The 115343-nt window shown below is 58.3% G+C and carries 101 protein-coding genes (1 of these 101 running past the window's edge); 34 read left to right on the forward strand and 67 right to left on the reverse strand.

From position 1 onward, the window contains the following. The first annotated feature begins 3 nt into the window (after nucleotides 1–3). From ACQR35_RS03685 to ACQR35_RS03695, 3 genes are all read left to right on the forward strand, one after another. Nucleotides 4–2904, forward strand: coding sequence for a Tn3 family transposase (locus ACQR35_RS03685; protein WP_430269234.1), 2901 nt, complete (start codon nucleotides 4–6; stop codon nucleotides 2902–2904). A 15-nt stretch (nucleotides 2905–2919) separates the two neighbouring features. Continuing rightward, nucleotides 2920–3600, forward strand: coding sequence for a plasmid pRiA4b ORF-3 family protein (locus ACQR35_RS03690; RefSeq protein ID WP_236803071.1), 681 nt, complete (start codon nucleotides 2920–2922; stop codon nucleotides 3598–3600). Between the two features lie 221 nt (nucleotides 3601–3821). Further along, the gene (locus tag ACQR35_RS03695; RefSeq protein WP_430269252.1) at nucleotides 3822–4361 is read left to right on the forward strand and encodes a hypothetical protein; all 540 of its coding nucleotides are present in this window, start codon (nucleotides 3822–3824) and stop codon (nucleotides 4359–4361) included. A gap of 221 nt (nucleotides 4362–4582) precedes the next feature. Here the strand turns inward: ACQR35_RS03695 and ACQR35_RS03700 are convergent, their stop codons facing one another. Next, nucleotides 4583–6394 carry a glycoside hydrolase family 15 protein gene (locus ACQR35_RS03700; protein WP_430269253.1) on the reverse strand — a complete coding sequence of 604 codons (1812 nt, stop codon included), beginning with the start codon at nucleotides 6392–6394 and terminating at the stop codon, nucleotides 4583–4585. A gap of 1 nt (nucleotide 6395) precedes the next feature. Beyond that, complete coding sequence (locus tag ACQR35_RS03705) at nucleotides 6396–7445, reverse strand: glucose 1-dehydrogenase (RefSeq protein ID WP_430269254.1); 1050 nt, start codon at nucleotides 7443–7445, stop codon at nucleotides 6396–6398. A 136-nt stretch (nucleotides 7446–7581) separates the two neighbouring features. Here ACQR35_RS03705 and ACQR35_RS03710 point away from each other — a divergent pair, with 136 nt between their 5' ends. Genes ACQR35_RS03710 through ACQR35_RS03725 form a run of 4 tightly spaced genes read left to right on the forward strand, consistent with a single transcriptional unit; the run spans nucleotide 7582 to nucleotide 10764 of the window. Then, nucleotides 7582–8880 (forward strand): FAD:protein FMN transferase, encoded by a 1299-nt coding sequence (locus tag ACQR35_RS03710; protein WP_430269255.1) that lies wholly within the window; start codon nucleotides 7582–7584, stop codon nucleotides 8878–8880. After that, on the forward strand, nucleotides 8877–9452 hold the full coding sequence (locus ACQR35_RS03715; RefSeq protein WP_430269256.1) for a ferric reductase-like transmembrane domain-containing protein: 576 nt from the start codon (nucleotides 8877–8879) through the stop codon (nucleotides 9450–9452). Before ACQR35_RS03710 ends, ACQR35_RS03715 begins: the two co-directional genes overlap by 4 nt. Beyond that, nucleotides 9443–10534 (forward strand): NADH-ubiquinone oxidoreductase-F iron-sulfur binding region domain-containing protein, encoded by a 1092-nt coding sequence (locus ACQR35_RS03720; protein ID WP_430269257.1) that lies wholly within the window; start codon nucleotides 9443–9445, stop codon nucleotides 10532–10534. Before ACQR35_RS03715 ends, ACQR35_RS03720 begins: the two co-directional genes overlap by 10 nt. Further along, a complete protein-coding gene (locus tag ACQR35_RS03725; protein ID WP_430269258.1) occupies nucleotides 10531–10764 on the forward strand; it encodes a ferredoxin in 234 nt (77 codons plus the stop codon). Before ACQR35_RS03720 ends, ACQR35_RS03725 begins: the two co-directional genes overlap by 4 nt. 80 nt (nucleotides 10765–10844) lie before the next feature. Here the strand turns inward: ACQR35_RS03725 and ACQR35_RS03730 are convergent, their stop codons facing one another. After that, a complete protein-coding gene (locus ACQR35_RS03730) occupies nucleotides 10845–11471 on the reverse strand; it encodes a DedA family protein (protein ID WP_430269259.1) in 627 nt (208 codons plus the stop codon). Nucleotides 11472–11678: 207 nt separating this feature from the next. Here ACQR35_RS03730 and ACQR35_RS03735 point away from each other — a divergent pair, with 207 nt between their 5' ends. The 5 genes from ACQR35_RS03735 to ACQR35_RS03755 all read left to right on the forward strand — a co-directional run bounded on the left by ACQR35_RS03735 (nucleotide 11679) and on the right by ACQR35_RS03755 (nucleotide 16104). Then, nucleotides 11679–12227, forward strand: a complete 549-nt coding sequence (locus ACQR35_RS03735) for a hypothetical protein (protein WP_430269260.1) — start codon at nucleotides 11679–11681, stop codon at nucleotides 12225–12227. Between the two features lie 358 nt (nucleotides 12228–12585). Beyond that, nucleotides 12586–12804 (forward strand): hypothetical protein, encoded by a 219-nt coding sequence (locus ACQR35_RS03740; protein WP_430269261.1) that lies wholly within the window; start codon nucleotides 12586–12588, stop codon nucleotides 12802–12804. Between the two features lie 69 nt (nucleotides 12805–12873). Beyond that, nucleotides 12874–13356 carry a DUF6153 family protein gene (locus ACQR35_RS03745; RefSeq protein WP_430269262.1) on the forward strand — a complete coding sequence of 161 codons (483 nt, stop codon included), beginning with the start codon at nucleotides 12874–12876 and terminating at the stop codon, nucleotides 13354–13356. Nucleotides 13357–13599: 243 nt separating this feature from the next. After that, nucleotides 13600–15324 (forward strand): multicopper oxidase family protein, encoded by a 1725-nt coding sequence (locus tag ACQR35_RS03750; protein ID WP_430269263.1) that lies wholly within the window; start codon nucleotides 13600–13602, stop codon nucleotides 15322–15324. A 102-nt stretch (nucleotides 15325–15426) separates the two neighbouring features. Then, nucleotides 15427–16104, forward strand: a complete 678-nt coding sequence (locus ACQR35_RS03755) for a DUF1345 domain-containing protein (protein WP_430269264.1) — start codon at nucleotides 15427–15429, stop codon at nucleotides 16102–16104. A gap of 147 nt (nucleotides 16105–16251) precedes the next feature. Here ACQR35_RS03755 and ACQR35_RS03760 read toward each other — a convergent pair whose 3' ends face one another. The 3 genes from ACQR35_RS03760 to ACQR35_RS03770 all read right to left on the reverse strand — a co-directional run bounded on the left by ACQR35_RS03760 (nucleotide 16252) and on the right by ACQR35_RS03770 (nucleotide 19851). Further along, the gene (locus ACQR35_RS03760) at nucleotides 16252–16962 is read right to left on the reverse strand and encodes a VIT1/CCC1 transporter family protein (RefSeq protein WP_430269265.1); all 711 of its coding nucleotides are present in this window, start codon (nucleotides 16960–16962) and stop codon (nucleotides 16252–16254) included. Between the two features lie 400 nt (nucleotides 16963–17362). Continuing rightward, nucleotides 17363–17695 carry a DUF1003 domain-containing protein gene (locus tag ACQR35_RS03765; RefSeq protein WP_430269266.1) on the reverse strand — a complete coding sequence of 111 codons (333 nt, stop codon included), beginning with the start codon at nucleotides 17693–17695 and terminating at the stop codon, nucleotides 17363–17365. 179 nt (nucleotides 17696–17874) lie between these two features. Continuing rightward, nucleotides 17875–19851 (reverse strand): amino acid transporter, encoded by a 1977-nt coding sequence (locus ACQR35_RS03770; protein WP_430269267.1) that lies wholly within the window; start codon nucleotides 19849–19851, stop codon nucleotides 17875–17877. 357 nt (nucleotides 19852–20208) lie between these two features. On the opposite strand from ACQR35_RS03770, the gene ACQR35_RS03775 reads away from it, so the two are divergent. After that, nucleotides 20209–20781: a recombinase family protein gene (locus tag ACQR35_RS03775; protein WP_430269268.1), complete on the forward strand. Its 573-nt coding sequence runs from the start codon at nucleotides 20209–20211 to the stop codon at nucleotides 20779–20781. Nucleotides 20782–20965: 184 nt separating this feature from the next. Here the strand turns inward: ACQR35_RS03775 and ACQR35_RS03780 are convergent, their stop codons facing one another. Next, nucleotides 20966–21523 carry a DNA alkylation repair protein gene (locus tag ACQR35_RS03780; RefSeq protein ID WP_430269269.1) on the reverse strand — a complete coding sequence of 186 codons (558 nt, stop codon included), beginning with the start codon at nucleotides 21521–21523 and terminating at the stop codon, nucleotides 20966–20968. 117 nt (nucleotides 21524–21640) lie between these two features. Here ACQR35_RS03780 and ACQR35_RS03785 point away from each other — a divergent pair, with 117 nt between their 5' ends. The 3 genes from ACQR35_RS03785 to ACQR35_RS03795 all read left to right on the forward strand — a co-directional run bounded on the left by ACQR35_RS03785 (nucleotide 21641) and on the right by ACQR35_RS03795 (nucleotide 23541). Continuing rightward, complete coding sequence (locus ACQR35_RS03785; protein WP_430267155.1) at nucleotides 21641–22711, forward strand: alkene reductase; 1071 nt, start codon at nucleotides 21641–21643, stop codon at nucleotides 22709–22711. 89 nt (nucleotides 22712–22800) lie between these two features. Further along, a complete protein-coding gene (locus ACQR35_RS03790; RefSeq protein ID WP_430269270.1) occupies nucleotides 22801–23193 on the forward strand; it encodes a DUF3054 domain-containing protein in 393 nt (130 codons plus the stop codon). A gap of 66 nt (nucleotides 23194–23259) precedes the next feature. Continuing rightward, nucleotides 23260–23541: an Lrp/AsnC family transcriptional regulator gene (locus ACQR35_RS03795; protein ID WP_430267157.1), complete on the forward strand. Its 282-nt coding sequence runs from the start codon at nucleotides 23260–23262 to the stop codon at nucleotides 23539–23541. A 24-nt stretch (nucleotides 23542–23565) separates the two neighbouring features. Here ACQR35_RS03795 and trpD read toward each other — a convergent pair whose 3' ends face one another. Further along, nucleotides 23566–24624, reverse strand: a complete 1059-nt coding sequence (trpD, locus tag ACQR35_RS03800) for an anthranilate phosphoribosyltransferase (RefSeq protein WP_430269271.1) — start codon at nucleotides 24622–24624, stop codon at nucleotides 23566–23568. 148 nt (nucleotides 24625–24772) lie between these two features. On the opposite strand from trpD, the gene ctaE reads away from it, so the two are divergent. The 4 genes from ctaE (at nucleotide 24773) to qcrB (ending at nucleotide 29115) form a co-directional block, all read left to right on the forward strand. Continuing rightward, nucleotides 24773–25411 carry an aa3-type cytochrome oxidase subunit III gene (gene ctaE / locus ACQR35_RS03805; protein ID WP_430267159.1) on the forward strand — a complete coding sequence of 213 codons (639 nt, stop codon included), beginning with the start codon at nucleotides 24773–24775 and terminating at the stop codon, nucleotides 25409–25411. A gap of 80 nt (nucleotides 25412–25491) precedes the next feature. Continuing rightward, nucleotides 25492–26280, forward strand: a complete 789-nt coding sequence (gene qcrC, locus ACQR35_RS03810; RefSeq protein ID WP_430267160.1) for a cytochrome bc1 complex diheme cytochrome c subunit — start codon at nucleotides 25492–25494, stop codon at nucleotides 26278–26280. A gap of 98 nt (nucleotides 26281–26378) precedes the next feature. Then, nucleotides 26379–27449 (forward strand): cytochrome bc1 complex Rieske iron-sulfur subunit, encoded by a 1071-nt coding sequence (gene qcrA / locus ACQR35_RS03815; protein ID WP_430267161.1) that lies wholly within the window; start codon nucleotides 26379–26381, stop codon nucleotides 27447–27449. Beyond that, complete coding sequence (gene qcrB, locus ACQR35_RS03820) at nucleotides 27427–29115, forward strand: cytochrome bc1 complex cytochrome b subunit (RefSeq protein ID WP_430267162.1); 1689 nt, start codon at nucleotides 27427–27429, stop codon at nucleotides 29113–29115. Before qcrA ends, qcrB begins: the two co-directional genes overlap by 23 nt. 100 nt (nucleotides 29116–29215) lie before the next feature. Here the strand turns inward: qcrB and ACQR35_RS03825 are convergent, their stop codons facing one another. Then, entirely contained in the window at nucleotides 29216–30010 is a 795-nt protein-coding gene (locus ACQR35_RS03825; protein WP_430267163.1) for a GntR family transcriptional regulator, read from the reverse strand. A gap of 245 nt (nucleotides 30011–30255) precedes the next feature. On the opposite strand from ACQR35_RS03825, the gene ACQR35_RS03830 reads away from it, so the two are divergent. Next, nucleotides 30256–30537: an HPr family phosphocarrier protein gene (locus ACQR35_RS03830; protein ID WP_430267164.1), complete on the forward strand. Its 282-nt coding sequence runs from the start codon at nucleotides 30256–30258 to the stop codon at nucleotides 30535–30537. A gap of 117 nt (nucleotides 30538–30654) precedes the next feature. On the opposite strand, the gene ACQR35_RS03835 is transcribed toward ACQR35_RS03830, so the two are convergent. The 5 genes from ACQR35_RS03835 to ACQR35_RS03855 all read right to left on the reverse strand — a co-directional run bounded on the left by ACQR35_RS03835 (nucleotide 30655) and on the right by ACQR35_RS03855 (nucleotide 35882). After that, nucleotides 30655–31056, reverse strand: coding sequence for a cytochrome c oxidase subunit 4 (locus tag ACQR35_RS03835; protein WP_430267165.1), 402 nt, complete (start codon nucleotides 31054–31056; stop codon nucleotides 30655–30657). Beyond that, a complete protein-coding gene (gene ctaD, locus ACQR35_RS03840) occupies nucleotides 31053–32774 on the reverse strand; it encodes an aa3-type cytochrome oxidase subunit I (protein ID WP_430267166.1) in 1722 nt (573 codons plus the stop codon). The genes ACQR35_RS03835 and ctaD overlap by 4 nt, the downstream gene beginning before the upstream one ends. Nucleotides 32775–32783: 9 nt before the next feature. Then, nucleotides 32784–33656 carry an aa3-type cytochrome oxidase subunit II gene (gene ctaC, locus ACQR35_RS03845; protein WP_430267167.1) on the reverse strand — a complete coding sequence of 291 codons (873 nt, stop codon included), beginning with the start codon at nucleotides 33654–33656 and terminating at the stop codon, nucleotides 32784–32786. A gap of 192 nt (nucleotides 33657–33848) precedes the next feature. Beyond that, a complete protein-coding gene (locus ACQR35_RS03850; protein WP_430267168.1) occupies nucleotides 33849–34238 on the reverse strand; it encodes a HesB/IscA family protein in 390 nt (129 codons plus the stop codon). Nucleotides 34239–34436: 198 nt separating this feature from the next. Then, nucleotides 34437–35882 carry a dipeptidase gene (locus tag ACQR35_RS03855; protein ID WP_430269272.1) on the reverse strand — a complete coding sequence of 482 codons (1446 nt, stop codon included), beginning with the start codon at nucleotides 35880–35882 and terminating at the stop codon, nucleotides 34437–34439. Nucleotides 35883–35939: 57 nt separating this feature from the next. Here ACQR35_RS03855 and ACQR35_RS03860 point away from each other — a divergent pair, with 57 nt between their 5' ends. Next, nucleotides 35940–36542: a DUF3043 domain-containing protein gene (locus ACQR35_RS03860; protein ID WP_430267170.1), complete on the forward strand. Its 603-nt coding sequence runs from the start codon at nucleotides 35940–35942 to the stop codon at nucleotides 36540–36542. A 32-nt stretch (nucleotides 36543–36574) separates the two neighbouring features. On the opposite strand, the gene ACQR35_RS03865 is transcribed toward ACQR35_RS03860, so the two are convergent. The 4 genes from ACQR35_RS03865 to leuA all read right to left on the reverse strand — a co-directional run bounded on the left by ACQR35_RS03865 (nucleotide 36575) and on the right by leuA (nucleotide 41168). Then, nucleotides 36575–37642, reverse strand: a complete 1068-nt coding sequence (locus ACQR35_RS03865) for a quinone-dependent dihydroorotate dehydrogenase (protein WP_430269273.1) — start codon at nucleotides 37640–37642, stop codon at nucleotides 36575–36577. A 128-nt stretch (nucleotides 37643–37770) separates the two neighbouring features. Further along, nucleotides 37771–38586, reverse strand: coding sequence for an isoprenyl transferase (locus ACQR35_RS03870; RefSeq protein WP_430269274.1), 816 nt, complete (start codon nucleotides 38584–38586; stop codon nucleotides 37771–37773). Between the two features lie 11 nt (nucleotides 38587–38597). Further along, nucleotides 38598–39350 (reverse strand): DNA repair protein RecO, encoded by a 753-nt coding sequence (gene recO / locus ACQR35_RS03875; RefSeq protein WP_430269478.1) that lies wholly within the window; start codon nucleotides 39348–39350, stop codon nucleotides 38598–38600. A 78-nt stretch (nucleotides 39351–39428) separates the two neighbouring features. After that, on the reverse strand, nucleotides 39429–41168 hold the full coding sequence (gene leuA, locus ACQR35_RS03880) for a 2-isopropylmalate synthase (protein WP_430267174.1): 1740 nt from the start codon (nucleotides 41166–41168) through the stop codon (nucleotides 39429–39431). A 267-nt stretch (nucleotides 41169–41435) separates the two neighbouring features. Here leuA and ACQR35_RS03885 point away from each other — a divergent pair, with 267 nt between their 5' ends. Beyond that, entirely contained in the window at nucleotides 41436–43388 is a 1953-nt protein-coding gene (locus tag ACQR35_RS03885; RefSeq protein ID WP_430267175.1) for a M13 family metallopeptidase, read from the forward strand. Nucleotides 43389–43395: 7 nt separating this feature from the next. On the opposite strand, the gene ACQR35_RS03890 is transcribed toward ACQR35_RS03885, so the two are convergent. The 5 genes from ACQR35_RS03890 to ACQR35_RS03910 all read right to left on the reverse strand — a co-directional run bounded on the left by ACQR35_RS03890 (nucleotide 43396) and on the right by ACQR35_RS03910 (nucleotide 48991). Further along, nucleotides 43396–44943: an LCP family protein gene (locus tag ACQR35_RS03890; protein ID WP_430267176.1), complete on the reverse strand. Its 1548-nt coding sequence runs from the start codon at nucleotides 44941–44943 to the stop codon at nucleotides 43396–43398. 146 nt (nucleotides 44944–45089) lie between these two features. After that, nucleotides 45090–46061: a GTPase Era gene (gene era, locus ACQR35_RS03895; RefSeq protein ID WP_430267177.1), complete on the reverse strand. Its 972-nt coding sequence runs from the start codon at nucleotides 46059–46061 to the stop codon at nucleotides 45090–45092. Further along, complete coding sequence (locus tag ACQR35_RS03900; protein ID WP_430269275.1) at nucleotides 46045–47376, reverse strand: hemolysin family protein; 1332 nt, start codon at nucleotides 47374–47376, stop codon at nucleotides 46045–46047. The genes era and ACQR35_RS03900 overlap by 17 nt, the downstream gene beginning before the upstream one ends. Then, nucleotides 47373–47846 carry an rRNA maturation RNase YbeY gene (ybeY, locus tag ACQR35_RS03905; protein WP_430267179.1) on the reverse strand — a complete coding sequence of 158 codons (474 nt, stop codon included), beginning with the start codon at nucleotides 47844–47846 and terminating at the stop codon, nucleotides 47373–47375. The genes ACQR35_RS03900 and ybeY overlap by 4 nt, the downstream gene beginning before the upstream one ends. Further along, nucleotides 47843–48991, reverse strand: a complete 1149-nt coding sequence (locus ACQR35_RS03910) for a PhoH family protein (protein ID WP_430267180.1) — start codon at nucleotides 48989–48991, stop codon at nucleotides 47843–47845. The genes ybeY and ACQR35_RS03910 overlap by 4 nt, the downstream gene beginning before the upstream one ends. Before the next feature lie 272 nt (nucleotides 48992–49263). Between ACQR35_RS03910 and ACQR35_RS03915 the strand changes: the two genes are divergently transcribed. Beyond that, complete coding sequence (locus tag ACQR35_RS03915) at nucleotides 49264–50208, forward strand: GerMN domain-containing protein (protein WP_430267181.1); 945 nt, start codon at nucleotides 49264–49266, stop codon at nucleotides 50206–50208. Nucleotides 50209–50249: 41 nt separating this feature from the next. Here ACQR35_RS03915 and ACQR35_RS03920 read toward each other — a convergent pair whose 3' ends face one another. From ACQR35_RS03920 to hrcA, 3 genes are all read right to left on the reverse strand, one after another. Further along, a complete protein-coding gene (locus tag ACQR35_RS03920; RefSeq protein WP_430267182.1) occupies nucleotides 50250–51005 on the reverse strand; it encodes a 16S rRNA (uracil(1498)-N(3))-methyltransferase in 756 nt (251 codons plus the stop codon). Between the two features lies 1 nt (nucleotide 51006). Further along, the gene (dnaJ, locus tag ACQR35_RS03925; RefSeq protein ID WP_430267183.1) at nucleotides 51007–52134 is read right to left on the reverse strand and encodes a molecular chaperone DnaJ; all 1128 of its coding nucleotides are present in this window, start codon (nucleotides 52132–52134) and stop codon (nucleotides 51007–51009) included. A 61-nt stretch (nucleotides 52135–52195) separates the two neighbouring features. After that, on the reverse strand, nucleotides 52196–53209 hold the full coding sequence (gene hrcA, locus ACQR35_RS03930; protein ID WP_430267184.1) for a heat-inducible transcriptional repressor HrcA: 1014 nt from the start codon (nucleotides 53207–53209) through the stop codon (nucleotides 52196–52198). Nucleotides 53210–53326: 117 nt separating this feature from the next. Between hrcA and ACQR35_RS03935 the strand changes: the two genes are divergently transcribed. Both ACQR35_RS03935 and ACQR35_RS03940 read left to right on the forward strand, forming a co-directional pair. After that, nucleotides 53327–54166 (forward strand): DUF3097 domain-containing protein, encoded by an 840-nt coding sequence (locus ACQR35_RS03935; protein WP_430267185.1) that lies wholly within the window; start codon nucleotides 53327–53329, stop codon nucleotides 54164–54166. A 124-nt stretch (nucleotides 54167–54290) separates the two neighbouring features. Next, entirely contained in the window at nucleotides 54291–54731 is a 441-nt protein-coding gene (locus ACQR35_RS03940) for a DUF4870 domain-containing protein (RefSeq protein ID WP_430269276.1), read from the forward strand. Between the two features lie 41 nt (nucleotides 54732–54772). Here ACQR35_RS03940 and hemW read toward each other — a convergent pair whose 3' ends face one another. Next, nucleotides 54773–56005 carry a radical SAM family heme chaperone HemW gene (gene hemW, locus ACQR35_RS03945; RefSeq protein WP_430267187.1) on the reverse strand — a complete coding sequence of 411 codons (1233 nt, stop codon included), beginning with the start codon at nucleotides 56003–56005 and terminating at the stop codon, nucleotides 54773–54775. 12 nt (nucleotides 56006–56017) lie between these two features. Beyond that, a complete protein-coding gene (lepA, locus tag ACQR35_RS03950; RefSeq protein ID WP_430267188.1) occupies nucleotides 56018–57871 on the reverse strand; it encodes a translation elongation factor 4 in 1854 nt (617 codons plus the stop codon). A gap of 184 nt (nucleotides 57872–58055) precedes the next feature. Here lepA and ACQR35_RS03955 point away from each other — a divergent pair, with 184 nt between their 5' ends. Beyond that, nucleotides 58056–58658, forward strand: coding sequence for a type II toxin-antitoxin system PemK/MazF family toxin (locus ACQR35_RS03955; protein ID WP_430267189.1), 603 nt, complete (start codon nucleotides 58056–58058; stop codon nucleotides 58656–58658). A gap of 164 nt (nucleotides 58659–58822) precedes the next feature. Continuing rightward, entirely contained in the window at nucleotides 58823–59083 is a 261-nt protein-coding gene (gene rpsT, locus ACQR35_RS03960; protein ID WP_430267190.1) for a 30S ribosomal protein S20, read from the forward strand. 101 nt (nucleotides 59084–59184) lie between these two features. Here rpsT and holA read toward each other — a convergent pair whose 3' ends face one another. The 5 genes from holA to leuS all read right to left on the reverse strand — a co-directional run bounded on the left by holA (nucleotide 59185) and on the right by leuS (nucleotide 66531). Further along, on the reverse strand, nucleotides 59185–60201 hold the full coding sequence (holA, locus tag ACQR35_RS03965) for a DNA polymerase III subunit delta (RefSeq protein ID WP_430269479.1): 1017 nt from the start codon (nucleotides 60199–60201) through the stop codon (nucleotides 59185–59187). A gap of 72 nt (nucleotides 60202–60273) precedes the next feature. Next, entirely contained in the window at nucleotides 60274–61908 is a 1635-nt protein-coding gene (locus ACQR35_RS03970) for a ComEC/Rec2 family competence protein (protein ID WP_430269277.1), read from the reverse strand. A 15-nt stretch (nucleotides 61909–61923) separates the two neighbouring features. After that, nucleotides 61924–62889, reverse strand: a complete 966-nt coding sequence (locus ACQR35_RS03975; protein WP_430269278.1) for a ComEA family DNA-binding protein — start codon at nucleotides 62887–62889, stop codon at nucleotides 61924–61926. A gap of 74 nt (nucleotides 62890–62963) precedes the next feature. Next, nucleotides 62964–63944 (reverse strand): DegV family protein, encoded by a 981-nt coding sequence (locus ACQR35_RS03980; RefSeq protein ID WP_430267193.1) that lies wholly within the window; start codon nucleotides 63942–63944, stop codon nucleotides 62964–62966. 76 nt (nucleotides 63945–64020) lie between these two features. Then, complete coding sequence (leuS, locus tag ACQR35_RS03985; protein WP_430269279.1) at nucleotides 64021–66531, reverse strand: leucine--tRNA ligase; 2511 nt, start codon at nucleotides 66529–66531, stop codon at nucleotides 64021–64023. Between the two features lie 350 nt (nucleotides 66532–66881). Here leuS and ACQR35_RS03990 point away from each other — a divergent pair, with 350 nt between their 5' ends. Beyond that, nucleotides 66882–70382: a bifunctional proline dehydrogenase/L-glutamate gamma-semialdehyde dehydrogenase gene (locus ACQR35_RS03990; protein ID WP_430269280.1), complete on the forward strand. Its 3501-nt coding sequence runs from the start codon at nucleotides 66882–66884 to the stop codon at nucleotides 70380–70382. Nucleotides 70383–70464: 82 nt separating this feature from the next. On the opposite strand, the gene glpK is transcribed toward ACQR35_RS03990, so the two are convergent. The 3 genes from glpK to ACQR35_RS04005 form a co-directional block, all read right to left on the reverse strand. Further along, nucleotides 70465–71979 (reverse strand): glycerol kinase GlpK, encoded by a 1515-nt coding sequence (gene glpK, locus ACQR35_RS03995; protein ID WP_430269281.1) that lies wholly within the window; start codon nucleotides 71977–71979, stop codon nucleotides 70465–70467. A 99-nt stretch (nucleotides 71980–72078) separates the two neighbouring features. Next, complete coding sequence (locus ACQR35_RS04000; protein ID WP_430267197.1) at nucleotides 72079–72828, reverse strand: MIP/aquaporin family protein; 750 nt, start codon at nucleotides 72826–72828, stop codon at nucleotides 72079–72081. A gap of 75 nt (nucleotides 72829–72903) precedes the next feature. Beyond that, entirely contained in the window at nucleotides 72904–74610 is a 1707-nt protein-coding gene (locus ACQR35_RS04005) for a glycerol-3-phosphate dehydrogenase/oxidase (RefSeq protein ID WP_430269480.1), read from the reverse strand. Between the two features lie 150 nt (nucleotides 74611–74760). Here ACQR35_RS04005 and ACQR35_RS04010 point away from each other — a divergent pair, with 150 nt between their 5' ends. Genes ACQR35_RS04010 through ACQR35_RS04025 form a run of 4 tightly spaced genes read left to right on the forward strand, consistent with a single transcriptional unit; the run spans nucleotide 74761 to nucleotide 78665 of the window. Beyond that, nucleotides 74761–75735: a sugar-binding transcriptional regulator gene (locus ACQR35_RS04010; protein WP_430269282.1), complete on the forward strand. Its 975-nt coding sequence runs from the start codon at nucleotides 74761–74763 to the stop codon at nucleotides 75733–75735. A gap of 10 nt (nucleotides 75736–75745) precedes the next feature. After that, nucleotides 75746–76594, forward strand: coding sequence for an aldo/keto reductase (locus ACQR35_RS04015; protein WP_430269283.1), 849 nt, complete (start codon nucleotides 75746–75748; stop codon nucleotides 76592–76594). Between the two features lie 2 nt (nucleotides 76595–76596). Further along, nucleotides 76597–77568 carry an alpha/beta fold hydrolase gene (locus ACQR35_RS04020; protein ID WP_430269284.1) on the forward strand — a complete coding sequence of 324 codons (972 nt, stop codon included), beginning with the start codon at nucleotides 76597–76599 and terminating at the stop codon, nucleotides 77566–77568. Beyond that, nucleotides 77565–78665 (forward strand): glycosyltransferase family 4 protein, encoded by a 1101-nt coding sequence (locus tag ACQR35_RS04025; protein WP_430269285.1) that lies wholly within the window; start codon nucleotides 77565–77567, stop codon nucleotides 78663–78665. Before ACQR35_RS04020 ends, ACQR35_RS04025 begins: the two co-directional genes overlap by 4 nt. Here ACQR35_RS04025 and ACQR35_RS04030 read toward each other — a convergent pair. From ACQR35_RS04030 to pyrR, 13 genes are all read right to left on the reverse strand, one after another. Then, a complete protein-coding gene (locus ACQR35_RS04030) occupies nucleotides 78662–80812 on the reverse strand; it encodes a primosomal protein N' (protein ID WP_430269286.1) in 2151 nt (716 codons plus the stop codon). The two genes, ACQR35_RS04025 and ACQR35_RS04030, sit on opposite strands and share 4 nt — an antisense overlap. A 21-nt stretch (nucleotides 80813–80833) precedes the next feature. After that, complete coding sequence (gene metK / locus ACQR35_RS04035) at nucleotides 80834–82042, reverse strand: methionine adenosyltransferase (protein WP_430269481.1); 1209 nt, start codon at nucleotides 82040–82042, stop codon at nucleotides 80834–80836. Between the two features lie 100 nt (nucleotides 82043–82142). Next, nucleotides 82143–83405 (reverse strand): bifunctional phosphopantothenoylcysteine decarboxylase/phosphopantothenate--cysteine ligase CoaBC, encoded by a 1263-nt coding sequence (gene coaBC, locus ACQR35_RS04040; protein ID WP_430269287.1) that lies wholly within the window; start codon nucleotides 83403–83405, stop codon nucleotides 82143–82145. 15 nt (nucleotides 83406–83420) lie between these two features. Further along, on the reverse strand, nucleotides 83421–83681 hold the full coding sequence (rpoZ, locus tag ACQR35_RS04045; protein WP_430267204.1) for a DNA-directed RNA polymerase subunit omega: 261 nt from the start codon (nucleotides 83679–83681) through the stop codon (nucleotides 83421–83423). A 38-nt stretch (nucleotides 83682–83719) separates the two neighbouring features. Then, entirely contained in the window at nucleotides 83720–84292 is a 573-nt protein-coding gene (gene gmk, locus ACQR35_RS04050) for a guanylate kinase (protein WP_430269288.1), read from the reverse strand. Nucleotides 84293–84312: 20 nt separating this feature from the next. Further along, nucleotides 84313–84630 (reverse strand): integration host factor, actinobacterial type, encoded by a 318-nt coding sequence (mihF, locus tag ACQR35_RS04055; RefSeq protein WP_430269289.1) that lies wholly within the window; start codon nucleotides 84628–84630, stop codon nucleotides 84313–84315. 205 nt (nucleotides 84631–84835) lie between these two features. Beyond that, nucleotides 84836–85672, reverse strand: coding sequence for an orotidine-5'-phosphate decarboxylase (pyrF, locus tag ACQR35_RS04060; RefSeq protein WP_430269290.1), 837 nt, complete (start codon nucleotides 85670–85672; stop codon nucleotides 84836–84838). Beyond that, entirely contained in the window at nucleotides 85665–88964 is a 3300-nt protein-coding gene (gene carB / locus ACQR35_RS04065; protein ID WP_430269291.1) for a carbamoyl-phosphate synthase large subunit, read from the reverse strand. Before carB ends, pyrF begins: the two co-directional genes overlap by 8 nt. Continuing rightward, on the reverse strand, nucleotides 88964–90199 hold the full coding sequence (gene carA, locus ACQR35_RS04070; protein ID WP_430269292.1) for a glutamine-hydrolyzing carbamoyl-phosphate synthase small subunit: 1236 nt from the start codon (nucleotides 90197–90199) through the stop codon (nucleotides 88964–88966). The genes carB and carA overlap by 1 nt, the downstream gene beginning before the upstream one ends. Beyond that, nucleotides 90177–90710 carry a hypothetical protein gene (locus ACQR35_RS04075; protein ID WP_430269293.1) on the reverse strand — a complete coding sequence of 178 codons (534 nt, stop codon included), beginning with the start codon at nucleotides 90708–90710 and terminating at the stop codon, nucleotides 90177–90179. The genes carA and ACQR35_RS04075 overlap by 23 nt, the downstream gene beginning before the upstream one ends. Then, a complete protein-coding gene (locus ACQR35_RS04080; protein WP_430269294.1) occupies nucleotides 90710–92050 on the reverse strand; it encodes a dihydroorotase in 1341 nt (446 codons plus the stop codon). Before ACQR35_RS04080 ends, ACQR35_RS04075 begins: the two co-directional genes overlap by 1 nt. Continuing rightward, nucleotides 92050–93063: an aspartate carbamoyltransferase catalytic subunit gene (locus ACQR35_RS04085; RefSeq protein ID WP_430269295.1), complete on the reverse strand. Its 1014-nt coding sequence runs from the start codon at nucleotides 93061–93063 to the stop codon at nucleotides 92050–92052. Before ACQR35_RS04085 ends, ACQR35_RS04080 begins: the two co-directional genes overlap by 1 nt. Further along, a complete protein-coding gene (pyrR, locus tag ACQR35_RS04090; RefSeq protein ID WP_430269296.1) occupies nucleotides 93060–93635 on the reverse strand; it encodes a bifunctional pyr operon transcriptional regulator/uracil phosphoribosyltransferase PyrR in 576 nt (191 codons plus the stop codon). Before pyrR ends, ACQR35_RS04085 begins: the two co-directional genes overlap by 4 nt. A gap of 122 nt (nucleotides 93636–93757) precedes the next feature. Between pyrR and ACQR35_RS04095 the strand changes: the two genes are divergently transcribed. After that, nucleotides 93758–94918 carry a PrsW family intramembrane metalloprotease gene (locus tag ACQR35_RS04095; protein ID WP_430269482.1) on the forward strand — a complete coding sequence of 387 codons (1161 nt, stop codon included), beginning with the start codon at nucleotides 93758–93760 and terminating at the stop codon, nucleotides 94916–94918. A 110-nt stretch (nucleotides 94919–95028) separates the two neighbouring features. Here the strand turns inward: ACQR35_RS04095 and nusB are convergent, their stop codons facing one another. The 18 genes from nusB to ACQR35_RS04185 form a co-directional block, all read right to left on the reverse strand. Then, a complete protein-coding gene (nusB, locus tag ACQR35_RS04100) occupies nucleotides 95029–95439 on the reverse strand; it encodes a transcription antitermination factor NusB (protein ID WP_430269297.1) in 411 nt (136 codons plus the stop codon). Further along, nucleotides 95439–96002 (reverse strand): elongation factor P, encoded by a 564-nt coding sequence (gene efp, locus ACQR35_RS04105; RefSeq protein ID WP_430269298.1) that lies wholly within the window; start codon nucleotides 96000–96002, stop codon nucleotides 95439–95441. Before efp ends, nusB begins: the two co-directional genes overlap by 1 nt. A 132-nt stretch (nucleotides 96003–96134) precedes the next feature. After that, entirely contained in the window at nucleotides 96135–96659 is a 525-nt protein-coding gene (locus ACQR35_RS04110) for a tetratricopeptide repeat protein (RefSeq protein WP_430269299.1), read from the reverse strand. Then, complete coding sequence (gene aroB / locus ACQR35_RS04115; protein WP_430269300.1) at nucleotides 96659–97750, reverse strand: 3-dehydroquinate synthase; 1092 nt, start codon at nucleotides 97748–97750, stop codon at nucleotides 96659–96661. The genes ACQR35_RS04110 and aroB overlap by 1 nt, the downstream gene beginning before the upstream one ends. Next, nucleotides 97747–98277: a shikimate kinase gene (locus ACQR35_RS04120; protein ID WP_430269483.1), complete on the reverse strand. Its 531-nt coding sequence runs from the start codon at nucleotides 98275–98277 to the stop codon at nucleotides 97747–97749. Before ACQR35_RS04120 ends, aroB begins: the two co-directional genes overlap by 4 nt. Nucleotides 98278–98408: 131 nt before the next feature. Further along, on the reverse strand, nucleotides 98409–99608 hold the full coding sequence (gene aroC / locus ACQR35_RS04125) for a chorismate synthase (RefSeq protein ID WP_430269301.1): 1200 nt from the start codon (nucleotides 99606–99608) through the stop codon (nucleotides 98409–98411). A gap of 31 nt (nucleotides 99609–99639) precedes the next feature. Next, on the reverse strand, nucleotides 99640–100491 hold the full coding sequence (locus tag ACQR35_RS04130) for a shikimate dehydrogenase (RefSeq protein ID WP_430269302.1): 852 nt from the start codon (nucleotides 100489–100491) through the stop codon (nucleotides 99640–99642). Further along, complete coding sequence (gene mltG / locus ACQR35_RS04135; RefSeq protein ID WP_430269303.1) at nucleotides 100488–101924, reverse strand: endolytic transglycosylase MltG; 1437 nt, start codon at nucleotides 101922–101924, stop codon at nucleotides 100488–100490. The genes ACQR35_RS04130 and mltG overlap by 4 nt, the downstream gene beginning before the upstream one ends. Further along, on the reverse strand, nucleotides 101908–102462 hold the full coding sequence (gene ruvX / locus ACQR35_RS04140; protein WP_430269304.1) for a Holliday junction resolvase RuvX: 555 nt from the start codon (nucleotides 102460–102462) through the stop codon (nucleotides 101908–101910). The genes mltG and ruvX overlap by 17 nt, the downstream gene beginning before the upstream one ends. 6 nt (nucleotides 102463–102468) lie before the next feature. Then, nucleotides 102469–105147 (reverse strand): alanine--tRNA ligase, encoded by a 2679-nt coding sequence (alaS, locus tag ACQR35_RS04145; protein WP_430267223.1) that lies wholly within the window; start codon nucleotides 105145–105147, stop codon nucleotides 102469–102471. A 145-nt stretch (nucleotides 105148–105292) separates the two neighbouring features. After that, nucleotides 105293–105523 carry a hypothetical protein gene (locus tag ACQR35_RS04150; protein WP_430267224.1) on the reverse strand — a complete coding sequence of 77 codons (231 nt, stop codon included), beginning with the start codon at nucleotides 105521–105523 and terminating at the stop codon, nucleotides 105293–105295. Nucleotides 105524–105548: 25 nt separating this feature from the next. Next, complete coding sequence (locus ACQR35_RS04155) at nucleotides 105549–105926, reverse strand: DUF948 domain-containing protein (protein ID WP_430267225.1); 378 nt, start codon at nucleotides 105924–105926, stop codon at nucleotides 105549–105551. A 141-nt stretch (nucleotides 105927–106067) separates the two neighbouring features. Beyond that, the gene (gene rpsD, locus ACQR35_RS04160) at nucleotides 106068–106694 is read right to left on the reverse strand and encodes a 30S ribosomal protein S4 (RefSeq protein WP_430267226.1); all 627 of its coding nucleotides are present in this window, start codon (nucleotides 106692–106694) and stop codon (nucleotides 106068–106070) included. 233 nt (nucleotides 106695–106927) lie between these two features. Further along, on the reverse strand, nucleotides 106928–108346 hold the full coding sequence (locus tag ACQR35_RS04165; protein WP_430267227.1) for a replication-associated recombination protein A: 1419 nt from the start codon (nucleotides 108344–108346) through the stop codon (nucleotides 106928–106930). A 2307-nt stretch (nucleotides 108347–110653) separates the two neighbouring features. Then, nucleotides 110654–112198 carry an amino acid permease gene (locus ACQR35_RS04170; RefSeq protein WP_430269305.1) on the reverse strand — a complete coding sequence of 515 codons (1545 nt, stop codon included), beginning with the start codon at nucleotides 112196–112198 and terminating at the stop codon, nucleotides 110654–110656. A 48-nt stretch (nucleotides 112199–112246) separates the two neighbouring features. Then, nucleotides 112247–113689, reverse strand: coding sequence for an aspartate ammonia-lyase (aspA, locus tag ACQR35_RS04175; RefSeq protein WP_430269306.1), 1443 nt, complete (start codon nucleotides 113687–113689; stop codon nucleotides 112247–112249). A gap of 92 nt (nucleotides 113690–113781) precedes the next feature. Beyond that, nucleotides 113782–114750 (reverse strand): asparaginase, encoded by a 969-nt coding sequence (locus ACQR35_RS04180; protein WP_430269307.1) that lies wholly within the window; start codon nucleotides 114748–114750, stop codon nucleotides 113782–113784. Beyond that, nucleotides 114737–115343, reverse strand: partial view of a FadR/GntR family transcriptional regulator gene (locus ACQR35_RS04185; RefSeq protein WP_430269308.1) — the 3' portion only. It continues 110 nt past the right edge of the window; only the last 607 of its 717 coding nucleotides appear in the window; its start codon lies off the right edge, out of view — the gene reads right to left on this strand; its stop codon occupies nucleotides 114737–114739. Before ACQR35_RS04185 ends, ACQR35_RS04180 begins: the two co-directional genes overlap by 14 nt.

A 115343-nucleotide genomic window follows, 5' to 3' on the forward strand; every position in this document is an offset into this window, starting at 1 on the left:
TTGATGGCGCGGAAGTCAGGAGCGACTCGGGCAGGGTTTGCTGTGTTGCTGAAGTTTTTTCAGCAACATGCCAGATTCCCGGGTAGCCCTTCTGACCTTCCACCGGGAGCTTTGAACTATATTGCGGCGCAGATTTCTGTTCCTCCCGTTGCGCTGGCTCCCTATTGGGGTGGGCGCTCGATCAAGTACCACCGGGCCGAGATCCGGTCCCATTTTGGTTTCCGTGAGTTCACGACCGCTGATGAGGCCCGGCTGGCTGGGTGGTTGGCGGAGAGGGTGTGCCCGTCTGAGGTTCGAGAGTCTGCGCTTGTGGAGGCTTCGCTGTCCCGGTGTCGTCAGGAGCGGATTGAGCCGCCGGGACGTGCGGGCAGGATTGTTGGTGCTGGCCGGGCGTTGTTTGAGCAGCGCCTGTGTGCTCATGTGGGCAAGGTTCTAGGCCCGGACGGTGCGGCTGGGCTGAAGGCCTTGGTCGCTGATGGTGCAGCCGGTTCCCTGTTGTCGGTGTTGAAGGCTGATCCGGGCCCGGCTGGTTTGGAGTCGTTGCTGGCGGAGGTGGAGAAGCTTTCAGCAGCCCAGGCTCTTGATTTACCGGCTGGCTTGTTTGCCGGGGTTTCGGAGAAGGTCGTGAGTGCCTGGCGGGCGCGGGCGGCACGGATGTATCCATCGGATTTCCAGGACGCGCCGGCGCCGGTGCGGTTGACGCTGTTGGCGGCGTTGTGTCATCAACGGACGGCAGAGATAGCTGACAGCCTGGTCGATTTGCTGCTCGTGCTGGTGTTGAAGATCAATACCGGCGCGGTGAGGAAGGTCGAGAAGGAACTGACCGAGGATCTGCAAAGGGTGCGCGGCAAGACGGCTTTGCTGTTCAAACTGGCCGAGAGGGCAGTCGCCTGCCCGGATGAGACGGTCCGGGAGGCCGTGTTCCCGGTGGTGAGTGAGAAAACCCTGCGGCAACTGGTCCAGGAGGCAAAAGCCAACGAGAGCGTGTTCCAGGGCAAGGTGAGGACCGTGTTGCGGGGTTCGTACTCGAATCATTACCGGCGGATGTTACCGGCGCTGCTGTCCGTGCTGCGGTTCCGGTGCCATAACACGGCGTTCCGGCCCATCATGGATGCCATCGCGTTGCTGGAACGGTATGCGGATGCTGGAAGTAAGAGCCAGTTCTTCGCGCCCGGAGAGGTAGTCCCGGTTGCGGGTGTGGTGCCCAGGTCCTGGGAGGGCGCTGTCCGGGACGAGAAGGGCAGGATCGAGCGGATCCCGTACGAGCTGTGCCTGCTCGTGTCCTTACGGGACGCTTTGCGCCGCCGCGAGGTTTTCGTTGACGGGGCGGGGAAATGGCGGGACCCGGAAGAGGACCTTCCCCAGGACTTCGACGCTTCCCGTGAGCTCCACTACGAGGCCCTGCAGAAACCGTTGGACCCGGCCAGGTTCATTCTTGATCTTCAGTCCAGAATGAGGAGGTCACTGGAGCACCTGGATAAGGGGCTGCCGGCCGATACCACCGGTGGAGTGAAGATCACCAGACGCCGTGGGGCGCCGTGGATAAAGGTCCCCAAGCTGGAAAAACTCGACGAGCCGGTGAATCTGGGCAAACTCAAGGCCGAGGTCCTGGCCCGGTGGGGCACCCTGGACTTGCTAGAAGTCCTCAAGGAAGCGGACTTCCTGACCGGGTTTACCGGGGAGTTTGTTTCCGTGGCCTCCCGTGAGGTCCTTGACCGTGAGACCCTGCGCAGGCGTTTGCTGTTGTGCCTGTTCGGGCTTGGGACGAACATGGGCATCAAAGCGGTCACTGATGCCGGCGGTCACGGAGAGACGGAGCGGGAGCTACGCCATGTGCGCCGGACGTTCATTACGAAGGATAATCTGCGCCAGGCGATCGTGAAGGTCGTCAACGCCACGTTCGAGGCCAGGAACCCTCACTGGTGGGGTGAAGGGAACGCCTGTGCGTCGGATTCGAAAAAGTTCGGCTCCTGGGAATCAAACCTGATGACCGAATGGCACAACCGCTACGGTGGTCCCGGCGTGATGATCTACTGGCACGTGGAAAAGAAATCGACCTGCATCTATTCCCAGCTGAAGAACTGTTCCTCCTCCGAGGTCGCGGCGATGATCGAAGGCGTTCTGCGCCACGACACCGACGCCGAGATCGAAGCAAACTACGTCGATACCCACGGGGCCTCGATCGTGGGGTTCGCGTTCACCGAACTCCTGGGGTTCAAGCTGTTGCCGAGGTTGAAGAACATCGGCTCGATCCGCCTCTACCGGGCCAGCAATGAAGAAGCCTACGCCGAGATCAATGACGTGTTGTCCAGGCCGATCAATTGGGAGATCATCGCCCAGCAATACGATCAGATGGTCAAATACGCCACGGCCCTCAAACTCGGCACGGCAGAGTCGGAGACGATCCTGCGCCGTTTCACCCGGGGCGGGCCCAAACACCCCACGTACCAGGCCCTGGAGGAACTGGGCCGGGCCGTGCGGACGATCTTCGCCGCCGACTACCTCGCCAGCGAAGACCTGCGACGCGAAATCAATTCCGGTTTGCAGGTAGTGGAGAACTGGAACAGCGGAAACGACGTCGTCTTCTACGGTAAAAACCGTGACCTCACGGGCCCTGACCGTGAAACGACCGAAGTGTCCATGCTCGCCCTGCACCTGCTCCAATCCTCCCTGGTCCTGGTCAACACCCTGCTGCTGCAAACCGTGCTCGAGGTCAAGGAGTTCACCGGACTGCTCGAACCGGAAGACCGCAGGGGCCTCACACCGTTGTTCTGGACCCATATCAACCCCTACGGACGCTTCACCCTCGACATGAACACCCACCTGAACCTGGGCCAGATCTCTGCCGAACCCGAACACCGTACCCCCGGTGACAACCGCTTGGCCCAGGCCGCTGCTCTGTGATGGAAAGGACCCCCTATGGCCACGAATGAGAGATCCACGCCAAGAACCAAAGGCAAGCTTCTGCGCGCCAGAGTCCACCTCGTCGGGAGTAAACCAAAGATCTGGCGGCTATTCGAAGTCGATTCCAGCCTTTACCTGGACGAATTCCACGACGTTCTGCAGGTGATCATTGGCTGGGAAAACTCCCACCTGCATTCCTTTACCGACCGCAACCCGAACACCCCGGGCCGCGGACGGACACAGGCCAGGTCTTGGGCGCCTGCCTACGTCAGGGCAGAAGACGAGGAGGGCTGGTACCTGCCTGAAGAGACCGTCCAGCTCGGGAAAGTCCTCAACGAAGGCTCAACCCCGCTGTTCTACGCATACGACTTCGGCGATAGCTGGCTCCACCGCATCGACTGGATCGAAACCGTCAGGAAAACCGGTGACGACGCCCATGCCCGGGTGATCCGCGGTAAACGACGCTGCCCCCTGGAGGACTCCGGTGGAATCGGCGGCTATGAAGACCTCATCGCCACTCTGGCCAACCCTGATGCCGTCGATGAATCAGACCGCGAGCACCTCCAGGGCCTGCACGAATGGGCCCAAGGAACCGCGCAACGATCCGGCGGAGAGGAAACTTTCGATCCCGCACACTTCGACCCGGTCAAAGTCAACGAAGAACTCGGCAGACTCTTCACACCCGAAGGAAACTGACCAAGTGCCGGCCACGGCACAGCCAGGCCTGGCACCAATGGCATTGTGCCGGCATGCCTTAGCGAGTTTTTGTCTCCGCGTGGACGGCGCAGGAAACGCCAAGGATTGACGTAGTTTCCAGGAACTGGCGAGCAGGATCCCCCATCTGTCAAGTACCGTTGCGCTCGGCTGTCCATGAGGTCAGCCGGTCTCATGTTCTGTATTGAAAGGACTCCCCTGTCATGGCAGGAATCATCCCCTGGCTGGGTGCGCTGGGCACCACAGGAAAAGCCGTTGTTGTAGCATCCGTCGTTGCCGCTGGTGGCACCGGTGCAGCAGTGGCCGCCACCGCCACCGTTGCGCCGACCGATGCGACGTCCACTGTGTCGCCGGCCGCGCCCGCCGCTGATCCGTCGGTTTCCTCGCCGGCCACGGCCACATCGTCGGTTGTTCCCGCATCCACGCCCACTCCGTCCAGCGCGTCCGTATCTCCGGCTGAGGTCCCGCCGGCACCGGCGCCATCTTCAACAGCACCAGAGTTGGCACACGCACCGGAGAGGCCAGTGATTGCCGAAACGGCAGAGGCACCTGAGGTGCCGGAGCATGCCGAACCGGCAGAGGCACCTGAGGCACCGGAACATGCCGAACCGGCAGAGGCGCCAGAGGCGCCGGAACATGCCGAACCGGCAGAGGCACCAGAGGCACCGGAACATGCCGAAGCGCCAGAGACGGCGGAGCATGCCGAACCTTCGGAGGCGTCCGAAGGTTCGGAGGAGCCGTAACGGCCCGGACGAGGTAAGTCCCGGGCTTACAGAACGTCGGCTCACGAACCGAGAAATACCGTGACTGTCCGGCCGGCTGATTCCTCTGCGGTTGTTTGCCTTTGCCATGAACGGCGGGGCCCCGGGGGCGATAGCGAAACGGGGCCCTCCGAGGCCGCCCCGGGAAGGTTCGCTGTGGCCCCTTCGCTGTCCGCACCTGGCTCTACCGGCAGGGTTCGGGGTTAACCCGGTGCCGGGTTTGTGGAGGCGGTGATTATTTGATCGCTTTGGGGGCTAGGGCCGTGGTGAAGCTGGAAGGCGCTGGTGATCAGGGCGAAGTGGCTGAAGGCTTGGGGTGTGTTGCCGAGTTGCCGGGCGTCTTGGACGTCCCATTCTTCGCTGAGCAGGCCGACGTCGTTGCGCAGGGTCAGGAGTCGTTCGAACAGTTGCGTTGCCTCGGTGCGTTGTCCGGCGCCAAGGAGTGCGTCGACGAGCCAGAAGGAGCAGGCGAGGAAGACGCCTTCGCCGCCGGGCAGGCCGTCGTCGCTGTGTTCGGGCCGGTAGCGGAGCACGTACCCGTCCTGGGTCAGGTCTCGTTGGATCGCGTCGATAGTTCCGGTCACGTGGGGGTGGTCCGGCGGCAGAAAGCCGACCTTGGGGATCAGCAGGAGGCTGGCGTCGAGTTCGGTGCCGCCGTAGGACTGGACGAAAGAATTCATCTTCGGGTTAAAGCCGTGGACCATGACGTCTTTGTGGATGTCCTCGCGCAGGTTCTCCCAGCGGTCGGCTGGTCCGGGGAGGTGGAACTGGCGGACTGCCTTGATCATTCGGTCCACTGCGACCCAGGCCATGACTTTGGAGTGGGTGAAGTGCCGTCGTGGTCCGCGCATTTCCCAGAGCCCGTTATCGGGCTGTTGCCAGGCGCCCTCGAGGTGGTCCATCAGGGCGATTTGGATGTCCCAGGAGTCATCGGGTTCATGGAGGAGGGCGTTGCGGGTGAGGGAAAGCCCGTCGAGGACTTCACCCCAGACGTCGAGTTGGAGTTGGTCGGCCGCGGCGTTTCCGGTGTGCACCGGCGTGGAGCCCTCGTATCCTGCAAGCCAGGGTATTTCGGCTTCGGGGAGCCTGCGCCGCCCGTCGAGGGAATACATGATTTGCAGGTCTGCCGGGTCGCCGGCGACGGCGCGCAGCAGCCATTCCCGCCAGGCTTTGGCTTCGTCCGTGTAGCCGGCTGTGATCAGGGAGTTCAGCGTCAGTGTCGCGTCGCGGAGCCAGCAGTAGCGGTAGTCCCAGTTGCGGGGTCCTCCGGGCTGTTCGGGCAGTGAGGTTGTCGCGGCCGCGACGATACCCCCGGTCGGGGCGAAGGTGAGTGCTTTGAGGGTGATGAGAGACCGTTGGACGGCGTCCCGGTAGGGTCCTTCGGCCGCGCTGCGGGAGGACCAGTTTTCCCAGTACGTCTGTGTCCCGGTTAGGGCATTCTCGGCGTCGATGGTCCGCGGCCGCCGGTGGTGGCTGGGTGACCAGGTGAGGACGAACGGGACCCGTTCGCCTGCCTTGATCGTGAATTCGCTGACGGTGCGGAGGTGTTCGCCCTCCATGGGGGCCGGTGAGGACAGTTGGACCGAATCGGGCCCGGCGACCGCATGAATCCCGGTTGTGGTGCGCCGGACCCAGGGGATGACGTGTCCGTAGTCGAAACGTAAGGCCAGTTCGCCGCGCATCTCGACGGTGCCGCTGAGTCCCTCGACGATGCGGATGAGGTCCGCGACCCCGTCCCGGGGAGGCATGAAGTCGGTCACCCGGACCCGTCCGGCGCCGGTGTCCCATTCGGTTTCCAGGATCAGGGTGTCGGGGCGGTACCGGCGGCGGGTGCAGGTTCCTCCGGCGGCCGGGGCCAGCAGCCAGCGTCCGGCGTCGGGGGTGTCCAGCAGCGCGGCGAAGCAGGCCGGTGAGTCGAAGTGCGGCAGGCAGAGCCAGTCGATGGAGCCGTCTGTTCCGATCAGGGCTGCCGTGTGCAGGTCCCCAACGATTGCGTAATCCTCTATGCGTGTCACCTCAGCCGGCCTTGACTTCGAGGACGACTTTGACGTCGGTCTCCTGGCGCCGGGAGGCGTCCTGGAAATCGGCCAGTGGTACCCGGCGGGTGATCAACCGCTGAAGCCAGGCACTGTCGGCCTGCTCCAGCGCCTGGACAGCGGCTTCGTAGTGGCTGCGGTTGGCGTTGACGCTGCCGAACACTGATTCATTGCCCAGCACAAGCGCTCTGTTGAGCGCGCCGAGATCCACCGGCTCGGTCCTTCCGCTGGAGGAAACTCCGGTCAGGCATGTCACCGAATCCGGGGCCCGGCAGGTCAGTGTTTCCAGCACGACGGAGGCGACGCCGGTGCATTCGACCAGGATGTCGGCCTGAATCCCGGATTCGGTGAGGCTCTCCGGGTGGTAGGTCGCGCCGAGGTCCCGGACGAGTCCCGGTATCGGCCCTGCCCTCACCTGGTCAAAGACGTGCACGTCGAGTCCGCGCTGCACACCCAGCAGGGCCGCGAGCAGGCCGACAGGTCCGGCCCCGGTGACAACGGCGGTCTTAGGGGCAAAAAAGGCCCGGGAGCCGATCGCGTCAATGTGCTGCCAGGCTTTGGCGACAATGGTTGTCGGTTCCAGCAAAACCCCGACATCGGCCAGCGTGTTCGGTAACCGGACGAGGGCATCAGGATCGGCCCGGTAGCGTTCGCGGGCGAACCCTTGCAGGCCTTTTATGCCGTGTTCGGTGTAGCGTCCGTTGCGGCACATATCCCACTGCCCCGCCGCGCACGCCGCGCACGGTACCGGGTCGGGGCGGCGGACGATGCAGACCACCAGATCCCCGGGGCTGAGACCGGAACCTGCCGGGGCGGTCAGGACACGGCCCAGGTTTTCGTGGCCCAGAATCAGACACGGTGACCCTGCCGGCGCCTGCCCGTATCCGCCGGAGGTGATCTCGGTGTCGGTGCCGCAGAGCCCGACGGCCAAGGTCTGAACCATGACCTGACCTTCCGCCTCGTCGGGTTCGGCCACATCCCTGAGCACTAACGGATCGTTCGTCCCGGGGACGACAGTCAAAGCTTTCACGTCTTTTCCTCCCGCATCCCCGGCCCGCTCTTCATGGCCCGGCCTGGCTATCTGTCTACCATGTCCAGATCCGAAGTCCGCCAGCAGTTTCCGGGTCCGCAGGCTGCGGGGCCGCGGTTTTCCGGAATCCGGCGGCGTGACGGGCCCGAATCTCTCACAGACAGAACACAGCTTCGTCTCAGCTACCTCCTATCGGGCACGTGGGAAACTTACTGGTAACGGAAGGACATGCGATGACGGCGGTAGGGAATTCACGGGTTCGGGCGTTGGGCGCGGTACGGCGCTGGACGGTGACAGGGATGGTACTGGCGGGGATCGCGACCGCCGGCGTCGGTGCGGGCCTGGCCACCGTCCAGCACCCGTCCACCACCGGTCAGGCAGCAGCGGTGCAGCAGGCACCGGCGCCCGCGGCGGCGGGGACGTTCGGGAAAGTCCAGCCCGCGCAAAACGCACCGGCGGGCGCCGTACCGCAAACAGCGACCAGGGCGTCCTGAGCGTGCCAGCAGTCCCGGCCGTACGGTTTGATGCGATCGGCACCACCATCGGTGTACACGCGACAGACCCCTCCGCCCTCCATGAGGCTGTGTGCACGGCGCGGGACTGGCTGGAGCGCCTGGACGCCGCCGCCTCGAGGTTCCGGGCCGATTCGGAACTGGCAGTGATCAACGCCCGGTCGGCCCGGGTCCCGGTAGCTTTGGTTCTTAGCCCCCTGCTCGGTCAGGTGCTTCAAGCCTCCCTGGACGCCGCGGCCCTCACCGGCGGCCTGGTCGACCCGACAGTCGGGGCGGCCCTGCTCAGAGCCGGTTACGATGACGATATGACAACGGTCAAAGACAGGGCCGCCTGGACGGTTCCCGGGGATCCGGTACCGGCGCCGGGCTGGCGGCAGGTCAATTACACACCCGACGTGCGGTTGCTGGTGATGCCGGCCGGCACGGTGCTGGACTTTGGCTCCAGCGCCAAAGCCTACGCCGCTGACCGGATCGCGGCCCTGCTCGGTGAGGCCCTGCCGGGCGGTTTCCTGGTGGACCTGGGCGGAGACATAGCCGTTGCAGGCACCCCGCCGGAGGCCGGCTGGCAGATAGGTGTCGGGCACGGCGGCGGCCGCGACGATCAGGTCATCACCATCCGGGACCAGGCCATAGCAACGTCCTCAACCAGGGACCGGGCGTGGGCCAGCGGCTCCGGGACCGCCCACCACATCATCGACCCGCGCACCGGCGCCCCCGCGCAGCGGGTCTGGGCCGAAGTGACCTGCCTGGGCGCGACCGCCCTGGAAGCCAATGCCGCCTCGACCGCCGCCATCGTCCTGGGCGCCGATGCGCCGTCCTGGCTGCGGGCCCACGGCATCGATGCCAGCCTGCACGGCATGGACGGGTCGACCGTGAGGACCGGGAACTGGCCTGCCCCGCACAACCCGGCCCTGGCCCTGTGAGCCCGGCGGTCAGCGAGGTTTTCTGGTTCGTTTCCCGGGCGAGCGGTGTCACCGCCTCGGTGCTGCTGACGGTGACGTTCATTCTCGGTGTTGTGACCTCCGGGCGGCGCCGGCCGGCCGGGATCGGCACCACGGTCGTGACCGGGCTCCACCGCAACCTTGCCCTGGGAATGATGCTTTTTGTGCTGGTCCATATTGTCACTGCTGTGTTGGAAGGCTACGTCGACATAGGTTGGGTATCGGTTGTGGTGCCGTTCACCTCCGGCTACGAGCGGGCCTGGATCGGGCTGGGCACGGTCGCATTCGACCTGCTGGTCGCCGTGACGTTGACTTCGGTGCTGCGTCACCGGATCCCGGAGCGGTGGTGGGGCCCGGTCCACGCGCTGAGCTACGTGCTGTGGCCGGCGGCAATAGTCCATGGCATCACGATGGGCACCGGCAGCGCCTGGATCCTCCGGGCCGTGGGGGTGGCCTGCCTGGCCGCAGGTGCGGCCGCGATCGCCTACCGGCTCACCGGCCGGCAACCCGATGAGACCCGCCGTGATGAGATCGGACAACAGCCATGGCGCTGAACCTGCTGCCGGCGCTGCATGAGGCCGGCCTGACGGGCCGGAGCGGTTCGGCGTTCAGCACCGGCGTGAAACTTGCCGCGGCGCTGGAAAACCGGGCGGAGCTGGTCGTGAACGCCTGCGACGGGGAAATCGGTGCCGCGAAGGACGCCTATGTCATCCAGCACCACCTCCGCGAGGTCCTGGACGGGGCAGCACTGACGGGTTTGACGCCGGTAACGTATGCGGCCCATGCCGGGTCGGAGACCGAAGGAAACCTGCGGGCGGCCGGTGTTCCGGTGCTGCCGGTACCGGCCCGGTATGTCGCTTCCGAGGCCAGTGCCTTGGTTTCCCTGCTTCACGGCGGCCTGGCCCGCCCGATGACTAAACGCCGCCGCCTGGTCCAGGGCGGGCGCACCCCGGAGGGGAAGAAAACCCGCCCGGTCCTGGTCCTGAACGCCGAAACACTCCTGCGGATCGCCCAGATCGAGGCCTTCGGGCCGGCTTGGTTCCGGTCCTTCGGCACCCCGGAGGACCCCGGACCCCGGCTGGTCGCGGTCAACGGCGCGGTCCAGGCCCCGGGTGTCTACGAAACCGAAACCGGACCCTCCCTGAGCCACATACTCTCCCTGGCCGGGGGCCCGCTCCCGGGCGCCCGGGCGCTGAACATCGGCGGGCTCGGCGGCACCTGGATTGCAGCGTCCCGGATACCCTCCCTGCACTACACCGCCGGCTCGCTGGCCGCCGCAGGCGCGGCCCCGGGACCGGGGGTCCTGCACCTGCTGGGTCCTTCACATTGTCCGGTTGCCACGGTCGCGGACATGCTCAACTACGCCGCCGGGGAATCAGCCGGCCAATGCGGGCCCTGCATGTTCGGGCTCCCCGCGGCAGCTGCCGGGTTCGCTGAACTCGCCGCCGGCACCGCAGGGCCGGCAGCGCACGCTGCGCTGCAGGAACGGCTGGGGCTGCTTGCCGGCCGCGGGGCCTGCCATTTCCCCGACGGTGTCGCAGCGTTCACCGCCTCCGCGCTGGAGGTCTTCAGCGCCCACCTCCAAGCGCACGCCGCAGGGTATTGCCCCGGCCAGGAAGAAGACGGTCAGTCATGAGCTTTTCTCCCCGCACACCCCGGGCCGGTTCGGCACTCCCGGTCCTGGCCGTTGACCGGATCGCCTGTACCGGGCACGGGGTCTGCGCCACCTTGCTGCCCGAACACATCACCCTCGATGAATGGGGTTACCCCATCCTTGACGGACCCGTCCCCAAAACCCCCGACGCGGGCCTGGCCGTCCGGTACTGCCCCGCCCGTGCACTGTACTGGCGGAACCGGAACGACTGACGCAGACCCCGCCACCGCGCCCGGAGGCCCGGGGCGCCGCTTCACGGTGTCCTGGTCGAAGGCGGTGGCCAGGCGGGTCTTCAGTTCCCGGCGTCCGGGGCCGTTTTAGCGGCGCGGCGCCTGCGCAGGTGCCAGAGCAGCAGCCCGGTGAGGACAACCGCGACAGTGAGGACGGCCGCTCCCTGTCCGGCTCTCCGGGCGATGCTCTGATACGAGTTCCCTGCCAGGAACCCCAGCAGGACACAGCCGGTACCCCACACCAGCCCGCCCGCGGCGTTGAACGCCAAAAACCGCAGGTAGGGCATACGCGCCATGCCGGCCAGGGCAGGCATGACTGCGCGGAAGAACGCTGTGAAGCGCCCTGCAAAAACTGCCACACCGCCCCGGCGGCGCAACAAATCCTGGGCTTTGGCCAGCTGCCGTCCTTTCCTGGCGACAAGACGAAGGCCCATGATCCGCGGCCCGAAGAACCGCCCTACCTCATAGCCCACCGTGTCGCCGGTGATCGCCGCCGTCACGACCAGAACGATCACCAGCCACAGGGGGAGTCGTCCGTGGCTGGCCAGGACCCCGCCCAGAATGGCCGCCGTCTCACCCGGGACCACAAATCCAAGGAAAAACGCGTCTTCAGCGAACACCAGGGCGAACACCAGCAGCGCCGCCAGCACCGGGCTGATGTTCAGGATACTGTCCACAATCTGGCCCACAACACGCCTTTCCTCCGGGCGCCCACCCCCGGCGCGCCTTCCGGTTCCGGTAATCCTACCGCGCCGGCCCGGGAGCATCCCCCGGGTAAAGGCGGCAGGTCCTGCGGCGGCATAGGCACCTGCATTGCCCGTGGAGTCTGGACCGGTGGGCGGGCGCGTCCGTACAATGTGCGGTGAGAGATCCGGCCCAAGCACGGGAGACAACAAATGAAAACCACCGGCAACCGCGGGAACGTCGTTACAGTGGCGGTGCTGATCGGTCTGGCCCTTCCCGGGACGGCCGGCTGCTCCTTCACCAACCCCCAGGAGACCACCAGGATCACGCCGGCAACCAACGGCATCAATACCGTGATCGGCCCGGTGAAGCTGGGCAACCTGTTAATTCTCGCCCAGGACGCCGGCGGGCCCGGCAGGGTCATCGGCACAGTGACGAACACCACCGAAAACGACATCATCCTGACCCTGGGCCTGGCATCAGGGGAGACAGTAACCATCCCCGTACGTGCCCAAGGCCGCGCGCAACTGACACCCGAGACGGCCCCGATCATATTTGCCCGCACCGGCGCGGACCCCGGTGCGACGGTCCAGCTCCGCATCAACGCAGGCATGACCACACAAACCATCCCGGTTCCCGTCCTTGACGCCACCTTCACCGAATACGCACCCTATTTCCCGATCCGGACCTCCCCGGCCCAAATCCCCGGCACCACGAGGCCACCCACTTCCCCGACGCCGACCCCGACACCTACGCTCTAACGTCACTTCCCTGCAGGGCTCTGCGCGCCGTCCCGTTCACGCGCCGCACCCTCCCACCGGGTACGTAGCGGCGCGGCCAAAGCTCCGGGGCCGGGAAACGTCCACACGCCCTTTGGCCGGTATGTCCGCCGCCACCGGCGGGCCCGGCTGGCCGCCCTCCACAGGCAGACCGAAGGCCACTGGACCGTTTCCGGGGCCCGGCTGCTGCCTTCTGCAGGTTCCCTGCCGGTGCACTGCGGGCTCTCAGCAATCATTCAGCGGAGGTCCGGATAATTGGTGGCAGGCGTCGTTGAGGCGCCCGCCCGTCCGGGCCCCCCATCCGGACGGGGCACCGACTTTAGTAGGACGGATACCGGCCATGTCTGCAACCCGAACCCGCACAGCTGTCCTGTTCAGCACTCTGGCCGGGATCGCATTGGTTGCCGGGACCGCCGTGGCAGGGATTTCACCGGCAACCGCGGCGCCGGCACCGGGCCCGGTATCTTCGACCGTGTCTTCCCCTGCCCCGGCCGTGCATCAGGTGCCGGCCGGCGCGGACAGCCCGCAGCGCGACGCCGGGGAGAGCAGCGGCGACTGACCCGGCCCCGGACGGTGGGTAGAATACTGTGCAGGAAACGACCCTGAGCGGGGCAGTGAAAGGACAGACGTGAGGACAGTGTTCAAGCACCCCTCACTTCTCCCGTCCTCCAATGCCGTTCCCGGGCTCATCCTCGCTTTCCTGGTACTGGCCGGTCTGCTACTCGGAATTTTGGGCATGCACGCCCCGACGACAGGCCACGGAGCCTCGGCGCCCCACCACACCACCTCACACACCCCGGGTGGCTTTGCCGCTGCCGCCGTGGCCCCTTCGGGCGGGTGGGTTACCCCCGCTGTAGCGCACCCCAACGAAATCTCGCTGCCGGCCGGCAACCAATCCTGGGGTTGCCTGGAACAGTGCACGATGACCGCCCAGCACCGGGCATGCGCCCCGCAATCCGGCGCCACAGTTCCCCTACCGGTCCTGCCCGCCATGGAGCCCGCGGCCAACCGGCCGGCCATCATGAGCGCTTCAGGGGTTCCGTGTCCGGTCCCGGCGGGCCACGGACGGGCTGCACCGTCCCTGACGGAACTGTCCATCAGCCGCACGTAAACCCGCCCGGACGCGTCCCACGGATGCCCGCCGGGATGTTCCAAGGGCTCCACCACGCCGCCTCTACCTGGACAGCCTCGGGCCGGTAACGTACCGGGTTCCTCTCCACTCCCGGACAGCCGGGGCTGGGAGCAGCCCGGTGCACCTGCCGGAAACGTGGCGCTAGACCCTCTCCGCCGGATGTTCTTACGGCATGTCCGGGGCAGGCTGCCCCGTAATGTCCGTCGATGGACCAGCTGCAGCGTGCCCCTCCCGCCCGCTTCAGCGTTCACAGTCACCCCGGTTTTTGGGACTTTTCGACCATTTGATACTTTCCCGCTTCGCGCGGATACCGACCAAGGACACCAAAGAATGAAAAACGCCTATCCTCTTCCTTCCCGCCGCACCGTGCTCGGCACCGGGATCGCGGCCGCCGCGATGGCGGCCCTCGCGGCCTGCACGTCCAACCCGGCCGCCGGGCCCTCCGGGGTGACCCGGATCATGCCCGGTGACCCAATGATCGCGGACTTCGAAGCACGCCGCGCCGTCACGGGCAAGACCGTCACCACAAAGCTCACCGCGGCCGAAGCGGACGTTGTGATCGCCGGTCAGCCTGTCCGGACCTGGGGGTATAACGGTGCCCTGAACGGGCCGATAATCCGGGGAACCGCCGGAGACAAGCTCACCGTGTCGCTGACGAACAAACTCAGCCAGGGAACCTCCGTGCACTGGCACGGACTGGCGCTGCGCAATGACCAGGACGGGGTCCCGGGCCTCACCCAGCAGGCCCTCGCCCCCGCTTCGGCGTACGACTACAGTTTCGTTCTTCCGCACCCGGGAACGTACTGGTACCACTCGCACGTGGAAATGCAACGCGAACGCGGACTCTACGGGGCCCTCATCATCGCCGACCCCAAGGAGACACTCTCCTACGACCAGGAATGGGTGATCATCCTCGATGACTGGATGGACGGGGTCACCGGCACCCCGGACGATGTCCTGAAAGAACTCTCCATGGGCATGGGGTCCATGAGCACACCGGCACCGGCCCATTCAATGCCCGGCATGGATATGGGCGGCGGCTCAGGGTCCTCGATGCCCGGGATGGACATGGGCGGGTCAGGGTCCACGATGCCACCCATGCCGGGCATGAAATACATGCTGATGGGGGCGCGCAGTGACTTTCTCGGCGGCGACGCCGGCGACGTCTCCTACCCGTACCACCTGTTCAACGGCAAGGCCGCGGCCGGGCCGGAAACGTTTCCCAGCAAACCCGGCAGCCGGATCCGGCTGCGGATCATCAACGCAGCCGCTGACACCGCCTACCGTGTCGGCGTGCCCGGGCAGAAAATCACCCTCACCCACACGGACGGGTTCCCGGCCGCGCACCAGGACGTCGATGCCGTCGTCCTGGGCATGGGGGAACGAATCGACGCGATCCTGACTGTCCGTGAGGGTTTCACCCCTGTTTTGGCGCTGCCCGAAGGCAAACCCGGGATGGCCTACGGCCTGGTCAGCACCGGCACCGGCACACCGCCGCCGGCACCCGCCCTCCCCTCAACCCTGGGCGGCACCGTCGTTGACGGCGGCATGCTCAAAGCGGACCCCTCGGTGCTCCTGGCGTCCAAACCGGCCGACCGGGTCCATCAAGTCCACCTGACCGGCGGCATGGCAAAGTACGACTGGGGCATCAATGACCGCCGCTTCGATATGAACAACCCTTACGACGGTGCGTTCGATCTCAAGGTCAACGAACGGGTCCGGGTGGACTTCATCAATGACACCACCATGTGGCACCCCATGCACCTCCACGGGCACACATTCCAGCTCGCCGGCGGCGGCGCGCGCAAAGACACCGTCATCGTGCGCCCGAAACAAACAGTGAGCGTCGAATTCGACGCCGACAACCCCGGTCAATGGCTCACCCACTGCCATAACGCCTACCACGCCGAACGCGGCATGATGGGAGTCTTCTCCTACATCAAATAAACGACCGCTTGGCCGCGTACCCCGCCTCCTTTCAGGGGCCGGGGTACGCGGCAAACGGCGCACCACCGGCCGGTGCGGGTACTGGCCTGCGACCATGGTCCTATGAACACCGCACGTGCCGCCGCCGCCGAACCCCGCGAAGGGTTCTCATCCGTCCTCCACCGCTCCTGGCTCCGGGTCACGGCCATGATGACCGCCGGGGCCGTGGCAGCACTTCTCACCGCGGTCAACGGCCCGCCGGACTACGCGCCCGCGGCCGGCTGGGCTGCCGCGTCCGGGACGTACCTGCTCTGGGTATGGGCGGTCATCGGGCGCCTGGATCCGGCAGCAACCGCCGCGCACGCCAAGCGTGAAGATCCCGGGCGCGGGATCTCCGACGTCCTGGTCCTGGCCGCGACCATGGGAAGCTTCACCGGAGTCGTACTGATCCTGCTCGATGCCTCCACCTTGCAGGGCGGCAGCAAAGCCGCCGTGATCGCCCTAGCGCTCGGAAGCGTGGCCCTGTCCTGGTTCCTGGTCCAGACGCTCTTCACCCTGCGCTACGCCGCCATCTACTACCGGGACAGGAACGGGATCGACTTCAACGAAGACACGGCCCCGCACTACCGGGACTTCGCCTACCTTGCGTTCACCGTCGGGATGACCTTCCAGGTCTCCGACACCAACCTGAACACCGACGCGATCCGCTCCACCGTCCTGCGCCAGGCCCTGCTGTCCTACCTCCTCGGCGCCATCGTCCTGGCCACCACCATCAACCTCGTCTCCGGGCTCGTCCACTGAACAGGACCAATCACCCGGGGCCGGGAAACGGGCCCTTCCCCGGCCGCAGTCGGAACAGGGCCACAGCCGCAGCAGGGCCACGGGAACCCGCAGGGCGCCTCCTTCCGGAGATGCCTGCCAGGGCGGGAGGTGCCGAAGACCACGTGACTAAAGCACGGTCGCACCAAAAAGCAGCCCGATGCCGTAGGTGATCATCAGTCCCACGGCCCCGCCGAGGAGCACGCGGGTTGCGGCCCGGCGGACGGAACCTCCGCCGATTTTGGCTCCGGCAGCGCCGGTCAGCGCCAATGCCGCGAGCACGATGACGTAGGTGACCCAAACCCGCACCGAAACCGGGGAGAGCAGGATCGCGAGGACCGGCAACGCACCTCCCAGAAGAAACGCCGCCGCCGACGAACCCGCCGCGTGCCAGGGATTGGTCAGTTCTTCCTCGTCGATCCCGAGTTCCATCCGCAGGTGCGCTTTCAAGGGATCGGCTGCTGTCAGTTCCCGCGCGACCGCGGCGGCCGTAGTACTGCTGAGGCCCTGTTTTTCGTACAGCCCGGCCAGTTCCTCCAGTTCGGCTTCGGGTTCCTCGGCCAGTTCGCGCCGCTCTTTGACGATCAGGTCCCGTTCGCTGTCCCGCTGGCTGCTGACCGACACGTACTCGCCCAGAGCCATGGACACGGCACCTGCGGTCAGACCCGCCACCCCGGCGATGAAGACCGGCTGCACCAGTGTCGTCGCACCGGCAACCCCGATCACCAGGCCGGCCATAGATAAGATCCCGTCGTTAGCCCCCAGTACGGCAGCCCGCAGCGCGTTCAGGCGCCCCGACATCCCCGAAGCATGCGGTTCAGGAAAAGCGTGAACAGGCATGGGACTTCCCACTTTCTACGTTATTGCAATGAAGTAACCGGGGACGTCTTCGACGGCCCGTCAGCCAACCCGACCGCGACTGGTGCCGGGACGACACACTAGCAGCCACTGAATGCCGGGCCGCTCCGCGTACTCCAAAATTCTCACCCATTCCTTCGGCTCGATTGGACCCGGGGCAATCCCGGACCAAGCGGGGCGGGCGGCCGCCAGCCCGGGCATTATTCTCTTATCCACGCCCACCTGACCCGATCATGAGCTGCCAAATGGGAACGGGGCATCCGTTGCCTATGGGCTGCTAACCATTCGGCCGCAGGACCCCATCCAGTGCCGGACGCCACTGGCGAGATCCGCTGACCCCTGCATTGAGCCTTTCGCAGGCGACTATCGTGCGGGTCTCGTGTCAGATGCCAGGGTTGCGGTCCGCGTCAAGGTCTTCCGCGGTCGCCAGCCTTCTTAGCTCGTGCAGGAGTTTCAGTTGCTGGTTGTTGATGTCCATCAGAAGCTCGATCTCTTCTTTTGCTTTCACATTGGTGTCGTAGTCGTGCTGCGCCATCGCCGCAGCGATCGCATCCTGGCGCTTGGCAGCGATAAGCAGTATGGCCCCTCGGAGCCCGGCCAACATGGAGAGCAAAAGGTTCAAAAGAATATACGGATACGGGTCCCAGGCGTTGTTCGCCAGCACCCACGTGTTGATGCCGGCCCAAATCAGCATGAAACCAAATAGAGCTTCCAACGAAAGGCCAGCTGCCCATGCCGTTCCGCATGACATCGGCGGCCCGCTGACCTCGGGTCAGAGATGCCTTGTCCTTGTCATGCCAGGTCTGTATTCGATTATTCATGCCTCAGAGTAGACCGGCGGTTCGGAATCCGCGGGGACCCGGCGGAGTATGTATGTGGTTACGCCGCATTGGGTCACCCGACGTGGACCCAGGGTCGTTTGGTGACGTCGGGTTCGGCTTCGCGGAGTACTTCGCGGGTGACGGGGGCGATTTCGCCTTCGCCCAGAAACAGGAACTTGAGGAGGTTGATGACGGGGTTGCCTTCGGTCCAGCGGAAGTAGATGTGCGGCATCAAGCCGGTCACGTCCCGGATGTGCAGGAGCACGGAGGCGATCGTGTTCGGCACGACCGGGCCATGTACTTCCAGGATCCTGTATCCGTGGCGGGTCACACCCCGCACGGCCAGCTCTGTTTCAAAGTCTGAGGAGTCGTCCACGATGACCTCCAGGAACAGTGCCTGCTGGTCCACGGGCAGATGGCTGACTTCGATGGCAGAGGTGAGCTTGTCCCGGTACGCTTCGGCGCTGAGCCGGAGGGGTTCATGGGAAATGATCGCCAGCGGCCCGTCCAGTACCTCAGACATGAATGCCAGGGCCTGGTAGTCCAAATGGACCTGGGTGGCGTGGAGTTCAAAAGAGCGCCGGATCCGTGAAAGCAGGGAGATCACGATGATTCCGGCGATGAAAACGGCGGCGATACGGATGCCCTCGGGGCGTTCGATGATGTTCACGATCGTGGTGTAGATGAACACCACGGCGATGATGCCGAAGCCGACGGTCCATTTGTGCTGTGCCTTACGGCGGGCCGAGAGGGTCACAGCGACTGCAGCGGAGGTCATCAGGACGAGCACTCCGGTGGCGTACGCGCCGCCTTGGGCGTCCACGTTGGCGTCGAAAAGCCAGGTGATCAGGAACCCGATCAGGGTGAACACCAGAACCAGTGGGCGGACGGCCCTGGCCCAGCCCGGGGCCATGCCGTAGCGGGGAAGGTACCGGGGAACGAGGTTCAGCAAACCCGCCATGGCGGACGCGCCGGCGAACCACAGGATCGCAATGGTGCTGATGTCATAGACGCTGCCGAAACCGACGCCCAGATATTCGTGGGCCAGGAAAGCAAGGGCACGGCCGTTGGCCTGCCCGCCGGGCTGGAATTCCTGCGCCGGGATCAACACAACGGTGGTAAAGCTGGAAGTGATGAGGAAGGTGCTCATGATCACAGCGGCAGTGGTCAACAGCCGCCGTGTTCCCTGAATACGGCCGACCGGGTTGTCCTCTGTGTCCTCGGGATTGCCACGGATCTGGGGCATCACGGCGACACCGGTCTCGAAGCCGGACAGGCCCAGTGCGAGTTTGGGAAAGACGAGCAGGGCGAAGGCAACAGCCAAAAGCGGGTTGCCGTGCGAGGTCGACAGGGCCTGCCACCAGTCGCCCACGGCGAGGGGATGGGTGAACACCTGGAACAGAGAGGTGACCACAACGACCACATTCAGGGCCAGATAGAGGGCGACCAGGACCACGGCAACGTTGATGGCTTCCCTGAACCCGCGGAGGAATACCGCTGCCAGCAGGGCAAGGAGGAACAGTGTAATCGGGACGTTTTGTCCTTGCAGTGACCCGGAGACCAGCGGGTTCTGGATCACGTGTGCCGTTGCGTCCGCGGCCGAGAGGGTCATGGTGATCATAAAGTCCGTTGCAGCGAACCCGAGCAGGACGAGGACGAAGAGTTTCCCGCCCCATTTGGGCAGCAGGCGTTCCAGCATGGCGATGGAGCCCTCACCGCGGTGGCTTTCACCAGCCACACGCCGGTAGACAGGCAATGCGCCCAGGAGGGTCACGATGACCAGCACCAGTGTGGCCAGCGGGGAAATCGCACCGGCTGCCAGGGCTGCGATGGCGGGCTGATAACCCAGGGTCGAGAAGTAATCCACACCCGTCAGACACATAACCTGCCACCACGAATGCTTTTTCACATTTGCATCGCTCACAGCGCCCGGACCCTGATGGGTTCCCTTGCTGTCCTGGAGGCCGAACAACAGCCAATCCTTCAGCGCCTGCCGTCCCCGGGGACGCGGGGCCGACGGGTCAGCCGGCGGCCTGCTCAACGTGGTCATCGATCCCTTCCCGCGCGGCACAACGCACCGCAATCACCTCCGAAACTAACACCTGCAAAAAACGGAAACCACGAAAAGCATTTATCTTGATACATCCTTAACGCCGGGCCCGGATCCTGATCATCTGCTACGCGGTGATGGACCGCCGCGGGGCTGCGGATCAAGAGTTGCAGGATCGCCGCCTGTAGGGCCATGCCGAAGCCTTGTGTTCCCGTCCTCTGACAGTCTTGGAAACGAACGTTCGCAAGACATACCTGGACGTGTTCAGCATGCCGCGCCAATCCGGGGCCAGCTTTGTAATGCTTGCCGTGTACGCGTCTGTGTAACGCCTTACAGGGTTGGTGATACGTTGTGGGGATGCGAATCGGATACGGACGAGTCTCCACCCGTGATCAGCACCCCGAAGCCCAGCATGATGCTCTGGCAGCGGCCGGTTGTGACCAGGTATTCGTGGATGTGGCCTCGGGAAAGCTTGTCCGCCGGCCTGAGCTGGACAAGGCCCTGCTCTCAGCCAACCGCGCAGGGGACCAACTCGTCGTGACCAAACTCGACCGACTCGGCAGGTCGTTGGAAAACCTCATCGAGGTCTCCAAGACACTCCAGGAGCGCGGGGTTGATCTGGTGGTCCTGGACCAGAGCATCGACACATCCACCCCGATGGGACGGATGTTCTTCCAAATCCTTGGCTCAATCGCTGAGTTCGAACACGCCCTGATGTCCGAACGGACCCGTGATGGCCTGGCCGCCGCCCGGGCGAGGGGGCGCACCGGCGGCCAGAAACCCAAACTCGGCCCCCGCCAAGTAAAGCTGGCCCGGGAAATGTATGAAGAAAAAGGCCCAGACGGCAAACGTGCCCACACGGTCGAGCACATCGCCCAGGAATTTGGCGTTACCCGGCCCACCATCTACCGGCACCTCGCCAAACCATGAGGTGTCGGCCATCGCATGGCACGACAGAACGACGGCATGTCCGTAAGGTAGGGCCGTTCAGCAGATAAGGATTACTGAGGTGGATCCGCGGTCTTTGCACACGGCCGGGCAAGCGGGCTCACTTATCGCCTACAACCATTGAACCAATAGGACTCGATCCTCCAGATTGCCCCTGCCGACACTCTCAGGAGTACCGGGCCAACGCGGTGTGCTCAATACCAATCTGCGCCAAGGTGTGATTCATCGCCCACTGCAAACGCTCCGGAGCAGCACCCATCCGAGCTTCAATCTCATCCAACAGTCCGGGCAAATCCAGACCCTCCGATGATTTGACCACCCGTTCGCTAGTCAGTGCCCAGCCCGCACTTTCCACTACGGGATCATGATCCCCGCGCCAGCGCAGCCGAAGGTCCTCCACGTGGGGACTCTTTTTAACGATGTAGTTCACCAGCCAGTCGTGCACCTTAGGCGCGGCAGCTTCGCGCAGCATTGAGTCCAACTGCTGAGCCGAAAAGTCCTTTGGTTTAGCCATAAGAATTGCGAGCAGCCGCGAAGCCACGTCCCCGGTCCCCCACAATTCAGTAACCAGCCCTGGCTGCCCTTTGAACTTCTTGGCAAGGGTCCGCAACGCCGTGAGATTTACTCCGTGATCATCACCGCGGCGCAAATTGGCTTCACGAACCTTCGGATTCTGCAGAACGTCAAGTTGCGCTTGAACGTCCTCTAGTAGAGCTTCAGTCATCAGAGTTCCCTTCTAGGCCTGCACTCCAAGATATCCGAGTGAGCAGAACCACATCCGGAATACCAACCGCGCGGGTTTAGTTGCATAAGTGAAAAGAATTATTACGGAAGGTACTTCATGCTGTTTACTCCCCTTACCTTAGGTGAGATTAGTCTCTCCAACAGAGTTGTTATGGCTCCGCTAACTCGCTCCCGCACCGACGTTGACGGAGTTCCGAACGACTTGCTGGTGGAACACTACAAACAGCGTGCTTCGATTGGTCTTATTGTCACTGAAGGCACGTACCCCAGCCAAGCAGGCCGCGGCTTTGTTGGACAGCCCGGTTTGGTGACTGACGAGCAGCTCGCGGGTTGGGCCCGCGTCACCGAGGCAGTCCACGCCGAAGGCGGCAAGATTGTGGCTCAAGTTATGCATGCTGGCCGTGTCACTCACCCTGACACCAATGGCGGCCTCGACGTCGTTGCACCCAGTGCCATTGCTGTTCAGGGTGAGACGCGCACTTACAAAGGAAAGCAGCCATACACGGTCCCTGTCGCCCTCACTCAAGAGGGAATCTCTCAAGTCATCAATGACTTTGTGACGGCCTCAAAGGCTGCCATCAATGCAGGATTCGACGGCGTGGAGATGCACTCCGCCAACGGTTACCTCCTACACGAATTTTTAGCACCGTCTTCCAACCACCGCGATGACATTTACGGTGGATCCCCGGAAAACCGCGCCCGCTTCGTCATCGAACTGACCAAAGCAGTGGTTGCAGCCGTTGGCGCTGAGAAAGTGGGCATCCGCATCTCCCCCGCCCACAACATTCAGGGCGCCGTCGAAGCTGACCTAGAAGATTTGCGCGCCACGTACCTGCACCTGGTCAATGAAATCGCACCCCTGGGGTTGGCTTACTTGAGCGTCCTCCATGCTGAGCCAGCTGCTGAACTTGTCCAAGAGCTGCGCTCCAACTTCGGCGGTCCATTCTTGGTCAATAGCGGTTTTTCTACCATCACCACCGCAGAAGAGGCCCGGGAAATCGTTTCGACCGGTCTCGCCGATGCAGTGGTTGTTGGCCGTCCGGCGATTGCCAATCCGGATTTGCCTCGTCGTTGGCAGGAAAACCTTCCGCTCAACGAACCGGACTTCAGTACTTTCTACACACCCGGCGCTAAGGGCTACACGGATTACCCCTTCTACCAAGGCTAAACCTCAAGCTAGTTAGTTCTCCAGGCACTCCGTAGCCATGTTTTGGCGGTCAGGTCTTTTGGCCTCCGAAACATGGCTACGCTGTTTGGGTGACTTCTTATTCTTCCAACAAGACCCATGCAATTTACGCTGGAATCGCTGATGCAGTGCTCATTCTGTTGTTCGCAGCCTTGGGCCGCAGCGCCCATGAGCACTCCGAAACTTTTTTTGGCATTGTTGCCACCGCATGGCCATTTCTCCTTGGTGCCGTTCTAGCTTGGGTAGTGCTCGGCATCTGGAAGAAGCCATTGCGAATCTGGAGCAATGGCTTATTTCTCGTGGTGATCACAGTCGCTGTGGGTATGGTCTTGCGCGTCCTTACCGGAGCCGGTACAGCTGTGGCGTTCATCATCGTCGCGCTCGTCTCATTGGCAGTATTCCTCTTGGGACACCGGGCCATCGCGTTACTAATTCTGCGACTACGCGGGCGTTCGAATCGCTGACTAGTCAGAACTAGTGGACTAAGCTTTCTGCACAAGCACTGCAATCGATTTTCCCGAGAGGTAACCGTGATCACCGCATTTGTTTTGATCAAGACTGAAGCAGCCCATATCCCTGAGGCGGCTGAAGAAATCGCCGCCCTCGAAGGCATCAGTGAGGTCTACTCAGTCACTGGCGAGTGGGATTTAATTGCGGTTGCGCGGGTTAAGCGCCACGAGGACCTTGCTGACGTCATTGCCGACCGTCTTTCTAAGGTCCCGGCAGTGGTTCACACCACCACCCACATCTCTTTCCGCTCGTATTCCAAACACGATCTTGAAGCGGCGTTTTCACTGGGTCTAGACGGCTAGTCTTCGCCGCTTTGCCCTTAGCCGTTAGTCGGCACTTGCCGCTATCCAGTTCTGCAGCACATTTTCTGCAGCGCCTGAGTCGATTGATTCGACGGCGCGAACCATCCCCGCCGCGAGCCTGTCCAACAACGGGCCGTTGTGGTCCGGATTTGCAGCGACCAAACCTGCAGCGGTATTGAGGACGACGGCGTCACGCACCGGGCCAGACTCCCCCGCCAGTGTCCGGCGTACTATGGCCGCATTCGATTCAGCGTCTGAGCCCCGCAGCGCATCCACGCTGGCAAGTTCGATCCCCAAATCGCGGGGATCGATGACCGTTGAAGTCACGTGGCCGTTGCGTACTTCCCACACTTGGGATGTGGTCGAGGTGGTGAATTTATCCCGCCCGTCGCCGCCGCGGATAACCAATGCCCTAATCCCCCGCTGAGCCAATACACCAGCCATCTTGGGAGCCATGGATTCGTTGGCCACGCCCAACGCTTGTGCTGCAACGCCGGCGGGGTTCGCCAAGGGACCTAAGACGTTGAAAGCAGTTGGGACGCCGATCTCCCGCCGAGGAACCGCGGCGAATCGCATCGACGGGTGGAAAACCTGCGCGAAACAGAAGGTGATACCCGTGGCGTTAAACACTTCCACCACCTTCGCGATGGGCTGATCCAGGCGGACACCGAGTGCCTCTATAACGTCGGCCGAACCGGACTTGGTGGAAGCCCCACGATTTCCGTGTTTGACCACTTTTGCGCCAGCACCTACGGCGACTAAGGAAGACATGGTGGAGATGTTGACCGTTTCAAGGCCGTCACCGCCAGTACCAACGATGTCCAAGGTCTCCCCTGGGATGGTGATGGCGTTCGCTTGCGCCAACATGGCGTTGACCATACCCGTCAGCTCATCAACTGTCTCACCCTTGGCTCGAAGACCAACCAGGAACGCAGAAATCTGTGCTGGCGACGCCGCACCGGTCATGATTTCTTCCATGGCCCACTGGGCGGCGCTCACCGGCAAGTCCTTAGACTCAATGAGGGCGGAAATCACCGTAGGCCAGCTGGAGGGAACTTGCTGTACTTCTGCTTCGTTGGTCACACATAGATGCTATCGAGGCACAGGTTGATCTGCCCAATGTGTTGAGCGGAAGAAACTTTTCCGCGCAATTTCGCGACTTTGTAGAAAAAGTCGGTAGAAACGCGTCTTTGCATTGGGCACAGGCGACTTTTATAGACATAATGTCTATGTGACATCCGCGACCCATGCCCCCAGTACCCCGGCGCACCCGACGCTGAACCGACCCAACATGGTTTCCGTAGGAACCGTTGTGTGGCTCTCTAGTGAATTGATGTTCTTCGCAGGACTCTTTGCTATGTACTTCACACTCCGTTCTACTTCCGGTGAACTTTGGGCGGAAGAAACCTTGAAGTTGAACTTCCCGTTCGCTTTGGTTAACACGATCGTCCTGGTAGCCAGTTCCTTCACTTGCCAGATGGGCGTTTTCGCCGCTGAGCGACTTCAACCCCGCCGCACCGGTGGCCCTCTGCAGTTTGCGCGCTGGGGCATGACCGAGTGGTTCGTACTCACCTTCATCATGGGGGCCTTCTTCGTTGCAGGCCAGACCACTGAGTACGCAATGCTCGTCTCTGAGCACATTACTCTGTCGGCCAACGCCTATGGCTCTGCTTTCTACATGACCACCGGCTTCCACGGTTTGCACGTGATCGGCGGTCTAGTGGCCTTCTTGTTCATCATCGGACGCGCATTTGCGGCCAAGAAGTTCGGTCACTTCGAAGCAACCTCGGCAATCGTTGTCTCGTACTACTGGCACTTCGTAGACGTTGTGTGGATCGGCCTGTTCTTGGTCATCTACGTTTTGAAGTAGAAGCACAGTTTTATGTACGCCCACTCAATTTTCACACCGGTTTCACCAACCGGCGCAGGATCGAATAAAGGAACCACCAAGTGAAGGCACTTTCGCAAAAGCGACGTCATCCACTGGCAGCAATGGCACTGCTGCTTATGGGTCTGCTGATTACTGGTGGGCTTTATGCGGCCGCAACCACTGTCAACCAAGCCAAGGCTGAAACTCAGAGCTACAGCGCTGCGGACACCGAAGAGGGTCAAAAAATCTTCGCCGCAAACTGTGCGACGTGTCACGGCATGGGTGCTAGCGGAACCAAAGACGGACCATCATTGGTCGGTGTTGGCGCTGCTGCTGTCGACTTCCAGGTTGGTACCGGCCGTATGCCCATGCAGTTGAATGGCCCGCAGGCACAGAAGAAGCCGCGCCAGTTCAATGACGAGCAGACCAAGCAGCTCGCCGCTTACGTTGCTTCGTTGGCCCCCGGCCCCTCCGTCCCCGATGCTTCGGCGCTCGACGAAAAGGGCGATGCTGCCAAGGGTGGAGAGTTGTTCCGCGTGAACTGCGCCATGTGCCACAACGCTGCCGCTGCCGGTGGTGCTCTGACTCGAGGTAAGTTCGCTCCGTCTCTTGCCGGTGTTTCTGGTCAGCACATTTACGAAGCAATGGCCACCGGCCCACAGAACATGCCCGTATTCAGCGACGCAAACATCTCCCCTGAAGGCAAACGCGACATCATCACCTTCCTGAAGCAGATCGAAGCTAACGGCTCCCCTGGTGGAAACGACCTCGGCGCCTTGGGCCCGGTATCCGAGGGCTTGTTTGTTTGGGTCGCTGGTCTGGGCGTAGTTATTGCGTTCACCATCTGGCTGACGTCTCGCACGTCCTAGTTGTATCGCGAACACAGATTTTCCGCTTGTACCCAAAGCGGTTTGATATTGAAAACTAACTCGGCACCCGCCGATTTGAGAGAAGGATGAGGGGAATTATGGGCAACCATAGTGACGGCAGTCCGGAACCTTCGGGCACCGTAGCTACGGCTGGTCAAGATGATGCAGAGAAGTTCCAGGATCCTGGAATTCCCCCGCACCGTTTGCGCCTAGCAGATACGAACCCCAAAGCAGCCAAGCGGGCAGAGAAGCAGGTGGCAATCCTCTTTTTGATTTCCGTCGTAGGCACCCTGCTCTTCTTGGGCGCTTACTTCGCTATCGATTTGGGCCAAGACACCAGCATCGCCACCATTCGGACTCAGAACCTGTTGTTGGGTCTGGGTACGGCATTCGCCATGCTGGGTATTGGTACTGGAATTGTTCACTGGGCCAAGGCCCTTATGCCGGATCACGAAGTTGCTGAACTTCGCCACGAGATTCGCAGTGAAGAGGACCGCCAAGCAGCAGTTCGTATTGTTGATGAGATCGTAGAAGAAACCGGCATCAAGCGCCGTCCGCTGATCCGTAACACCCTGTTAGGGGCTGTGGCTTTGGCGCCGTTGCCTGCATTGGCAGTGTTCGGGGATCTGGGACCGCGCCCGGATGACAAGTTGGCTCACACCATGTGGGCACCGGAGAACGGCAAGCTCAAGCGTTTGACCCGCGATCCTGATGGCACCCCCATCAAGGCTTCTGATGTCACCATGGGTTCTGCATTCCACGTTATTCCTGAAGGTCTCAACGAACTCCACGAGGGCAAGCTCAATGCAAAGGCAAAGGCAGTTGTTCTGTTGATGCGTTTGGATCCGGCTTCCTTGCACCCGTCACCGGGCCGTGAAGACTGGGGTTACAACGGCATTGTTGCCTACTCTAAGATTTGCACCCACGTTGGTTGCCCCGTGGCTTTGTACGAACAGCAGACGCACCACCTGCTGTGCCCCTGTCACCAATCCACATTTGATCTCACCAACGAGTGCGCTGTGATCTTCGGACCGGCTAGCCGCCCGTTGCCCCAGTTGCCGATCGCTGTTGATGCCGAGGGTTACCTCGTTGCCACGAGCGATTTCCATGAACCTGTAGGACCGAGTTACTGGGAGCGTGACGAGCATGAGCGCAACAACAACAGCTGAAAGCTCTACGTTCACCCCAACCACCAAGGCTGGCAAGTTCACCAACTTTGTTGATGAGCGTGTGGGTGGGTCCGGAATTCTTCGAGAATTCGGTCGCAAGGTCTTCCCAGACCACTGGTCCTTTATGTTCGGTGAAGTGGCGCTGTACTCCTTCGTCATTTTGTTGCTCTCGGGCACGTTCTTGACGTTCTTCTTTGACCCTTCCATGGCGGAAACCCACTACCAGGGCAGCTACACTCCGCTCTACAACGTGGAGATGTCTGTGGCATACAACTCCTCCTTGAACATCTCCTTTGATGTTCGCGGTGGTCTGTTTATGCGCCAGGTACACCACTGGGCAGCACTTTTGTTCTCTGCCTCAGTTGCTGTTCACATGCTGCGCGTGTTCTTTACGGGTGCGTTCCGCAAGCCGCGTGAACTCAACTGGGTTGTTGGTGGCGTTCTGTTGATCCTGTCTTTGGCTGCGGGCTTCACCGGTTACTCACTCCCCGACGATCTGCTCTCTGGTAACGGTCTGCGAATCATTGACGGTGTTATCAAGTCGATCCCGGTCATCGGTACCTACATCTCGTTCTTCCTATTCGGCGGCGAGTTCCCAGGCACCGCGATCATCGGTCGTCTCTATGTTCTTCACATTCTCTTGGTTCCGGCCATGATCTTGCTGATGATCGTTGTCCACCTCTTTATGGTTGTGGTTCACAAGCACACGCAGTACCCCGGCCCGGGACGCAATGACGGAAACGTTGTTGGTTACCCATTGGGTCCGGTTTACGCAGCCAAGGCTGGTGGATTCTTCTTCATCGTCTTCGGCGTCATCGCTTTGATGGCAGCTATGTTTACCATCAACCCAATTTGGAACTATGGTCCGTACGACCCCTCCCCCGTTTCCGCCGGTACTCAGCCTGACTGGTACATCGGATGGGTTGATGGCGCCTTGCGTCTGATGCCTGGTGTTATTGGAAATGTCGGAGGCTTCCGCCAGCACCTTGAGTTCATCATCTTTGGCCACGTGCTGACTTTGAATGTTCTTCTGCCGGCGCTAGTGCCAGCTGGATTGGTATTCACCGCTCTGTTCACCTATCCGTGGATCGAACGTTGGGTCACCAAGGACAACCGTGAACACCACGTTCTGGACCGTCCTCGTAATGCACCCACCCGTACCGCGATTGGTGTTGCAGGCTTTGTGTTCTACTGCGTCCTCTGGGCCGCAGCTAGCTCTGACTTGATTGCAACTCACTTCCACGTTTCGCTCAATGATGTTACGTACTGGCTCCGCGCCCTGTTCTTCATTGGCCCGATTCTTGGATTCATCGTGACAAAGCGTGTTGCCTTGGCCCTTCAGCGTAAGGACCGCGAGATTGCTCTGCACGGACGCGAGACTGGCCGCATTGTGCGCTTGCCTCACGGTGAGTTCATTGAGGTTCATGCACCGTTGGATGACTACAAGCGGTACAAGCTGGTGGGCTTTGAGTCCCCCAAGCCGCTTCCTGCTCAGCCCAATGAAAACGGTGTTGTTGACCGCAAGGAGCGTCGTCGTGCGGCTCTGTCCAAGTGGTTCTTCGAGGACCGTGTAGCGCCGGCTACACCGGCAGAACTCGAGGCATCACACGGCCATGGTCACGATGCAGTTGAAGCTGGCACAGACGCTAAGAGTCTGAGCCACTAGTTCAGCAAGAGTTCACAAAAGGGAGGGTGTCCTGGTTCGCAACCGGGACACCCTCCCTTTTGTTTGCCTCGGGTTCCAATAGCTATCCCCAGAATGTCTTCTAGAACCGCGTCGAACCGGTAGCCGAATACGGTCGGCTCGAACGAACGCCAGGCCGTTGGAGCGGCACCCAGAGCTTGTAGCGGTCAGCCCTGTAATAAGAGACCGAGTAGTCGACCATCGTTTTTGATACAAAGGCATGTCGTTGGATTTTTAGTAACGGCGCCCCTATGTCTACCTTGAGCAAGTGCGAAATCGACGCTGAGGCCGCAGTAGCCTCGATCATGTCCTCTCCCCACTCCATCACCAGCCCATATCTTTCATTGAGTACGTTGTAGAGAGAGTTTGGCGGTTTCTCATCCAGAATGCCTGGCACACGGTGTGCGGGGATAAAGTTCTCGTCCACGCTCATCGGCTCCCCGTCAGCGAGAAGAAGACGACGAAACCTGACCACGGGCGTGCCCTCATCTACTTCAAGTTCCCGGGCCAGGAGTACACTCGCCGCTATCTGTTCGAAACTCAAAACGCGAGCGGCAGGGACCATTCCGCGGCGTTGCATTTCTTCGCTGTAGGAAGTCAGTTTTACTTGTAGATCGAGTTTGGGGCGGGTCACAAACGTCCCCAAGCCTACAACGCGCTCCACTACTCCTTCAGCAACCAATGCGTCGATGGACTGGCGTACCGTCATCCGAGCAAGGCCAAATCGTTGGCAGAGGTCGCGTTCTGAGGGGAGCCCGGCACCTGGTGAACACTCGTTGAGAGCATAGTTACGCAGAAGCTGACGCAGCTGCAGGTGGAGAGCTGTGCCAGAATTTCGCTCGATTTCTCCGTGGATGCGGCGGGGATCAGTAAACACGGCTACTCCCCTGCGTGTGGCTCATGGCTTCAGTTTAGAACGAAAGCAGCCTGGTCTAGTCCACTGCCCGACCGCGAAATTCAACCCGTGACGGATAGTCGACTGCACATCATGGGCATATTGGAACCGGAGCACACCTTACGTCCACCCGCTGGCCACTGCAGTAACACTTATCCGCCACGCTTCGGTAACCTAGCTAGGAAGACATTTTCGCGGCCGTAGCGCCGCACGTTCTAGGAGTGAAGTTGCCCTCAGTAAAGGCACGCGTTGCGGCTCAGGTGGGACTTCATGCCCGCCCAGCTGCGTTATTTGTCCGTGCAGTCAGTGAGACTGGCCAAGCTGTAACCATTTCTAAGGCAGGGCGTCCACCGGTGGACGCCCGTTCGCTCTTGGAGGTTATGACTGAAGACTTTCCTCACAATTGTGAGGTGGAATTACGTCTCGAGGACAGTGGCGCGCTCTCAGCTGAAGCGGGCGTAGAACTACTAGAAGGCCTCGCAGAAGTACTGGAACGCCCGGAGCAATAACTAGCCACTGTAATTGCCATGCGTCACTGGATCGGCACTTGAACAACAAATGACGACGGCGGTTCCCACCAATGGTGGAAACCGCCGTCGTCATTTGTCTTATGGGGCTAAAGGCGCTTAGTGTGCGTGGTCCCCTCGGCTGTATTCAAAGACCCAACCAACGAGTCCAACGATTGCCAGACCGCCTGCAATGAAGGTCACCCAAAAACCAACTGCCAAGCCCAGGAAACCTCCTGCACAAGCCAATCCGAGCACCAACGGCCACCAGCTCCAAGGGCTGAAGTGCCCTTGCTCGCCAGCGCCTTCGTGAATTTCTGCGTCGTCACGGTCTTCCGGACGGGCACCCACACGGCGACCGGTGAAACCCAAGTAAGTTCCAATCATGCCGGCGAGTCCTCCGACGAGAAGGATTCCCAGGATACCCACCCATTCAGACCAGTTGCTCAAGAAACCGTAAATGATGGCCACGGGGACGAAGAAGAGGACACCTAGTCCGAAGAGCCTAGATTCGATTTTCACTTTGCGTTGTCCTTCTGATCGGCATTACCCAGAACGGCTGCTGCAACGCCAGGCTGCTGAACTGTGTGGTTCTGAGAGAGCTCCGGGTGGTGCAGGTCCAATGCCGGACGCTCTGAACGAATGCGGGGCAAGGAGGTGAAGTTGTGACGTGGCGGCGGGCAAGACGTTGCCCACTCAAGAGATGCACCGAAGCCCCAAGGGTCATCTACCTCAATCTTCTGGTCACTGCGCCAGGTGATGTATACGTTCCAGAAGAACGGGATCATCGAGGCACCCAACACGAAGGAAGAGATGGTGGAGAACTGGTTCATCCATGTGAAGTTGTCTTCAACTAAGTAGTCAGCGTAACGACGCGGCATACCCATCACTCCAAGCCAGTGCTGGATGAGGAAGGTGCCGTGGAAGCCCAGGAACAGCATCCAGAAGTGGATCTTACCCAAACGTTCGTTGAGCATCTTGCCAGTCCACTTTGGCCACCAGAAGTAGAAGCCTGCGAACATCGCGAAGACCACGGTACCGAAGACAACGTAATGGAAGTGAGCAACCACAAAGTAAGTATCAGACACGTGGAAGTCCAAGGGCGGTGAAGCCAAAATGATTCCGGTCAGACCACCAAAGAGGAAGGTGATCATAAAGCCGAGGCTCCAGAGCATCGGGGTCTCAAAAGTGATCGAGCCGCCCCAGAGCGTTCCAATCCAGTTGAAGAACTTCACACCAGTAGGTACTGCAATCAACATGGTCATAAAGGAGAAGAACGGCAACATCACAGAACCGGTCACGTACATGTGGTGAGCCCACACAGTTACGGAGAGCGCAGCAATAGAAATGGTTGCGTAGACCAAGCCCTTGTAACCGAAGATCGGCTTGCGGCTGAAGACCGGGAAGATCTCCGAAACGATACCGAAGAACGGAAGCGCAATGATGTAAACCTCAGGGTGACCAAAGAACCAGAAGAGGTGCTGCCATAGAACGGCACCGCCATTCTCAGGATCAAAGATGTGAGCACCAAAGCGTCGGTCTGCACCCAAAGCGAACAGAGCCGCTGCCAACGGCGGGAAAGCCATGAGAACCAAAATGGCAGTAACTAGTGTGTTCCAGGTGAAGATCGGCATACGCCACATGGTCATGCCCGGAGCACGCATGCAGATGATGGTGGTGATGAAGTTAACTGCACCGAGGATGGTTCCAAAACCGGACAGAGCCAAACCGAAGACCCAAAGGTCCCCACCAATGCCTGGGCTAAAGGTGGTGTTAGACAGCGGCGCATATGCGAACCAACCGAACGAGGCAGCACCTTGAGGGGTGATGAAGCCGGAGACGGCAATGGTGGAACCAAAGAGGAAGAACCAGAAAGCCAATGCGTTCAATCGCGGGAAGGCAACGTCGGGAGCACCAATTTGCAGTGGCATCATCACGTTTGCAAAACCTGCGAACAGCGGGGTTGCAAACATCAAAAGCATCACGGTGCCGTGCATCGTGAACAGCTGGTTGTACTGCTCTTTGGTCTGCAGGATCTGCATACCGGGTTCAAAAAGCTCAGCACGAATCAGTAGCGCCATAACGCCACCGAAGCAGAAAAATACGAACGAGGAGATCAGGTACATGTAACCGATCGTCTTGTGGTCCGTAGACGTGATCCAGTTGACGACGATGCGTCCCTTGGACTTGGGCACAACCGGAGCGTCTAGCACTCCGGCGGATTGGGTATAGGTTGCCACGAGCGTCCCTTACTTCTTCTCGTTCAGATTCGGGTTGCGGTCGTACTTCGAGCCCAAGAGTCCGGTGTTGCCGTCAGCACGGAGCTGGTCCATGTGTGCCTGGAACTCGGAATCGGAGACCACCTTCACGCGGAACAGCATCTCAGAGTGGTACTCGCCGCAAAGTTCAGCACACTTACCGTCGTAGGTGCCTTCTTTGGTGGGCGTGAAGTTGATGTAGTTGGTCTTGCCTGGAATCATGTCTCGCTTCTGCAAGAAAGCAGGAACCCAGAAAGAGTGGATAACATCACGGGAGTTCAGCTGAAGCTCAACCGTCTTGTTAACCGGGAGGTACAAGGTTGGCAATTCTTCTTTGTCAATCTTGTCGCCGGTCAAGTGCGCCTGAACACCTGCTTCATGCAGGTCCTCAGTGATCACATTGCCCTTGGTGTAGTTGAAGTCCCAGGCCCACTGCTTACCTCGAACGTCAACAACGACGTCGGCTGGCTTGGAACGGTCATCAATGGCTTGCTGATCCTGATCCGTGAAGTAGAAGAGAACCAAAACCATAAAGAGCGGGATGGTTAAGTAAAAAATTTCAAGCGGCAGGTTGTAACTGACCTGCTTGGGGAAACCAACGGTTCCCTTGCGGCGACGGTAGGCAATGATGCACCAAATGATGAGGCCCCACGTCACGGCACCAACGGCAATAGCCGCAATCCAGGAGTTAACCCAGAGGTCAATAATGGAGCCAGTGTGATTGGTGGTATCCCTATCAGAAGGGAGCCAGCCTTTCTCAGCCTCTGATGAACACCCGGTCAAAACCAACGCGCCGGCTACCGCCAGACCCGAGATCCCTACGATCTTGTTGCGTCGGCTGCCGGTTTGGTTCTGCGAACTCACGGACGGCCCTTCCTCTTCATAACTTCGCGCCAGCAGCACGACGTGCCACCGTTGCTTACTAAGTTTTACTACTCGGTGTAGAGCTTACCGCTATCAAGAGTTTTTCGCCCACATAACAGCCGTGTGCGTCGAAGCTTCTTAGGAAGCTTCGACGCACACGGTATTTTGCTTTGAAATTTGAGGCTTTTGAGACTAGTGGAAGGAATCTCCACAAGCGCAGGAGCCGCCTGCATTCGGGTTGTCAATGGTGAAACCCTGCTTTGAAATTGTGTCTTCGAAGTCAATTGACGCGCCGGACAAATACGGCACGGACATTTTGTCTACAACAACTTCAACACCATCGAAGTCGCGAACAGCGTCTCCATCCAAAATTCGCTCATCGAAGTACAGCTGGTAGATCAGTCCTGAGCATCCGCCGGGCTGAACGGCTACGCGCAGACGCAAGTCAGTACGGCCCTCTTGTTCCAAGAGGCTACGAACTTTGCCAGCAGCAACATCAGAAAGCTGGACGTTATGTGTGCCCAAGCCGTCATTGTCAGTGGTGGACTCAAGGTTGGCAGTTTCACTGGTGGTGGTGCTCATGGCTCATACCCTCTTACGACGTTCTGGCGGTCCCGGTGAATTTCACCGGGTTGCCTTGAAAAAGTTTTTTCGGCTACATCCATGCTACGGCTCGTAGCTTGCGTACCGTAACTACTTACTCAACCGATGGGGCACGGAAATTGTTCCCGCGCCCCACCAAGTTCTCATGACGCTGGTCAGGAGAGTCTGTTCCTGTGGCTAGTCTCGCTGTGTTTCCGTATTCAGTCCAGCCAACAAGAGCGCCTCAGCTACCACAGCGTTTTTGAAGTCTCCAATGTGGAGGGACTCGTTGGCGCTGTGAGCGCGAGAGTCGGGATCTTCCACACCGGTCACGAGGATCTGCACGTCCGGGTACAGTTCCTTCAAGTCCGCAATAAAGGGAATGGAGCCACCAATGCCGGTCTCTACGGCCGGAACGCCCCACGCCTCCCCCAAAGCCCACAGGGATAATGACGCCGCCTTGGACTTGGTGTCGGTTTGAAAAGCCGTCCCCATTTCGCCAGGGGTGAAGGTCACTTGTGCCCCAAAGGGAGCATGCGCAGTCAAGTGTTTCTCGAGTGCGTCCATGGCTGCCTGCGGGTCCTGCCCGGGTGCCAGACGCATACTGAACTTCGCGCGCGCAGAAGGAATCAGTGTATTGGATGCAACATTCACAGCCGGGGCATCGATACCAATGATGGATAGTGCAGGCTTGGTCCACATTCGCGAGGAGATTGACCCGGTGCCTGCAAGCTGTACACCGTCAAGAACCGAAGCGTCGCGACGGAATTCTTCCTCTGTCAGATCAACATCAGCTTCGTCCCGGAAAACGAGGCCTTCGATCGCGACTGATCCTTCGTCGTCGTGAAGTGTGGCGATAAGCCGGGCTAAAAGCGTCGGCGCGTCCAATACGGGACCACCGAACATTCCGGAGTGAACAGCATGCTCGAGAACCCGCACTTCAAAGGTGCCGTCCACCAGCCCGCGCAAACTGGTAGTCAAAGCCGGTATGCCCACCTGCCAGTTGCTTGAATCCGCAACCACAATCACATCTGCACGTAATTCTTCTTGATAGGTTTCCAAGAACGTGCGGAACGTTGGTGAACCTGCTTCTTCCTCGCCTTCAATAAACAGCGTCACGCCCAAGCCAAAATCTTCGCCAAGCACTTCCTTCGCTGCGGCAAAAGCACCAAGGTGGGCCATCACGCCTGCCTTGTCATCGGCCGCCCCGCGGCCGTATAAGCGGCCATCGCGTTCTTGGGCTACAAACGGCTGAGTTTCCCAAAGCGCCGAGTCGCCGGGGGGCTGGACGTCGTGGTGTGCGTAGAGAAGGATTGTCGGCTTGCCGGCGGCGGCCGGGCGGCGTGCGACGACAGCGGGGCCACCGGGCGTTCCGTCCTCTTTGTTACAACGCAAGATCCGAACCTCTGGGAACCCGGCTGCAGTAGCCAACTTGGCAACAGCATCGGCGCTGCGATCCAGTTGGCTGGCATCAAAACTAGACCACGCAATACCTGGGATCGCCACGAGGCTGCAGAGCGTATTGAGGGTGGAATCAAAATTGTTTTCAACTGCAGCTCGAAGTGCATCTACGGGCACTGCAGTTGCTGGCCCGGTGGGTGTTCCGGCAGCAGCTGAGGGGCGGGAGTCACTGGATAAAGTCATGACCCACAGCCTACCGTTCGGTCTTGGGAACAAGGCCTTCCAAGGTAGTCTTATGGGGTGTTTGGACGAAAAAATGAAGCGCCATCTGCGCAGGACGTAGTAGACAACCTTTCAGCCTCCTCCTCGGCGACGCCGGAAGTTCAGGGCAAAGGCGCACCGACGCCTAAGCGTAAGCAGCAGGTAGCAGCGCGCAAGCGCCCCTTGGTCCCTACCGACCGGAAGGCCTCCAAGGCTGCTGAGCGTACCGCAGCAATGGAGCAGCGAATGAAGGTGCGCAACGCCTTAGACACCGGCGACGAACGCTTCTTGCCAGTCCGCGACAAAGGCCCACAGAAGCGCTTTGCTCGCGACTTTGTGGACTCCCGCTTCAGCCTTGGCGAGTTCTTGATGTTCGGCGCACTCGTTTTTGTGCTGGCATCGTTGGTAGTTCCGCAGACAAGTAATGCTCAGTTTGTGGTGCTGGCCGTCTTCTGGTTGATGTTCTTGGCCGTTTTTATTGACACCTTTTTCTTGTCACGTCGTCTGAAAAAGGCATTGACTACCAAATTTGGCGAGGTGGAGCGTGGCACCGTTTGGTACGGATCTATGCGCGCCCTCCAGTTCCGCAAGCTACGTATGCCTAAACCTCAGGTTGCTCGCGGCGAGCACCCCAAGGTCTAGCGACCGCAATCTGGCGACTGGCTCGTACTGCACTAACGTGCGGTGCGGGCCAGTTCTTTGTTAATGGCCCCGGCCCAGAACGGACCTTCATACAAAAACGCCGTGTAACCCTGCACCAAGGTGGCGCCAGCGTCCAAACGTTCGCGCACGTCCGCCGCGGTTTCTACCCCGCCTACAGAGATCAGCGTGAGCTCTGATCCCACCGTGGAACGCAAACGCTTGAGCACTTCCAGGGAACGCTCCTTCAGCGGCGCACCTGAGAGTCCCCCAGCCCCACACGACTGAACCTTTTCATCCGTGCTTTTCAGCCCCGAACGAGCAATGGTGGTGTTGGTGGCAATGATGCCATCGAGCCCCAGTTCCAGTGCAAGCTGTGCTACGTCGTCTATATCTTCGTCACTTAGATCGGGGGCGATCTTGACGAGTAGCGGCACGTGCCGGCCCGCGCTCTCATCTGCTTCTTTAGCAACAGCGCTCAGGAGAGGCCGCAAAGTCTGAACATCTTGGAGCAAACGGAGTCCCGGCGTATTAGGGGAACTAACGTTCACCACGAGGTAGTCAGCAGCGGGAGCTAATTCACGGGCACTGATCAGGTAGTCAGTAACAGCATCTTCCAGCTCAACCACTTTGGTTTTACCGATGTTAACCCCAATGATTGGCCGGCTTGCACCGAATCTACGTTGCAAAGCAGCCCGGGCTGATTTGAGCCGCGGCGCTACAGCACGGGCACCATCATTGTTAAAACCCATCCGGTTGATGACGGCGCGGTCCTCAATCAGCCGGAATAGCCGCGGTTTCTCGTTTCCTGGCTGGGCCGCACCTGTGATTGTGCCAACCTCTATATGCCCGAAGCCCAGATTGGCCAGCGCCTCAATCCCTAGGCCTTCTTTGTCGAAGCCGGCCGCCAAACCAAAGGGAGAAGGAAATTCAATGCCCATCGCCGTGGTTTTTAGGGATTCTTTGGGGCCGTTGAGACGGTGTAGCAAAGAACCGGCACCAAGGCTGGTGGACCACCGGACTCCCTGAAACCCAATCCGGTGAGCCTTTTCGGCGTCCATCCATGAAAAAGCCAGCCGGAAGAAAGTTGGGTATACGCGCATGTCTCTAGTTTTCCTGTTCTGAGCCCGGCTACCAAACTGTTGCGGCCTCAGGTGGTTGGTTCCGTGCCTCAGAGCACGCTGCTTTTGCTTTTCTCTGCCTCTGCTTAGCCGCGAACTCTTAGCGGCGTTTACTTCGCTGCATCGACTGCTCCGCCATACCGGCGATCACGTTTGGCATAGATTTCAACAGCTTCATACAAAGTCCGGCGGTCCACGTCCGGCCACAAGGTATCCATAAATACGAACTCCGCATAGGCGGACTGCCACAACATAAAGTTGGACAACCGTTGCTCACCAGAGCTTCGCAAAAACAAATCAACATCGGGGAGATCAGGTTCGTCCATAAAACGCTGGATAGTCTTCTCAGTTATGGCACCTGCTTTGAGCCGGCCTGCAGCCACTTCATGAGCAATTGCGTTCATAGCATCCGTGAGTTCAGCCCGGCCGCCGTAGTTAACACACATGGTCAGCGTGCACGTGCTATTTCCTCGCGTGTACTCCTCTGCGGCTTCAAGCTCTTTGATAACCGAACCCCACAAACGCGGCCTACGCCCAGCCCAGCGGACCCGCACACCCCAGTCGTCCAGCTGCTCTCGCTGACGACGTAGCACGTCCTTGTTAAAACCCATGAGGAACCGAACTTCCTCCGGGCTCCGGCGCCAGTTCTCCGTGGAAAAAGCGTAGACAGTGATGTATTTGACGCCCAGCTCAATTGCGCCAGCCATCACGTCTAACAGTGCAGGTTCTCCGGCTTTGTGCCCTTCAATGCGCGGCAAACCACGCTGGTTGGCCCAGCGACCGTTGCCGTCCATCACAATAGCCACGTGCTGGGGAATCAGTTCGCTTGGAATCGCTGGCGGAATCGCACCCTCTGGATGCGCGTAGGGGCGCACCACCGGTGTGGTGCGAGTACGCGCGCGGGTGCGACTAGAGTCCTTGGGCACAGTTCTTGTCCTTAGAGTCGTTCAACGTGTCGAAGCGATTTGAGCGTCCGCTCGAGATGCCATTGTAGATACGCCGCCACCAGCCCGGAGGCTTCGCGCCGAATCTGCAGGGGTGAGGCGTCCGCCGTCGACCATTCACCAGCAAGTAAAGAAGCGAGCAGGGTGACGGTCTCCGGAGCCGGTGCAGGAGAACCTGGCGGCCGACAATCATGACACACCATACCGCCCAAAGCCGCAGCAAATGCAGAGTGCGGCCCGGGAGCTGAACACCGTGCACAGTCAGTAAAGCTCGGCGCCCAACCACCCGTGGCAAGAGCCCGTAAAAGGTAGGAGTCCAAGATCAGCTCAGGAGCGTGAGCACCGCGGCTCAGCGCGGCCAACGCGCCAACCAAGAGGTTGTACTGGGCCGTACCGGATTCGGAATCCACATCCGTAAGTTTCTCTGCTGTCTCAGTCATGGCTGCGGCCACGGTGTAACGAGAATAATCCGAGGCAATAGCACTGCCGTAGGACCCGCGCGCGATCGCCTGCGTCACGATGTCCAAAGAGCGCCCAGAAATTAGTTGAAGATCTGCCACCATAAATGGTTCCAAGCGGGCGCCAAACTTACTCGAAGTCCTCCGGACGCCTTTGGCCACGGCACGAACCTGGCCGTGATGTTTGGTGAGCAAAGTAATGATTCGGTCCGCTTCGCCCAACTTGTGGGTGCGCAAAACTACCGCGTCGTCACGGTAACTTCGTGCTGCAAAGGAGGATTCGGCCACGACTAATTGTCCCACCATCAGATGTAAATGCCCCGTACCGGCGCGGAGCCTGTACGGGGCATTTACATGCTGGGAGCCCTAGATTGAACTGGCTCGCACTGCGCGGTTGACGGCGGAAATTACTGCCTTGAGCGAGGACATGCTGGTGTTGGAGTCAATTCCCACACCCCACAAGACTCGCTCCCCCACAGCGCACTCAACGTAGGCTGCTGCTCGAGCATTGCCGCCTTCAGACAGCGCGTGCTCGGTGTAGTCCAGGACGCGCACATCCACGCCGTCTTGTTCAAGAATGTTTAAGAACGCTGCAATAGGACCGTTGCCTGTACCAGTGCGACGCTGCGGCGTGCCATCGATGCGCATGTTGGCTTCGAGGGTGATCTTGCCCGACTCATCAGATTCAGTGTTGGCCGAGATGATCGAGTAACGGCCCCACTGAGAATCGCTCTCTTCACTGGGCAAGTATTCGTCATGGAAAATCTGCCACAACTGCTCGCCACTAACCTCGCCACCAACGCTATCCGTTTGACGCTGGATCACCCCGGAGAATTCAATCTGCGCACGACGCGGCAAGTCCAAGCTGTGCTCGTTTTTGAGCAAGTACGCTACGCCCCCCTTGCCCGACTGAGAGTTAACCCGAATAACTGCCTCGTAGCTGCGGCCCAAGTCCTTGGGGTCAATCGGCAAATAGGGAACCTGCCATGTGAAGTCTTCAACTGACTTGCCAGCTGCCTTGGCGTCACGTTCAAGAGCTTCAAGGCCCTTCTTGATGGCGTCCTGGTGCGAGCCGGAGAAAGCCGTGAACACCAAGTCGCCACCATACGGTGAACGCTCCGGAACGGGCAATTGGTTGCAGTATTCAACCGTGCGGCGTACTTCGTCGATGTTGGAGAAATCAATCATCGGGTCAACACCCTGTACAAACATGTTCAGGCCCAGAGTCACCAGGTCAACGTTGCCCGTGCGCTCACCATTGCCGAACAAGCAACCTTCAATACGGTCCGCTCCGGCCAAGTAACCCAACTCAGCTGCTGCCACGCCGGTGCCACGGTCATTGTGCGGGTGCAAGGACAAGATAATTCCGTCCCGCGGGTGCAGCCTACGGCTCATCCATTCAATGGAATCGGCATAGACATTGGGGGTTGCCATTTCAACAGTGGCGGGCAAGTTGATGATGACCTGTTTGTCAGCAGAAGCCTCAAAAACATCCGCCACTGCATTGCAGACCCGCAAGGCGTACTCAAGCTCGGTGCCTGTGAAGGACTCCGGCGAGTACTCGTACGTAATGTGAGTGTCCTCGAGGGTTTCCTCGTATTTCTTGCACAATCTGGCGCCCTGGAGTGCAATGTCCAAGATGCCGTCTTGGTCTTGGTTGAACACCACACGGCGCTGCAACGTTGAAGTGGAGTTGTACAAGTGGACAATTGCCTGCTTGGCGCCAACCAGGGATTCGTAAGTACGTTCAATCAAGTGTTCGCGGGCCTGGGTCAGGACCTGAATGGTGACATCCTCGGGAATGTGGTTGCCCTCAATCAACTGACGAACAAAATCAAAGTCAGTTTGAGAAGCCGAGGGGAATCCCACTTCAATTTCCTTGAAACCCATCTGTACCAGCAAGTGGAACATCTTCATCTTGCGGGCAGGGCTCATCGGGTCAATCAACGCTTGGTTTCCGTCACGCAGATCCACTGCACACCAGCGAGGGGCTTTGGTGATGACCTTGTCCGGCCAAGTGCGGTCAGGCAGCTCTACGTTGATGAGCTCTTGGAACGGCAAGTACCGGTGGATGGGCATTCCGGAAGACTTCTGTGCGTTACGCATTGTTCTGGGCCTTTTCTCTAAAAACATTCTGTACCGGAGGCCGGGCAACACAAACTCCGCAGCGAGGGGGGCCTTGCGCTAGATCGCGTCTTTGGCCTCGCCGCGGCAGCTAAGAAGAAGCAGTTCTGCACGCACAAATTCACCCTAACACGATGCGTAAGATGAAGGTGCCACACGTCACTAATCGTCCAGCATTCAGACTCTGCGGCCCACATATGGCCGTAGCCGGGGTCACAATGACCCGTTTGCTCAGTTGAAGGAGCGCCCATGCCAAACTCGGGAATTAACCTGTCCAACGTCAAAGCCTCAGTCCGTCCTCAGGATGACCTCTTTGTTCACGTCAACGGAGCTTGGCTGGACTCCACCGTAATTCCTGATGACCGTTCATTGCAGGCAACATTTACCGAACTTCGGGATGCATCGGAACTAGCGGTGCAGGAAATCATCCTGGACGCTGCCAAAAAAGCCGGGAAAGCAAGCGAGATTGAACAGAAGATCGGCGATCTCTACAACAGCTTTATGGATGTAGCTGCAGTGAATGCTTTAGGCGTTACACCTATTGCCACACGACTTGAACGCGCCATGAGTGCCCAGAGTGTTGAGGAAATCGTCGCCCTCAGCGGCGAACTGTTCCGGTCCAATGTGGGCGGGTTTTTCTACGTCTACCCCTCCCCCGACGCCGGTGACCCTGAGCGGGTTTTGCTCTACATCGGCCAGTCGGGCCTGGGCCTACCGGACGAGTCGTATTACCGGGAAGAGAAATTCGCGTCGATTCGTCAGGACTACGCAAAGTACTTGACCACCGTATTTTCCCTCGCGAACATCTCCCATCCCGAAGCCGCCTCTGCCCGTGTACTCGCGCTTGAGACAAAGCTCGCCGGTCACCATTGGGACAAGGTCACGCTCCGGGATCCTGACAAAACGTACAACCTGAAGTCTCGTCAAGAAACCATGGATCTGCTCCCCGAGATCGAATTGTGGTTTGACGCTGCTGGAATAGATGCCAGCGTCCGGGAGGAACTTGTTGTCAGCACTCCGGACTTCTTCACCGGCGCCCGCGAGCTGCTGCACAGTGAAGGCATCCAAGCCTGGCGTGAATGGTTGGCGCTGCGGATTATCAATGCTGCGGCTCCCTACCTCAGTGCAGAATTTGTTGATGCAAACTTTGCGTTCTACGGCACCGTTTTGAGCGGGACCCCGGAGAACAAAGAGCGCTGGAAACGCGCAGTAGCCGTGGTCGAAGACGCCCTGGGTGAAGCTGTGGGGCAAATTTATGTTCAACGCCATTTCCCGGCCAGTCACAAGGACAAAATGGAAGAGCTAGTTGCCTCACTCATTGAGGCTTACCGGCAAAGCATCAGCACCTTGGAGTGGATGGGCGCGGAGACAAAAAAACGTGCCCTGGAAAAACTCGATGCTTTCCGGCCAAAGATCGGTTATCCCAGCAAGTGGATCGACTACGCTCCGGTCAGTATTGACCCGAATGACCTTTTGGGGAATGTGGAGCGCGCTAATGCCGCGGACATTGACCGACACTTGGCCGAAGTTGGCCAGCCTGTAGACCGTGAAAAGTGGTTAATGACGCCTCAAACCGTCAATGCTTACTACCACCCGGTGATGAACGAGATAGTTTTCCCCGCCGCCATATTGCAGCCGCCCTTTTTCACTGCCGATGCAGAAGACGCTGCGAACTACGGTGGCATCGGGGCAGTGATCGGCCACGAAATCGGCCACGGCTTTGACGATCAAGGTTCCAAATATGACGGCAGAGGCGCACTTCGTGATTGGTGGACTGCTGAGGATCGCGCTGCCTTTGAGGAGCGCACATCAGCGTTGGTGGCTCAGTTTGATGTTTTAAGTCCGACGGCGGCGCCTGGCAACAACGTCAACGGTCGCCTGACGCTGGGCGAAAATATCGGTGACCTCGGTGGGCTGACGATCGCCTTTAAAGCCTATGAGATCTCTCTCAAGGGCAAGCAGTCACCGGTTATAGACGGTCTCAGCGGTGCTCAACGTTTGTTCTTCTCATGGGCCACCGGTTGGCGCCAAGTGATGCGTAAAGAAGAAGCGATCCGCCGACTGGCCACCGACCCGCACTCCCCGAATGAATTCCGAACGAATGCGATCGTCAAGAACCTCGACGCGTTCCACAACGCCTTCGAAGTTAGCCCCGAAGACGGTATGTGGCTCGCACCCGAGGACCGGGTGAGCATCTGGTAAGGGTGCTCTACCCGACGTAGGCGCTCTGGCAGGTCTGCTCGGCAGCGGTTTGGCCAACGATTCCCGTTGGTACGGTGCTCACCTTGTAGGAGGTGCCATCGGTGAAATCGCTGCCGAGGTAGACCTGGACACCACTAACGCTGGCCGACGGCTCCACCTGAGCCGTAGGAATCCCTAGGGACACAGCGACGTCACGAGCCACGTCAGCAAAACCAGTTCCGTAGTACACGGTGGTTTGCGTGGTTTCATCGACGGCCAGTTCACTTATTTGGGTGAATCCACCCTTGGCCAAGAAAGTCGTGATCTCTTGACTGCGCCCCGGCACGGTGGTTCCGTTAGCCACCACAATCGGTTGGACGGCTTTGTCATACGTAGGCGCTGCGGTGGTGGAAGTTGGCGTGCTTGCCGCGGTGCTAGAAGTAGCAGAAGGTGTGCTGCTGGGAGTAGCGGAAGGGCTCGTCGTAGCTTTGGGATTAGTGAGATCTAAATCCTCGCGCATGGCCTTGAAGAGTTGAGCGGCCTCGGGTTCCTTGGGCTGAATCCACGCATCAGGGTTGAGCGGTGAGGGCTCCCAGGGGACGGTAATAAAAGCGACCTTATTCAAGTCCACGTCTTTGAGCCGGTTCCCGATGGTGAGGAGTGACTGCGCGTTGGCCAAGCCATCGTCCACCGTGAGGTTCTTTGTCACAGTGTCAGCAATCTCGAGCATCTTGGGGACATTGGTCAGCGTTCCGTCGCTGCGAATCTTGCGCACCAGGGAGGCTAGGAAAGCTTGTTGGGACTTGATGCGGCTCAAGTCAGAACCGTCACCGACGCCGTGGCGGTTGCGCAAGAATGCCAATGCCTGCTCGCCCTTCACCATGGACTTGCCAGCGGGGAGCTTCAACCCAGAGTCAGGATCATCGATGGCTGCGTTGACGCAGACTTGAACGCCACCCACCGTGTTGGAGAGTTCCTTCACAGCAGTGAAGTCCGCCATCATAAAGTGGTCAATCTGAAGCCCGGTCAGCTTGTTAATAGTGTCCACTGTGCATCCTGGACCTACGTCCTTCATGGAACTGTTGATCTGACCGGCTGGTACCCCTGCTTTGATCTTTTTTGTTTTCCAGTCGTAGCAATCGGGGATCTTAACAATCAAATCTCGGGGAAAGGAGACTACGGAAACGCGTTTGTTGTCCGCAGAGATGTCTAAGAGCATCATCACGTCAGAATTGCCGAAGCCCGTGGAATCTGACGTAGAACCATACTGGCTGTTTTTGCCGTCACGAGTGTCCGTACCAATGATCAGGATCTGCAGACGATCCTTGCTGTCATCCACCCCGGAGGTTGCGCCATCGCTCGAGGCGTTGAGCGGCGCTTTGGAAATATTTCCTTGAAGTCGAATGAACCAAAATGCTGCAAAGCAAAGGGCGGCAAGCAGTGCCACGCCAACCACAATGGCCGTCCAGCGTACCCAGCGCGGAGCCTTATGTTCCTTGCCCAAATGCCGTCCGCTGGGGATGACCCCTGAGTCCGAATGTCGCGCGGCCGTGGCCACGGCCGGGGCGGAATTCACGGTATTTTTCCGCCGACCGGAATCACCTCGCGTCACTCAGGCTGCCTTTCAAAGGGGTTGAAGTCTGTTTATCTTAGGTGGCTCGGCTGGGAAATTCCTGCATCCGTGCCACCCTGAACCACGCAGTTGGGGAGCAATGCTGAAAGCTAGAAGCCCAGCTTGCCTAGCTGCTTGGGATCGCGTTGCCAGTCCTTGGCTACTTTGACATGCAGGTCCAAGTAGATTCGGGTACCCAAGAGCGCTTCGATCTCCAGCCGGGCTCGCGTGCCAACATCTCGCAGACGCGCGCCAGCCCGGCCAATAATGATTGCCTTTTGGGACGGCCGCTCCACATAAAGGTTCACCCGAACGTCGAGGAAGGGGTTGTCTTCGCTACGGCCCTCACGGGGAACAATTTCATCAACCACAACAGCCAAGGAGTGCGGAAGTTCATCGCGAACGCCTTCTAACGCTGCCTCACGAATAAGCTCAGCGACCATAATGGCCTCAGGTTCGTCGGTGAGTTCACCGTCCGGGTACAAAGGCGGGGACGGTGGCATGTGTTTGATCAACACGTCAGCAACAGTTTTAACTTGGAAACCATCCACCGCTGATACAGGGACGATGTCCCTAAAACCGTCTTCACCGAAGATTTCCTGGCCCAGTTTGTCCACTGCCATAAGTTGGTCGCTCAGCGCCTGCCGGTCAACGGTGTCAGTTTTGGTGATAATCGCGATCACCGGCTTATTTCCGACGGCGGCGAGTTGGGCAGCGATAAAACGGTCACCCGGACCGATCTTCTCGTTAGCCGGCAAGCAAAAACCGATGGCATCAACTTCTGAGAGGGTGCCCGCTACAAGGTCGTTGAGTCGCTGCCCAAGAAGAGTGCGCGGACGGTGTAGACCCGGAGTGTCAACGAGAATCAACTGCGCATCGTCGCGATGAACAATTCCACGGATGGTGTGGCGTGTGGTCTGCGGTTTGGCCGAAGTGATAGCAACCTTCTGGCCCACGAGTGCATTAGTTAATGTTGATTTGCCAGCATTTGGGCGACCAACCAGAACAGAGAATCCTGCACGGTAACCGTTGTACGGGTCACCGTTTTCCTGTGGCTTCGCTGAATTATCCTTCTTGCTCACGGATGGCTCCCTGTTCTTTGACTCTAGCGTCACTAGAGGATTCTGTGTCTTCAGTCTCTGCCTCGCCAACCCAGCGGGCAATGATATGGCTGATTCGATTTCTGCGGCCTTCGATGCGTTCGGCTCGAAGTTCAATTCCTTGAACTTCAACGACTGACCCAACAATCGGCACCCGGCCCAATTCTTTGGCGAGCAATCCGCCCGCGGTGTCAACGTCGTCGTCGTCTATGTCTTTACCAAAAAGCTCGCCGAGGTCTGCGACATTCATCCGTGCACTAACCCGGAAGGTGCCATCCTCTAGCGCCTCCGACTCGGCGGCTTCGGAGTCATATTCGTCAACAATCTCGCCAACGATTTCCTCGATCAAATCTTCTAGCGTCACAAGCCCTGCCGTGCCACCATATTCGTCGATCACGATGGCCAAGTGCGTGGATTCGATCTGGAGCTCTTTAAGCAGCTCAGCGACTTGTTTGGATTCTGGAACATAACGCACGGTTCGTGAAATTGTTTCCACCGCTGGTCCCGGCTCGCCTGGCTGCTTGTCAGTCAGAACAGCAGCTACGTCCTTGAGGTAGAGGATGCCCAGAATGTCATCCGTGCTTTCGCCGATCACAGGCATTCGCGAGTTTCCGGAACGCAAAAACAGCTCCATGGCCTGTTCCGGTGTGGAGCCAGCATCAATGAATACAATGTCAGTTCGGGGCACCATCACGGAGCGGACGAGAGTGTCCCCAAGGTCAAAGACGGACTGAATGAGTTCGGCTTCATTGTCCTCAATCATGTCTGATTCGCTGGCCCGGTCAACGAGTTCTCGGAACTCTTCATTAGTGAAAAACGCTTCATCCCCGGTGGGACCACCAGGGGTGACGGTGCTACCGAGCCGCACTAGCCACGCCGGAATGGGCCCCGGAACCCAGCACAGAAAGCGAATCAGCGGGGCTGTGAGCCGCACCGTGGCTGAGGAGTGAACTCGACCGAACTGCCGCGGTGAAACACCAACCAGAACAAAACCGACACCAGCCATAATGACCGTGGCCGCGAGACCTGCTAACCAAATATTGTCCAGCAGACTCTGGAGCAACAATGCCACTGCCACTGCCGAGGCCATTTCAAACCACACCCGCCAAAAACGGAGCGCCCGGACATGCGGCAGCGGTTGTTCAAGAATCTTTTTGAGCGAACGTAGACGCTTTTTGCTGCTGAAGTGCTCCGCGTCGTGGCGGGGCAAAAAATTGTAGGCAGCTTCTGCCGCCGTAAGAATTGCAGCGATAGCCATAAAAGCCAACGCCATAAGAATGAGGAGCAGTGCAGTCACTGCATAGTCTCCCGCGGAGCGTCCTTACCCAAAAAAGTGGACAACAATTCGCGCTGGAGCCCGAACATCTCTTCTTTCTCTTCAGGCTCAGCGTGGTCATACCCCAACAAATGAAGGATCCCGTGGGTGGTCAGCAAAAGCATTTCCTCATCGGTGCTGTGACCAGCATCCTTGGCCTGTGCTGCAGCTACTTGCGGGCACACCGCAATATCGCCGAGCATGCCCTCTGGTGATTGCTTGTCAGGCGTGCCAGGCGTTAGCTCATCCATGGGGACAGAAAGGACGTCGGTGGGACCCGGTTCGTCCATCAATTCAATGTGCAGCCGTTCCATAGCTTCTTCATCAACAAGCAGGATGGACAATTCAGACTGCGGGTGAATGTAGAGCTCTTCGAAAATGAATCGCGCCATCTTGACCAGTGCGGCCTCGTCAACGGTGACGCCAGATTCGTTGTTTACCTCGATGCTCACGATGGATTTCCTTGCTGCGAAGATTCTTTGGATTCTTTAGTGTCTTTGTCCCGGCTTTTGCGTCGATCCGCGCCGCGTTCGTTTCGAAGCGCGTGCTGCCCTGCGTTTCGTTGCTTCTCGTCCCATTCACCGTAGGCAGTGACAATGTCCGAAACGAGGCGGTGACGCACCACGTCAGTAGCTTCGAGGGTGGCGAAATGAATATCATCAATTCCCTCAAGAATGCCGGCGACAATCCGCAGACCAGAAGCCGTCCCACTGGGCAGGTCAACCTGCGTGGTGTCACCGGTGACCACCATCTTGGAGCCAAATCCCAAACGCGTCAGGAACATCTTCATCTGCTCAGGTGTGGTGTTTTGCGCCTCATCTAAAACAATAAAAGCGTCATTAAGAGTACGTCCACGCATATACGCCAAGGGAGCAACTTCAATCGTGCCAGCGGCCATCAGGCGTGGAATTGACTCCGGATCCATCATGTCGTGAAGTGCATCGTAGAGCGGCCGGAGGTACGGATCAATTTTGTCCGTCAAGGTACCAGGCAAAAAACCCAGCCGCTCCCCCGCTTCAACTGCCGGGCGAGTCAAGATGATCCGGCTGACCTCTTTTTGCTGAAGTGCCTGAACAGCTTTGGCCATGGCCAAATAAGTTTTACCCGTACCTGCCGGGCCAATACCAAAAATCACGGTATTGGCGTCGATAGCATCGACGTAGTTCTTTTGGTTCAGGGTCTTGGGCCGAATAGTCCTGCCGCGGCTCGAAAGGATGTTTTGCGTCAGCACGTCCGAGGGGCTTTGAACGCTCTGCTGTTTGAGCATCATCACAAGCTGCTCCAACACCGCCGGCGTTACTCGGGTCTGCCGATTGGCCAAAGCACGTAGCTCACCAATCAGGCGGACAATCGTGGGCACTTCATGGGGCGGACCGGCAATTGAGAGTTCGTCGCCGCGCGCGTGGAAGGCAATACCAGCAAAGCGCTCTTCAATAAAGTGCAAAGCTTCATCATGACTTCCGAGGGCCTGAACCATCTGCTCAGCTGAATCAAAAATCACCACTTCGGTCCGTGTACCCGGAACCGTATGGGGGAACTCGCTTCCCGTTGCAGCCTTTGAACCGGCGCTTCGTCCTGAAATCGGCGTATCGCTCATAGCGGCGGTCCTGATGACCTAGACTCACTCCCTTAGGTTTGACTGCCCGCTGAATGGACTAAAAATCTGAACACAACACAGCAGACGCGTACCCCTAATACTACGTTAGAGACGGTTCACCGGGACCGGAGCGTCTGCGCGTCACTTGGTGTCAGCTACGTCTCAGAGAAGTATCAATCGGATTGCAGTTGGCGTTCTGACCAACTTCCAGCACGCATTGAACCAGCCCATTGTGTCAAGCTGAATAGGCCGAATCGACTAAAGGAACCCGTATGCCCCGCAAGAGCCGCAGAGGAATGAGCACAAGCATTACCGCCGTGTGCTGCCTCAGTGCTGCCCTAGCGTTGTCAGCATGTACGGCGTCCCGGGAGACTACAACAGTCCCCACATTAAGTCCCAGCACCGCGGGCCAAAGTGTAACGCTCAACTCCTCGAGTGCTCCTTTGGAATCCACGGCGGCGGCCAACGAAGCTCCGGTTTACTGGATTGGCCGAGCCGGCGACGACGCTTTCTTGTACCGTGAATTCCGTACCGTAGACAATGCCGCCAACGCAGAGAATCCCATCACCGACGCCTTGCGAATCATGATGTCGGAGAAACCACTGGACCCTGACTACTTCACTTCGTGGCAGTCTCCGCAAAAGCTAGCAACCTCGATTTCCGGCAAGAACATTATTACGGTGGATCTGTCTCCAGATGCCTTTAGCGCCAACATGGATGCTGGAATGGCTCAGCGAGCTGTACAGCAATTGGTGTATACGGCCACTGCAGCTGCGTCCAGCTCAGGAATGATCGACGCCGGACAACAAATCCAGGTAGTGGTCTTAGTTGATGGGCACACCGACTACAACGCCTTTGGCCATGTGAAGCTGGGTCAACCGATGCAACGCGATGCCAGCCTTGTCGCTCCGATTTGGGTGATTGACCCGCAAGAGGGAACCAAGTTCCCCACTGGGAAGGTCAGTTTTAACGGTTTGGCATCAACCCTGGGCGAAGCAGTGACGTGGCAGATCTTGCGAAAGAACGCGTCCGGAAACAACACAGTGGTGCTTAATGGTGAGTCAAAGGTTTCCACCGAGGCTGGCAAAGCCGGACTGTTTTCCAGTTCGGCAGATCTGCCTGCCGGTGAATATGAACTACGTGCGACCATCAAACCCGCAACGGGTGCGCCTGCCACCTCAGCGGTGGTTGATACAAAACATTTCAGCGTTAAGTAGCCAGCTTTAGCCTTCTAGGGCACCTCAAAAGCAAGGCCCAGTCACCAGCGAGAATAAAACTCCGACGCCGAGACAATCGCCGCCGGTCCTGCCGTGGAAGAGCGCAGCACGTGGTGACCTAAGAGTGCAAGTTTCGCCCCGGCGTCGAGCATGTTCTGTACCTCTCGCGGTGTAATACCGCCCTCTGGCCCCACAATAAACAGCACTTCTCCGTCTGCTTCTGGCACGGCGCTTTTCAGCACTTCCCGCAGCGGCTCTGTTGCCTCTTCGTGAAGCACAATCGCCAAGCTCGCCGAGCGGATGGCCGTGAGCAGCCCCGCGGATTCGACGACGTTTCGCACCTCCGGGATCACCGAACGGCGCGCTTGTTTAGCTGCTGCCCCTACGCCAGAGCGCCACTTGGCGAGGGCTTTTTCGCCTCGCTCGCCCTTCCACCGCACAATGGCACGTTCTGATTGCCACGGGATAATAGCGTCCACGCCTAGCTCAGTGGCCGTCTCGATGGCTAGTTCATCTCTGTCTCCCTTGGCGAGGGCCTGGACCAAAACCAATCGCGGGGCTGGAGGTGTCTCATGCAGCAATTGGGCGCATTCAACCTCCAAAACCCCGCCTTCGGTGCTGGCAACCGTGCCGCGTAGGCGAACACCAGCGCCGTCAACCACATCAACCGGCTCCCCCACTGTCATGCGTTTGACGGTGATAGCGTGCCGCGCTTCTGCGCCGCTGAGAGCGAAGCGAGCTCCAATGGCCATGCCATCCAGTTGGCCGGCCTCCGTGAAGAAGACGGGGTTGCTCACCCTAGTGGTTTCCCAAACGATCGCGCAGCTTAGCGAAAACCCCACCACTCGAAGCGAGTTTGCCCTCGGTAAATTGTTCAGAACGCAACTTGGCCAATTGCTGCAGCAACTCTTCCTGAGCCGCATCAAGCTTGGTGGGTGTCTCCACCTGCAAGTGCACCTTCAGATCGCCACGGCCCTGGCCGCGCAAGTGGGTCACGCCTAGCCCACGGAGGGTCACAACTTCGCCGGACTGGGTGCCGGATTTAACGCTGATCTCTTGAGCGCCGTCAAAGGTGTCCAAGGTCACGTCCGTGCCCAAGGCGGCAGCTGTCATAGGAATCGGCAAAGTGGCGTGCAGGTCATCGCCTTCACGAACAAACATGGAGTCATTGTTGACCCGGATTTCTACATACAAGTCACCCGACGGACCGCCCGCAATACCGGCCTCGCCCTGACCAGTGAGCTGAATGCGTGTTCCTGTGCCAACCCCGGCAGGGATTTTGACAGTTAGCGAACGCAAGCTGCGAATTCGTCCTTGACCGTTGCACTCATTGCACGGGTCCTTGATAACGGTTCCAAAGCCTTCACAGGTTCCACATGGAGCAGCCGTCATAACGTTGCCCAAAATGGAGCGGACCGCACGTTGCACTTGTCCGCTACCGCCACAAATATCGCAGCGCTCGGGCTGGGATCCCGCACGGCAGCAGCTGCCATCACATGTGGGACAAACGATGGCGGTTTCAACGTCGATCTTTTTGTTGACGCCAAATACGGCATCTTTGAGGTCAATACGAACACTGATCAACGCGTCCTGACCACGGCGAACCCGCGAGGCAGGACCTGACGCAGCACCACCGCCGAAAAAGCTTTCAAAAATGTCTTGGAACGCAAAGCCCTGGCCTGCATAACTTCCGCCGCCAAAACCATTGTCGGTGCCGTTTTCATTGCCGGTGGTGTCATAAACACGACGTTTCTGCGGATCGGAGAGGACCTCATAAGCGTGGGTGACTGCCTTGAAGCGCTCAGACGCGTCCTCGCCCGGATTAACATCGGGGTGCAAGGTGCGTGCGAGCTTCCGGTAAGCCTTCTTGATCTCCTCGCCACTTGCTTCGCGGGAGACGCCAAGAACTTCATAGTGGTTGCTCAAGTTACTTCTTCACTTCCTCTTCAACTTCGTTTTCGCTACATAAGTCGCTAGGGAAACGACTTCAGCCTGCAAGAATTTTTGACAAATAACGCGCCACGGCTCGGACGGCAGCCATGGTGGTTGGGTAGTCCATCCGGGTGGGACCGAGGACACCAACCTTGGAGACAGCTTCTGGCCCGTATCCGGTAGCCACCACGGACGCCTCAGCCAAAGAATCATTGGCGTTTTCGCGACCAATACTGACCGTGACGCCACGCGGATCCGTTGACATTTCCGTCAGTAGCCGCAGCATCACCACTTGTTCTTCAAGCGCTTCAAGCACGGGACCGATGCTCAACGGGAAATCACCAGTGGACCTGGCTAGGTTTGCTGTTCCGGCCATCACAATGCGATCTTCACGGTTGTTCTGCGAAAGCAGCCGCAAGGCGTTGGAGATTTCAACGGCTACTACTCGTAAGGGCATGGGAACTGTCAAGGGCACTGCCGCGATTGTCTCTGGCAATAGGTTCAGTGGAGTACCTGCAGCCACAGACAAAAACTTTGCTCGCAAAGCAATCAACTGTTCTTCGGGCAGTTCTGTTCCAATTTCAATGACTTTTTGCTCAACCACGCCAGTGTCCACAATCAGGACGATCAATACCTGACGAGGTGCCAGTTGAACGAACTCTAGGTGCCGCAGCTTGGCCCGACTGAGGTGTGGATACTGGACCACCGCAACTTGGTTGGTGATTTGTGAGAGCAACCTCACTGTCCGATCCAAGACGTCATCCAGGTCATCAGAGCCATTAAGTAACGATTCAATGGCCCGACGCTCTGCAGCCGAGAGCGGCTTCACCGACGAGATTTGGTCCACGAAAACCCGATAGCCCTTATCCGTAGGGATTCGGCCAGCGCTCGTATGGGGCGCCGTAATCAGACCTTCGTCTTCAAGGGCTGCCATGTCATTGCGGATGGTGGCGCTGGAAACGCCCAAATGATGCCGCTCCACGAGCGCCTTGGAACCCACTGGCTCACGCGAGTGCACATAGTCCTCCACGATGGCGCGTAATACTTCAAGCCGGCGCGGGTCACTCACATGCATTCACCTCCAAGTGGTATTTCGGTTAGCACTCTGTATGCTCAAGTGCTAAGTCTAGTATGCGTCATTCGCCCCTTGGGGCAGCAAATTTTAGAAGCCACAGCGGAGCTTGATATGTCTTACAGTTCATGGGGTCCGCAGGACCTCACTCCTGCCAAGCAGCAACAGCTTGCTGAAGTTCCTGTGGAACTCGGCATGGTGTTGGAGGACGTGCAGTCAGGTTGGGTGGGCGCCGTAACGCGGGTAGAAAAATCTGGCGGCATGCACGTCGTAGCCCTAGAAGACAACCGCGGCAAAACTAAGTCGTTCCGCCTAGGCTTCGGGTTTTTACTTGAAGGTGTGCCCATCAAGCTCACCGCGCCTGCCCCCAAATCACGCACCATGGCCCCAGCACTCACCGCATCCGGTTCAATCCGGGTTGAGCAGCGCGCTCAAGTGGCCAAAGCGAGCCGAATTTGGGTTGAAGGAAAACACGACGCCGAACTCGTTGAGAAAGTTTGGGGTGACGATCTGCGTGTTGAGGGCATTGTGGTTGAACCTCTTCACGGTGTTGACGACCTCGCCGCCGCCATCCGTGCTTTCCAGCCAGGGCCCCAGCGGAAACTAGGAATCTTGGTTGATCACTTGGTCCACGATTCAAAGGAATCAAAGATCGCAGCCGAGGCAATGGCGGTTCCCGGTGCAGCAGCAAACGTACTTATTGTGGGACACCCCTACGTAGATGTGTGGCAAGCCATCAAACCAACAACTTTGGGAATTCCGGCGTGGCCACAAGTCCCCCGCGGTACCGATTGGAAAACTGGAATCCTCAAGGCTTTTGGTTGGCCACACGGCACTGCCGAGGACACCGGTCTAGCCTGGCAACGTTTGCTATCTCGGGTTAATAGCTACGCAGACCTAGAGCCCTCGCTCTTGGGCCGCGTTGAAGAAGTCATTGACTTTCTGACGGCCTGAGTGTTGGAGCTCATTTACGCAAATAGCGGGGCACAGCAAGTATCCTTGATAGAGGCCGCATCCCGGCGAACCCAAAGCACCTCGGTGGACCAACCGCCGCCAAGAGATTTGAAGGAAACGCACCGTGGCACAGGACGCCAGCACCCCACCACCCGCCTCACAGAATTCCTCCCCAGGGCCGCATCACGGCGAGCCGACGGAATTCCATGGCGTAGCAGCAAATGCGTTGCCGCTCACGGCCAGTGAAGATCGTCAGTGGGCAACTTTGGCGCACTTTGGCGGGATTCTTGGCTTTGTGCCGTCTCTGTTGATCTACCTGATTTTCAAGGAGCGCGGCCCTTTTACAGCGCAAGAATCCAAAGAAGCATTGAATTTCACTTTGCCTCCAACGATTGCTGCAGTGTTGGCCAACATCTTGGTCCTTGTCCCCGTAGTGGGAAATATATTTGCGGTGATTGCCACGCTGATCTGGATTGCTCTGACCATTTTCTCGGTCAACGCCGGTGTTCACGTAAACCGCGGCCAACCGCACCGTTACGCCTTTAATCTGCGCCTCATTCACTAGCCAAGAGGATAGAAATGATGGTCCCCCTTGGCGGCTAGCGTCTAGAGGTCAGGGAGGATTTGGCGCACCACAGCGTCAGCCAGCAACCGGCCCTTGAGGGTCAGCTTAAGCGTCCCGGCAAAGGCAGCTAGCGGTTCGACCAGCTCCTGGGCAATCAGACCGGCAATTTGTTTACGGCCCTCCTCGGACAACTCAGCAACGTCTAGACCGGTAGCCAAGCGGGTAGCCAGCATCACGTTCTCCACGTGTCTAGTTGCCTCATCTAGCGTTTCGCGGCCAGCCGCTGGCGAAGCGCCCGTCCCCAAGCGGTTGGCATAGGCGGTGGGGTGCTTAACATTCCACCACCGGACACCGCCAACGTGTGAGTGGGCGCCTGGCCCAATCCCCCACCAATCAGTTCCGCGCCAATACGCCAAATTGTGTTCGCAACGATCTGCCGGTGTTCGCGCCCAATTGCTCACTTCATACCAACTTAGTCCGGCTGCGCTGATGAGCTCATCGGCGAGTTCGTACTTAGTGGCGTGATCGTCGTCGTCCACGTCCGCCACTTCACCACGACGAATCTGTGCAGCGAGTTTAGTACCGTCCTCAATGATCAAGGCATAAGCACTAATGTGGTCTGGACCGTAACTGAGCGCTGTCTCTAGAGAGGTGCGCCAATCGTCGACCGACTCACCCGGGGTTCCATAGATGAGGTCCAGACTCACGGCCAGCCCGGCTTCTCGAGCCCATGCCACAGCCTGCGGAACGCGATCAGGATTGTGGGTTCGGTCAAGAGTTTTCAGAACATGCGGTACTGCAGATTGCATACCGAAGGAGACTCTAGTGAAACCCGCATCCGCCAATAGCTGGAGCGATTCGGCAGTCACTGAGTCCGGGTTGGCTTCGGTGGTGACCTCAGCGTTTTCCGCGAGGGTCCAATGTGTGCGGGCACGGCCCAGAATCTCGGTCAAGTCAGCGGCAGGGAGCAAAGTTGGTGTCCCGCCACCAAAAAACACGGTGCTCAATTCACGCTTGGGCAGCCCCGATTTTGTCAGCACTTCTGCTGCGAAATCGACTTCTGACGCCGCAGTCTGGGCGTAGGCGTCTTGCGAAGCACCGCCGCCCAGTTCCGTTGCTGTGTACGTGTTGAAGTCGCAATAACCACAACGCACTGCACAAAACGGGATGTGGACATAGAGCCCGAAGGCTCGCTGCTCGGCACCAACGCCCGCTTGCGCCGGCAAAAGACCGTCAGCGGGCGCCGGATCCCCGAGAGGAAGAACACTTGGCACTAGGTAACTGCCCTACTTTTTCTCTTTGCCCTTGGACTCATCAGTAGTGAGCGCAGCAATAAATGCTTCCTGCGGAACTTCCACACGGCCCACCATCTTCATACGTTTTTTGCCTTCTTTTTGCTTTTCCAGCAGTTTGCGCTTTCGAGTGATGTCACCGCCGTAGCACTTAGCCAAAACGTCTTTGCGGATAGCTCGAATACTTTCGCGGGCAATAATGCGCGCGCCAATGGCAGCCTGAATGGGAACCTCAAATTGCTGGCGGGGAATCAATTCACGCAGCTTGCCAGTCATCATCACACCGTACGCATAAGCCTTATCGCGGTGAGTAATGGCGCTGAACGCATCGACTTGCTCGCCTTGGAGCATAATGTCCACTTTGACTAGGTCGGCGACTTGCTCGCCGTCGGCCTTCCAGTCAAGTGAGCCGTAGCCCCGCGTCTTGGACTTAAGAATGTCAAAGAAGTCGAAAACAATTTCCGCAAGCGGTAGCCGGTAGCGAATTTCAACGCGATCTTCCGAAAGGTAGTCCATTCCGCCCAACACACCACGGCGACCTTGGCACAGTTCCATAACAGCGCCAACGAATTCGCTGGGCGCCAAGATGGTGGCAGCAACCATAGGTTCGCGGACCTCACCAATTTTGCCCACCGGGAATTCGCTGGGGTTGGTTACCTTAACAACCTTTTTGTCCTCGAGCGTGACCTCGTATTCAACGTTGGGCGCTGTGGAAATCAGGTCCAGGTTGTATTCGCGTTCTAGGCGTTCTCGAGTGATTTCAAGGTGCAAAAGTCCCAAGAACCCAACCCGGAACCCGAACCCTAGCGCCGCAGAAGTTTCCGGCTCGTAGACTAGGGCGGCGTCGTTGAGCATAAGTTTTTCAAGAGCGTCCCGCAGCACCGGATAGTCGGCACCGTCCAGTGGGTAAAGTCCGGAGAACACCATAGGTTTTGCGTCCGCGTAACCCGGCAAGGATTCCGACGCCGGTTTGGCAAGGTTAGTGACCGTGTCACCAACCTTTGACTGGCGAACGTCCTTCACACCGGTAATGAGGTAACCCACTTCGCCAACACCCAGGCCCTTGGAAGGTGTGGGCTCCGGGGAGCTGACGCCGATTTCCAAAAGCTCGTGAGTGGCACGGGTGGACATCATCTGAATACGTTCGCGCGGAACGAGGTGACCATCCACTACACGCACATAGGTGACCACGCCGCGGTAGGTGTCGTATACAGAGTCAAAAATCATGGCCCGAGCCGGAGCGTTCGGGTCACCGACGGGTGCGGGGAGGTCGCTAACAATCTTGTCCAGCAACGCTTCAACGCCGGCGCCAGTTTTGCCTGAAACGCGGAGAACGTCTTCAGGCTCGCCGCCAATGAGGCTCGCCAACTCGGCTGCGTACTTTTCAGGCTGAGCTGCGGGCAGGTCAATCTTGTTGAGTACCGGAATGATCGTGAGGTTGTTCTCCATGGCCAGATACAAGTTCGCCAGGGTTTGAGCTTCGATGCCCTGCGCTGCGTCCACCAGCAAAATAGCGCCTTCGCACGCAGCCAATGAGCGCGAAACTTCGTAGGTGAAGTCCACGTGCCCGGGGGTATCAATCATGTTCAGCGCGTAGCTGGTGCCATCCAGCTCCCAAGGCATACGGACAGCCTGGGACTTGATGGTAATTCCGCGCTCACGCTCAATGTCCATACGGTCAAGGTACTGAGCCTTCATATCGCGCTGTTCAACAACGCCGGTGTACTGCAGCATACGGTCGGCCAAGGTGGACTTGCCGTGGTCAATGTGCGCGATGATGCAGAAGTTCCGAATGATTGCCGGATCAGTCGCGGCGGGCACCGGGGCGGTGCGGGCCATGGGAGACACGCAGGTTCCTTACTTTTGGATGGGCTCCCAACACCGTGGCGCGCCTAAAGGGGCCAAGACATCGGGATGCTCAGAATTCTTCGAACTACTAGTCTCCCACGACTGACGGCATTGCTCCGTAACTAGGCGGGCTTTTGCACGGTGAGCCGGTTCATTTCACCAGGTGAGTGGGTAACGTGGAGACATGGCAACGATTCTTGGGCGATTTTTTAACGCCCTCCTTAAGTCATTTGCATCAGGGGCCTCCACTAGAAGCGACCGCCCGTCACGCCAGACGTCTAGGCCAAAAACGTCTAGGCGAAAAACAACGACGCGCCCCGGCTCCAGTTCTGGTGTCCACAACGACCGCGTCGCCGCTGCCCGCAGCGGCGAGCCCGCGTCGTCGGACGCTGTATTAGCGGACTTTACTGGCGCAAGCACTGTCCAGTACTCCCCCAACCCTGACGGCAAGGCTGACCCAGGTGAAGTTGTATGGACATGGGTTCCGTACCAAGAAGATCCGAGCCAAGGTAAGGATCGCCCGGTGTTGCTAGTGGGAAAAAACGGCAAGCATTTGCTAGCACTAATGCTCACGAGCAAGGACCACACCGGTGCAGGTCGGCGCGACGAAGACTACCTGGACATTGGCGCTGGCCCTTGGGACAAACAAGGCCGCCCCAGCGAGGTCAAAACAGACCGCGTGCTCCGCGTGGACCCTGCCGGTATCCGTCGCGAGGGTGCCATTTTGGACCCTACTAAGTTCAAGCTCGTTGCTCACGCCCTGCGAGAACAACACGGCTGGACGTAAGACCCTTCGCTCCGCTCACGCTTCTGCTAAGATGTATAGCTGTGTGTCCGTGCAGGTCGACGGTCACTGAAGATTGGCCGCCATAGGCATCCCCACGCCGCTCAGTCAATGGCCAATCCGAAAGCCCTCTAGACCATTTTCCGCATTAAAAAGAGAGTTCACACGTGGCTAATATCAAGTCCCAGAAGAAGCGCATCCTGACCAACGAGAAGGCTCGCCAGCGCAACAACGCTGTCAAGTCTGAGCTGAAGACCGCCATCCGCGCGGTAGCAGTTGCTGTTGAGTCCGCAGACAAGGATGCTGCTGTCTCTGCAGTAGCAACGGCCAGCCGCAAGCTGGACAAGGCAGTGAGCAAGGGCGTTATTCACAAGAACAACGCAGCGAACCGCAAGTCGGCGATCTCCAAGAAGATCAACGCACTCTAAGGTTTTCCGGTTTATTACTAAACCGACGACAGTGGCCGGTACCCTTCGGGGTGCCGGCCACTGGTCTTTAACGCTCTTGACCTGGGGTGAGGAACGCGACCCTATCGGGGTGAGACCGAGCCTGCTATAACGGACACTGCATTTTCAACTGCGTAGAGCGGGTCCTTAGACAGGCCCTTCACTTGTGCGTCGGCCTCGGCAACTACCTTGATGGATCGCACTAATCCCTCGGGCGTCCAACGGCGAACTTCTCGTTGAGCTTGTTCTACCAGCCACGGCTGCATCCCAAGTTGACGGGCAATCGCAGCAGACGATCCCTGCGAACCGGCCACTTTAGCAATGGTCCGCAGCTTCGCCGCGAGAGCTGCCACAAGCGGCACAGGGTCCACACCGGTGGCAAAGGCGTGACGAAGCGTGGATAGAGCCAAGGGAGCGTTGCCAGCCATTGCCGCATCAGCAACCTTAAAGGCTGACGCTTCCACGCGGCCGCCGTAATACTTCTCGACCGTCTCAACCGTTATGGCTCCGTCAGTGTCTGCGATGAGTTGGGTGCACGCCGATGCGAGCTCAGTAGCATTGGCCCCCAAAGCGTCCACGAGTGCTTGGGCCGCATCCGATGCGATGCGCCTAGCCGCGTTTTTGAATTCACTCAGCACAAACTGAAGTTTGTCTGAATCTTTTTTCAGCGGCTGGCAGTCAAAAACCGGAAACCCGGAGGCCTTAATCGCATCCAAAACCTTTTTGCCTCTGGTGCCACCGGCGTGACGGAGCACCACCACAGTGTCCTCCGAAGGTGAAGCAACATAGGTCAATGCGTCGGCCAAAAAGGCCTCGTTCATGGATTCGAGCGAGTCAACTTCAATGAGCTTGTCTTCGCCAAAAAGTGACGGACTCGCAGTCATCAATAGCTGACCTACGGTGTAGGTACTTGCATCCATCCGAGTCAGTTCAACGTCCGGTGACTTCGAACGAACGGCGCCGCGAATCAAGTCCTTAGCACGGGAGCCGAAGTATTCTTCGGGCCCGAGCACTAAAACAACCGGCGCGGGGGTTGCCTCACGCCAGGACAGTCCGGAGCTGGTAGCTCCTGTTGTTCGCGTTGTCCGAGCCGCAGCCATGGTTGCCTTCTTCCAATGATTCTTGACCACCCAAGCTTGCCACCTTGCAGCCGACGATCCAAGATTCGGTTTCTAGAGCCCTACCTCCACTATTTTGCGATGAACCAGTTCCACCGCCTTGCCGCATTGAACCGGATGAAAGGCACACCACAAGGCGAGGTACCACAGTGCAGAAAGGGCAGCCATGGTAGCAAGGCCAAAGCCGCCTTCGGGCCACGGCAATGCAGCTCCTGGGAGATGCGCAAAGAAGGTAGCCACAGCCGCTATACCTTGCGCACACCAACCGGTAGGCACTAGAAGTATGCCGCTAATCTCCGGTACCAGAGTGCACAAAGCCAGGGCCGCTGTGCCCAAAAACGTCACCGGAGCCACTAGAAGGCCAGCTACTAAATTGGCGGGTAGCGAATAAGTGGTGACTTGTGGTTGCAAAAGAATCAATACGGGGGCACAAAAGAGCTGTGCACCCACGGTAATTCCCATTGCGGCAGCGCACCATGTGGGCACGTACCGCTCCAGCCACTTGGCGAGAACCGAGCCGCACAGGACGATGCCCAAAGTTGCTAACACTGAGAGGATAAAACCGAAGTCTGCAGCAAGGGTAGGTGTGGTCAGCAGCAGCCCCACGACAGCCAGGCACACAAACCCCAAGGACTGCCCTCGCCGGCCCGCAAGGAGCGATACCAAGCCGATGGCACCCATTACTGCGGCCCGTAGAACACTAGGATCTGGGCCCACCACAAATACAAAACCCAACAAGCCAAGGCCTGCCACCATACTTGCCATTCGGCGCCGAAGCTTTAGTGAGCGGGCGCCCAACAAGATGGCTCCAAGGATCAGGCTGCAGTTGGCCCCGGAGACCGCCGTGAGGTGAGTTGTCCCAGTTGTCTTCATGGCGGCGGTCAGCTCCTCCGGGGTCATTGAGGTATTGCCTATCACCAGTCCTGGTACTAGAGCGCCTCGGTCGGGGCTACGAGCCTTGGCTTGAGTCAGGAATGCAGCTCTGAGATTCTGGGCCACAGCATGGTACCAAGGCGGTTCACTGAGGATGCGCGGATTCGCCCGTGCTTGTAGGCGTGGGGCACCAAAGAGGTTTTGGGGTGGCAGGAGTGCACCAGCGGCACGAACTTTTTGGCCAGGCACGACGTCAGACCAAGCTCCGCTGCCGGTAAGGACAACCGTCATCCGGCATGGGGTCTGTACCTGTGAGTCATTAACTCCCACAATCGTTGCTGCAACCTTCCACTGCTGGGCATCTCCTTGCCCAAATGAGGCAAGTGCTTTAGGTGGTGCATCAATCTGCAGTGTCGCAACAATGCCGGAGGCGCCGCCGCTATCCTGCGATACTGCAATCGGGGCAGCGAGAATTTTATTGCTTGCACTGACGCCTAGGGCCACCGCACCCATCAGCACCGCTAATGCCACCAAAGCCCGGCCACTCACCCTCGCACTTAACGCTTGGTACGGTAAACGCTGTAGCCGGTTGTGCCTCCTAATAGTTGAGCCAGGGCTAGTGCTTGCGTTGAATGAAAAGAGCAGCACGGCCACACCTGCCCCTAAAACTGCAGCAAGCGTCAGTAGCCAAACGGCTGCAACCTCCAACCCTGCCAAAGTGCCTAACCACACCATGGCCGCAACGGGTACTAACCGCAGATCAGTTCGCGGGACAATCCTTCCCTCGGCATCCCTCCGGAGTACAGGCCGTTCCATGGGCGTAGTCATCCGCTACACCGAGACCAGAGGCAGAAGAGTCTCGAGCATCTTCGGTCCAACTCCATCAACCGCGTCGAGTTCCTCAGGGCTGGAGAATTTGCCATGCTCCGTGCGCCACTGAACAATGCGTTGCGCCAGGACCGGTCCCACACGAGGTAGCGTCCCCAGCTCTTCAGCAGAGGCGGTGTTGAGATTCACCGTCTCGCCCTTGCCGGACGGAGTGCCAGAACCTGAAGACCCGGAACCGCTTGAGGAGGTACCTGAGCTGGAATCACCAGTGCCGCCAGTATCTTTGCCAGCGGTGGAAGGAACCGCATCTTTGACGCTGGAACTAACCTCGCTAGAGCCCTCCCCTTGCAGCCCAATTTGGACGTGTTGCCCGTCTTCAAGCGGTGCGGCCAAGTTGATGGAGCCAAGGTCTGCTGAGGCCTTGGCTCCCCCGGCTGCCGCCAAGGCCTGATAAATTCGGCTACCCTGTGCCAGCCGCACTACACCCGGCCGCGCCACTGCCCCACTCACATAAATCACCAGGTCAGCCCCGTCATTTCCTTCCGCAGTAGCTGCGGCGGTAGGTGCAGCACCCCGCAAACTCGAGGAGGTTGAGGTCGGTGAAACTACTGTCTCTGCCGGCCGCGCAGCATCATCATCCAGCGGTACGGACGCTGCAGCATGTGGCCACATCACCCACAGAAGCAGCAACACGGTGATCCCCGCAATAACTCCGGCAAGCAAAAGGACACCTGAGTGCCCGGTACGCCACCGAAATCGGGAAAGGAGGCTTGAACGGAGGCCCTGCGCTGTTGGCGCCGTCAGGAGATCGGCGTGTTGTCCCTGTTCAGGAGGAGAAAGCGGTGGGCGTGCCTCTACAGGCTCAAGGAGGCTTTCCACTCCGGGCGGCGGACCCAAGAGCGCATCAAGGCGATGAACGCGTCCACGCGCACGCGTTCGCCGAGCGGTGCTTGCTCCTGGCGGTGACATGCTTCAAGCCTATTTACGGCTGCAGCACCCGTAAGAAAAAAGCCTGGCTATGTGGATAACCAGGCCAAAATAAATTAGTGCGGTATTGAACTTTCACCAATGACTGTGGCGATCACACCTAAACCAGCGTGTGCGGCCAGCACGGCGGGCAAGGCACTAATTTGTGCCTTGGGAGCTTGGGGAAACCGAAGGGCAAGCCGTTGGGCAAGTTCCTCAGCCTCAGATTGGTTACCAAAATGGTGTACCGCGAACCTTAAGTCTTGCTCGGGGTGAACAGCTGCAGCCTGGGCCACCAGTTCTTCTAAGCGAGCCACGGCTTTCGCAGCCGACCGCACCCGCTCAAGCGGTACCACGCGTCCATTCTCTACTTTCAAAATGGGTTTGATGGCCAGCATGGTCCCCAACCACGAGGCTGCTGCGCCAATCCTGCCTCCGCGCCTTAGTTGTTCCAGGCTTGGCACGTAGAAGAGAATCGACGTCGACTCGAGCCTGGCCTGAGCGAAGGCAAGAACAGATTCGGCATCTTCCTGTGCGGCAGCCGCAATAACAGCACTCTGCACTGCCATTCCTTGGGCCATTCCCACGCTCAGGGTGTCCAGCACCAAAACAGGTATTTCAACACGTTCTGCGGCTAATTTGGCCGCATCCACGGTGCCGGACAACGCTGAGGACAAATGGATGGAGACGATGGATTCGTAACCACGCTCCGCGAGCGATCGGTAGGCGCTCTCCAGCCGGCCAGGTGATGGCCTGCTGGTTTTGACTGACACACCGGACGCCAAAGCAAGCGCCAAAGCATCTCCCACTTCGGCATCAGCTTCACCGTAAATGTCGTCACCAATGAGCACTGGCATGGGAACCACAATCAACCGGTGATCCGCTACAAAGGCTGCTGACCACGCCCCCGGCAGGGCTGCCGCCGAGTCTGTCACCACAGCAACCCGAGGTTGTGCCGTCATCTCCGGTGCCGCTGTGTCTTCAACAGCGCCGGCTTGCCGGAGGCGAGCAAGCCGTTCTTTGAGCCACAACCATGCTGCTGGTTCACGCTCCGGCATACTCGCCTCCTTCATGGCGCCAATGTTCGCTGAGCTACATCAGCCCAACGTCGGATCTACCTGCGCACTGTGGTGACTAAGCCGGGACGATGTTCACAAGCTTGGGCGCCCGAACAATTACTGTACGAATTTCGCGACCTTCGAGAGTCCTTTGTACGTTCTCCGAGGCCAACGCGAGTTCACGCAGTTCGTCCTCGCTGATGGAAGGGGAAACTTCCAGACGATCGCGGACCTTGCCCTGAACCTGAACAATGGCCGTCACAGTGTCCTGTACCAAGAGTGCAGGGTCATGCTTGGGCCAGCCAGCGTTAGCCACCGAGGCTTCGTGTCCCAAGGCGTTCCACATGTCTTCTGCCGTGTAAGGGGCAAAGAGCGAGAGGATCACAGCGGCTGCTTCAGCGGCCTCACGCACCGCAGGATCAGCGGCACCCGCGCCGGAATCAATGGCTTTGCGGGTAGCGTTCACGAGCTCCATCAAACGGGCAACAACAACGTTGAACTTGTTGTTGGCCAAGAGCTCAGCAGCATCCGCAACGGTCTTGTGGGTCACTGTTCGAAGGGCGCGGTCCCCCGTGCTTGGATCCACACCAGCAGCACTCGTAACGTCTTGGGCCAAGCGCCAAGCGCGGGCCAAGAACTTCGCAGAGCCCGACGGCGAAACATCCGCCCAGTCCACGTCGTCTTCTGGTGGGGAGGCAAAAATCATGGTCAGACGCACAGCGTCAACACCAAACTTGTCCAGCTGCGCACCCAGATCAACACCGTTGCCCAAGGATTTGCTCATGGCCTTTCCGCCATTGAGTACTTGGCCTTGGTTCAGAAGTGCTGAGAACGGTTCCGTAGCTTCGATCAATCCGAGGTCGCTGATGACCTTGGTGAAGAAACGTGCGTACAGCAAGTGCAAAATCGCATGCTCAACGCCGCCCACATACTGGCCCACTGGCATCCAGCGGTTGACTGCTTCAGGGTCGAAGGGGCCGTCGGTGTAGTCCGGGGACGTAAAGCGCAAAAAGTACCAAGAAGAATCCACAAAGGTGTCCATGGTGTCTGAATCGCGCTTGGCCGGGCCACCACAGGATGGGCACGCAACGTTGACCCAAGCCTCGGCCACAGCCAATGGTGAGGTGCCCTTCGGAGCCAAGTCTTCGCCACGCAGGTCAGCTGGCAGAACTACCGGGAGCTGATCGTCGGGGACTGGCACTTCACCACAACTTGGGCAGTGGATGATCGGGATGGGTGTTCCCCAGAACCGCTGACGGCTCAGCAGCCAGTCACGCAAACGGAAGTTGACGAACTTATCTCCCGTGCCCTGTTCGCGCAGGATCGCAATCGCTGCGGGAATGGCTTCCACCTTAGGCAGTCCATCCAAAGCGCCAGAGTTGACTAGGGTTCCATCGCCAGCTGCAGCAACACCACTAATGGCAGGGTCCTCTTCACCACTGTCCAAGACCACCCGAATGGGCAGATCAAACTTCTTGGCAAAGTCCAGGTCACGCTGGTCGTGCGCCGGGACAGCCATAATGGCACCGGTGCCGTAGTCGGCCAAAACGTAATCCGCAGCCCATACCGGCAACTTCTCACCGTTGAGCGGATTGATCGCGTAGCGACCAGTGAACACGCCGGTCTTCTCACGCTCGGTGGACTGGCGTTCGATCTCCGAAAGCGCCTTGACGCTCTCACGGTAGTCACTGAGAGCTGCAGAGTGCTCTGGTGTCACGAGTTCAACTGCCAGCGGAGCATCGGCAGCAACCACAAAGAAAGTAGCACCGTAGAGAGTGTCCGGACGCGTGGTAAAGACGGTTACTTCCTTGGCCGCAAGCTCACCTTCGGCCGGGATCACAAAATTAACGTGGGCGCCCTCGGAGCGGCCTATCCAGTTCTTCTGCATCGCCAAAACACGCTCGGGCCAGTGGCCTTCCAGCTGCTCCATGTCATCGAGCAGCCGGTCTGCGTAATCGGTGATACGGAAGTACCACTGATTCAGTGACTTCTTAGTAACGAGGGTTCCACAACGCTCGCAAGCACCGTTAACAACTTGCTCGTTAGCCAAAACGGTTTGGTCTTTAGGACACCAGTTGACCGGCGAGTCCTTACGATATGCCAAACCCTTTTCGTAGAAGCGCTTAAACAACCACTGGGTCCAGCGGTAGTACTCAGGATCGGAGGTGTGCAGGCGTCGATCCCAGTCAGCAGAGATCGCGTAGCGCCGGAAAGAAGCAGCCTGAGTGTCAATGTTTTTGTACGTCCACTCGCTCGGGTGGGCGTTGCGCTTGATAGCCGCGTTCTCCGCAGGAAGGCCAAAGGAGTCCCAGCCAATCGGGTGCATCACGTCATAGCCCTGTTGACGCCAGTAGCGGGCCACAACATCGCCCATGGCAAAGGCCTCGGCGTGACCCATGTGCAGGTCACCAGAGGGGTAAGGGAACATATCTAGGACATAGCGTCGCTCACGGCTCGAATCGTCTAGAGGTTTGAAGACTTTGAGGTCGTCCCAGACTTGAACCCACTTTGCTTCGATGGCTGCAAAGTTATAGACGCCTTCTTCGGCTACTTCATTCCCGGTCAACGCTTCCGGTTCCACGCTCACTATTGCCCTCTTCTGCTCAATTTCGATGCTTTCGCGCTTCCACAGCCCGGCGGTTGGGGGCGCTTAAAAGTGCGCGCGCATTCACCAACTTTAGCGCAGTAGCACGGCATCAGGGGCAGCGCACCGGCGGTCCGGGCAGCCAGTAACTGCCGCTCGGTGCGGTTCAATGCCCATAAGCCGGACTACGTGGACAAAAGGGGCTAGAACCGGGTACTTTGTGCCACCGCCCACACGGGCCTATTGTGTTCTTGGGCACATCTTCGCCCACGCCGAGGAGGAGTGCTCCCGCGGCTGATCGGCCGCCCTCAACAACCAATAATGGGCCGCCCGTCATTGATAGGTGGTTTGTCTTGACAACACCAAGCTTTATCCCCGTTTCCCCCCGCCCACATGAAGTGGCGAATGATGCCGTAGCTCTAGTCCACAAGTGGCTTGGTCTGGGCATCAACGCTCACAAACCAGAGGCGCCAAAGGCCAAAGAGGCCAGGAAGCTTCTTGACTCGGCGGCACTGCTTGCCGAAGTACTCAAAGATCCCAAAGGACTCGATTTCACCATCGGATTTGTGGACCGGGTGATCCGCCCAGAGGACCTTAATGTAGCGGCCGGGAACTTGGCCGCCCTAGCCGGGGACGCGCCGTCGTTCTTGCCCTGGTATATGAAGGCAGCAGTCCGCACCGGCGGGGTGCTGGCGCCAAAACTCCCCTGGCTTGTTGTGCCCGCCTCCCGGGCAGTATTGCGCCAAATGGTCTCTCACCTCATTGTCGACGCCCGGCCCAAACAACTAGGCACCGCCATCAACAAACTCCGCGCCGATGGCACACGCCTCAACGTCAATCTTTTGGGCGAGGCAGTACTGGGCGATGCCGAGGCTGATGCTCGATTAGCCGGAACCCGTGAACTGTTGGCCCGCGAAGATGTGGACTATGTCTCCATCAAGGTTTCCTCTGTGGTGTCTCAACTGAACATGTGGGCCTACCAAGAAACCGTTGAGAAAGTCTCCGAGCGGCTATTGCCCTTGTACCAACTGGCCGCGGATTCTGCTGTCACCAAGTTCATCAACCTCGATATGGAGGAGTACCACGACCTCCACCTCACCGTGGACGTGTTCAAACGCATCCTCTCCAACGAGAAACTCAAAAACCTGGAGGCTGGAATTGTCCTCCAAGCCTATTTGCCGGATGCGCTCGCCGTCCTCCAAGACCTTTCGGCTTGGGCTGCGCAACGCAAGCAAGCCGGTGGCGCCGGAATCAAAGTGCGTCTAGTTAAGGGTGCCAACCTAGCCATGGAACGCGTTGATGCGCAATTACACGGCTGGGAATTAGCCACTGTTGCTTCTAAACAAGACGCCGACACTAACTACAAGCGTTGTTTGGACTGGGCTCTGACCCCGGAGCACACTGCTGCTTTGCGTTTGGGTGTTGCTGGCCACAACCTCTTTGACATCGCGTTCGCGCACGAATTATCCGTACGCCGCGGAGTAGCGGACCGGATCGAATTCGAGATGCTCTTGGGGATGGCCGAGGAACAAGCCACCGAGGTTCGCAAGGATGTTGGCGAACTCCTGCTTTACACGCCGGTGGTCCGTCCGAAGCAATTCGACGTTGCCATTAGCTATCTGATTCGCAGGCTTGAGGAGAATGCCAGTCAAGACAACTTTATGTCCGCCGTATTTGAGCTCGATTCAAGCCCTGAACTGCTGGAACGGGAAACGCAGCGGTTTTTGAATTCCCTTGATGCGATGGATACCTCTGTTCCTTCGGCCAACCGGCATCAGGAACCCACCAGAGCCCCAGCTGTTGATCCCGGCAGCTTCACCAACGCCACCGATTCGGATTCCTCTTTGCCCAATATTCGCGAGTGGGCCACAGAGGTATTGTCCCGGGTGGAAACCTCCAGCTTGGGTACGCAGTTGATCCAGGACTCGGCGGCAACCACTGCCGAGGCTGTGGATGCTCTGATTACCCGAGCCACCTCAGCTCAGAAAGGGTGGGCCTCATCCGGTGGCAAGGCACGGGCGCACATCCTGCGCCAAGCTGCCGTGGAGCTCTCGGAGCGCCGCGCCGAGTTGATTGAAGTGGCTGCCAGCGAAACGGGCAAAACTCTCGCCGAGGGTGACATAGAAATCTCCGAGGCGGTTGACTTCGCCAACTTCTACGCGCTGGGCGCTGAAAAATTGGAACAGGTTCAGGGTGCGCGTTTTGTCCCATCTCGCCTAACAGTGGTGACTCCCCCGTGGAATTTCCCCATTGCAATTACTGCGGGCTCGGTGCTGGCGCCGCTGGCTGCCGGTAGCAGTGTGATCATCAAACCGGCGCCCCAAGCCAAACGTTGCGCGGCAGTGGTGGTAGAGGCCTTGTGGAACGCTGGTGTGCCGCGTGACGTATTGATCTTGGCGGACGTGGAAGAGGGCCCTCTGGGGCAGCGTCTGATCTCTCACCCAGCCGTAGACCGGGTGATCCTTACGGGTGCCTACGACACTGCGAAGTTGTTTAAGTCTTGGCGGCACGACTTGCCACTTTTGGCGGAGACCAGCGGGAAAAACTCGATTATTGTGACCCCCAGCGCCGACTTGGATGTTGCAGCAAACGTTGTGGTTAAGTCTGCCTTTGGTCACGCCGGCCAGAAGTGCTCGGCAGCGTCCTTGGTTATTTTGGTGGGCTCAGTGGCCAACTCAGAACGCTTTCGGCACCAATTGCTAGATGCAGCAGCATCGCTCAAGGTTGGTTTCCCTTCCGATCCCGAGACCGAGATGGGTCCGATCATTGAGCCAGCTTCGGGCAAGCTCAAGGATGCTTTGACGACGCTCGGAAGTGGCGAGCAATGGCTGCTTGAACCCCGCAAACTCGACACCGAGGGTCGCCTTTACTCCCCAGGCATCCGGACCGGCGTGGCCCCACAAAGCTATTTTCACCTGACAGAATTTTTTGGGCCTGTTCTTGGTGTGATGACTGCCGCAACGCTTGAGGAAGCCATCGAGCTGCAGAATGCAAGCGCCTACGGACTCACTGCTGGTCTGCACACGATGGATCCAGCGGAGCTGCAATTGTGGTTGGACACCGTTGAAGCTGGAAACTTGTACGTCAACCGAGGCATCACCGGGGCTATTGTTCAACGCCAGCCCTTTGGCGGGTGGAAGCGATCTGCAGTTGGTGCCGGCGCCAAGGCTGGTGGCCCCAACTACTTGATGCACTTGGGGCATTGGGAACCAGTGCCCTTGGCAAGTGTTCCAAAGGTCATCCCGCTGGCTCAGATCACTGCGGCCATCAGCGTCGCAGAAAGTGACCTGGGGCCGGATGGCGTAGCAATGGTTTCGCGTGCCGCGGCCGAGGATCAGTTCCAGTGGGATAACGAATTTGGCGTCAACCGCGATGTTTCAGCGCTGGCGGCCGAACGCAACGTATTCCGCTACCTACCGGTTCCGGTTGAGCTGCGCTTGGGCTCCACCAGCGCCAATGCGGATGTGCTTCGTGTGGCAATTGCCGGAGTTCGTGCCGGGGCCAAAGTTACGCTCAGCGTGCCAACGGCTTTGCCTCCAGCACTGAGTAGCGCCTTGTTACGGTTGGGCGTTCGCCCCATGGTGGAGAACGACGCCGATTGGTCAGTTCGTGTTGCCAGCTTGGGATCCTGCCGCGTGCGTTTGGTAGGCGACGACGACGGCGCTGCCGCCGCCGCGCTTTTCGCCGCTAGCGAGGGCTCACCGGATGTAGCGATTTACGCTGGTCCGGTGACGGAGGCAGGCCGCGTTGAACTTTTGCCTTTTGTGCACGAGCAAGCAGTGACGATCACCGCGCACCGCTTTGGTAACCCGGACAATGTCTCTGCCACAGTTCTGGAAAACTTTCAGAACTAGCTGGCAATAGCAACAAAGAAGCCCGGTTGTTTCCACTGTAAAAGTGGAGACAACCGGGCTTTTTGTTCAGAACGTTTGATGGTTACCGAACGTCGTCGTCGACCCAGTCCATGGACTTGGTGACTGCCTTCTTCCACAAACGCATCTGGCGCTCACGCTCGTCGTCTTCCATGGAAGGCTCCCAGCGCTTGTCTTCGTTCCAGTTTGTGGAGAGTTCGCCGAGGTCCTTCCAGAAACCAACAGCAAGACCTGCAGCGTAGGCTGCACCAAGCGCGGTGGTTTCGGTAACCTTTGGACGGACCACTGGAACACCCAAGATGTCTGCCTGGAACTGCATCAGTGCCTCGTTGGCGACCATTCCGCCGTCGACCTTCAACTCGGTGAGCGGAACACCCGAGTCAGCGTTGACAGCGTCAAGGACCTCGCGGGTCTGGAAAGCTGTTGCTTCCAAAGCAGCGCGGGAAATGTGACCCTTGTTGGCGAAGCGCGTGAGGCCAACAATGGCGCCACGGGCATCCGAACGCCAGTACGGTGCGTACAGACCGGAGAACGCCGGAACAATGTAAACGCCACCATTGTCCTTCACCGAGGCCGCCAAGGTTTCAACCTCAGGGGCCGAGGAAATCATGCCCAAGTTGTCACGCAACCACTGGATCAAAGACCCGGCAACAGCGATGGAACCTTCAAGAGCGTAGTGAGCTGGCTGGTCACCAAGCTTGTAGCCCACAGTGGTCAGCAGACCGTTCTTGGAGTGAACAATGTTTGTGTCAGTGTTGAAGATCAAGAAGCAACCCGTACCGTAGGTGTTCTTAGCTTCACCAGCTTCGAATGCCGCCTGACCAAAGGTTGCCGCCTGCTGGTCACCGAGGATGCCTGATACGGGAACTTCGCGCAACAGCTGAGAAGTGTGAACCGTACCGTAGACCTCAGAAGAGGAGCGGATTTCCGGAAGCATAGAAGCCGGAACACCAAAGGCGTCCAAAATTTCCTGATCCCAGCTCAAGGTCTCAAGATCCATAAACATGGTGCGCGAGGCGTTGGTGACGTCAGTAGCGTGAACGCCACCGTCTACACCGCCGGTCAGGTTCCACAGAACCCAAGCGTCGGTGTTACCGAAGATCAAATCGCCAGCTTCTGCCTTTTCACGAGCACCTTCAACATTGTCCAAAATCCACTTGATCTTGGTGCCTGAGAAGTAGGTTGCCAGGGGCAAGCCGACTTTTTGCTTAAAACGGTCCAGGCCGCCGTCCTTGGCAAGTTCTTCAACGATGGACTGTGTGCGGGTGTCTTGCCAAACGATGGCGTTGTAAACAGCTTCACCGGTGTTCTTATCCCAAACAACAGCGGTTTCGCGCTGGTTGGTAATACCTACGGCGGCAATATCATGCCGTGTGAGGTTTGCCTTGGACAACGCAGAACCGATGACTTCGCGGGTGTTGTTCCAAATCTCTGCCGGGTTGTGCTCAACCCATCCGGCCTGCGGGAAAATCTGCTCGTGTTCCATTTGACCGGTGGAAACAATGTTTCCCGAGTGGTCAAAAACGATTGCTCGGCTGCTCGTGGTGCCTTGGTCGATGGCGATGACATATTGCGACATGGTGACGTCCTTGTCAGTTGCTTGGATTTTTGGGTGCGGCGCCTATCAGCGCCGCACCCCTTTCAACGTTCTAGATGTAACTGATGCGATGCAGCGTGACTAGGCAGCTGCGGTAAAGATGATCGGCAATACACGGCCGAGCAGACCAGCGATCACACCACCCACGAGTGGGCCAACTACTGGGATCCAGGCGTAGCTCCAGTCGCTGGAACCCTTGCCCTTGATCGGTAGAAGTGCGTGAGCAATACGCGGGCCAAGGTCACGTGCCGGGTTGATGGCGTAGCCGGTGGGTCCACCAAGGGATACACCGATACCAACAACCAATAGAGCTACCGCCAGTGGGCCCAAGCCCGAGGGGGTGCCGCCGAAGGCCAAGATCACAAATACCAATACGAAGGTACCGATGACCTCAGTAATAACGTTCCAGGTGTTGTTACGGATCGCAGGACCAGTGGAGAAAACACCGAGCTTGTTAGCCGCCTCAGGCTCAGCGTCGAAGTGCTGCTTGTAGGCCAACCAGCAGAACACTGCGCCGAGGAATGCGCCGAGAAGTTCGGCGCCCAAGTAAGTGACGGTGGATCCAAAGGAGATCGGGACGCCGGCGGCGTATTCTGCTTTGCCAGCAGTCAGCAACCCGATGGTCACAGCAGGGTTCAAGTGAGCACCTGACTTCGCAGCAACATACACACCTGCGAACACGGCAATACCCCAGCCCCATGTCACCATCAAGAAACCGGCGTTATTGCCTTTGGTTCCTTTAAGCGCCACGTTAGCTACAACGCCACAACCAAGCAGCGTGAGCATACCTGTACCGAACACCTCGGACAGGAAAACAATTCCAAGAGACATCTTTGACTCCTCTATTTTCTGTTGTCAGTTCTTCGTGATGGAAAGAACCGTATTCAATCCCTCGTCCGGAAAGACTTAGGACACCAAACTGTCTACCTGAACCCCATGGCGGCGGTCCAGAATTTCAACAGCGTTCTGGATTTCCTTAGCTACTTGAACCTTGTCCCAATTCAATGTTTCTGACAAGACCTCTGCTACTTCGAGCAGCATCTCACCAGTAACTAATCCCCTAAACGCCAGGGAGGTGCGGCGAATCAAGACGTCAATCAAGTGACCAATTTGTTCGTTCTGGGCAATGAACTCTAGTTCACGAGTGCTCAACTCGTGGGTTGACTGCAACGGCGCGTTGTTACCGGCAGCCATAAATTCAAGAACCTCGTCAGCACGGGCACCGTAACGAGTCAAAAGGACCTCGAGGCGGGCAGCATCCAGGCCCGGCGCAATCCGCTTTTTGATCCATTCCTGCTCGGCTTCAGCGCTTCGCGGATAGTTAGCACCGCCACCGATAGCCAACTCGGCAGTTGACTGACGTCGCTGTACACCAATGATGTCCATGACTTCGTTGGACAGGTGCTCGGAGAGGGCACGGAAAGTGGTCCATTTGCCACCAACCAGCGAGAGCACCGGGGTGCCACCCAAAGAACCGCGCTCAATGCGGTAATCGCGGGAGACAAAGCCCGGCTGGGTCTCATCGTGGCGCGGTAGCGGCCGAACACCGGAGAAGGTGTATACGATCTGTTCGCGTCCCACAGCAATATCCGGGAAAACGTGAGAAATCAGATCGAAGAAGTAGTCGATCTCTTCTTCCGTGCAGACTGCGTCCTCGCTCATGTCCGCGTCGATGTCCGTAGTTCCTACCAAAACCCGGTCACCCATGGGGTAGATGAGCACAATACGACCATCGGTGTGTTCAAAGAAGATTTCTCGACCAGCACAGGCGGCGAGGAGCTCGGGGTGATCCAGAACAATGTGCGAACCCTTGGTACCACCCATAAATGCAGTGGCAGTGCCAAAGGTGGCGTTGGTCTGGTCTACCCACGCGCCGGTGGTGTTCACAATGAGGTCGGCGGTGAAATCAAATTCTTCTCCGCTCAATTCGTCCCGCAACCGTACAGTGCCGTTAGCCTCGCCTGCCGCCCCGGTGCCCACCATAGACAGGTAGTTGGAAGCGCGGGCTTTGTCGCCGCCGGCCTTCTCGCCGTCCTGGAGGACGTCAAGGGTCAAACGCTCCGGGTTGTGAACAGAAGCATCGAAGTATGTAGCAGCGTACTTAATGCCGGAGTTCAAGCGTGGCAATTCCTTGAGTGCTTTCTCGCGGCCAGCGAACTGGTGCCGCGGCACAGTTCCACCGTCACGGGAGAAGGAATCGTAGAGGCTCAAACCTAGCTTGATCAGGAATGCGCCACGTTCTTGCGGCTTACCTTGCTTGTGGGTGAGGAAACGCAACGGTGCGTTCAGAACGCCAGAAAAAGTGCTGAAAATTGGGATGGTGGTTTGCAGCGGCTTCACGTAGTGAGGTGCAATCTTCATCAAGCGGTTGCGTTCAACTACGGATTCACGAACCAGACGGAACTCACCGTTTTCGAGGTAACGGATGCCACCGTGGATCATGTGTGAGGAAGCCCCACTGGCGCCTTGGCAGTAGTCGCCTCGCTCCACAAGGACTACGTCTACACCCTGCAGGGCCAGATCACGGAACGTTCCGACGCCGTTGATACCTCCGCCAACAATCAGGACCTTAGCGGCCGGTCGGCGTCGAATCGACTCGACACTGTTGCGCACCTTTACTTGCGCATCGGCCTGCTGGGCATTCCTAGCCACGGTTTCTCCCTTGAATCTTCACAACATGCGTCTAAGCACTTACCTCGACTATTCTTGAAACTCTGGGAAAAGGCGTCAAGCTATGTGCACATATGTGCAGAACGGATCATTATGCGCAAACAGTCTGATGCTTTGCGGGCGGCCCAAATGTACTATCTGCAAGATCTGACCATGGATGCGATCGCCCGCGAGTTGCGCACCTCACGCTCTACCGTTTCACGCTTACTCTCGGCAGCAAGAGAGAGCGGCCTTGTCCAGATTGAAATCCGCAGCACCGTAGAAAGCGCCCCAGAACTTGAACGCGCTATCCGCCGCAGATATGGAGTGATGGCCCATGTGGTGCCTGTTGCTGACACCCTTGACGAAGGCCAAACCCTAGACCGCGTAGCGCTTCAAGCAGCACGCACTATCTCCTCGTTAGTGGATTCCAATGCCATCGTGGGGGTGGCTTGGGGATCTACTGTGAGCGCGGTGAGCAGGCACTTGAACCGAAAAATTACGCACGACACCGTTATTGTCCAGCTCAACGGGGCTGGTAATACTCAAACAACTGGCATTAGCTACGCGAGTGACATTATGCGCCGCTTCGGTGTGGCATTCGGCGCCAAGGTAGAGCAATTTCCGGTGCCTGCGTTTTTTGATCGGGCGCAGACCAAAGAGGCCATGTGGCAAGAACGCAGTATCAAACGGATGCTAGATCTCCAGTCCCGAATGACAGTGGCTGTCTTTGGTGTGGGCTCCATAGAGTCCGGATACCCAAGCCACGTGTACGCAGGTGGCTACCTTGACGAAGATGATCTTCGCTCCTTGCGGGAAAGTAAGGTCAGCGGCGACGTAGCCACTGTGTTTTTCCGCGCCGATGGCAGCACCGACGGTATTGATCTCAATGAACGTTCCTCTGGCCCCACGCATGCACTTTTGCGTCAAGTGCGTCGCAGAATCTGTGTAGTGTCTGGAGCGGCAAAAATCAATGGCCTCCGCGGCGCGCTGGTGGCTGGGCTTGCAACAGACCTGATCGTTGACGAGGCCACGGCACGCCGCTTGGTGGATAGCGATCTTGCCGCTGGGGCGCAGCCCCAAATGTAGACTCGAGGTCATGAGACTTTCGCCCAAAGTAGCGCTGAACAACGGCGTCTTAATTGACCAGTTGGGCTTTGGCTTGTACAAAGTCCCTTCCGCGGACGCCCGTTCGCTGGTGTTCACGGCGCTGCAAACCGGCTATCGCCATGTGGACACGGCAACTCTCTACGGCAACGAGATAGGGACCGGTCAGGGTGTTGGGATGGCCGGCGATGTTACCCACGACGGCGGGCAATTGGGCCGAGAAGATATTTTTGTCACCAGCAAGTTGTGGAATGACGATCAAGGCTACGACTCGACCTTGCGTGCCTTCGACGAATCAATGTCACGGCTGGGGCTCGAGTACCTGGACATGTACTTGATTCACTGGCCGGTGCCTGGCCGCGGGCTTTTTGTGGAGAGCTACCGGGCCATGGAAACCCTGTACAACGAGGGCAGAGTCCGGGCCATTGGTGTCTCCAACTTTCAGCCAGAACACCTAGAACGGCTCCTAGAGGCAAGCAACGTAGTTCCGGCAGTGAATCAAGTAGAGCTGCATCCTTGGCTCCAGCAAAACGAGCTCCGCGAACTCCATGATTCCTTGGGCATCAAAACAGAGGCTTGGAGCCCACTGGGCCGCGGCAAGGTTCTCGAGGATCCAAAGATTGCTGAAATCGCTGCGCAACACCATCGAACTCCAGCCCAGATTATTCTCCGCTGGCACATGCACCAAGGGAACATCGCGATTCCTAAGGCGAGCAGCGCTGCACGAATTCGCGAAAACCTGAACGTCTTTGACTTTGAGTTGGGTGCCCCCGACTTGGCCGCCATTGCTGCTTTAGACCGCGGGTTCCGCAGTGGTTCTGACCCCAACAAGGTTGTCTAGAAATGACTCAACAAGTGAATGAAATCCCCACGCGAGGCTTCCTCAGCCCGCAATTGGCTCAACGTACGCAGCGCCACAGCTTGACCCTAAAATCCAGTACAGCTGCGTCCGGTACAGAAGAATCCGGTACTGAGGTGGCCTATTGGGAATACTCCCCCGTGCTCACGGAGCCCACCTCGGACGGTTCGGCCCCGAAGACCATTTTGGTGATCCATGGCTTCCGCGGAGACCACCACGGTCTTGAGCGGGTGGTTGATGCTTTGCCTGAGTACCGATTCCTGATGCCTGATCTTCCCGGTTTTGGCGAGTCAGCGGCTTTCACTGACCGAACGCACAACATTGCGGGCTACGTGAGCTTTGTTGAGGAGTTTGTTTCAGCCCTAGATCTTGGCCCTGACACGGCACTAGTGGGTCACTCGTTTGGGTCAATTGTGGCGAGCCACTTCACGGCAAAAAACCCGCAGGCGCTACGCCCACTCATCCTCATCAACCCCATTGCTGCCCCCGCCCTCGAGGGCCCCAAGGGGATTATGACAAGGCTGGCAGTGGGCTATTACCAGGCTGCAACCCGGTTACCGGAAGCTGCTGGTCAGGCAATTTTACGCAATAAGGCCATTGTCCGGGTGATGAGTGTAGCCATGGCAAAAACACACGACTCGGGCCTACGCAGATTCATCCATGGCCAGCACGATGCGTACTTCAGTGCCTTCGCCAACCGGACCTCCCTCCTTGAATCGTTCAAGGCATCAGTGAGCACTACGGTCCGCCAAGTAGCTCCGCAACTCAAACTGCCGGTACTACTGATTGCCGGCGAAAAGGACGAGATCGCCACACTGGACTCCCAAAAAGTCCTTCTCGCAGATCTGCCGAACGCTGAACTTCAGGTGATTCCCGGCGTCGGACATTTGATTCACTACGAAACGCCGGAAGCTGCAGCGACTTTTATCCGCGATTTCCTCGAGGAGACTAAATGAAGATCGTGATCGATGCCCGCTTTACTCGCACCGAACAGCACGATGGTATTAGTCGCTACGGGGCCAGCCTGATTGCCGCCACAGCTAAGATCGCTGACGTAACCATGCTTATCAACGACGACCGGCAGCTCAAGCTCCTCCCAGATGTTCCACACGTAAAAATTAGTAGCCCGCTGTCCCCGCGCGAACTTTTTGTGGCACGTGAAATCAACAAGTTGAACGCCGACGTAGTGGTGTGCCCCATGCAAACTATGGGCAGTTGGGGCCGCAAATACGGTTTGGTCCTGACTTTGCATGACCTCATTTACTATGAACACCCTGCCCCTCCAGGCTTTTTGCCAGCACCAGTCCGCGTGTTGTGGCGTTTGTATCACAAGGCATTTTGGCCACAGAGATTGCTCCTGAACAGGGCTGACGTGGTGGCCACCATCAGCAAAACAACCGAAGCGCTAATCAAAAAGCACAAACTGACCCGCCGCCCGGTAAAGATCATTAGTAACGCACCCCAACCCGGTGCAACTGCGCGCAACCCTGACGAGTCCCCTGAAAAAACGTTGCTCTACATGGGCTCCTTTATGGAGTACAAAAACGTAGAAACACTGATCAAAGGAATGGCTAGTCTCGATGAGTATTCTCTCCACCTCCTGAGCCGAATTACCCCGGAGCGCCGAGCACAGCTAGAAGCCTTGGTGCCCGCTGGTGCCAAGGTTATATTCCACAACGGTGTGAGCGAAGAAGAATACAACTCGTTATTACGCACATGCACTGCCCTCGTCACTCTCTCCCACGCGGAAGGTTACGGCCTACCCTTGGTTGAAGCCATGGCTTTGGGCACGCCGGTGGTGGTGAGTGACACCGACATTTTCCGTGAAGTGGGTGGCGAAGCTGCAGCTTATGTTCCAGCCGACTCGCCACAAGACTTTGCAGCGGCCGTCCACGAGCTTGAAGCGCCTGGAGTTTGGAGCGAACGTTCACGAGCCGGTGTGGAACGCGCCGCAGCTTTCTCCTGGTCGGAATCTGCACGCCAGCTGCTTGAGGTCGCTGAAGGCATCGTTCAGGACCGCGCGCTCGATGCAGCGAGCAAAACGAAGCGTTAGAGTACGTCCACGCCGTCGAGCCGAACCTGCACCGGCTGATGTGTTCGTTTGGCAGCTGAAGCAGCTTTGGCTGCCCGCAAAATCCCTGTGGCCTTGGCGGCTTGAGCGTAAGGGATAAACACGAGGGTGCGGACCTCGTCCTCCGCGTCTGACACGGCAGCGTGGTTCCCTGGTGCAGCAGCCGGGCCAGCCACCCGTAATGAAAGTTCTCCAGTGAGAGCTTGGGTCAAGTGTTCGACGCCGGGGCGGGGCCCGGTAAGCGCTGCCACGCGCACCGCCGGTGGGAGGCCAAGGTCGCGGCGAAGTTCTAGTTCCCGGCTTGCGAAGCCAGCCGGATCCCAGCGCAACAAGGCACCAACGGAGGCTTCGTCGTCGGCCGTAACCACTATGACACCACCATCTTTGGCTGGCCGCACCAAGGCAGCAGCGTTGAACCAACGCCGCACCGTGTCTTCACCGGCGCGGAGTGACTCGCGACGTAGAAGCATGTTGCCATCTAGAAGCAACGCCGCAGCGTAGCCGTCCTCAGCAACGGGTTCCGCACCTACCGTGGCAACCACCAGGGTTCGTTTGCCTTTGACAAAACTTTTGACGTGCTCCCCCGAGGAATTAACCACGGTAGCCCCTGGGAACGCCCTGCCTAGTTCTTCGGCGGTCCGCAAAGCACCGCTGCCAGCCATTTGAAGCCCGTGACCTTGGCAATACTGGCACGTAAATTGTGGCTCAGGCGTGGAGCACCAACGGCACTGTGGAAGAGGAGTTTGCTGCACGTTGTTTCCGGCGGCCGTTACGGCCAACGGCCCTTGGCAGTGAGTACATCGCGCCGGTTCGCGGCACGTGGTGCAAAGAAGTGTTGGCGAATAGCCACTTCGAGCCACTTGCACCAGAACAGGGCCGTGATCAAGCGCTTCTTTGGCGCTTTGCCAGGCCACGTGGGGCATCCGGGCGATGGCAGCTAGAGGATCGCGCTCTTGCTGGAAACTATCAGCCGTATTAACCACGCGTGCCGTGACAGTACGCAGGATATTTCGTGGCGCGGTGATGGAGTTAGCCCAGCGGCTCTCAACCAGCCGCTGAGCTTCTGTACTGCGTGAATGTGCAGCCAGAAGCACTGCTGCGTTGCTGAGCCCTGCGCGCAAAAGTAAAACCTCGCGGGCGTGCGGGTAAGGGGCTCGTTGCTCAAGATGCAGGTCATCGCCGTCGTCCCAGCACACCACAAGACCAAGGTTTTTTACTGGCGCATAAGCCGCGGAGCGAGTACCAATCGCTACCCCCGCTTCCCCGTGCAACAAGCGCATAAAATGCCCGTAGCGGATGGTGGGGCCGTCCTCCCCCGTCAACCGGGCGATGTCACTGGCCGGCAGGAGCTCCAACATTGCGGCTTCCAAACGAGCGAGATCACGCTGATCGGGGACTACCAGCACTGCTGTTCTCCCACTTGCACGGACAGTCGCTGCCGCTTGGGCCAATAGCTCAGGCCAGCCGTCCACCCCATATCCTTGGGCCGCGCTCAGCACAGCTCTGGGCGAGTGTCCTTCGCGGAGGTGGGCCAAAAAAGCAGCCCCACTGGTGTACGCATCCCACCCCGAACTCTCCGGCAGGTCAATGTCCAGAGTCTCCGATGGGGCTTGGACTCCGGGGTAACGCACTAGATATTCTTTTTCGACACCTGCCACCCGTGGCGGCACCGCTAAGCGAATAACGTCACTGAGGGTTCCCGCATACCGCGCAGCCACCGATTCACACAAGGCAACAACATCTTCACTCAGCGCAGGTACCGGTGAGATCAGCTTTCCCAGTGGTACCAAGTCACGTTCGGCTTCGCTACTTTCAACGCGCCCCACCACAAAACCTGAGACGTCCCTGCCAGAGAAGGGAACCTTAACTCGCACACCTGCTTGAGCTGTGTCAGCCATACTCGCTGGCACCCAATAGTCGAAGGTTCGGTCCAAGTGTGGCAAGGAGGATTCAATGACCACTCGTGCAATCGGCAGGTCTGTAGCCAGAGGTACACCTGCCTTGGCAGGCAGCTTCTTAGGCGAACTAAAACCCTGGAGCAGGCTTGGCTGCCGGTACTCGGCGTTTGTGGCCTCCACGGATGCGGCGCTCGCTGAGGTGCGAGCAGTGGAGCGAGACTGATGGTCCATCATCGCTCCCCCTGCATTGTTTTAGGCGTTAAAGAAAGACTTAAGATCCTCAACACGATCAAGGCGTTCCCACGTAAAGTCTGGATCATCGCGGCCGAAGTGTCCGTGGGCTGCCGTTTTGGCGTAAATGGGGCGTTTGAGTTCCAAAGCATCAATGATGGCTCGCGGTCGTAGATCAAACACACTAGCAATTGCCTCAGAGATTTGCTCTGGATCAACCGTCTCTGTTCCGAAGGTTTCAACGTACACACCCACGGGGCGGGCCTGGCCAATGGCGTAGGCAATCTGAACTTCTGCGCGCCTTGCTAGGCCCGCAGCAACCACGTTTTTGGCTACCCAGCGCAGTGCGTAAGCTGCAGAGCGGTCAACCTTGGAGGGGTCTTTTCCGGAAAATGCTCCACCACCGTGGCGAGCGAATCCGCCGTAGGTGTCCACAATGATCTTGCGGCCGGTCAGGCCAGCATCGCCCACAGGGCCACCGATAATAAAGGGACCCGCGGGGTTCAGAATGTATTCCAGCCCTGCAACATCCAAGTTAGAAGTTGCCATCACGGGATCAATAACATGTTCGGCTAGGTCTGCTCGCAACTGGGCTAGCGAGGCGTCCTCGGCGTGCTGGCTAGAGATCACTGCCGTTTGAACACTTACCGGACGGTCGCCGTCGTAACCAACAGTGACCTGCGTTTTTCCGTCTGGGCGCAAGTACGCCAACTCGCCACTCTTGCGTACCTGGGTGAGGCGCTCAGACAAACGGTGCGCCAACCAGATGGGTGTTGGCATGTAACTGGGAGTCTCGTCGGAAGCGTAACCAAACATAATGCCTTGGTCCCCGGCACCTTGAAGATCGTACTCATCGACCATGCGGCCTTCGCGAGCTTCGACTGACCTGAAGACACCGTCAGCTATGTCGTTGGACTGCTGACCGATGGACACCGAAACCCCACAGCGGGCCCCGTCGAAGCCGTTGGCGGAGGAATCGTAACCAATACCCAAAATGGTTTGACGCACAATTTGGGGAATTTCAACGTATGCGTTGGTAGTAACTTCACCTGCAACGTGCACCAAACCCGTGGTGGCCATAGTTTCAACGGCTACGCGGGATTCGGGATCCTCCGCGAGCAAAGCGTCCAAAATCGCGTCACTAATCTGGTCACAGATTTTGTCCGGGTGGCCTTCGGTCACCGATTCGGACGTGAACTGGCGAAGTTTGGCGCTTGCATTGCTCTGCATAGGGGAAGTCACTTATCTACTCTACTAGCTGGCTACCGCGCACTCGGTTGAGCCGTAGTACAGCTCAACAATGCCGGGGGAACTCGGTTTCTATCGTGTTTTAGCGTGGAAGGGGTGCTGGTGTGGCACTTTCCAATTCGCGCCCCACTCGCGCGATGACCGCTTGGGCCACGTGTTCTTTGCTGCCTTGGACAGCGTCCGGAGCCGCTCCCCCTTGTGCCAGGATCAATACGGAATTCTCGTCTTGTCCAAACACCAAATTTGTACCTACCTGGTTGACCACCAGAAGTTCGCAGCCCTTGCGTTCTAGCTTGGCTTGGGCGTACTGAAGGACGTCAGCTTCGGCGTCGCCGGTTTCGGCAGCAAAACCCACAATCAGTCGCGGCCAGTGGCCATCACCACGCCGTTGAACAAGTTCTTGCAAAATATCCGGGTTCCGAACCAGCTCAATAGGAGCGTCTGGAGCATCCTGACGTTTTTTGATTTTACTCGCGGACACGTTCGCAGGCCGGAAATCTGCCACTGCTGCGGCCATAATGACAGCGTGAGCTTGTTCGCTTGCCTTCAGCGTGGCTTCACGAAGTTCCAAAGCTGTCTCAACAGTGCGGAGCTCTACGCGTTCGGGTGCCTGAACATCCATGTGCGCTGCAATGAAGGTCACCTGGGCGCCAGCGGCCAGTGCCGCCTTAGCAAGTGCCACGCCCTGTTTACCCGAAGACCGGTTACCCAAAAACCGCACGGGATCCAAAGGTTCACGGGTTCCACCCGCCGTGATCACTACGCGCTGGCCGGCTAGCTGGCCAGCCGAGGGCGCCGGAGTTGGCTGCTCTGCCCCGCGGTCACTGACCAGGGCCATTGCAGCGCCAAAAATCTCCTCAGGTTCCGGCAAACGTCCGGGACCGCTATCAGCGCCGGTCAAACGTCCGACGGCGGGATCAAGTACGTGAGCACCTCGCCTGCGGAGGGTGGCGACGTTCTCCACTGTGGCCGGGTGCTGCCACATTTCTGAGTGCATCGCCGGGGCGAAGAGCACGAGCCCAGACGCCATAAGCAAGGTGTTTGTGAGCAGGTCATTGGCTTGGCCGCTTGCGGCACGCGCCAGCAGGTCAGCCGTAGCCGGTGCCACGACTATCAAGTCAGCGTCGTGACCAAGACGGACATGCTGCACTTGGTCCACCGCGTCAAACACGGTGGTGCTCACTGGCTTTCCGGACAACGCTTCCCACGTGGCTATCCCTACAAACTTCAAGGAAGCTTCGGTAGGCACCACCGTGACGGAATGTCCAGACTCAGTGAAAAGTCGGAGGAGCGATGCCGCCTTGTAGGCAGCAATCCCTCCTCCGACTCCTAAAACTATTCGCACGCGCGGATCCGGAATTTACTCGGCGGATTCGATCGGGGCAGAAACCAGCAGGCCCTCGTTGATTTCACGGAAAGCAATGGAGAGCGGCTTTTCGTTCAAGTGGGTGTCTACGAGCGGGCCAACGTACTCGAAGAGGCCCTCGTGCAGCTGTGCGTAGTACGCGTTGATCTGACGTGCCCGCTTGGCACCAAAGATCACCAGACCGTACTTGGAATCGGCTGCTCCGAGGAGGGAGTCGATCGGCGGGTTGATGATGCCTTCATTGTTCGTGGACACGAATTCTCCAAAATCTGTTCTGACAATAAGTCCCGGCTTTAGCGCGGGTTAGGCGTAAGCCCCATTAGTGAAACAAGTTCGTCAGCTGCCCGGCGAACGTCGTCGTTAACGACGGTGTGGTCAAACTCCGGTTCGGCAGCAAGTTCCAGTTTAGCGGTTTCCAAGCGTCGTTGCTGTTCTTCTGGGGTTTCCGTGCCGCGTCCCACAAGTCGGCGGACCATTTCGTCCCAGCTGGGCGGGGACAAAAACACAAAACGAGCGTCCGGAACTGCTTTTTTGACCTGCCGCGCACCCTGCAAATCTATCTCCAAGAGAACGGCTTTGCCGGCTGCAACGGCGTCCTCAACACTGCTACGCAGCGTGCCATATCGGTTTTGGCCGTGGACAACTGCCCACTCAAGCATTTGACCATCAGCCACTAGCTGGTCAAACTCTTCGGCAGATTTGAAGAAGTAGTGAACTCCATCAATTTCGCCGGGCCGCGGTGCACGTGTGGTGGCAGAGACAGAAAGCCAAACCTGCGGGTAGTTATCTCGGATATACGTAGATACGGTGCCTTTGCCCACGGCGGTGGGGCCGGCGAGGACCGTTAGTCCCAGAGTCTCGCTCACATTTTCCTTAGGCTGCGCAGTTATTTGTGGTCAATAAAATTTACCAGTGCCTGACGCTGATGAATCCCAAGTCCTCTGATTCGCCGCGAGGCAGCAATGTTCAAGTCTTCCATAATTGCCGCTGCCCGAATTTTGCCAACGCCCGGAAGCGCTTCTAGAAGTTCATTCACCCGCATGCGCGCCAGGGCATGATCACTCTCTGCCGCAGTAATGAGCTCAGTGATCGACACTGAACCAGCTTTGAGTTGTTCCTTGACCCTGGCACGCGCCGCGCGCGCTTCGGCGGCCGTTTTTAGGGCTTCAAGCCGCTCCTCGGTGGTCAGTGCGCGAAGACTCACGTTATATCTCCCCCTGGGCTCATAAACAGGTGCCACAGCGGGCGGCGTGTGGACGTTTCCTGAACCTACCTGAACTCTTGGCCAGTGACCAGTGTCACAAAATAATAGTGCCACTTAAATAGCTTGGCCAGAACTACTGGGAGTAGTTCTGGCCAAGCTCAGTACCGTTTTAGGTTCGACGACGGCAAGAACGCATACGACAGGTTTAGGCCAGTGCGTCCCGGGTCCGTTCAACGGCCTGGCGAAGTCCGTTCACCGTGGGTCCAGCTGCCAAGATGTCTCGGCTTGAGGTCGCTAGAACCGCGCTGAAAGCAGAACCAAAACCGCTGCGCAGATCTGCAGCAGTTGCGCCCTGAGCGCCAAGCCCGGGGGCTAAGATGGGGCCGCGAACTGAGAGCAAATCGATTTCGAGTTCCTCGAGGAACTCCCCCACCGTTGCACCCACCACAAGGCCTACCGAACCAAGCCGGGCACCGTAGCGTTCATTCTCCGTGGCGGCGGCTTGAACAATCCGCCTTGCCACTGAATCGCGGCCACCCACGTGCTGAACCGCAGCGCCTTCTGGGTTCGAGGTCAGGGCCAGAACAAACACGCCTCGCCCCGTCTTTTCTGCCATGTCCAAGGCAGGGCGCAAAGACTCGAACCCTAAATAGGGGCTCACTGTGAGAGCGTCAGCGGCAAGTGGCGAACCATCACGAAGCCACGCATCAGCGTAGGCGGCCATGGTTGAACCAATATCTCCCCGCTTAGCGTCAGCAATGCTCAGCACCTCAGCTGCCGCCAAGTCCGCGAGGACTCTCTCAAGCACTGCCATACCTGCCGAACCGTGCCGCTCAAATAGCGCAACTTGGGGTTTGGCGGCAGCGGCAAGCCCGGCAAAGGCCTCCACAGCGGTTCGCGAGAAGCGCTCTAGCGAGGCGACGTCGTCGTTCAGCCCCCACGCCTCGAGGAGGCTTGGGTGCGGATCAATTCCCACGCACAACTGTCCGTGGGTCTCCATCGCCGTCGCCAAACGGGCTCCGAAGCTCAGTTGATCAGACACCGCTGGAAGCCTTCAACGCCGCTGCGTGCTCTTGCAAACTCGTCACCGACCATTCGTAGCTGCGTACGGCTTCGATGGCCTGAACTGCCGCGTTGAACTCGGCAACCGTGGTGATGCAGGGGATGCCGATCGAGGTTGCAGCTGCACGGAGTGCATAGCCATCGCTACGTGCTTCACCACCGGAAGGTGTGTTGAACACCATGTCGATTTCCCCAGCAATGATGAGGTCTTCGATGGTGCCTTCACCATCTGCGCTACTGCCTTCAGCAACCTTACGTACCGTCGATGCCTGAATACCGTTGCGGCGCAGAACATCCGCAGTGCCACCGGTGGAGACGATTTCGAAGCCGAGATCTGAGAGGCGCTTGACGCCCATAATCACAGCTCGCTTGTCCCGGTTCGCCACCGAGACAAATACCTTTCCTTCGGTGGGAAGGGCGTTGTTCGCAGCTGCCTGGCTCTTAGCGAACGCTGTATCAAAGTGCTTGTCGATACCCATCACTTCACCCGTGGAGCGCATTTCCGGGCCCAGAAGCGAGTCAACAACAGTGCCCTCCGGGGTACGGAAGCGGCTAAATGGCAGCACAGCTTCCTTGACTGCAACCGGTGCGTCCAACGGCAGCGTAGAACCATCGCCGGTTTCTGGGAGCATCTTGTATGCGGTGCGCAACTGGTGAATGGTCACACCGGTACCAATCAAGGCTGCTGCCTTTGCCATCTGCACTCCCGTTGCCTTGGAAACAAACGGAACGGTGCGCGAGGCGCGTGGGTTTGCTTCCAAAACGTAGAGCACATCCGAGGCAAGTGCGAACTGAATATTGATCAGACCGCGTACCCCGACACCCTCGGCGATGGCGCGGGTAGCAACCCGAACGCGCTCGATCACGTTGTTGCCCAAGGTGATAGGGGGCAACACACAAGCGGAGTCACCGGAGTGAATGCCGGCCTCTTCGATGTGCTCCATAATCCCGCCAAGGTACATGTCAGTACCGTCAAAGAGCGCGTCAACGTCAATCTCAACCGCGTCCTCAAGGAAGCGGTCAATGAGTACCGGGTGATCGGGGGTGATCTCAGTGGCGTTGGCAATGTAGCGCGAGAGGTTGGCCTCGTCGTAAACGATTTCCATGCCGCGTCCGCCCAAAACATAGGACGGGCGGACCAGAACCGGGTAGCCGATTTCGTCAGCGATCTTTTTGGAATCCTCAAAGGAAACTGCTGTGCCGTTTTTAGGTGAAACCAACCCGGCCTGGTCCAGAACACGTGAGAACGCACCGCGGTGCTCAGCCAAGTCGATGGCTTCAGGAGACGTGCCAAGGATCGGAACACCGGCATCGGCGAGTTGCTGCGCGAGCTTGAGCGGTGTCTGACCGCCGAGCTGAACGAACACACCCATCACACCACCGGTGCGCTCTTCCGCGGCGATGACCTCAAGGACGTCCTCAAGGGTCAGCGGCTCAAAGTACAAACGTGTGGAGACGTCGTAGTCAGTGGAGACAGTCTCAGGGTTGCAGTTGACCATCACAGTCTCGTAGCCAGCCTTGCGCAGGGCCATGGAAGCATGAACGCATGAGTAGTCAAACTCAATGCCCTGACCAATACGGTTAGGGCCAGAGCCCAGAATGATCACTGACGGCTTGGCGTGCAGCGCAACCTCGTCCTCCTCGTCGTAAGAGGAGTAGTGGTAGGGGGTGTACGCGGCAAACTCTGCGGCGCAAGTATCCACCGTTTTGTACACCGGACGGATACCCAATGCCTGACGAACACCCCGCACCACTGCCTCAGCGTTGTGCGTCAAAGCACCAATCTGCTCATCAGAGAAGCCGTGGCGCTTTGCCTTCTGAAGCATCTCGGCGTTGAGCGAGCCGGCCTGGCGGATCTCCACCGAGATCTCGTTAAGGAGCTGGAGCTGATCCAGGTACCAAGGATCAATCTTGGTGGCTGCGTAGAGGTCTTCCACGCTAGCTCCCCCAAGCAAGGCGCGCTGAACCTGTGAGAGGCGTTCCGTCGTCGGACGTTTTGCCTTTTCAATGAGTTCTGCAACTTCCCACTCCGGAACCGGCGTGAAGTCTAGCGACGCGCCCTTTTGCTCAAGGGAACGAAGAGCCTTTTGGAGCGCCTCAGTGAAGTTACGACCCATAGCCATAGCTTCACCCACCGATTTCATAGTGGTGGTCAAGGTGTCATCAGCGGCCGGGAACTTCTCAAACGCAAAGCGCGGAACCTTGACCACAACGTAGTCAAGGGTCGGCTCAAAGGAAGCCGGAGTTTTCTGCGTGATGTCGTTGGGAATCTCGTCCAAGGTGTAGCCGAGCGAAAGCTTGGTGGCGATCTTGGCGATGGCAAAACCGGTTGCTTTGGAGGCGAGGGCCGAAGAACGAGACACACGCGGGTTCATCTCAATCACCACAACGCGCCCAGTGCTCGGTTCAATGGCGAACTGGATGTTGCAGCCACCGGTATCCACACCAACCTCACGAATCACGGCAATAGCGATGTCACGCAGTCGCTGGTATTCGCGGTCCGTCAGGGTCAATGCTGGGGCAACAGTGATCGAGTCACCGGTGTGGACACCCACCGGGTCAAAGTTTTCGATCGAGCAGACAACCACCACGTTGTCGTTCTTGTCGCGCATCATTTCGAGTTCGTACTCTTTCCACCCGAGGATGCTCTCTTCAAGTAGAACCTCAGAAGTGGGGCTGTACTGCAGGCCCTGGCCCACAATTCGACGCAAGTCCTTCTCGTCGTACGCAAGGCCTGAGCCCAAACCGCCCATGGTGAATGAGGGGCGTACCACCATGGGGTAACCCAAATCCTCAGCCGCTTTGATGGCCTCGTCGATGGTGTGAATGATGTGGCTGCGAGCCGATTCGGCGCCACAACGCTCAACAACACCCTTGAACTTTTCGCGATCCTCACCGAGCTCAATCGCTGCAATGTTGGCACCGATGAGTTCAACGTTGTACTTGGCCAGTACACCGTTTTTGTCCAAAGCAATGGCGGTGTTCAGTGCCGTCTGTCCACCCAAGGTGGGCAATACGGCGTCGGGCCGTTCCTTGGCAATAATCTTCTCAACCACTTCGGGGGTGATCGGTTCCACGTATGTGGCATCGGCAAACTCGGGGTCCGTCATAATCGTGGCCGGGTTGGAGTTGACCAGAATAACTCGCAGCCCTTCCTCTTTGAGGACGCGCAGGGCCTGGGTGCCGGAATAGTCAAACTCTGCAGCTTGGCCAATAACAATGGGTCCGGAGCCAATAACAAGGACGCTTTTGAGATCTGTACGCTTGGGCATTACTTGGAGTCCTTCTGCTTGCTGGAAGCCATCAGATCGATGAAACGGTCAAAAAGGTAAGCGGCATCGTGCGGGCCGGCCGCGGCTTCGGGGTGATACTGAACTGAAAACGCCGGGATATCCAAGCAAGCAAGCCCTTCAACCACGTCGTCATTGAGGCTGACGTGGGAAACTTCAACCCGGCCGTAACGCGACTCTGGAGCCGTTGTGGCACCCTTCATCGGGGCATCTACGGCGAAGCCGTGGTTCTGCGAAGTGATCTCCACTTTGCCGGTCTTCCGGTCAAGAACGGGCTGGTTGATTCCACGGTGGCCGTACCGCAGTTTGTAAGTGCCGAATCCTAGAGCACGGCCTAAGATCTGGTTTCCAAAGCAAATACCGAAGTACGGAACTTTGGCGTCCAAGACAGAGCGGAGCAGGGAAACCTGCTGGTCTGCCGTGGCAGGATCGCCAGGGCCGTTTGACATAAAGAAGCCATCCGGGTTCACTGCCTGAACGTCTTCAAGTGTGGAGGTAGCAGGCAGAACATGTACCCGCACGCCACGCTCAGCAAAACGGACGGGCGTCATGGCTTTGATACCGAGGTCAATCGCAGCGATGGTGTAGGCGGGCTCGCCTTCCCAGCCGTAATCTGCGGGCTCTACGACGTAGGCCTCATCAACTGAAACTTCCTCGGCCAGCCGTGCACCTTCCATAGGTGCACTGGCCTTCACCTGCGCCAGCAGTTCAGCCTCAGAGGCTTGGGCAGCTGCACCAGAGAAGATGCCGGCGCGCATGCTTTTGTGTTCACGCAAGTGGCGGGTGATGGCACGAGTGTCTACGCTCTGGATGCCAACAATGCCCTGCTCCACCAGCTCTTCGTCAAGGGAACGCTCGGAGCGCCAGTTCGACGGGCGGCGTGCAGCGTCACGCACCACATAACCAGCCACCCAAATACGCCGAGATTCAGCGTCTTCTTTATTAACGCCCGTGTTTCCAATGTGCGGTGCCGTCTGGACAACGATCTGGCGCGCATAAGAAGGATCGGTGATGGTTTCTTGGTAACCCGTCATGCCGGTGGCAAAAACAGCCTCTCCCAGACTGGTCCCAACCGCGCCGTAACTGCGCCCCTTGAAAATTCGGCCGTCTTCGAGAACCAGCACCGCAGGGGTATCTGTTGCTGCTCGGGTGGAATCTGTAGTCACTGTTCCCTCTTGTTCACTGTGTGTTGCTTCAATTTCCACGGCTGACCTCATCTGAGTTCTCCGCGGGAAGAATATTGTTTGGAATCAAAGTGGCGATCGCGTCAAGGACTTGTTCGCGCTGTTGCACCACACGAACCCGGAAGCCCGTGTCCACTTCCTTGTCTCCGAGCCACCATGAAATCACCGTTAGCCCGTTATTAGCCACGAACTTTCCGGCCATCCCAGACTCGGTGCGGACTCCGGTGAGTTTGGTGCTGCTGATATAAATGGCCGAGGCACCGGCACGGTCAATCACGATCCCACCCGGGTACACGTGTAGTTCACCGAGGGTGCGAATACCCAGCGAATGAACGGCGATTCGGTCCAGCCAGTCCCCCGCACTGGTGGTGGCCACGTACTGACCAGCAACGCTCAATGATGCATCACCGAGGTGTTCTGGTAGGGGTTCCAAAGCTTGGACGTCGGACTGGCGTTTGAGGCGGTTCCGCCACCCCACACCGAGCAATGCGATAACTGCCAGGGCTACCAGCAGCATGACTATGCCGGGGATAATTTTGTCCACTAGTTCACCGAACTTTCGGCACCAGTAACACGGTACGGCGTGTTGAGTTTGCCGTTCAGCACGGTTGGATGGCCTCGGAAGAACGTTGCCTGAACCGCACCGGGAAGTTCCCGGCCTGCGAAAGGTGAGTTGCGGCCCATAGTGGCCATCTTATTAGGGTCTACGGTCCAGCGGGCAGCCGGGTCCACCAAAATGACGTTTGCCGGTTCGCCAACCTCAAGCGGTCGGCCCTGATCCGGGAGGCGTCCGATGGCTGCCGGGGCCGTGGACGTCACACGAGCGAAGTCCGCCCAACTCATCAAACCAGTTTCAATCATGGTGGCCTGGACTACCGAAAGCGCCGTTTCCAGACCAGTCATACCCATGGCTGCCTGGGCCCATTCACAGTCTTTGTGCTCGCTGGGGTGCGGGGCGTGGTCTGTCCCAATCACGTCAATGGTGCCGTCTGCCAGGGCCGCACGCAATGCGTGGACGTCTGTTTCGGTTCGCAGCGGCGGGTTCACTTTGTACACCGGGTTGTAGCTACGTACTAATTCATCGGTGAGTAGCAAGTGGTGCGGAGTGACTTCCGCTGTGACGTTGATGCCGCGCTGCTTGGCCCAGCGAATGATTTCTACCGAACCTGCTGTTGAAACGTGGCACACGTGCAATCGAGAATCAACGTGTTGGGCCAGCAGGACATCCCGAGCAATGATGGATTCTTCGGCGACGGCCGGCCAGCCGGTTAAGCCGAGTACCGAAGACACAATACCTTCGTTCATTTGCGCCCCAGCGGTTAGCCGAGGTTCTTGGGCGTGCTGGGCAATAACGCCGTCGAACGCTTTCACGTACTCCAGCGCCCGGCGCATCAGGACCGGATCGTGGACGCATATACCGTCGTCTGAAAACATCCGCACTTGAGCACGCGAATCGGCCATGGCACCAAGCTCGGCCAACTGCTCGCCGGCCAGTCCCACTGTGACAGCACCTACTGGACGAACGTCCACCCAACCGGCGGCGATGCCGAGGCTGTGAACCTGCTCAACAACACCCGCGGTGTCAGCAACAGGGTTGCTGTTGGCCATCGCGTGGACAGCCGTGTAACCGCCCAGCGCGGCTGCTTGAGTACCGGTCTCTACTGTCTCGGCGTCTTCGCGCCCTGGTTCACGCAAGTGAGTGTGAACATCCACCATGCCCGGAAGGGCTACCAGCCCGGCTGCGTCAATGACCGTGGCATTTTGCGCATCGGCATGGTTGGAGGCGTCATCGCCGATTGCTGCGATAACGCCACCGGAGATAAGTAGGTCAGCTGTGCGTTCGCCAAGAATCGAGGCGCCTTTGATCAAATAGCTCGTGGTCATTACTGGCTCGCTTTCGCTGAAGAAGATAGGGCGCTTGCGTCCGTCGTGTGCTGAAGACCGCCTGACATCAAGAGGTACAGGCTAGCCATCCGAACCGAAACGCCGTTGCGTACCTGGTCCAGGACTGTAGAACGCGGGGAATCTGCAGCGGCTGAAGAAATCTCCAGCCCGCGGTTCATGGGCCCCGGGTGCATGATGATGGTGTCTTTGAGACCGAGTGTGTCCAGTGCGTGCAAACGTGAATCGTCGAATCCCCAGCGCCGCGAATATTCACGGACCGATGGGAAGAATGAGGCATTCATTCGCTCGCCTTGAACCCGAAGCATCATCATCGCGTCGATACCACCTTCGATGACTGCGTCGAGGTCGTAGCTGACCGCGCACGGCCAAGATTCGACGCCGATAGGCAGGAGAGTGGGCGGGGCCACCAAGGTTACGTGCGCTCCGAGCGTGTGAAGTAGCCACACATTCGATCGGGCCACGCGTGAGTGCAAGACGTCCCCAGCGATAGCCACCCGCATACCGGCAAGGTCCGCGCCGATGGATGCTTTTCCGGAAAGCTTGCTCCAGTGCCTGCGCATGGTAAATGCGTCTAAGAGGGCTTGGGTTGGGTGCTCGTGTGTGCCGTCGCCAGCATTGATAACAGCGGCGTCAATCCAGTCAGTATTGGCGAGCCGTTGCGGCGCCCCGGATGCCCAGTGCCTAATCACTACGGCATCTGCGCCAATGGCGGCCAGAGTCTGCGCCGTGTCCTTGAGTGATTCGCCCTTGGAGACTGAGGAGCCCTTGGCTGAAAAATTGATAACGTCCGCTGAGAGTCGCTTGGCTGCAGCTTCGAAGGAGATTCGGGTCCGGGTTGAGTCCTCGAAAAAGAGGTTCACTACGGTTCGGCCTCGAAGTGCTGGAAGCTTTTTGACTTCCCGTTCGCCAACGTGAGCCATTTCTTCGGCGGTGTCCAAAATTCGAACAGCGTTTTCTAGGCTCAGGTCTTGAGTTGAGAGTAGGTGCTTCACAGGCTGCCCTCGATAACAACCTCGTTGTTGCTGGGACCATCGACTTCTTCGAGGTGGACCCGGACTTTTTCCTCACTTGAGGTGGGAAGGTTCTTACCTACGTGATCGGCGCGGATCGGTAGCTCCCGGTGACCACGGTCAACCAAAACAGCGAGGCGTACTGCCCGGGGGCGGCCAAGATCTACTAAGGCGTCTAGTGCTGCTCGGATGGTGCGTCCGGAATAGAGGACGTCATCTACGAGGACCACTACTTTGCCGTCAATTCCGCTTTGTGGAAGTTGAGTTGGCAATGGAGGCCGTGTTGGCTGCCGGGCAAGATCATCCCGGAACATGGTGACGTCCAATTGGCCGGTGATTGCTTCGGGATCAACACTAGGATCCGCCGCTGCAATTCTTGCGGCCAGACGCTGGGCTAGCGGATAACCACGGCGAGGGATACCCAACAGGACCAAGTCCTTAGGGCCCTTGTTAGCCTCGAGAATTTCATGGGCGATACGGGTGAGCGCTCGGTCAATATCCGCCTGGTTTAATACAACCCGTTGCGGATGCTGCCCTTCGTTGACATTTGTCACCGTTCGTTCTCCCCTTTCCCCGCCTCACAGGACGGAATTAAAAAAGGATGATTGCGGTTCCCAAACTATCACAATAGACACCTCGTATAGCTGTAGGAACTACTAGGCTGTGAGCCATGAGTATGCAGCAACCGTGGAACAACCCGGGTACTACACGGCTTCAACCCGTATGGACACAGCCCTTACCGGCGGCCGCCGAGAAGCCACTAAACGCTACCACTTTGATTCTTTCGATCGGTGGTGGTGTGCTTGCCTTTGCCAGCCTGGTCTTTGTTCTACCGTTTCTTCTGCGAAACACCGGGACCAGCGGCTTCTTCTATGGATTTCTAGCGTCACTAGTGCCGTTGGCCGTTGTTCTAGGGGCCGTGTATTTGATGGATCGTTGGGAGCCAGAACCCAAGCGGCTGCTAGTTTTTGCCCTGCTCTGGGGCGCCACAGTATCCATCGCCACCACCACTCTCATTCAGCCAACATTCATGGCCCTCTTTGGACCTCGTGGCGGTAGCAAAACCGAGTACCTCAACTTCCTAGCCACCGTTGAAGCGCCAGTGGTTGAAGAATTTTCAAAGTCTTTAGGTCTGCTCGTTCTAATCTTGGTGGCCCGTAAGTATTTTGACGGCCCGGTGGATGGTGTGGTTTTTGCGTTTACCATCGCGGCCGGCTTTGCCTTCACCGAGAACATCCTCTACTTCGGCCGCCAGTATGCCGAGTCAGCCACTGTTGGCCCAGACTTTTGGGTTTTGGTGTTTATGCGTGGCATTCTCTCGCCATTCGCCCATGCAATCTTCACTGGAACCACCGGCCTCTTAATGGGCCTAGCGGCACGCCAGTGGAATACCGCTTTGTCTGTAGCCGCCTTTGTGGTGGGTTTGATCCCCGCCATGTTCTTGCATAACCGCTGGAATAGCATGGGCGAAGACTTTCTTTGGCTCTACCTTGTGGTCCAGTTCCCCATCTTTGTGGCTGCCGTTGTGGGATTCATTCTTCTGCGAGTCCACGAATCAAAACTTACCCGTAAGCGCCTGAGCGAGTACGCCGCCGCGGGCTGGTTTACCCCGCAAGAAGTTCAAATGTTGGCCACGGGAGCCGGTCGCAAGGCAGCCCGCCGTTGGTCCCAAAGTGTGGGACGTTACGAGCCCATGAAGGCCTTTATTCGAGCCGCGACTTCCCTCGCGTTCACCCGCCAGCGTATGTACAGCGGGCGGAGTATCAACGACCACCAGCGTGATGAGCAGCGGCTCTTGGAGCAGATCACGGTGCTGCGCGCCGCCGTCGTGAATTAGTTCCAGACCGAATTAGTTCCTCTACGAATTGGTGAGTGAGCACTAGCGCTTAACTAAAAAGTGGCGGACCCTGAGGTCCGCCACTTTTTAGTTACTGATGACTTAGTTGTCTAAGCGAGCAAACTCGGTTTGAGCTGCTGCAAACGGCCCAAAAGGCCATTGATAAACGCAGGAGATTCATCGGTGGAGAGCGTTTTGGCCAAGGCCACTGCTTCGCTAACGGCCACGTTGTCCGGCACGTCATCGTTGTACAGAAGTTCCCAGGTGCCAATCCGCAAAAGGATCCTGTCCACGTTCGGCATACGCTCGAGGGTCCAGCCCTGCGCGTACGTGGTCAAGAACTCATCAATCGTTTCCTGCATGGAAACTACGCCTTCTACGATTTCCATCGTGTAAGGGTTAATGATCTGATCCGTCTTCTCACGACGGTCACGCATTACGTCAAACGCCGAAACCGAACGCTGCTCGGCTTCGAAGAGTACATCCAACGCCCGGTTACGGGCTTTACTGCGGGCACTCACTATTCGCTGACTCGTCCCAGGTAAGAACCGTCACGGGTGTCAACCTTTACGCGTGTACCCTGCTCAACAAACAAGGGGACCTGGATTTCGTAGCCGGTCTCCACCGTTGCCGGCTTGGTGCCTGCCGAGGAGCGGTCGCCCTGAAGGCCCGGCTCGGTGTAGGTGATTTCCAAGGTAACGCTGGCAGGAAGTTCCAAGTACAAGGGAGCCCCGTCGTGCATAGCGATCACAACGCTCTGGTTCTCGAGCATAAAGTTAGCTGCGTCGCCAACAGTCTCCGCCGTAACGGTGAGCTGGTCGTAGTCCTGAACGTCCATAAAAACGTAGTCAGCACCATCCTGGTACAGGTAGGTGTAGTCACGGCGGTCAACAGTTGCGGTCTCGATCTTGGCGCCAGCGTTGAACGTTTTGTCAACCACCTTGCCGGAGAGCACATTGCGCATCTTGGTGCGGACAAAAGCGCCACCCTTGCCAGGCTTAACGTGCTGGAATTCAATGACGTTCCAGAGATTCCCCTCAAGCTTGAGGACTGTACCGTTCTTGATGTCGTTGGTGCTTGCCACTGTGTCTCTCTCTGTTGACCGGCTGCTCAGTCGGGCGGACCCAGAGCCCGAGCGCCCGTGTTTATCAAAAATCCAAGAACTATTCTAGCTGGAATAACAGCCAAGCGGGGACGAGCCCTCCCCAGTACCCGGTTAGGAAGCTTCATCCAGACTAATACGGGCCTGGTGAAGCGCAATGGTGGAGGAATAGATCAACGCAGCATCGGCAGAGACTGCAACGCGCAAATCCAGTGCCTTTTCGAAGCAATCCACGGCCCGGGCGTAGTCACCCAAGCCAAAATAGGTGTTCCCCAAGTGCTGGCGAATAAAGGCCTCTTGCTCTTGACCTTGGTACTCAGCGAGCAAATACTTCAACCGCTCCACTGAACGCTCAAACCGTCCCGAAGCATACAAAAGTTCGGCGTCTAGCAGCAATAAATCAAAGGACTCTGGTTCGTGGAAACGAGCCTCGGCCAAAATCTCCGCGGCCTCGGATATTTTTCCGCGGGTCATCAGAACAAACACTTTGTCCGCTGGACGGTCTGACGCGGCTAACGCGCGATCACACATGTCTTGATCAACCACTTCAACCCGGCGGGTTAGCGGGTTAACTTTGATGCCCGGGAAACCTGACTCGGGCCATTCGGAAGTGCTGAGTTTTAAGGATTCAGAATCCATTACTGTGCAATCTCCTGATAGGCGGCAAAAAGCAGAGAAGTGTCTGGCACGTCCAGGATGCCAGGACGGCCTACCCCATCAAGGACCACAAAACGGAGCAAGTCGCCGCGAGCTTTTTTGTCTCGGCGCATTCCGTCCAAGAGCCCAGCCCAACGGTCTTTGCGGTAGCTCACAGGCAAACCAAGCAATTCCAGAATGGTGCGGTGACGGTCAGCATCTTCATCAGACAAGCGGCCCACACTACGTGCCAGTTCTGCGGCGAACATCATGCCCACTGACACTGCAGCCCCGTGACGCCATGAGTAGCGTTCAACCAGTTCAATAGCGTGACCCAGGGTATGTCCGTAGTTCAGAATCTCGCGCCGGCCGGACTCCTTGAGGTCCTCGGACACTACCTCTGCTTTGACCCTGATAGCTCGCTCGATGAGTTCGCGCAGCACCTCTGAAGCGGGATCCATAACCTCGTTAGGGTGTGCCTCAATCAGATTCAGGATCTCTGGATCAGCAATAAACCCACACTTAACAACTTCTGCCAATCCCGAGATCAACTCGTTTTTGGGCAACGTCTGGAGCGTATCCAAGTCCACTAGAACACCGGCTGGCGGGTGGAATGATCCCACCAAGTTTTTACCTTCAGCGGTGTTAATCCCAGTTTTGCCACCCACAGAAGCATCAACCATGCCCAACAAAGAGGTGGGCATGTGAACGACCTTAACTCCGCGCAACCAAGTGGCAGCCACAAAACCGGCCACGTCGGATACTGCGCCACCACCCACCGAGACAATGGCATCGGAGCGGGTGAAGTCATTCTGGCCCAAAACCTGCCAGCAGAACGCTGCAACCTGAATGTGCTTTCCCTCTTCAGCGTCAGGGATCTCAGCCGTAACGGCCGTATACCCTTGCCGTTCGAGGTCTTCACGAACCGCGTCACCGGTAATCCGCAGAGCGCGCGGGTGGATGACCAACACACGCTTGACGCGCTGTGTCAGGAGTTCTGGAAGGTGAGCCAAAAGACCGCGCCCTACAACGACGTCGTAATTTTCCGAAGACTGGGCCCCGGTGACCTTAATGACGGTTTGTTCAGTACTCACTTTTGCTCTTCTTCCTGGGCCGCTTCTAAGCCATGCCCTGGTGTGTGGAAGTCCTGCAGCTTCTGCTCCAGGCCACGCGCCAATTCCTCAATAGTTCCCTTGCGAACGTCATACACAATGTCTGCAAGCCTTTCATAAACCGGTCGGCGAACGTCCATTAGCTCGATCCACCGGCTGATGGCATCGCCATTGAGCATGGGCCGGCCGGAATTGCGCAAGATCCGCTCGCGAACCGTCTCCAAGTCACCTTCGAGATAAACAACGGTGCAATCGGCCAAGAGTTGCTGGGTACCGGTATCGAGGACCGCTCCCCCGCCCAAAGAGATGACAGTGCTGCGCTGCCGTGCGGCTTCTAGGCTGGCTGAAACTTGCCGGGCCTCAATATCCCGGAAACCAATTTCGCCTCGGGCCGAGAAAATCCCCTCGATGGAGCCATGCTCAGCAACGATTGACGCGTCTGTGTCAACAAACTCGGCACCACAAAGCACGGCGAGCTGCTGGCCAATCGCAGACTTCCCCACAGCCATCGGACCAATCAGCACCACAGGCACTGGGAAAGCGGCCGATGTGGCAGCCCCAAAGGCATCGCGGACGTGCCCACCCCGGCGGTGAGCTTCGCGACGGTGACTATGCGGTGATTGAGCGGCTGACTGTTTCACTAGCTCGAAGCGGAACTGAGCGATGCCGGGATCGACTCTAGGTAGCTCTTAAGGTTCCGGGCCGTCTCAGCGATCGAGTCGCCGCCAAATTTCTCGCTAACTGCCTCTGCTAGAACAAGCGCCACCATGGCTTCAGCCACTACGCCGGCAGCTGGTACGGCACACACGTCAGAACGCTGGTGGTGAGCCTTTGCGGCATCGCCTGTAGCAACATCAATCGTCTTGAGGGCCCGCGGTACCGTGGCAATTGGTTTCATGGCAGCGCGAACACGCAGTACGTCGCCAATGCTCATACCGCCTTCAATACCTCCAGCACGGTTGCTGGTGCGGACTGCTTTACCGTTTGCGTCCTTAACAATCTCGTCGTGCGCGGCTGAGCCACGACGGCTTGCGGTCAAGAAGCCATCGCCAACTTCAACACCCTTAATAGCTTGGATACCCATCAGGGCACCGGCAAGCCGAGCGTCCAAACGACGGTCCCAGTGCACGTAGCTGCCGAGTCCTGGCGGCAGACCGTAGACAACTACCTCCACTACACCGCCGAGGGTTTCGCCCTCTTTGTGAGCGGCGTCCACCTCGGCAACCATGGCGTGTGAGGTTTCACGGTCAAAACAACGCAACGGATCTGCGTCCAGCATCAAGACATCCGAAGGCTGCGGCAATGGCTTCCCCTCGGGAACAGCCACATTGGCAATAGCTACCGTGTGGCTCACAAGTTCGATGCCCAATTGCTTGAGCATGCGTGAAGCCACAGTACCAAGGGCCACTCGCGCGGCGGTTTCGCGTGCACTGGCTCGTTCCAAGACTGGACGAGCCTCAGAGAAGCCGTACTTTTGCATGCCGGTAAAGTCAGCGTGCCCTGGCCGGGGCCGGGTGAGAGGAGCGTTGCGTGCCTGCTCGGCGAGAACTGACTCATCCACAGGGTCAGCAGACATAATCTGCTCCCACTTTGGCCATTCGGTATTGGCCACTTGGATGGCCACCGGACCACCCTGAGTCAGGCCATGGCGAACTCCGCCCACAATTGTGACTTCGTCTTGCTCGAACTTCATTCGGGCACCGCGGCCGTAGCCGAGGCGCCGGCGAGCTAAGGCCTCTTGAATGTCCCCACTGGTGAGTTCAACTCCAGCAGGTACGCCTTCAACAATTCCCATAAGTGCCGGGCCATGGGATTCACCGGCGGTCAACCAACGCAACATCGTTCTATCCTGCCATGTCTGAAAGATTGGACTAGCGTCGAGGAGCCCCAACTGAGTCGCACATCACATCTATGACATGGCCGCTGACACGCTCCGGAGCGCCGGTAAACATTTTCACTTGCTCCACCGCTTGATACAAAAGCATCTCAAGACCGGGGACAATCGTCCCTCCAGCCTGCTGCCAGGCAGCCGCCAAAGCGCTGGGCCAAGGCTCATAAGCGGCGTCTAAGAGGATCCTGCCACTTGCCTGAGCAGCGGAAGAAAGTTGACCAAATTCATCAGCCAAAAAGTCGCCTGCTTGGGGCGGCAAGGTAGAAATAACGACGTCGTACTCGGCCAAATTCGATGCTGCACCGTTGAAGTCACGGACTGTGATTGTGGTTCCAATTGCGGCCGCCGCACTTATAACGTCATCCGCTCGGCTGCGGTTCCGGACCAGCACATCCACCGAGGAGGCCGCCAGCTCAGCCGCTGCCGCCACAGCAGCTATGGCGGTGCCCCCACCGCCGAGAATTGCGACGCGCGGCTCCTGCACCACGTTCACGTACCGCAAGGCGTTCACAATCCCGGCGACGTCGGTGTTGTAGCCCACCAACCGCCCGCCTCGAACCACCACGGTATTAACAGCACCGAGGATTGCCGCGATGCCGGACACCTCATCTAGTTCACTGACGATTGCCCGTTTGAGCGGCATGGTTACCGATAGTCCGCACCAGTTCTCATTGGCTCGAACTCGAGCTACCAGCTCAGGCAGTCCTTGGTCGGTAACGTCAATCCGTTCATATCCGATCTCCAGCCCCAGCGCCTTGTACGCTGACAAGTGCAATGCCGGGGACTTTGAGTGTCCAATAGGGTGCCCTAGAACGGCTGCGCGTTGATTCACGAGCAACGCCCTGCGTGAGCTTCGCACCACGCAGTGTATTGACTTACGTAGCCGTTGTGTTCCTCGAGGGTTTTCGCGAACTTTGTCTCACCGGTGTCCAAATTAACGGTGACCCAATAGAGGTAGTCGTTACTATCTGGTTTGGCTGCCGCGTCCAAGGCCGACTTTCCGGGCGAACCGATGGGGCCCACTGGAAGCCCGGTGTGGGCGTAAGTGTTGTAGAGGTTGGACTTGTCCGCTTTCTCTTCAGGCGTCAATTCGTAGCTCTTGCGTCCCAAACCGTACGTGACCGTTGCATCCGATTGGATAAAGCCGTTGGTCTGATCATTGGGCTTGAGCCGGTTGTAGATGGCCCCGGCGACTGTGGGGTAATCTGCCTTGCCACCTTCAGCCTGGAGAATACTCGCGATCGTCACAATGTCGTACTGCTTTTGAGGGTCAGTGACGCCTTGGCTCTTCAGTTCCTCGAGTGTGGAAGTCACCAGCTTTTGCAAAACTGCCTTAGCAGTGGTGTCTAGCGGGAAGCGGTACTCCCCCGGCATCAGGAATCCTTCAAGGTTCTTGGCCTTAGCCGGTACACCGAATTGAGCCGGAGCATTGGAGAGCTTCTGCAGCTCTGCCACCGAGAACCCAGTGCCCTTGGAGATAGCGGCGAGCGATTCGTTGATACGCAGGCCGGCGTTCAGCGCGAAGTAGAACACCTTTCCCGCGTTCTTGTCCTGAAGGACCGCAACGGCGTCGGAGGCTTTCATTTCTTTTTTGAACTGGAAATTGCCCGGGCTCAAGGTGGCTCCGGCGTTGTTGAATTCGTCCAAGAATGTTTCAGCGTCTGCAATCACGCCAGCGTCTTTAAGCGCAGTGGCTACCTGCCGAGGACCGGCACCCTGCTGAACCTCAATGGTTTCTGAGCCTGAGCCTGGTCCTGGGTAATCCTTCACAGCATCTAGGCCAAAGAGCGGCCGCAAAAACTGCACACCCACCACAATGGCCACCACAATCACGGCAAGCGCGATCAATAACGCCCAAATACCTCGACGACGGCGGGCCTTGGGGCTGGGGCCCGAAGGCAGGACTACAGCTTCCGCCGGCAAAAAACCGTGTTCTTCGGTCATTTGCCCTTCAGAGGCAAGGTGTTGCTGGGGCAAGACTTCCTCGTGCTGAGTCTCGTCGAAGTACTCCTCGCCGGCAGAACCTTCATCCGCATAAAGTTCGTCTGTATGAGGATCCTCGGCGTGAAGGTCATCAGCCTTGTACTCTTCGGCGTGAAGTTCGTCCGTAGAAGGCTCAGCACCAGCAGTTGGCGGCTGGCTCGGCAGGGCGGGAAGAGCCGATTCAGGGAGACGGTCGCGCTCCATGGCGCGCAGTTCCTTGCGAGACAGCGGAATTCCGCCCTCAGGGTGTGCCGCTGACGGATCGTTATTGTCCGGACCCACTGGTATCCGCCTCTCTGTGCTCGGTTGACTCTAATGAGGTCACCCGAACCGGCGTCCCCACGTCAGCGCCCCGGGATTTCTGCATATCGATAGCATGCTGGAGAATTCCAGCAGCCGCCACCTGATCAACTACTTTACGATGATCCCTGCTACTGACTCCAGCTTCGTGCAGTGATCGGTGCGCCGAAACCGTGGTCAGACGTTCGTCAACCATGCGCACCTCCACTGTGGATCCGGCTGCTGCCAGGCCCTCCGCTAGGAGCTCCGCATAGTCATAAGCCATGCGGGCCGAAGCGTGCTCCTCGCCCTTCATGGTTCGAGGCAGGCCAACAAAGACCTCCACAACGTTGAGATCTTGAATATGTTTGAGGATCACCGCGACGTCGGTGTTCTTCTTGGAATTGCGCGCCACAGTTTTGAACGGTGTCGCCAGAATTGAATCCGGATCACACATTGCCAACCCCACGCGGACTGTTCCTACATCAACGCCAAGTTTGACGCCATGCGGGAAGTCCGCGTCAGGGCCAGAATCAAACAACTGGCGCTACCGCTTCGCAATGGCATCAACGATGCCAGCCAATGCGGTAGGGATCGCCGAAGCATCCGTACCACCACCTTGAGCAACATCATCCTTGCCGCCACCGCCACCGCCGAGAACACCTGCCGCATAGCGGACAAGTGCACCAGCTTTGACCCCTGCACTCCGAGCGGCCTCATTGGTAGCCACCAAAATAATGGGGCGATCGTTACTGACACCGGCTACCGCCACGGTTGCAGCTCCGTCGCCAAGGCGAGACCGAAGGTCCATGGCCAAGGAACGGACATCGTCCGCGCCGCCAACGGCACCGGCGTTGTGGGCAATGACCCGCACGCCAGAAGCGTCTACAGCCGTGCCAACCAGGTTTGCAGCTGCTGCGCTGAGCTGTTCCTTGCGCAAACGCTCGAGTTCCTTCTCAGTGCTCTTGAGCTTGCTCAAGGTAGCCGAAATACGCTCAGCCAATTGTCCCGAGGGGACCTTAAGCATGTCCGTGAGCTCAGTGACCAAAGCACGCTCAGCAGCCAAGTGGCGGAACGCATCCATGCCCACAAAAGCTTCAACACGGCGGTTTCCTGAACCAACCGACTGCTCACCAAGCAGCGACAAGCTACCAATCAGTGAAGTCTGAGAAACGTGGGTACCACCACACAGTTCACGCGACCACGCGCCGTCGATCTCTACAACACGGACTTCGCTGCCATAGTTTTCGCCGAACAGTGCCATAGCGCCAAGAGCTTTAGCCTCTGCGAGGCCCATAATCTTGGTGTCCACGGTGAAGTTGTTACGGATGGCGAGGTTAGCTACTTCCTCAATTTCAGAACGGGTAGCAACGCTGAGACCTTCACCCCAAGAGAAGTCAAAGCGCAAGTATCCAGCCTTGTTGAATGAACCACGCTGGAGCGCTTCCGGGCCAAGAATCTGGTGCAGTGCAGCGTGAACAATGTGTGTCCCGGTGTGGGCCTGCTCGCCAGCCCGGCGACGCTCACGGTCAACGGCTGTCTGAACTAGAGCGTCTGAAGAGATTTCACCTTCACGCACCACTGCTTTGTGAACACTCAGGCCCTTGATGGGGCGCTGAACGTCAAGAACTTCAACAACAAAACCATCACCGGTGATCAGACCAGTGTCAGCAGCTTGCCCACCGGCTTCGGCGTAGAACGGGGTCTCAGCTAGTACCAGTTCAATCTCTTCACCCGTGGAGGCCTGAGAGATTCGCTGACCGGCGCTGAGCAGACCACGGACCTTGGATTCGCCGGAGAGCTCGGAGTAGCCCGTAAAAACTGTCTCGCCCTGCGCTAGGAGCTCTTGGAAAGCACTAAGGTCTGCGTGGCCGCCCTTTTTCCCCTTGGCGTCTGCCTGGGCACGCTGACGTTGTTCCAACATAAGGCGACGGAACTCGCCCTCATCAACCTTCAGGCCAGCTTCTTCGGCCATTTCCAAAGTCAGGTCGATCGGGAAACCGTACGTGTCGTGCAAAGCGAAGGCATCTGCACCGGACAGCGGGTGACCTGCAGCCTTGGACTCCTTTACAGCGTCTTCAAGGCGAGCCGTTCCAGAAGCGATGGTACGCAAAAACGCCTTTTCTTCGGCATAAGCGATCCGGGAGATGCGGTCGAAATCGCTCTCTACCTCTGGGTAAACACCCTTCATAGCGTCACGCGAAGCCGGCAAAAGCTCCGGCAAGCAAGCACGTTCAACACCAAGCAAGCGCATTGATCGCACAGCACGGCGAATCAGTCGGCGAAGTACATAACCGCGGCCCTCGTTGGAGGGGGTAACACCATCAGCGATCAGCATCAAGGAAGAACGAATGTGGTCAGCAACAACACGCATCCGCACATCGTCAGTGTGGTGCGGGTCAGTGGGTGATTCAGCAGAGGTGTACGTCTTGCCAGAGAGCTCAGCTGCGCGGTCAATCACGGGCCGGACCTGGTCTGTCTCGTACATGTTTTCAACGCCCTGCAGGATCATGGCCAAACGCTCCATGCCCAAACCGGTGTCAATGTTCTTTTTGGGCAACTCGCCCACAATGTCGAAGTCTTCCTTAGAACGCACGTTGTCGATCTGGTACTGCATAAAAACGAGGTTCCAGATTTCGATGTAACGCGTTTCGTCAGCGAGCGGGCCGCCGTCCACACCGTAGGCAGGTCCACGGTCATAGTAGATCTCAGAGCAAGGCCCAGCGGGACCCGGCTGACCAGTGTTCCAGTAGTTATCTCCCTTGCCCATCTTTTGGATGCGGTCGGCGGGAACACCAGTGTTCTTGAGCCAGAGTTCTTTGGCTTCTTCGTCTTCTTCGTACACCGTGACCCAAAGACGCTCGGGCGGCAGTCCGTAGCCGCCGTCGTCCACGCTGGTGGTCAGCAGTTCCCAAGCGAATTTAATAGCGTCTTCTTTGAAGTAATCACCAAAGGAGAAGTTGCCGCACATCTGGAAGAACGTACCGTGGCGGGCTGTTTTACCAACCTCTTCGATGTCTCCGGTGCGGATGCACTTCTGAACGCTGGTGGCCCGGTTGTAAGGAGCTTCTTCGCGTGCGGTCAGGTACGGAATAAATGGCACCATACCTGCGACGGTGAACAACAAGGAGGGGTCGCTGGAAACCAACGAGGCGGAAGGAACCGCGGTGTGCCCCTTGCTGACGAAAAAGTCCACCCAGCGTCGTGTAATCTCCTGCGACTTCATTGCGTTCTAACTAACCCTTCATAGTGCGGTTACATCACGGCCCACGCCAGTGATGCACATTCAAATCTGCCCCACCTAGACATTCTGCCCTGTCCGGGGCGGGCCTGCCAGCGCAGACCAGTCAGCCAGGCTGACTTAGGAGCCTTTAGCGGCCGGCGCGCGGGTCCTCATTGAGGCCAAGCGCTTGGCGTAGATCTTCCTCGCGCTCACCCATACCTTCACGAACCGCTGCGGCAAAGTCGGCAACACTATCCGCTACCCGGCCAACTGCACGATTGAGCCCTTCGGGGCCGGCCATGGATCGCGTTTGGGAAAGTTTATTAAATGCCAAGGCTCCAACGGCGATACCCAGGCCCATCCAGAAAATTCGTTTCATGCTCTTACTCCTGATCCGCTCGAGACTAGCGGCTACGACGGCCGGCTGGTTTGTTCGCTTTGCGGCCGCTCAGGGCCGAACGAACACCGTATGAGAACGCGGCAACCCGGATCAGCGGTGACCCAACAGTTGCGGCAATCAGCGAGGAAAGTGCCGAAATGTTCGCTGACGCATCAGAGACATTCGAGGAAATGCCGTCAACTTTTTTGAGTTGCTGATTCGTGGTGGAGACGGTGGCTGCAACTTCATCCATCAGGGGCTGTGCACCATCGGAAATCCCGCGAATAGACGTCCGGACCTCATCCAGGACTTTGCCAAGTTTGAGAATAGGCACGGCCAGAAGCAATACGAGCAAGAGGAAAACCCCCGCTGCGATCAGGCCGGCAATATCGCCACCACTCATGAGTCAGTTCTCCTTGTACTTTTCTTCGGCGGAATGCACGGCCCAATGACTACCGACATCCTCAAAGCTTCCCTGAGTACCTTACATACAAAGGAGCCCGCGGCGCGTGCCACGGGCTCCTTTGTATCAGTGCAAGCTGATTTAGCGTGCGTAGAATTCCACAACAAGCTGCTCTTCGCAGGTTACGGGAACTTCCGAACGCTTGGGGCGACGAACCAGGCGAGCCTGGAGTGCCTCGAGCTTGACGTCCAAGTATGCGGGGACGGCGGGCAGAACGTCGCGGTGTGCGCCGGCTGCTGCTACCTGCAAGGGAACCATGGTCTGGCTACGCTCGTGAACGTGGATGAGCTGGCCTTCAGCAACACGGAAGGACGGGCGGTCCACGCGGGCGCCGTCAACCATGATGTGACGGTGCACAACGAGCTGGCGAGCCTGGGCGATGGTGCGGGCGAAGCCTGCACGCAGAACCAAAGCGTCAAGACGCATTTCCAAGAGTTCAACCAAGTTTTCACCGGTCAGGCCCTTGGTGCGGCGAGCTTCTTCGAAGACGCGAGTCATCTGAGCTTCGCGGATACCGTACTGAGCGCGCAAACGCTGCTTTTCACGCAAACGTACTGCGTAGTCAGAGTCCTGCTTCTTGCGGGCGCGGCCATGCTCACCGGGGCCGTACGGGCGGCGCTCCATGTACTTGGCGGCCTTGGGGGTCAGAGCAATGCCGAGTGCACGCGAGAGGCGTGCCTGACGGCGAGCACGAGTGTTGTTAGCCACTTGTGTCCTTCCAATATCTGCGGTGTGTTGATGTTACTGGCCTCCAGTATGGAGAGCATCGGCCAACCGCTGCCTTTTGCTACGGGGTCTGCGCGCACACCTGATCAACCAACAAATTCAGGATGACTCGTGAATTGCTGTTCAGAAGTTCATGATGAGCGCGGCAGTACCTTGCCAGACGAAGATCAATCCTAGCATGAGCAAGCGAGTGGAGCTCGGCGGGCGGACAGGGCTCAGAGCCCACGGATGATTTTGCGTAGCCGTTCCAGTCGTGGGGCAATCTCTCGCTCGGCACCATTGGAGGTTGGCGTGTAGTAATCAGTGCCCACAAGATCATCCGGAGCGTACTGCTGCTGAGCAACGGAGTGTGGTTCGTCGTGCGCGTAGACGTAGCCCTTGCCATGGCCTAATTGGCCAGCACCCGGGTAGTGCGCATCCCGCAGGTGTTGCGGGATTCCTTGGCCTTTCCCGGCGCGAACATCTGAGATGGCCTTGTTGATCCCCATATAGGCGGCGTTCGATTTTGGCGCTGTGGCCAAGTGAACTACTGCTTCAGCCAACACGATTCGCCCCTCGGGCATACCGATGAGTTGTACGGCTTGGGCGGCAGCCACTGCTGTTTGCAATGCTGTGGGGTCCGCCATACCAATATCCTCAGCAGCAGAGATCACAATCCGTCGAGCAATAAAACGCGGATCCTCCCCCGCTTCGAGCATTTTTGCCAGGTAGTGAAGTGCTGCGTCAACATCCGAGCCGCGCACCGACTTGATAAAGGCACTGGCCACGTCGTAGTGCTGGTCGCCTGCACGGTCATAACGCACGGCCGCGGCGTCTAACGCCCGTTCGGAATGTTCGACGCCGATAGTCACCTCGCCGTGAACTGCTCCGGAATCGCTCACGTCACCATAGGCCACTCCGGCAGCCGCTTCCAGTGCGGTGAGTGCACGACGCGCGTCTCCAGCGGAAAGTCTCACCAAATGGTCCAGCGCTTCCGCGCTTAAGGTCACAGCGCCGTCGAGCCCGCGAGGATCACCCACGGCGCGCAGAAGAAGTGCTTCGATATCGGCGTCCGTCAACGGTTTGAGTGTCAGCAATAGAGAACGGGAAAGTAGCGGTGAGACAACTGAGAAGGCTGGGTTTTCCGTTGTGGCGGCCACAAGAACCACCCAACGGTTCTCCACTCCGGGCAACAGCGCATCCTGCTGAGCTTTGTTGAAGCGGTGAATCTCATCCAAAAACAACACTGTAGTTTGGCGGTGCAAGTCCCGGGCTGTGAGTGCCTCATCCATCACACGGCGGACGTCCTTAACGCCAGCAGTAATCGCGGACAGCTCAACAAATTTCCGTCCCGGACCGCGGGCAATGACATGCGCCAAGGTGGTTTTCCCTGTTCCAGGCGGGCCCCACAAGATGATCGACGTTGGTCCTGCTGGACCTTTTGCATCCGTTCCAGCAGCGAGAGTACGCAAGGGCGAACCATGGCCCAATAGGTGCTGCTGCCCTACCACCTCGTCAATGCTGCGGGGACGCATCCGCACGGCAAGCGGCCCACGAGCCTGTGCACGCGCATTGGAGCTCTGCCGCGCCTCCGTACCGTCACTGTCCACGGACGTATCCGCATCATCGGCCTGTTGGGCAAAGAGATCATCCACCTATACAGGCTACTCATAGTCGGCCCAGATCAAGACCTTAAGAACTTATCCACAGCCTCTTGGACGTGACTGGTTGGCGGCCAATCAAAACGCTAGCGTCTTTACAAATGCAGTAAACACTGTGTGAGAACGCGTCACTTATCCCGGGGGAACAACATGAATAGCTGGACTCGACGCGCAGTACCAGTGGTGATTGCAGCTGCACTGGTAGCTTCCACCACCGCGTGCACTGATGGTGGTTTCTTAGATCAACGCCGGATGAGCCTTTTTCAAGAAGGACTTTCAAGCGAACTGACAAAGGCTCCATATACTGGCGCGTTTATCGATGAGATGGCCGCTCAAGGGAATACGGCTTTGGTTTCTGTGGACGGTGGCCAAAGCGATGGACCCGTTCACCGTGCTCTGTTTACCGCTGACGCAGGGAAATCATGGAAGGAAGCCAAGTTCGCAGATAGCACGAGGGCGAAGGGCAGCATTCTGGGACTGGGGTTTGGGGGTGGTAAATGGACGGTACTTGCTGAAGAAGGCACTGGATACCGGACCTACCAGAGCACCAACGGTGTTTCCTTCGCCCCTGGTGGAGAGGTAGGCCTACCCGCTCGTGGCCGGTCTATTTTGCACTTTGGTTACGTTGGCAAGCAGTGGAGTGTTGTTTTTAGCCCCACCACGGGACTACCCGGTACGTACCTGAGTTCTGACGGTGTGCATTGGAAAGCATCCAAAACTGCCTGGCCCAATTCTTCTGGGCTGAGGGTCAACTGGATTGCCGCTGGTGGCGGTCAATTGATGGCAGTGGGCAACAGACTCAATGAGAGCACCAAGGTTTCGCTCGCCGTCTCCTATGTCTCAGCGGACGCCGGGGCAACGTGGAAGGAAGTACCTACTGGTGCGCTGGCAATTGCCCCGCGCAATAGCGGATTCAGCACGGTTGCTTGGAACGGAACAGGATTTTCGGCCATGGGGTGGGGATGGCAAGATTACCGCCGCAGTGACTACACGCCCCTCGGATTGCGCGGTGAATACTCCACGGCCAGAGGTTGGATTGTGGCCCAAGACGCCTCCTGGAGTGACGGGTACCTCAAGGCGTTTCCCAACACCACAGCCATGGTTCAAGCAGGCAAGTCGCTCATTGCTCTAAACCAACGCGGAGAAGGGACTGCCGAGAAATCTGAAGTGCTACTCCGAAAACCGGGTGGCACGTGGACAAATGTGGCACTTCCCAAGGTGGGCAAAGCGGGCCTGCCGGTGAGCCGATCAGCGGTTCCGGTGGACGGCGGCGCGCTGGCTAACATTGTGTATTTTGACCAAGGAACTGTGGACTCACGACTGTATTTTGTCGACGCCAACGGGAAAATTCAGGATCGCAGCCCCAAAATTCCCGGCGTCGCCACCGAGCAGCCCGTCATCGAATCCATCGGTGCCGCCAACGGGGGAAGCCGCATGTTTGGCCACGTTGGCCGCCAAGCAGTGGTCTGGGACTCCACGGGAGATAAGGACTTTAAGAACTTCAGCAGGCTCAACGTCACAGGCAACATCGATCTGAAGGAAATGGTCACTAACGATGCCGGAGACATCATCTACGGTACCGATCAAAGTAAACCAGACGTCAAAACAGTTTTGTGGAGCCGGAAACCTAACGGTCAGTGGCAGTCGTATAACGCAGACGTATTTGGAAACGAACAATTTGACGAAGATGGAGCGGTTCAAGATGCCCTGCCACTGGCCGACGGTTTTCTGATCGCGGGCACTTACACCAACCCTGTGGGTGGCGGCGATGCCACCAGCGCCGGCATTGCCTTCTCTGCTGACGGTAAATCTTGGGAACGGTCCAAAGAAAGCGCCCTGAGCGGCAAGACGTCGGCCGACCGGGGAATCAACAGCCTTGAAATGACAGACTCAAAGACAGTGATTGCCGGTGGCTTTATTGAAACCGGAAGCAAAGATGCGCCAGCCGTCTGGACCAGTAAGAATCACAAAAGTTGGGCGGCCGTGAAGCTACCTGCCATCAAGGGCTACTCAGATGCCGAAGTGATCGATGTTGCCAGCGGCCCCCAAGGAACAACGGCGCTAGTCCAATCACATGAGGCCGGCAAGAAAACCACGTACTCCACGTTCCTCAGCAAGGACGACGGCGCTACGTGGCAACAAGGCACCAGCTTTGAAGACGGTCCGGGATCCTCCCAGGGCTACTGGCCACTCCGTTTTGCTCCTCTAATGGGCAACTTCACAGTTAACAAACATCGGCTGGAACCGAGGTGTCTCGGTTCCAGCCGATGTTCATGGCCGCTTTATATTGCGTCTCAGTTACTACTTGAATGCCTGTGCATCCGCCGCATCTGCAGCGAAGGTTTTTGCACTGTGATGTGCAATGACCGGATGGGCGCCGGTGTAGCCGTCACGGCTTGCGGCGATCTCCTTGATCCTGCCCCGCGAGGCGTACCAACCAATAATGAGTGCTGGCACAATGACCACAATCGATGCAACGGTCCAGGTACCAACGGGGGTATCAAAGGCCATCAAAACGACCACAGCAAGCAAAAACACGAGGGTTAAATAACCGGTCCACGGGGCACCGATCATCCGGAAGGAGGGACGAATGGCCATTCCCTTTTTGGCCAGGCGGTACAGAGCCAACTGGCACAGCACAATCATTCCCCAGCTGGAAATGATGCCCAGTGCAGCAACGTTCAGGACGATCTCAAACGCAGCTGCCGGAACAATCGCGTTCAGAATCACGCCGAGACCTGCAACCACCGCGGTGAGTGCAATGCCACCGTAAGGCACACCACGCTTGTTCAATTTGGCCGCAAATTTGGGGGCCGAACCTGCCAAAGACATTGACCGCAAAATACGTCCCGTGGAGTACAAGCCGGCGTTGAGTGAAGACATGGCTGCAGTGAGGACCACCAAGTTCATGATCGAGTCCATACCCTGAACACCGATGGAGCCGAAGAACGTCACAAAGGGGCTCTCTCCTGCCTTGTATGCGTTGAACGGCAAGAGCATGGAGAGCAACACCAAGGATCCAACATAGAAAACACCAATACGGATGATGACCGTGTTGATGGCCTTAGGCATCACTTTCTCCGGGTTCTGTGTCTCGCCAGCCGCAGTACCAATCAGCTCAATTGAGGCATAAGCGAAGACAACACCCTGCATCACTACCACTACGGGAAGCAGGCCATTAGGAAAGAATCCCCCATGGTCAGTAATCAGGCTGAAGCCAACTTGTTGTCCTTCGACTGGCGTGCCGAAAACAACAAAGTAGATTCCAACCAGCAAGAATCCCACTAGCGCTACAACCTTGATCAGTGCGAACCAGAACTCCATTTCACCGAAGACCTTCACGGAAACCAGGTTGAGCCCCAGAACAAGTAGGAGCGCTGCAAGAGCCCATACCCACTGCGGCACGGACACAATCCAGGGAACGTACTTTGCGAAGAAATGCATGTACAGCGCGATGGCCGTGATGTCCACAATCGCTGTCATGGCCCAGTTGAGCCAGTAGAGCCAACCGGAAACAAACGCCGCTTTCTCGCCAAAGAATTCTCGGGCATAGGAGACGAACGATCCTGAGGAAGGACGGTGGATCACCAGTTCGCCCAAGGCCCGCAAGATGAGGAAAGCGAAGAGACCACAAATGGCGTAGCTGAACATCAGGCCAGGGCCAGCGCTGGCAAGACGTCCACCGGCGCCCATAAAGAGCCCTGTTCCAATGGCACCACCAATGGCGATCATTTGGATCTGCCGTGATTTGAGTCCCTTATGAAGTCCTGCATCTTCGGCGGTTAATGCCTCATTTGGCGGATCTTGAACCAAATCAGAGGTGTCTATTTTGTTGCTGTTGTGCATAAGCTTGCCTATCTTTTGGTGGTGCGCGCGCCATTGCACGCTGCCCGCTTAGTCGCTGAGGTTGGCCAGGTGTTCGGGACGCAAAAGCTCGTCCAATTGTTCGGCCGTGAGTAGCTTGTGCTCGAGAACCAGTTCGGCCACACCGCGGCCAGTTTTTAGGGCCTCGAGGGCAATCATGGTCGACGCCGTGTACCCCAAGCGGGGATTAAGGGCAGTCACCAAGCCAATGGAGTGTTCCACTTGTGACCGGAGTTTGTCTTCGTCGGCGGTAATGCCCTTGACGCATTTGTCCGCAAGGGTGATGCAGGCGGCTTCGAGGTGGCGCATGCTTTTGCTCAAGCTGTGGACGATGATTGGTTCAAAAGCGTTCAGCTGAAGCTGTCCGCCTTCCGCCGCCAAGGTAATGGTGACGTCGTTACCGATGACCTCGTAGGCCACCTGATTTACTACTTCCGGGATCACCGGATTGATCTTGCCAGGCATGATCGACGATCCTGCCTGAACGGCTGGCAAAGTAATCTCGCCAAACCCTGCGCGAGGGCCTGAAGAGAGCAGCCGCAAATCGTTGCAAATCTTGGAGAGCTTCACCGCCACGCGTTTGAGAACACCCGAGAGGTGAACAAAAGCGCCCACGTCTTGAGTGGCTTCGATCAAATCCACAGCCGTGATCATGGGAAGTCCGGAAATTTCGGCGAGGTGCCGGCAAGCAATTTCCGAGTAACCCTTGGGAGCGTTGAGACCTGTGCCGATGGCCGTGGCGCCCAGATTGATCTCGTGGACCAACAATGTGGCTTCGGCGAGGCGGGATTTGTCTTCGCCCATGGTGATTTCGTAGGTTTTGAACTCTTGACCCAAAGTCATGGGGACAGCGTCTTGAAGTTGAGTTCTACCCATCTTGACCACCGTGCGGAATTCCTTTGCTTTTTCAGCGAAGGCGGCAATCAAGTAATCCATTGCTGCAACTAGGGACTGTGACGCGAAGATTGTTGCCACATTCACAGCAGTGGGATACACGTCGTTAGTGGATTGGCTGAGATTTACGTGGTCAATCGGGTGCAGGAAGTTATATTGGCCCCGCTGGTGCCCTAGGATCTCGAGCGCACGGTTGGCGATGACTTCGTTGGTGTTCATGTTCGACGACGTTCCGGCACCGCCCTGAATAACGTCCACCACAAACTGGTCGTGAAGGTTTCCCGCAATCACTTCTTGGCAGGCTTGAATGATCGCACTGGCGCGCTCCTCGTCGAGCAGACCTAGTTCGCGGTTACTTTGTGCTGCAGCTTGTTTGACCATCGCCAGCCCGTTGACCAAATGGGTGTTGGTACCGAGCGTTTGGCCGGTGATGGGGAAATTTTCCACGGCGCGCAGTGTATGAATTCCCCAGTAGACGGTCAAAGGAACGTCGCGGTCCCCAATGAGGTCGTGTTCGCGACGGAATCCGCTGGCTGAGCTCTCTTGGGGATCCAAACTAGCGGTATGTTGTTCGGTCACGGTGCTCCTCGGCTGAAAACTGCTGGACTGGATACAGCTTGGGTACGGCGTTTATCAAAGCAACGCCAAAGGTGAAACTCTGGTAGAGATACTCAGGCGAATAAACTCAGGCCTCGCAGGACGCCAACGGGATTTCCTCCGCCGAAAACTGCAAGGTTGTTGAAGGCATCAAGGTCACTCGCGTCAACGCCGAGGGCCAGAAGTGCTGGAACGGCGGCGGGCATCCGTGCCCGGTCACCGCCGTCGGATATTTTCAGCGCAATGGCTGCTCCGCTGTCAAGGGCCAGCATTTGAATGCCTTCAAAGCCGTCTTTAGCTAGAAGACCAGGCACTGCGCGCATGATGGCCGTAACGTCGCGGCCTTCACCGGCTACAAGTTCCGGATAGGCGCGCATGGCGCCAGCTACTCGGTGTTCTGCGGTACCGGGCTCGGCGGAGACCAATCGACCGAATGCCCGTGCCATTCCGGTCAGCGTCAGGCCAAAAACTTCTGTTCCGCAGCCGTCAGTGCTGATGGTGTTGAGAGTCTCCCCAGTGAGTTCACTGACGGCCTCACGGATGAGCACCGGCAAGGGGTGGTTGTGGTCCAAGTAGCTTTCTACAGGCCAACCGTTGACAACGCAGGTAGCCAACATTGCCGCATGTTTTCCCGAGCAGTTCTGCGCCAACTGAGTGGGTCCGTGGCCAGCTTCAAGCCAAGCCGCACGCTCATTGAGCCCGTAGGGAAGGTCTGTCGAGTTACGCAGCGTGCTGGGGTGAAGACCGGCTGCGGCTAGTGTGCTCGAAGCAATGTCTTGGTGCTGTTGAGCGCCCGAATGGCTCGCAGCTGCAAGGGCGAGTTGTTCATCGCTCAGCTCTACGCCTGCCCGCAGCATGGCTACCGCCATCAGCGGTTTGAGCGCTGACCTGGGGTAGAACAATGCGGTGGGCTCGCCACGCGAAAGTACTGTATCGCCGTCGGGACCTAGAGCGATCAGCGATCCATAGTGAATGCTTTCCACAAGGTCACCACGGCTTTGTGTTGCGAGCGGTGCATGCTGGGGAAGGTCAGCGATTGCCATGCGTTGTTTCTCCAATAATAAGGTTTAGGGCGTCATCAACGGCGTGTAGGTGAATTGCCATCGCTTTGCCAGCAGCTGCACTATCACCGCGAGTAATCGCCTCGAGAATGAGCCGATGCTCAGCAGCAGATTTAAGTCTGCGGGCGGTTAAGAGATTGATGGTTTCGGACTGATTAACCATGGCGTCTCTGATGTCGTGAACAATTCGTTCGAAGACACCGTTGCCGCTGGCCGTGGCGATCGCGGTGTGGAAGGCGCCGTCGAGGGTGACCCAAATTTCGGGGTCGTCTTCCTCCCCCATGGCGTCAACAATCCCTCGCATTTGTTCGAGTTGTTCACGGCTACGGCGGGTGGCTGCAAATTCTGCTGCCGGTACTTCGATGTGTGGGCGCGCTTCCATCAGACTGCGTGCCGAGAACTGGCCCAGTGTCAGGTCTTGTTGGGGACGGTTGGCGATAACAAAGGTGCCTTTTCCCGTTTGGGTAGCGGTTAAGCCCAAGGCGGTGCAGGATCGTAGGGCTTCCCGCACCACTGAACGACTCACGCCGTACTGGGCAGCAAGCGCGGTTTCCGAGCTCAACTTGGATCCAACC

It is taken from the genome of Pseudarthrobacter sp. J1738, from assembly GCF_050490315.1.
GTDB lineage: Bacteria > Actinomycetota > Actinomycetes > Actinomycetales > Micrococcaceae > JBNPEO01.

Excerpts from the sequence above, each read along its gene's own strand:
- ACQR35_RS03855 (WP_430269272.1), bottom strand. The coding sequence starts at position 35,882 with ATGACTTTATCCAGTGACTCCCGCCCCTCAGCTGCTGCCGGAACACCC.
- leuA (WP_430267174.1), bottom strand. The coding sequence starts at position 41,168 with ATGCGTAACGCACAGAAGTCTTCCGGAATGCCCATCCACCGGTACTTG.
- ACQR35_RS03915 (WP_430267181.1), top strand. The coding sequence starts at position 49,264 with ATGCCCCGCAAGAGCCGCAGAGGAATGAGCACAAGCATTACCGCCGTG.
- ACQR35_RS03865 (WP_430269273.1), bottom strand. The coding sequence starts at position 37,642 with ATGCGCGTATACCCAACTTTCTTCCGGCTGGCTTTTTCATGGATGGAC.
- ACQR35_RS03725 (WP_430269258.1), top strand. The coding sequence starts at position 10,531 with ATGAGCTTTTCTCCCCGCACACCCCGGGCCGGTTCGGCACTCCCGGTC.
- ACQR35_RS04025 (WP_430269285.1), top strand. The coding sequence starts at position 77,565 with ATGAAGATCGTGATCGATGCCCGCTTTACTCGCACCGAACAGCACGAT.
- ACQR35_RS03690 (WP_236803071.1), top strand. The coding sequence starts at position 2,920 with ATGGCCACGAATGAGAGATCCACGCCAAGAACCAAAGGCAAGCTTCTG.
- ACQR35_RS03740 (WP_430269261.1), top strand. The coding sequence starts at position 12,586 with ATGTCTGCAACCCGAACCCGCACAGCTGTCCTGTTCAGCACTCTGGCC.
- ACQR35_RS04180 (WP_430269307.1), bottom strand. The coding sequence starts at position 114,750 with ATGGCAATCGCTGACCTTCCCCAGCATGCACCGCTCGCAACACAAAGC.
- ACQR35_RS03850 (WP_430267168.1), bottom strand. The coding sequence starts at position 34,238 with ATGAGCACCACCACCAGTGAAACTGCCAACCTTGAGTCCACCACTGAC.
- ACQR35_RS03755 (WP_430269264.1), top strand. The coding sequence starts at position 15,427 with ATGAACACCGCACGTGCCGCCGCCGCCGAACCCCGCGAAGGGTTCTCA.
- carA (WP_430269292.1), bottom strand. The coding sequence starts at position 90,199 with ATGAGGTCAGCCGTGGAAATTGAAGCAACACACAGTGAACAAGAGGGA.
- ACQR35_RS04150 (WP_430267224.1), bottom strand. The coding sequence starts at position 105,523 with ATGAAACGAATTTTCTGGATGGGCCTGGGTATCGCCGTTGGAGCCTTG.
- ACQR35_RS04015 (WP_430269283.1), top strand. The coding sequence starts at position 75,746 with ATGAGACTTTCGCCCAAAGTAGCGCTGAACAACGGCGTCTTAATTGAC.
- ACQR35_RS04030 (WP_430269286.1), bottom strand. The coding sequence starts at position 80,812 with ATGGACCATCAGTCTCGCTCCACTGCTCGCACCTCAGCGAGCGCCGCA.
- glpK (WP_430269281.1), bottom strand. The coding sequence starts at position 71,979 with ATGTCGCAATATGTCATCGCCATCGACCAAGGCACCACGAGCAGCCGA.
- ACQR35_RS04010 (WP_430269282.1), top strand. The coding sequence starts at position 74,761 with ATGCGCAAACAGTCTGATGCTTTGCGGGCGGCCCAAATGTACTATCTG.
- ACQR35_RS03685 (WP_430269234.1), top strand. The coding sequence starts at position 4 with ATGGCGCGGAAGTCAGGAGCGACTCGGGCAGGGTTTGCTGTGTTGCTG.
- ACQR35_RS03770 (WP_430269267.1), bottom strand. The coding sequence starts at position 19,851 with ATGACCACGTTGAGCAGGCCGCCGGCTGACCCGTCGGCCCCGCGTCCC.
- ACQR35_RS03775 (WP_430269268.1), top strand. The coding sequence starts at position 20,209 with ATGCGAATCGGATACGGACGAGTCTCCACCCGTGATCAGCACCCCGAA.
- ACQR35_RS03735 (WP_430269260.1), top strand. The coding sequence starts at position 11,679 with ATGAAAACCACCGGCAACCGCGGGAACGTCGTTACAGTGGCGGTGCTG.
- ACQR35_RS03980 (WP_430267193.1), bottom strand. The coding sequence starts at position 63,944 with ATGCCGGAGCGTGAACCAGCAGCATGGTTGTGGCTCAAAGAACGGCTT.
- ACQR35_RS03720 (WP_430269257.1), top strand. The coding sequence starts at position 9,443 with ATGGCGCTGAACCTGCTGCCGGCGCTGCATGAGGCCGGCCTGACGGGC.
- carB (WP_430269291.1), bottom strand. The coding sequence starts at position 88,964 with ATGCCCAAGCGTACAGATCTCAAAAGCGTCCTTGTTATTGGCTCCGGA.
- ACQR35_RS03955 (WP_430267189.1), top strand. The coding sequence starts at position 58,056 with ATGGCAACGATTCTTGGGCGATTTTTTAACGCCCTCCTTAAGTCATTT.
- ACQR35_RS04170 (WP_430269305.1), bottom strand. The coding sequence starts at position 112,198 with ATGCACAACAGCAACAAAATAGACACCTCTGATTTGGTTCAAGATCCG.
- ACQR35_RS03935 (WP_430267185.1), top strand. The coding sequence starts at position 53,327 with ATGTCTTACAGTTCATGGGGTCCGCAGGACCTCACTCCTGCCAAGCAG.
- ACQR35_RS03910 (WP_430267180.1), bottom strand. The coding sequence starts at position 48,991 with ATGAGCGATACGCCGATTTCAGGACGAAGCGCCGGTTCAAAGGCTGCA.
- ACQR35_RS03695 (WP_430269252.1), top strand. The coding sequence starts at position 3,822 with ATGGCAGGAATCATCCCCTGGCTGGGTGCGCTGGGCACCACAGGAAAA.
- ACQR35_RS04000 (WP_430267197.1), bottom strand. The coding sequence starts at position 72,828 with ATGTCTCTTGGAATTGTTTTCCTGTCCGAGGTGTTCGGTACAGGTATG.
- ACQR35_RS04080 (WP_430269294.1), bottom strand. The coding sequence starts at position 92,050 with ATGACCACGAGCTATTTGATCAAAGGCGCCTCGATTCTTGGCGAACGC.
- ACQR35_RS03785 (WP_430267155.1), top strand. The coding sequence starts at position 21,641 with ATGCTGTTTACTCCCCTTACCTTAGGTGAGATTAGTCTCTCCAACAGA.
- ACQR35_RS04020 (WP_430269284.1), top strand. The coding sequence starts at position 76,597 with ATGACTCAACAAGTGAATGAAATCCCCACGCGAGGCTTCCTCAGCCCG.
- ACQR35_RS03885 (WP_430267175.1), top strand. The coding sequence starts at position 41,436 with ATGCCAAACTCGGGAATTAACCTGTCCAACGTCAAAGCCTCAGTCCGT.
- aroC (WP_430269301.1), bottom strand. The coding sequence starts at position 99,608 with ATGTTGCGTTGGTTGACCGCCGGTGAATCCCATGGCCCGGCACTTATG.
- ACQR35_RS04120 (WP_430269483.1), bottom strand. The coding sequence starts at position 98,277 with ATGGCTGTGGGGAAGTCTGCGATTGGCCAGCAGCTCGCCGTGCTTTGT.
- qcrB (WP_430267162.1), top strand. The coding sequence starts at position 27,427 with ATGAGCGCAACAACAACAGCTGAAAGCTCTACGTTCACCCCAACCACC.
- ACQR35_RS03970 (WP_430269277.1), bottom strand. The coding sequence starts at position 61,908 with ATGGAACGGCCTGTACTCCGGAGGGATGCCGAGGGAAGGATTGTCCCG.
- qcrA (WP_430267161.1), top strand. The coding sequence starts at position 26,379 with ATGGGCAACCATAGTGACGGCAGTCCGGAACCTTCGGGCACCGTAGCT.
- ACQR35_RS03760 (WP_430269265.1), bottom strand. The coding sequence starts at position 16,962 with ATGCCTGTTCACGCTTTTCCTGAACCGCATGCTTCGGGGATGTCGGGG.
- ACQR35_RS03780 (WP_430269269.1), bottom strand. The coding sequence starts at position 21,523 with ATGACTGAAGCTCTACTAGAGGACGTTCAAGCGCAACTTGACGTTCTG.
- ACQR35_RS03975 (WP_430269278.1), bottom strand. The coding sequence starts at position 62,889 with ATGTCACCGCCAGGAGCAAGCACCGCTCGGCGAACGCGTGCGCGTGGA.
- holA (WP_430269479.1), bottom strand. The coding sequence starts at position 60,201 with ATGGCTGCGGCTCGGACAACGCGAACAACAGGAGCTACCAGCTCCGGA.
- ACQR35_RS04095 (WP_430269482.1), top strand. The coding sequence starts at position 93,758 with ATGCAGCAACCGTGGAACAACCCGGGTACTACACGGCTTCAACCCGTA.
- metK (WP_430269481.1), bottom strand. The coding sequence starts at position 82,042 with ATGCAGAGCAATGCAAGCGCCAAACTTCGCCAGTTCACGTCCGAATCG.
- ACQR35_RS04110 (WP_430269299.1), bottom strand. The coding sequence starts at position 96,659 with ATGGATTCTGAATCCTTAAAACTCAGCACTTCCGAATGGCCCGAGTCA.
- alaS (WP_430267223.1), bottom strand. The coding sequence starts at position 105,147 with ATGAAGTCGCAGGAGATTACACGACGCTGGGTGGACTTTTTCGTCAGC.
- ACQR35_RS04155 (WP_430267225.1), bottom strand. The coding sequence starts at position 105,926 with ATGAGTGGTGGCGATATTGCCGGCCTGATCGCAGCGGGGGTTTTCCTC.